The following is a 92,773-nucleotide window of genomic DNA, read 5'->3' as shown; positions in this document are numbered from 1 at the left end:
TTCTTGAGTAAGATGAGTATAGTTCATGATGCAACTTTGACTTTGGTCGGTCGGAAGCATAATGCTAACTCATCTTGCTTTCTTCCAATACATTAATCTCTGTTGCACTTCATTTGAGAATCTAAGATCTAAAAAATAGCTACCCAAGGGCACGCCAATTAAGCCTGCAATAATATAGGGAAGAACTAATTGTCGCGACGAAGTATGTTGTCCGCGTTCTTGTCTGAGGGAAATCACATGACTCCACACGGAAGCAAGTACCACTAAAGGTGCGGCTAATTGTGGTGGAAGTACCCAAACCCAAAAAGACATGGCCACGAGTGCAAAGGCAAAACCTGTTAAGCCTTGTACAAAGCCTGCAAGCATTGCACCAATGATAAAAATCAGCCAAGTCATGACAATCATATACGTTAATTGAGGCGCTTATCTTAGCGAATTAAAAGCACTTTATTTAAATGCAATTGGCCTAAGCTTAGCTGAAATTACGATATGTCTTAGATATATAAATACAAAAAGGATCTTCTGTGATTACGACTAAAAAAGACGCATATTGCGTCTTTTTGGGGAGAAAGCTATTGAACGGGCAAATGCACAAAGTTCTAAAGTAGCGCTAAAGCTAAAATTTAAGCGGGTACAGTTTTTTGAAATAAGCCTGCACGTACGGTTCCTGCTTTGGTTTCTTTAACTTTATGCCACGTATGAGGGAGTGTCAGTTGGCTTAAATCACGATCGGCTTCAACATAAATAAAGCCTTGGTCTTTAATGAGTGGGTCCGCTAAAGTAGCTAATTCTTGCCATAAATCTAAGCCATACGGCGGATCTAAAAACACCAAATCAAATTGTTGTTTTAAGCTGGGTAAGGCTTGTTGTGCAGTGCTCACTTTGAGTTGAGCTTGTGCCTTGGTCACACGTAGTAACTCAAGGTTTTGGGTTAAAAATTGAGCCTGATTGCGGTCAGGTTCAATCATCACAACTTGGCTTGCACCCCGAGACAGCGCTTCAAAAGCCAAAGCCCCTGAGCCTGCGCAAATATCTAAAACTTGTGCATTTTGCACATCCCACATCAGCCAGTTAAATAGTGTTTCACGTACTCGGTCAGGCGTTGGTCGAAGACCATCAATCGATGCGAATGGGAGTTGGCGACGTTTCCACTCTCCGCCAATAATACGTAATTGATTTTTCATAATTCAACTCATTCTACATCGTTTGATGGTGTAACTGGTGCAGTAATAGGTGCAGATGCTACTGGGCTTGATGCAGGTGCTGCATTGTGGCTATTTGCGTTACTATTGCTTTGAGTCGTTGCATTCGGGTCCGCAGATAATATAGTGCTACCACTAGGCAGTTCACCTGGTTTAATGCCAGCAGTCATTAGGCCACCGCTAATTTGATGGTTAGCAGGACGAATAGGGTTTTTCTTACGTTGCAATAACCAATAATCAAAAATTGGACGCGCTAACTGGGCCGCCGAGCCACCATGACGACCATTTTCCCATACTACGGCAATCGCAATTTCAGGATTTTCTGCAGGTGCAAAGCCCACAAACAAACCGTGGTCCAGCTGACGTTCTGTTAATAGTGCTTCGTTGTAACGTTTACCCTGCGCAATACTTTTAACCTGAGCTGTCCCTGTTTTACCTGCAATATGATACATCGGTGTACGAATACCACGGCCTGTACCGCTTTCCACTACATCAACCATCGCATCACGCATTTTGATCCAATCTTCAGGCTTACCATTAAATTCGATATGGCCATCAGGTGCATTGTGTGCTTTATAGGCTTTAAAGCCTTTACTGTCACGGAGTACATGGGGAGTCACATGCGCGCCCTGATTGGCTGTGATTGCGGTTGCCATGGCTAGTTGTAGTGGTGTAGCTGTAAAAGCACCTTGGCCAATACTGACTGAAATGGTTTCACCTTTGAGCCATTTTGACTTACGGGTACGCATTTTCCATTCAGGGCTTGGGTATAGACCTTCACTTTCACTTGGTAAATCTACGCCAGTTTTCGAACCAAAACCAAATTGGCGCATCCAAGTGTTCATTTTTTCAATACCCATACGATACGACAGGATATAGAAATAAGTATCACAGGAAACGTTTTGAGCTTTATGCATATTCACAGAACCGTGACCTGTTTTTTTATGGTCACGGAAGCGGTGGCTATCACCTGGTAAAGTGAAATAACCCGGATCGGCAATCGCCGTATTCCAATCCACTAAATTATAGTGCAACCCACCCATACCAAACATTGGTTTAATGGTCGAACCTGGTGGGTACGCGCCTTGTACAGCACGGTTATATAGTGGCTGATCTAAATTATCACGTAGTGCGCTATAGTCCTTGCTGCTAATCCCTGTCACAAAAAGGTTGGGGTTAAAGCTTGGGCTAGACACGAGCGCTAAAATTTCACCTGTACGTGGGTCCATGGCAATAATTGCACCACGGCGCCCCGCCAGTTGTTCTGAGGCAATGGTTTGCAAGCCATAATCTAAAGATAAAAACAGATCATTACCGCGAACAGGATCTTTACGGCCTAAATGACGTAACACATTTCCGTGCGCATCTGCTTCAACAGATTCATTGCCAGGTAAACCATGTAATAACTCTTCATAAGACTTTTCTACCCCAATTTTACCAATCAGGTTTGTCCCCGCATAGAGGTCTTTATCAATACTTTTTAGTTCTTTGTCATTAATACGCCCGACATAACCAATCACATGGGCAAACAGTTCGCCATGTGGATAATAGCGCGTCATTTGGGTCTCTATATTGACCCCAGGGAACTGATATTTAACTTCACTAAATTTGGCAATCTCAATTTCATTTAAATTGAGTTTAAGTGCCACACGTTCGGTTTTTTTAGAGGTTTTAATACGACTTTTGAAGCGATCAATATCCTCTTCAGTCAAATTTAAAATTGGAATTAAACGTGCAACAGTGTCATCAATATCAGGAATATCTGCACGGCTCATTGTGGCAGAAAATACTGGATAATTATCTGCCAGCAATACGCCATTGCGGTCATAAATATAACCACGAGCAGGCGCTAAAGGCTGTAGGCGAATACGGTTTTGATCTGATGCCGTTGAAAACTCTTGATAACTGCTGATTTGGAGATAGGCATAACGCACGACCAACAACAGCATAAAGAAAATAACAATACCCGCTGAAATCAGTACCCGATTGCGATAAATGCGCTTTTCTTGCTGTACATTTTTTAAAGGAAAGTGCTGCTTCATACGCGATCGGCTTGACTCAGAAACTAGAGGGAAATTTGAAGATCAATATTCTAACGCAAATGCAGTTTTTTTGATAAATAAAAAAAGTCCGTTTCGTATGTTCTGTTTAAACTTTGACTTTGTGGACATGAAAAAGGTAAATTCCAGTATATAAGGATGCGAATAATTCTGATAAAGTCAAATCGCATAAAAATAGGAAATCTATTACAAATATAATTAAGGAAGATGGTGGAAATAATGAACAAAGTTTATTCTTTGTTAGCTTTCATATTGGTGACCAATGCTGCCTATGCCCAAGACAATAGCTTTCTGCCAGAAGCAAAGCTAAAGCAAGGTGATGCGCAGACATTAAACCTCGGGGTCGGTTTTACGCAAAAAATGATCCATTTAAATACCGAATGGGTGAATCCATACGGCATTGCTTATGTGAAAGGCGGTGTATATTTAAATGATGATCATACCGCAGGTGGGCAAGTTGGCTTTCGCTACCCAGTGCAATTTACAGGTAAAGATAAAAACGGTTATTACCTAGGTGTATACGCAGGCCATATTGACAGTAAAAAAGTCGATAATAGTTATGAAAGTCGCTTAGGTGGTGGTGTGGATTTAGCCTACGTCATGATGAGCCGTGAACGTATCAGTACCTTTAGTGTGGGTATTGGTGCGGGTGAAAAACTCACGAATCAGGATGGCACTGTTGCTGCAGAAACAAAACCGCAGCTACAATTTTCCTATACTATAAGTATCGGATTATAGTAACAATATTGCCTGTGAACTCTTTAGAATTGACTTAATAAAATTAAATATGGAAATGATACATGCTTGAGTACGTCAGTGAATTATGGCAAACCTTTACGCAACGTCCAGATTTTTGGGCCGTGCTCAGCATTATCCCTGTTACTGCATTTGTTACATGGGCACATGTATGGATGGCGCTAAAAATGGTGTTTTACCCAATTAATTTTTGGGGTTTCCATGTAGGTCCATTGCCTGTGGGTTGGCAGGGGATTGTGCCACGTAAAGCAGGTCGTATCTCTGGGATTATTACCGATAATACGCTATCAAAATTAGGCTCTTTACAAGAGTTTTTAAATGCGATGGACCCTGAAGACATGGCGCGTATTATTGGTGAGCAAGTGGGCTTTGAGCTCGAACATCTCATTGATGAAGTCATGATCGATCGTAATGCCGTGCTTTGGGAAAACCTTCCATATTCGATCAAACGTCGAATTTATGCGCAAGCGCAAAAACAATTGCCAGGTACCTTAAAAGAACTTGTGACCGAACTGACCATGAACGTCGAGTCATTGGTCAACATGCGTGACATGGTAGTTAGTCAAATGGAAGGCGACCGTAAGCTTATGGTACGCATGTTCTTAAAAGTGGGTCAAAAAGAGATCAACTTTATTTGGCATATTAGTGCACTTATTGGGATGTTCTTTGGTATTTTCCAAATGATCGTTTGGTTTGTGGTGCCTTGGCATTGGACAGTTCCATTTTGGGCAGCTATCTGGGGCTTCTTGACCAACTGGATTGCCATTTGGATGGTGTTTAACCCTGTAGAGCCACACTATGTACGCTATCCACAGTTTTTTGAGTTGACCAAGGGACGCAAATTTCCATGGATTAAACCTGTAATTCCACGTATGGGAACTTACAATATTCAAGGTGCGTTTATGAAGCGCCAAGAAGAAGTGTCCGATGTCTTTGCCAGTGTAGTCACTGAAGAATTAATCACCTTAAAGTCAATTATGACGGAAATGATGTATGGTTCTAAAAAAGACAAAACACGCCGTATTGTGAAGCGCCATATTAATGAAATTATGGAAACACCATTGGTGAGAACGTCTTTACAGCTGTCTTTAGGACCAAAAGAATACGCAAAACTCAAGACAGACTTGATTGACCGCTCAATAGAAATTACGATGGTGCCTGTATGCGACCCTGCGTTTAATGCGAGCCGTGCACAGAAAATCTTTCAAATGTTTAAAGACCGTATCCGCGAGTTAACGCCAAAAGAATTTCAAAACCTATTACGACCTGCTTTTCAGGAAGATGAATGGATTTTGATTGTACTTGGGGGTGTAACTGGTTTTATCGCTGGTACAATACATTTGTTCGTGGCTTTCTTATAATTAGATGCTGGCCAGCAAGATCGAATTTGATTGATCATCGCTGAGCAGTGTCATACATATTGTTTTAAATGAGGATGTTTATTTATGCGCATTATTTTACTCGGACCACCTGGAGCAGGTAAAGGTACACAAGCTCAGCTGATCTGTAAGCGCTACAATGTCCCACAAATTTCAACCGGTGATATGCTCCGTGCTGCAATTCGTGAAGGAACTGAACTAGGCCTTAAAGCTAAAAGCGTGATGGACAACGGTGGCTTGGTTTCAGATGAGCTGATTATTGGTCTTGTAAAAGAACGTATTGCTCAACCTGACTGTGTAAACGGCTGCATCTTCGACGGTTTCCCTCGTACAATTCCACAAGCGGAAGCGTTGGAAAATGAAGGCATCAATATCGATCACGTGATTGAAATTGATGTACCAGACGAAGAAATCGTTCAACGTCTTTCTGGTCGTCGTCAGCACCCTGCATCTGGTCGTGTTTACCATATCGTCTACAACCCACCAAAAGTGGAAGGTAAAGATGACGAAACTGGTGAAGATCTTGTACAACGTCCAGATGACCAAGAAGAAACGATCCGTAAGCGTTTAGCTTCATATCATACTGAAACAGAACAATTGGTTGGTTTCTACCAAGGCCGTGCGGCTTCTGGTGAAAATGCACCTACGTATGACAAATTGAATGGTCTTCGTCCAATCGAGAACGTTCAAACTGATTTGTTTGCGATTTTAGATCAGTCAAAATAATTCGATTTTTCGAATTTTGACTTTCAAAGAGCCCTAAGTCATATTAGGGCTCTTTTTGTTGGTTTTGATAAATAGGTTAAATCATGGAAATAGGTGTTGTTTTAATGATGCTGGTGACGGTTGCTGTCGTTATTGGTGTTTCTGTGATGAGTTATAAAATGCTGGTAAATGTACGTAAGCAAGAAGCTTTAGAACGAAAACAAGCAGGTGCTCCAGAGCGCCAATTGCATCCTAAAATTAAACAACAACAAGATCAAAATAATAAATAAGCCATTGATTTTGGATCATTCATAAAAAAGCTGAACTTAAAGTTCAGCTTTGCTGTTTTTGATTTGTATGGGGCGGGTTGCGCCAAATTCAAAGCGGTCTGGCCAGTTGCAAACATCGGACACAATGCATTCATTACATTTGGGTTTACGTGCAATACAGCAATAACGACCATGTAAAATGAGCCAATGATGAGAGTCTACAATAAATTCTTTGGGGATGACTTTTACTAAGCGGTGTTCGACTTCGAGCACATTTTTGCCTACCGCTAATCCAGTACGATTACCTAAACGAAAAATATGTGTATCTACCGCCATTGTAGGTTGGCCAAATGCAGTATTCAGCACCACATTGGCCGTTTTACGTCCTACACCGGGTAAGGCTTCAAGGTCGGCACGGTTATTTGGCACAATACTGTTATGCTTTTCAATGAGCATTTTGCAGGCGTTAATCACATTTTCGGCTTTTGAATTATATAAACCAATGGTCTTGATATATTCTTTGAGTCCTTCTACACCTAGGGCATAAATGGCCTCAGGAGTATTGGCAACGGGGAATAATTTATCTGTGGCTTTATTTACGCTTACATCGGTTGCTTGTGCGGACAGCGTGACGGCAACCAATAATTCAAAAGGATTAGAATAATTAAGTTCTGTTTCTGGGTGCGGACGCTGCGCTCTTAAGCGTTCAAAAAAAGTCTGAATTTGCTTTTTAGTCATGTTTTTTACAGTCATGCAGATGCTCCTTGCAATGCATTGAGTTGTGCAGTCAGTTGCTCAAGCATTTGGCGTTTATTGGCATCCTCACGCACACTAAGCTGTTTTTCTAACTTCTTAATTTGTGTGCGAATTTTAGCTAATTCAATCGTGGTTTTTGCATCCAGTTTAACCGCAACTGGTTCAGGTTTTTCAGCCACTTGTATGTCAGGCATAGCGGTAGATTGCGCAGAAAATTGAGCAAAAAGAGCAGTATCAATTTCAGCACGAACAACAGGCCCTTTACGATCTACACGACGCTTTTCTTCACGTTGAATGTGTGAGTAATAACGATCACGTAAATCATTTTGCTCAGCAATACGAATAAGGTCTGTCGGAACACTTTGTAAATCTTCGACCAAATCAATGCAGTCTACAGGGCAGGGTGGAATACATAGTTCACAACCTGTGCATAAATCGGTCAAAATGGTATGCATCAGTTTGCCAGAGCCAATGATGGCATCTACTGGGCAGGCACTAATACATTTGGTGCAACCAATACATTCATCTTCACGAATAACGGCTTTCATTCGTTGTGGGCGACCATCGCTCTGTGTTGGCCAAACACTTTCTTCAGCGGTCAGTTTGTCACGACCTAACAAACTGGCGAGTGCATCAGCAACAGGCTGACCACCTGGAACACATTTGTTGGCATCTTCACCTTCCGCAATCGATTTGGCATAAGGTAAGCAACCATCGCGGTGACCACATAAGCCACACTGGGTTTGCGGTAACAAGGCATCGATACTTTGGATAAGGGAAAATTGAGTGTTCATGTGAAACCAAAACTGCGGGGCAGACAAAATGTTAAAAAATGGCTGAAAAGCAATACTAGCATGTTTTTGAACATAATTCTTCTGCACGAAAATAGCACTATAAATGCATTAAAATCGCGCAAAAAAGTAATCTAATATATGCATAAAAGTTATTAAATGTATAACTAAAAGTGTTGTTAGTTTTAATTAAATTGCTGTTGTTAAACAAAAAATAAAGTTTTTTTAAAAAACTGTTGCTGAATGTAAACAAAAGATATTTAATGTTTTGCGCCAAAATAAATCATTGATTGAAATTTTGACCAATTTTGATCCATTTCTGCTGAGGATTAAGCGTTGAAATACAACAGCCTTAACGACTTCCTAGATTACGTAAAATCACGTGATGCTCATCAACCAGAATTTCTTCAAGCTGTTGAAGAAGTAATGACCAGTCTTTGGCCATTCATTGAAAAGAATCCACAATATGCTGATTACGGTCTACTTGAACGCCTAGTAGAACCTGAACGTGCGATTCAATTCCGTGTATCTTGGGTTGATGACAAAGGTCAAACGCATGTAAACCGTGCTTTCCGTGTTCAATATAACTCGGCAATTGGTCCATTCAAGGGTGGTATGCGTTTCCACCCATCTGTAAACCTTTCAATTCTTAAATTCTTAGGTTTCGAACAAACATTTAAAAACGCATTGACTACTTTGCCTATGGGCGGTGGTAAAGGCGGTTCAGATTTTGACCCTAAAGGTAAATCTGAAGGCGAAATTATGCGTTTCTGCCAAGCGCTTATGATCGAACTTTACCGTCACCTTGGTTCTAATACTGACATCCCTGCGGGCGATATCGGTGTTGGCGGCCGTGAAGTTGGCTACATGGCGGGTATGATGAAGAAGCTCAGCAATGACACTTCAAGCGTATTCACTGGTAAAGGCTTAACTTTCGGCGGCTCATTGGCTCGTCCAGAAGCAACAGGTTACGGTACTGTGTATTTCGCTGAGGAAATGCTCAAGACTCGTGGCGATAGCTTTAAAGACAAAGTGGTAACGATTTCAGGTTCTGGTAACGTTGCTCAATTCGCTGCTGATAAAGCAATGTACCTAGGTGCGAAAGTGGTTTCACTTTCTGACTCTGCTGGTACTGTTTACGTAAAAGATGGTTTCACAACTGAACTTCTTGCTGAAGTGATGGAACTTAAAAACGTTAAACGTGGCCGTATTTCTGAGTTTGCGTCTAAACACGGTTTTGAATACCTTGAAGGCAAACGTCCTTGGGGTATTAAGTGCGACATCGCACTTCCATGCGCAACTCAAAATGAATTAGATGAAGCTGATGCTGAAGCTCTTCTTGCAAATGGCGCAATCTGTGTTGCTGAAGGCGCGAACATGCCTTCAACTTTGGCTGCAGTAGAGAAATTTGTAGAAGCGAAAATTCTTTATGCACCAGGTAAAGCATCAAATGCGGGCGGTGTTGCAACTTCTGGTCTTGAAATGTCACAAAACGCAATCCGTTTGGGTTGGACATTTGAAGAAGTTGATGAGCGTCTACACGCGATCATGAAAGAAATTCACCGTAACTGCGTGAAATTCGGTACTGAAGAAGACGGTACTGTGAACTATGTAAATGGCGCGAACATCGCTGGCTTCGTAAAAGTTGCTGATGCAATGCTTGCTCAAGGCGTTTACTAAGTTCTACGCAAGTTCGAACTAAAAAACCGAGGCTAATGCCTCGGTTTTTTTATGCGCTTTAAAAGCCAAAGCTTGATATGCGCGAAGTAGGGTGAATCCTATATTCGTTACTGTTTCAGCGATGCTTAAAGCTTATAGTGTGCCTTTTACAGCTTCACGCTCTACAGCCATATCATAGATATAGGCATATTTAGATTGATCCGCAGCTGGGTTTTTCAGCTCATAACGTTTAATACGGATGATCTGACGCTCATTTGGGCTGTGTTGAAAGCCTTCAATTTGGTCGTAGAATAATGTCCAGTCTTTATCAACTTGGGTTTTTATCCCATTTTCGGCATATTTAATTTCACGCACTTGTAAACAAGTTTGTCGTGCAACGCCTGTGCATTGTTTGGTTTCAGGGCTGATTTCTAAAAAGATGGTTTCAGCTTGAGTTTGGTATTTTGTTTCAGGTGTCATTTTTCCAGTAAAAACATACTGCTTACCATTTTTTGCTGTCAGCGTTAGGGTCGGCGCATTGATGTCATTTAAATTGAATAAAAATGCGGTTTTACCGCCATCAAAAATTTGACTTGCAATGCCTTCTTGTTGCATGCGGTCTTGTGGGCAAGCCATCATTGTAGCGGCCATATTCCCTGTAACAATCGTATTATTTTCAGCTTTCCAGCTTGTACTTAAGTTATTACAGCTGGTTGAAATACCAAGCGTACCATTATTCAGGAAATTTAAAACCAAAGGCTTTTCTGAACCTGTATTGGTGCTCCATTGGTATGAACTTAAAGTCTTACTTGCATTTTGCTGTTGTAATACAGACACGGCTAGATCTCCTGCTTTTTGTAGATCAGCGGTTTGGCAGGCAGCCAGTGTGAGTGGAAAAAGAGCAATGGCTAAAAATTTTAATTTCATATTTTAGTCTACAAATAATTGATTTAAATAACAGAATTTAGAATACATAAATTAAATCATAAACTAATGGATACATTTTGGGCATTTAAGTATCAAAATGTATCCATAAATAAATATTTGTTAATATATAAAAATAAATTATTAAATGCTTTTAAATTAGTCAAAGCGATAAATGTCACGTCCTAAAGCGCCCATAGAATAGCTATGATGCACAATGTTAAAACGGTTGCCAGTGCCCATGGCAAAGAACAGTGGTGCAAAGTGTTCTAGGGTTGGATGATTACGCATGACATAGGGGATCTCTTGCCAATCAAGCACTGCATCAAAATCATGGTGTTGTAATTTAGCCACGACATAATTACGAAATACTGAGCACCATTCAGGAGTGGTTGGCTTAGGATTTTGCCATTCGATTTCACGTAAATTGTGGGTAATACTGCCAGAACCAATCAGTAAAATTTGCTGTTCACGCAGCACCGCTAAAGCGCGTCCAATCTTATAAATTCGTTCAGCGGATAAGTTCATTGGCAATGAAATAGAAATGAGTGGAATATCTGCTTCTGGGTACATGTGTAGCAAAGGCATCCACACGCCGTGATCACGTGGACGTGTGTTATTGGCATGCGCTTCAAATCCTGCTTGAGCCAGTAGTTCTAAAATATGCTCAGCAAGCTCAGGCTGACCGGGCGCTGGATAGCGTATCTCATAGAGTTCGCTCGGAAAGCCACGGAAGTCATGCCATGTTTCAGGACGTGAAGCTGTACTGACTTCTATATCTTTACTCTCCCAATGGGCCGACATCACAATAATGGCTTTGGGCTTTGGTAGGTTAAGACTCAGGCGTTCGAGTGCAGGCCCAATTTGCTCGGGATTGATGGCTAACATTGGAGAGCCATGAGAAATGAATAAGCCAGGCAAAGTCTGTAGCTTCATAGGAGAGATATGCCCTAAATAAATTTAGGCATGTACATTTACATGCCCAAAATGAAAAAGTGAATCTTTATAACATGATTCTACACAGGAATAAGTGTGTAAAAATGACAGTTGAATTTAAGTGAAATTAACCTGCACGATGGTAAGGGTGGTTATTATTAATACTCATGGCTCTGTAAAGTTGTTCAATCAGCATCACGCGTACCATTGGGTGAGGCAGGGTGAGCTTTGAAAGCGACCAATGCCATGCAGCAGCCTTACGCACGGCCTCAGAGTGTCCATCTGGCCCACCAATCGCCAACACAATATCATTGCCTTCAAGCATCCATCCTTTCATGGTTTCTGCCAGCTTTTCTGTACTGAACTCACGGCCACCGACTTCTAAAGCAATGAGTACTTCATTGTGCTTCATTGCATTTAAAATACTGTCACCTTCAATTTGGCGGTATTTTAAAATGTCAGCTTCAGAATCGTTTTTGCCTCGTTTTGCCATAGGCAATTCAATAATCTGCGTTTGTACAAAAGGCTGAATACGTTTGAAATAATCTTCAAATCCAGTAAGTACCCAAGCAGGCATTTTTTGGCCAATGGTCAAAATACGAATTTTCATAGTGAGCAGGGTAACAACAAGAAACGCCTATTATAACGATGTAATACGCTATTGCGAATTTCAGACACAAAATGCAATTGAATTAGGTCGAATATTGTTGCTTTAATATCCGAATAGCGTCTGTGGTCTACGCCATAACTGGTCAAAATAATGATATAAAACCATCAGTAGTGAGAATAATAATAATGCCTCAACCCTGCAAAAACTCTGTTCAATCCCTTGGTTTAATCCTTAGCCTTTTATCGTTATTCAGTTTGAGTTCTATAAGCTTTGCTGCTGTACCTGCAGATGCTAAAAATTTGCGTGTATATATGGAGCAAGTGATTGGTGCTCAAGCAGGTCGTCATGCCAAAAACATTCAAGAGTTAAATCGAGTATCGGCATGGATACGCGAGCAAATGCGCTTGTTTGGTGTGCCGTGTCAGTATCAAAACTATACGGCAAATAGTTTGCCTTATCGTAATGTGGTGTGCTCTTTAAATGCGGGTAAAAAACAAAAGGTGATTGTGGGAGCACATTATGATGTGTTGGAAGACACCACGGGTGCTGATGATAATGCCTCTGGTGTGGCAGGCGTGATAGAGGTTGCACGTATTTTGGCCACAGAAAAAACCAGTTTAAAACATAATGTCGATTTTGTTTTTTATACTTTGGCTGAGCCACCATATTTTGGAACAGAAAATATGGGAAGTTTTATTCATGCTAAGTCTGTAGCCAAGCAAAAACAAAATATTGCTGGGGTATATATTTTAGAGATGATTGGCTATTTTGATGAAAATGAGGTGCAACAATATCCAGCAGGATTAAAGTGGATTTACCCAGCACATGGTAATTTTATTGCTGCAGTGGGTAATTTAATGTCACGTGATTTGACTTATGACTATTGCGCAACCATGAGAAAACTCAATCAACTGCAATGTGAGCGTTTGATTGCACCAAGTTTTATGCAAGATTTAGATTTTTCAGATCATTTGAATTATTGGAAATTTGATTTCCCTGCGATAACCATTACAGATACCGCGATGTACCGCAATAAATACTATCACACTCGTCAAGATACTTTGGATCGTTTAGATACCGAAAAAATGGGGCAAGTGGTGAATGGCGTTGTCAAAATGCTACTTAACTGAGAAGCATAAAAAACGCAGTCCAGAAAGCCATCGGACTGCGAAAGGTGGTTACCAACCTGGAGATGTTGGTAGCCATTCTAGATGTAATCATCTAAGAGCAAAAAAGAAACATACAGCGCGTATGATCTTATTAAAAATATGGGGAGTGTGGTTTATATTTCAAGCGAAAAAATTAAATCAGTATAAAAATATAAAGTTTTAGTTTTGAATTTTATTGTTAATTTAAACTTTATCAGTAATTTAGCTTATTTAAATAAAATTCATTTTTTTATGTTTTTTAATCAAGTGTTGCTTGCTAGGAAGCAATGAACAGAGTCGTCATATTCAATGTGAAGTGCTTGACGTACCTTAATTACACCTTTAACCCTTTTAACTGAGTCTAAGTTGAGGACATTAAAAAGCCCTGTCGAAACAGGGCTTTTTACATTGCTATAATTTAATTAATGACGGGCAGCTTTCGCTTCATCATTGGCTTTTACAATCGGTGCTTTTACCAAAGGTTTTGGCGTGTCCACTAAAGCCAAAGGTAAAATTTCATCAATCGATTTCACGGCTTTAATTTCTAAACCAGCTTTAACGTTCTCTGGAATTTCAGCCAAATCACGAACGTTTTCCTGAGGAATAAACACTAATTTAATTCCACCACGGTGTGCAGCTAAAAGTTTCTCTTTTAGACCACCAATTCGCATTGCACGGCCACCTAGGCTTGTTTCACCCGTCATTGCAATATCTGGGCGAATCGCAATACCTGTGAATGCCGAAACTAAAGCAGTCGTGAGCGCTAAACCAGCAGATGGGCCATCTTTTGGTGTTGCACCTTCAGGTAAGTGTACGTGTACATCTGTTTCTTCAAAACGTGAAGATTCAATACCTAACTCATCTGCACGTGTACGTACAACGGTCATGGCTGCGGTAATGGATTCTTTCATTACATCGCCAAGTGAACCTGTGGTAATAAACTTACCTTTACCTTTCACTGCCGCAACTTCAATGGTAAGTAATTCACCACCAACAGAAGTCCACGCTAAACCATTCACACGACCCACTTGAGCTTCATCTTCAGCCATACCGAAGTCGAATTTGTGTGGACCTAAGTAGTCTGGTAAGTTGCCTGAATTCACTTCAATTTGAAGATTTTTGGCTTTTTTGCTGACCGCTTCTTTCACCACTTTACGCGCAATTTTAGACACTTCACGCTCAAGGCTACGCACACCAGCTTCACGTGTATAACGCTGTACGATGTCGCGAATGGCTTCTTCGTGAACTGTTAATTCTTTTGCACGTAGACCATTATTTTTAATGGCTTTAGGCACAAGGTAACGCTCAGCAATATTCACTTTTTCATCTTCGGTATAACCCGGTAGACGAATCACTTCCATACGGTCAAGCAATGCTTCAGGAATATTCATGCTGTTTGCAGTACAGATGAACATCACTTCAGATAAGTCCAAATCAAGATCTAGGTAATGATCGTTGAACTTATTGTTCTGTGACGGATCAAGTACTTCAAGTAGCGCAGAAGCAGGATCACCACGGTAGTCTTGTGCCATCTTGTCGATTTCGTCGAGTAAGAACAGTGGGTTCTTTACGCCAACTTTTGTTAAAGACTGCACAATTTTACCCGGCATCGCACCGATATAAGTACGACGGTGACCACGAATTTCTGCTTCATCACGTACGCCACCAAGCGCCATACGGACGAACTCACGGCCTGTTGCTTTTGCTACAGACTCACCTAATGAAGTTTTACCTACACCAGGAGGACCCACTAAGCATAGAATCGGCCCGCGTAATTTTTTCACGCGTGACTGTACTGCAAGGTATTCCACAATGCGGTCTTTAACGTCATCTAAGCCGTAGTGGTCTGCATCTAAAATTTCTTGCGCTTTGGCCAAGTTAATGCTGACTTTGCTGGCTTTATTCCAAGGTGTATCTAAGATCACCTCTAAATAGTTGCGAACAACAGCAGCTTCGCTTGACGCAGGTTGCATCGCTTTTAATTTACGGAATTCATTTTCTGCTTTCTTACGCACATGCTCAGGCAAATCTGCTTCAGCAAGACGTTTTTCAATTTCTGCAACGTCATCTTCTGCACCGCCATTCATGTCAGAAAGTTCACGCTGAATCACCTTCATCTTTTCATTGAGGAAGTATTCGCGCTGATTTTTCTCCATTTGACGTTTTACAGAATCATGCAGTGTTTGTTCAATCTGCTGTTCTTCAGACTGTTGCAACAAATAAGTCATTAATTCTTGCAAATGCGCTTCAAAAGCATCGTGCTCTAAGAATTTTTGTTTCACATCAATGTTTAGCGGTACACGTGTTGCAACAAAGAACAATAATTGCAGTAAGTCATCAATTTTATTGGCAGCCGCAATCAGTTCACGTGCATTACGTAGCTTAGCCTCAGCGTACTGAGCAAACAGCGTGCGTAGTTCTTCAACACGATTTTGCTGTGCATCAGCATCAGTATCAATGGTCATTGGACTTAAGCTATGCTCAGCAGTCAAATAATCATTGTCATCAATGATTTTTTCGAGTTTAGAGCGATGCAAGCCTTCAATTAAGACCTTAATGCAGTTCTCGTCATTTTCGTGATTTACAACCTGCACAATCTTCGCGACAGTACCGTATTGATATAAGTTTTCGTGATCAATTTCTTCTGTAAGCGAATCTTTTTGTGCAACTACAAATACTAGATTGTCACTGTTACGAGCCACATTCACTGCGTTAATCGATTTTTCACGACCAACAAACAGTGCAATTTGCATATGCGGGTAAACCACCACGTCACGCAACGCTAAAAGCGGTAAAACGCTAGGAACTTCGAGTTCTAAGCTTTCTTCATTCATAATAAGTTCAGACATGGGCACTCCTAATGAGTGACAACGGTGTTGCCATATTTTTTATAGTGATGGGTATTTTAAAAATTACAAGGGCGACGTGATATAAATTGTGCAAAAAATAAGTAAATATATGTTTTTTAACCATTGTTAATGGTCAAAATGATCAATTTAACGTTTGAAACGTAGAATGCGTTGCGGCGTTAACAGTGCATCGAGGGGTTGATCCCATTTTTCACGCTTTAAACATGATTTATAAAGTTGAAACTCATGTGCAAGCCCTAAGCGAAAAGGTCGCTGAATAGCGCTGGCAAGGGTTTTATCATAAAAGCCACCGCCCATGCCAATTCGAGTACCTGCTGTGTCACAGGCCAATAACGGCATAAGCACTAAATCTAAATGGCCAATATGTAACCCTCTTGCACGTATAGGCTCTCGCATCCCTAGACGATGGGGTACAAAGCGCTGTGTACGGAATTGATGCTGTGAAATTCGCACCCATTGTAAGCGTTGGTTCATATTACAAATGAGAGGTAAATACACTGCTTTACCGTGTGCAAAGCAATATTCAATGATTTTTTGGGTATGGATCTCACCAAAGGCATGTAAATAGATACCAATGTGCTGGGCATGTTGAAATTCTGCGAGGCGAATTAAACGGTTGAGAGAGGCTTGTTCAGCTTGTTTTTGTTGGAATTTATTGAGGCCACGGCGTTGCTGTCTTAATTGTTTGCGGAGCTGTTTTAAATCGACACAAAATTCAGGCATACGAGAAGCAGAAGTAACAGAGCGTATGGATAGTCTAATCCTTTTATAGAACAACTGCATAGCGTTTGTATTGCGAAATGGGCGCTTGTGTGTAGTGACCATGAGTTTACGGTTCATCGGATTGGGTTATTTTGGTCGGATAAGCTTATTTATTGTTGAACTACATTTGTATATTAATTTGTCTTGATCTGGCCTTAGAAAGGAAAAGCCAGCAAGTTTAATCCGCAAGAAAATAAAAATATGGAAATACAGGAAGGACAAAAATGACAAAGCGTACACCATTATTTAAATACGGTTTAGGGACAGTTTTGGCACTTGCAAGCTGTTGTGGCCTGAGTCATGCAGCCCCATTAAATAGCCAGCAAGTTTTTTTTGTGGGCAATAACTGGGATGGCACGGTAACAGTGATTCGGCCTTCGGGTGACTTTGCTAAAATTGGCGTGATTAATATGGTGCCAGATCGTAAAGAGCGCCTGAAAGAAATCTATTTAAACCCCATCAAGCTGGTGGCGTATAGCTATATTCGAAATACCGCTGGCGAGGGCAATGACCAATTGGTTGACGACATGTATTCCACGCCAGATGGTAAGTCTGTGGTGGCATCGCGTCCAAGCTATGCAGATGTGGTGTCTATTGATATTGCAAGTGGAAAAATTAATTGGCGAACTTCTGTAGAAGGCTTCCGTGCAGATCACATGGCAGTTTCACCTGATGGTTTACGTGTGGCGGTATCGGCTTCTTCTGGTAACGTGGTGCAGGTATTAGATATTCAAACGGGTAAAGAATTAGGTCGCTTTGATACTGGTGATAAACCTCATGAAAATATCTATTTTGCGGGTGGCACTAAAATTATCAACTCAGCCATTGGTAATGTTGAAACGCCAATGGATGCAAGCTGGCAAGATTTTACCAAAGGAAAGCGTTATCTCACGATTGCAGATGCCAATAACTATAAGATATTGAAAAAAATTGACTTCAGGCCAGCGCTGGATGCCTTTGGACGTAAAGATTTATCCAATGCTGTTCGACCGATGGTGTTAAGTAAAGATGAGTCAAAAATTTATGCCCAAGTATCATTTTTTAATGGTTTGATTGAATACGATTTGAATCAAGACAAAATCACACGCATTGGTCAACTACCAGGTAGCTCAACGATTCCTGCTGACCGTACCAAGTGGGTGAATGACTCACGCCATCATGGTTTATCGATGAGTGCAGATGGTGAGAAACTGTGTGTCGCAGGCACGATGGATGATTATGCAACTATCGTTGACCGTAAAACTTTAACCGCAGCCAAGTTAATTCCAGCAGGTAAACCGTATTGGGCAACCCGTAGCCCGAATGGCAAAAGTTGCGTGATTTCTGAAAGTGCCAATGATGTAGTGACCGTAATTGATTTTGAGACAGGCGAGAAAGTGCTGAGTGTACCCGTTGGCAATCATCCTCAGCGTGTGCGTATAGGATATGCACCTGCAGGATGGAGCAACTAAGGTGATGGACTGCATAAAGCGAGTACATTCCACTCGCTTTATGCATGAAGTTTTAAGCAATTTCGCGTAGATACAAGGATGAGCAAAAGGAGTGCTTATGCGTCATTCATTACAATATGCAAGTTTGGCCCTCGTGGTTGTGTTGGGTGGATTTGGGCTGAGTAAAATATTACAGCCAGCAGAAGCTATGCAAACGCAACAACAGAAGAGCGGCGAGGTAGAGCGACCATTACAAAACACTGTGTCACAGCCTCAGTCTAAAGAGACACAGCAGACGACGACGCTTATTTCGCAAGTACCACAGCAGGTGAGTCCTGAACTTATTCAGCAACGCGACGAGCTATATCAAGCTTTTGAGCAACTAAGTTATCGTTTAAGTCATGGGCAACAGGTTGATCCTCGTGAAGTCGATCGATTGCTCAAAACGCAAGTGAATTTGGTTCGTGTAGGTGCATTAACAGCGGATGATGCGATTCACTATAGTCAGTTTTTAAAAAAGATCATGCCTGATATGGAACGCAGTTTGGATGGATATATTCAACAGCTTGAGCAATTGAAATCTTAATTGAAAAGTATTGGGTATAGCCGATTCGATTGAGTCTTAAGATAAAAAATTGGCGATAAAAAAACTTCCCGAAGGAAGTTTTTTTATGTTTTTACAGCATACTCAGTTTGATACACACCGTGTCATGCTTAAGCTTGAGCATTAAAGCCCTGCAATTTTAGCGCGAGCAGCATGTAATTTTTTATAGCTTTCAATCAGACGTAAATGACGGTCTAGACCTTCAAGTTGCATATTAGTTTCAGTTAAACCATAGAAACGAACCTCGCCTTCAACTGTGCCCATTACTGCATCCATACGTTCATCACCAAACATGCGACGGAAATTGTAGGCATAGTCTTCGAGTTCCATTTCATCATCCAGCATGACTTCAAGAACTACATTCATACACTGATAGAATAAACCACGTTCAACAGTATTGGTGTTGAACTGAAGGAATTGGCCTACCAAATCATGTGCTTCTTCAAATTGCTCTAGTGCAAGATAGATGAGAATTTTCAGCTCTAAAATGGTTAATTGCCCCCAAACGGTATTGTCATCAAACTCAATACCAATCAAGGTTTTAATTTCAGTGTAGTCATCTTCATCCGCTTCTTCTAAGCGTTCAACTAAAGCCTCAAGTTGTTCGTCATCTAAACGGTGCAGATTTAAAATGTCTTCACGGTAAAGCAGTGCTTTATTGGTATTGTCCCATACAAGGTCTTCAACCAAATAAATTTCAGAATAATCAGGGACTAAAATACGGCAGGCTGTTGCACCAAGGTGTTCATAGACCGCCATATAAACTTCTTTGCCCATCTCTTCTAAAATAGCAAACAAAGCGTCCGCAGATTCTTGGTTGGCATTTTCACCTTCACCAGCAAAATCCCATTCTACAAATTCGTAGTCAGACTTTGCGCTAAAGAAGCGCCAAGACACCACACCGCTTGAGTCAATAAAGTGCTCTACAAAGTTATTAGGTTCTGTGACTGCATTTGAACTAAAGGTTGGTTTTGGTAGGTCATTTAAACCTTCAAAACTACGGCCTTGTAATAGCTCAGTTAAGCTACGTTCAATCGCGACTTCCATATTTGGATGTGCACCAAAGGATGCAAACACACCGCCAGTACGTGGATTCATTAAAGTCACACACATGACAGGGAATTCACCGCCCAATGACGCATCTTTAACCAATACAGGGAAGCCTTGTTCTTCAAGGCCTTGGATGCCTGCAACAATACTTGGGTACTGAGCCAAAAACTCAGCAGGTACGTCAGGCAAAGTTAATTCACCTTCTAAAATTTCACGCTTAACTGCACGTTCAAAAATTTCAGATAGGCATTGTACTTGTGCTTCCGCTAAGGTGTTACCCGCGCTCATACCATTTGAAAGATATAAATTTTCAATCAAATTTGATGGGAAATATACAGTTTCTTTATCAGATTGGCGTACAAAAGGGAGTGAGCAAATGCCACGTTTTGTATTGCCTGAGTTGGTGTCGTAAAGATGCGTACCCAATAACTCTTCATCAGGATTGTAAATTTCCAGCGTATATTCATCTAAAATTTCGCTTGGTAATTCACCATTTGGACCCGGTTGGAACCATTGTTCTTCTGGATAATGCACAAAAGGCGCATTGGCGATTTCTTCACCCCAGAATTGGTCGTTATAGAAGAAGTTACAGTTTAGACGTTCAATAAACTCACCGAGTGCAGATGCTAAAGCACTTTCTTTCGTTGCACCTTTACCATTGGTAAAGCACATTGGCGATTGAGCATCACGAATATGTAAAGACCAAACATTTGGCACAATATTACGCCAAGATGCGATCTCAATTTTCATGCCTAAGTCCGCCAAAATACCCGACATTTTGGCAATAGTTTCTTCTAAAGGACGGTCTTTACCTAAAATATAAGTATTATTTTCAGCAGTCAGGCTTGGAATCAGCAAGGCTTGAGCATCAGCATCAATGCTTTCAACTTCTTCAATAATAAATTCTGGACCCGTTTGAATAACTTTTTTAACAGTGCAACGGTCAATTGAACGCAAAATCCCTTGGCGGTCTTTTTCAGAAATATCTGCAGGCAACTCCACCTGAATTTTGAAAATTTGCTTGTAGCGGTTTTCAGGGTCAACAATATTGTTTTGAGAAAGACGGATATTGTCTGTCGGAATGTCACGGGCTAAGCAATAAACTTTGACAAAATAAGCCGCGCAAAGTGCAGAAGACGCTAAAAAATAATCAAAAGGGCCTGGTGCCGAACCATCACCTTTATAACGGATTGGCTGATCGGCAATCACCGTGAAGTCATCGAACTTAGCTTCTTGTCGAAGATTGTCGAGATAATTAACTTTGATTTCCATGTAGGCACCTAAATTCTTAGTTGTCATCACGGACAAATAAGCAGTAAAAATGAATCAAGCCGAACGCTAGGATAAACATTGACTTAAAAAATATGAGCGGACACTGACATACAAAACTTTGGTGTTATGTAAGGCATAGTCCTGAATGCAGCATATTATAGAGGGAATTTGCAGTGATGATAACTTTAAGTCGCTTATTCATACGCTTTATGTTTGCTTTGACGATTTATGTCCCTTCAGCACAATAAAAGTAGGACATTTGCTTGTGCTTTAAAAGGTTGATACTAGGCAGTATTGTGGACAACTGATCCCTCTAAATTCTTAAAATATTTCTGTTCAAAAGCTTCTGGGCTTAACCAACCATTTGCAGAATGCCTTCTGACCCGATTGTAATAAATCTCAATATAGTCAAACAAGACAGCATTCGCCTCTTTTCGAGTGGCAAACACACTGTCATGTACCACATGACCTTTCAATGTATGAAAAAAGCTTTCGGTCACTGTATTATCCCAACAGTTCCCTCTGCGTGACATGCTTTGAATACAGTTATTCGTTAATAATAGCGTTCTAAAATCACAACTACAGTACTGTGAGCCTGAGAAGCATTGCTTCGCAAGTGAATGTACCATGACACCCGTTGGATACCCTTGACGAGCCATTGCATAATGAAACGCATCACACACCAATTGACGGTCTATTCGATGGCTGGTTTGCCACCCCACAATACGACGACTAAATAGATCCAGCATCACACATAAATACAGCCAACCTTGCTTGGTACAGATATAGGTAATATCCGTTGTCCAAACCTTGTTAGGCTGAATGACTGTAAATTGACGCTCTAACAGATTGGGTGCTGCAGGAAAACGATGGTTTGAATCAGTCGTATGCTTGTATTTACGCGAAATCCTGCTGCGTAAACCCAGCTTTTTCAGCATTTAACCATTTCTTGTATCTCCAAAGTTTACGTTACGTTATCTTTAGAGGGAAGTGCTGTCCATTATTTTGGCTAGGACAGAAAAGCGGCTACTAATTTAATAGTAGTCATTTTGTTCTTTCTGTAGGTTTCGACTTTAGTTAAACGTCTTTGAAAGTCTTTTAATACCTTCGCCATTTATGGCTTAAAGTTGTGCTAAATACGAGTGAGGGAAATGACAAAGAATTTATTGTATATTTGGCAGGATATTAGAAAAATAAATAAAAACAGAATTTTATAATAATTATAAGAGAGAAAATAAATAGCTCCGAAGATGCCGCTGCATGTCGTTACCCTGAACCCGAAGAAGTTCAAGGTGGACGCGACGCATACTTGCTGGGTTTCCTACACGAAGGTAGGCATACACTCTAAATATGCAGAACACAATCCGGAGATTTAAGTATCGGCAGGGATATAGACGCGCTGGCGAACACCTCAGAGTTATGCCAAGTATAGCGAATAACGAGGCTTTGGCAAATCTTTTGGCATGTATAACTGTAAAGCGATGTTTAATTGGCTAGGCTTTAGGCAAAAAAAATCTTGCTTATTCAGCAAGATCTTCTACTTCTTCAAGAATAGCTTGGAGCAAGCGCTCACAATGTTCGTACTCTTGTAAACTTTTATTCATACTGAGCACTTCTTGCATCAACTCTAGCGCTACCATAATGATCAGTTTGCTAGGTTCCATACGCGGTGCTTTACGACGGAACTCATCATATTTGTCATTGAGGAGTTGAGCTGCGCGTTCGAGTTCTGGCTGTTTTTCTTGCGTTGTGGCTAAACGAAAGTTATGCCCTAAAACTTTTAAATCTACTGGAATTGCTTCGCTCATGCTTAAACTTCCTCATTAACATCGGCAGGGTGGGCCAATTGTTGAATTTCTTGCGCATGATGATCTTGTGCGGTACCCAAGACAGATAAACGCTGAATAATCGCTTCAACTTTTGCTTTGGCATGCTCATTTTTTTGTAATAAGCGTTCGCGTTCTTTTTCTAAGTTTTGAATTTCTTGCTGCGCATGGCGCTGCTCATTCTGAATTTTCTCTTTGACAATGCGTAACTCATTACGCTCAGACAAAATTTCTTGAAAGCGATTTTTTAAATCGGTGCAACTTTTTTCTAAACGACTATAGCGATCCGCTAAGGCCGAGGCATCTGTATTGAGCTTTTGAAATTGACTTCGAGATTCAGCGAGTTGCTCAGTCAGGTTATCAATTTCTTCTTGTTTCTTGGTGATGATGCCATTTTTTTGCACAATTTGACTATGGTGCTGTTCATTCGCTGAGTTCTTATCTTCAGCTAAAGCATCATTTTCCGATTCATAATGCGCGAGGCGTGTTTTTAAAACACCTATATGCGCTTGCAGACGCTGTAATTCTTCTAACATATCGTGGTCGCACAGTATTGCAAACAAAGGTAATATATAAGAAGTATAGAGATTGGATAAACGAATGCAAGACGATATTTCAGGTTGGTCGGAATGGGACCAAAATTTTAAGGCAATTGAAGAGATTTCAAGCCCAAGTGAGTTACACGGCCTGCTTACAGGTATAGTTTGTGTGTCTCAAGCACCTACGCGTGATGAGTGGGAACAAATTTTATCTACACTTGAAGTGCTCGAAATTCATCCTGAAGCTTTAGCAATACTGACTGACGAATCAGAAGATATTGCAAATGCATTGTCTGATGACGAATTAGACTATTTACCCCTACTTCCAGATGACACACATTCATTGGCTGAGCGTGTACAAGCCTTGGCAGATTGGTGTGCAGGTGTGGTACTTGGTTTTGGTTTAGCAGCAGGTCACTTACGTGCTGAAGAACATGAACTGATTGAGCATTTACAAGATGTCGCTGCTGTAGAGTTTGATGAATCTGACGATGACGAAGAAGGCGAAGAAAGCTACCAAGAATTATACGAATTTGTGCGTTTAATTCCTGTAAGTTTGTCGATGGGGCGTAAGAAAGTAGAAGTGTCTGAGACGCCTTTATTGCAACTACACCTTGGTAAATCAAATTCCCAAGCAAATGCTGACAGTACTAATGTTGTAGAAATGTTTACACCGCACCGTCCGAGTTAATCGGGCGTTGTGTTTCCAAATTTCATTTTCAATTCGAGCTTTTAAAAACCAATGAAAAAACTGACTCAAGAAGACTTTCAAGAACGTCGTGATCATCTCGCAGCTGAAATGGGTTTACGCAGTATTGCTATTATTTCGACGCGTGCAGAAATGTTACGTAACCGAGATGCTGATTATAAGTATCGTAGCGATAGCAGTTTTTTCTATTTGACAGGTTTTGCAGAGCCTGAAGCGGTTGCGGTGATTGAAACCTTTGATTCGGAAGAAGACGGCTATAGTTATAGCTTATTTTGCCGTGAACGTGACCGCGAAATGGAAATTTGGAACGGTTACCGCGCTGGTGTAGATGGCGCGGTAGACGATTATGAAGCAGATGAAGCTTATGCGATTGATTTGCTTGATGAGGAAATTTTAAGCAAGCTTCAAAATAAAGATAAGTTATTTTACCGTATTGGACAAAATGCCGAATTTGATGCACGAGTTACAAAATGGTTAGCAACAGCGGGGGGCGAAAGCCGTCGCGGTCATGCGATACCGGGTCAAGTGATTCAGCTTGACCGTATTGTAGATGAAATGCGTTTGCAGAAATCTGCAGATGAAATTGAACTGATGCAAATTGCTTCTAATATTTCAGCACAAGCACATACACGCGCTATGCAAACGGTTAAACCGGGCATGATGGAATACGCGCTAGAAGCTGAACTGAATTATGTTTTTGGTAAAAATGGCTGTGTGCCGTCATATAACAGTATTGTTGGTGGCGGTGAAAATGGCTGTATTTTGCACTATGTAGAAAATGATAAAGAATTAAAAGACGGCGATTTGGTACTGATTGATGCTGCTTGTGAATATCAGCAATATGCATCAGATATTACCCGTACTTTCCCAGTCAACGGCAAATTTAGCCCAGAACAAAAAGCGCTTTATAATGTCGTGCTAGATGCGCAAATTGCTGCGATTGATGCGGTACGCATTGGCAACTCTTATAAAGAACCGCATAACGTTGCAGTACGTATTTTAGTTCAAGGCTTACTGGATCTTGGCATCATGCAGGGTGATCTTGAGGAAATTATTCAGAAAGAAGCCTACCGTCAGTTTTATATGCATGGCACAGGGCATTGGTTAGGTATGGATGTGCATGATGTGGGTTCATATAAACTAGATGGCGAATGGCGTGCTTATGAAGCAGGGATGGTCGTGACTGTAGAGCCAGGATTGTATATTGCACCAGATGATGAAACAGTGGATGCAAAATGGCGTGGTATTGGTATCCGTATTGAAGATGATGTGGTGGCAATGCCAAATGGCCCACATGTTTTAACAGCAGCAGTTGTGAAATCTGTAGAAGATATTGAAGCGCTGATGGCGAAAGCGAAAGTTGCTTAAGTTAAGACAGTAGTAAAAAAGCCGATCAGATGATCGGCTTTTTTACTTCATTTAAAGATTAAGATTTTTGCAAAAATTCAGTCGCTAATTTTAAAAATTCTTCCGGTTTTTCATATACAGCCATATGTCCAGCTGCCAGTTCAGCATATTCAGCGTGTGAAATCAGCGCTACAGCGTCTTTGGCCAGTACACTTGGCACCATGTAGTCATAAGTACAGCCAATCACCAAGGTCGGTTTGTTGATTTTCTTCGCTTGAGCAGTCACATCGGTATGAATCAGCAACTCAGCTTGGCGGATAAATCCTTCCCAATTATTGGTTTGCAGCGTGTTTTCTAAGGTTTGCGCCATGGTATTTTCATCCCATGCCGAGGTGAAGTTTGCGCTAAAACCTGTTTGAATAATAATACTCGACATCGCTTTACGGTTGTTTTGACCTAAATCTTTCCATAGCTCAAATTGGAGCTTAGTGCGTGCATTGCCTTTAAGATAAGGGGCCAATAACACCACAGATTTTACATATTCTGGGTATTCTGCTGCGATATAAGTCGAAACACTGGTGCCTAATGAAAAGCCAATTAAATCAAATGGCACAGCATCGGCAGCTTTTGCCGCTGCAATCACTTGTTCTGCCAATTGAGCAGTGCTTAAAGGCTGGCCCTCATCGGTTGTTTCACCTGAACCCGAATAGTTTGGACGAACCACTTTATAGTGCGGGGCAAGAAATTCAACAAAATGCCCCCAGTTCGACTCGGAGTTTGCGCCTGCGCCATGCACCAGCACGATGTTTAATGGGCCGTCGCCATCAACGCTATAGGAGATTTTTGCATTTTCGATTGTTGTAAATAAGTTCATTCGTTGTACATTCTCATGTGTTTGGAATGAAATCACTATAAACTCTGACAGCACTGTGAGAGTCAAGGGGGTAAAAATGCAAATTGGTCAATTAGCTAAAAAATCAGGCATCAGTATCCGCATGCTTCGTTATTATGAACATCAAGGATTAATCGTTCCGATGCGCAGTGAGTCAGGCTATCGCATTTATAATGCCAAGGATGAAGAGCGACTTCGCCGTATCCGCATCTTGACCAAGGCAGGGCTGACTTTACAAGCCATCAGCCTGTTACTGCCGTGTATTTCGGTTGAACAACTAGATGTCGATCCTTGTGAACAAGTCATCGATTCGCTGAAAAATGAATTAGACAATATCAATAAAAAAATTGAAAATCTTCAAATCAGTCAGCAGTATTTGTCTGATTATTTAAACATTTTACAGCAAAAAAAGAGCATGTTGACTTAAGTGCATAACGCGTCATGTTTTGGATAAAACACGATTTTCTCAATCATTCTAAAAGCTTGAGCAACTTACTGATGCCATACTCAATATCGGTTTTTTTGACATGATCGCGGGCCAAACTTGAAATGCCAATCAGGAAACTATCAAAGATAGTGGCTAATCCAATGCTGTCTATATCCGTTGATATCTCACCAGATTCGATGCCGCGCTGTAGGGTTTGAATAAAGCCTTGGCGAGTTTTATGCCGAGATTGTTGCAAGATTTCCGTTACATGCTGGTTCTCTGCAGAAGGTGCCAACACGGTGCTCAAAGCCACCATACAACCCAAAGGATGACTTGGATCATATTGCATATTTAAAGATTGCTGTAAGGCTAAGGCGATTGCGTCTTTCGCAGATAGCGTGTTATCCCACAGCGCCTCAGTCACCGTTGCATAGGTATCGATGTAGTATTGGCTTACTTCTTGAAACAAATTTTCTTTAGAACCAAAGGCTGCATAAAAACTCGGGGAAGAAATATTGCCCATAGCCACTTTTAGTTGGCTTAAAGACGTTGATTCATAACCATAATTCCAAAATAAATACATGGCCTGCTTCAATGCCTCATTGCGATCAAACTCTCTAGGACGTCCAGTCTTCGCCATCTCAATTCTCCTGTCACAGAATATTAATATACTAATCGATATAGAAGTCGTTGACAAAAGTCTATTCATTGTTTTTAATTGTGTACTGATCGATATATAAGTGTAAGCGCAATTGAAATGGCGCAAAACAATCAGTCAATTAAAAGTGAATAACATGATGAAACAGTTAGAAGATGTATCGCTGGATTCTAAAAATAATGCGCCGATGCCAGTTTTTGCTTTATTGGCACTGGCCATGACTGGCTTTATTTGTATTTTTACCGAAACCATTCCAGCAGGTTTATTACCGCAAATCTCAGCAGGGCTGAATGTTTCTGAAGCCCTAGCGGGACAGTTGATTACGATTTATGCCCTTGGTTCTTTACTGATGGTAATTCCACTCACCATTTGGACACGTGCATGGCCAAGACGCCGTACTTTACTCCTGACGGTATTTGGTTTTTTGCTTTTTAATTCAATTACAGCGCTGTCTGATCATTATATTTTGACTTGTATTTCTCGCTTTGGCGCAGGCGCCGCAGCAGGCTTGGCATGGAGCCTATTGGCAGGCTATGCAAGACGCATGGTCAGTCCAGCTCAGCAAGGCAAAGCTTTAGCAATTGCCATGGTCGGGACACCCATTGCGTTGTCACTGGGCATACCTTTAGGCACTTGGCTGGGGCAGATGATTGGTTGGCAAATGACATTTTTCTTGATGTCTGCTTTGGCGATTGCCTTGGTGATTTGGATCTTTATTGCAGTTCCAGACTTCCCCGGTGAAACAACGCGGCCAGAAAATTTAATTTTCAGCGTATTAAAAATACCCGGTGTATTTTCAGTACTGGCAGTGATTGTGACGTGGATGCTGGCGCATAACATTTTATATACCTACATTACGCCATTTTTGTCTTTGTCCCATTTGGATGCAAATGTTGACCAGATTTTATTTTTATTCGGTGCGATGGCTTTACTCAGCATTTGGTTTACAGGTCATTTAATTGATCAGCATCTAAGACATTTGGTCATTGCCAGTTTATTGATCTTTTCAGTGATTTCACTGTTCCTCGGACTGTTTTTATATTCAGCGCCCGTGGTGGTTTTCAGTATTGCCATTTGGGGATTGACCTTTGGCGGCGCTGCAACACTTTTACAAACGGCATTAGCACAAGCAGCAGGACAGCATGCCGATGTTGCCTTGTCTATTAATGTGGTGGTTTGGAATGGCGCAATTGCGCTGGGCGGTATTTTGGGTGGCTTATTGCTCAATCAATTTGGCGCACAAGTTTTGCCTTGGGTCATGCTGTTGATTTTAGTCGTGGCGTTCATCATTGCGCTTTGTGCCAAGTCGAATGGCTTTAAAACTCAGTATCTCTAAACCCATATTTCTAAAGATGAAACAAACAAAAAACGATTCTAAGTAAACACGAAATGAAGATTTAAACGTTGTTCAGTTTGAGTCAAACGCAACAATCAACAAAGCAGTAAATACACAATCAAAGAGGTTTAATTTTATGAAAAAACTACTACTCGCAACATTTACGTCACTGACTTTAGCTCAATCCGTGATGGCTACACCGCAACTGAATACCACACATGAATTTCCTGTGATGAAGGGATATAGCAGTTATTATGATGATATTGATGGCGTGAAACTGCACTATGTGAAAGGCGGAAAAGGGCCTTTGGTATTTTTAGTTCATGGTTTTGGGCAGTCTTGGTATGAATGGCACCAGCTTATGCCGACTTTAGAAAAAAATTACACAGTTGTTGCGGTCGACTTGCCGGGTCTTGGGCTTTCTCAGCCGCCAAAATCTTTTAAAGGTTCAGATGTATCTGAAATCTTATATAAGTTGGCAACAAAATTAAGCAATGATCAGCCGTTTTATTTGGTTGCACATGATATTGGCATTTGGAATAGCTATCCAATGGCAGTGAAGCATCAAGATAAAATTAAAAAATTGGTGTTTATGGAAGCGCCGATTCCAGACAAAAGCATGTATGAATTCCCTGCATTCTCAGAACAAGGCGAATCATTGGTTTGGCATTTCAGTTTCTTCGCAGCCAAACAAAACCTAGCTGAAACCTTAATTAAAGGACATGAAAAATTCTTTTTAACCCACTTTATTCATGAGCATGCCACCAATAAAACAGTATTTACACCACAAGTGTTAGACATGTATGCCAAGTCGTATTCGAAACCGCATACGCTGAATGCATCATTTGAATATTACCGTTCTCTGAATGATTCAATTAAAGAGAATGAAAGCATTTCCAAAACCAAATTGAATATGCCAGTGCTTGCGATTGGCGGAGGCGGTCATGGTGGTATGGGGCAATTCCAAGTAGATCAAATGAAGCAATATGCGACCAATGTGACGGGTAAAGTGATTCCAAATTGTGGTCATTGGTTACCTGAAGAGTGTGCGCCTGAACTGAATAAAACTGTGGGTGACTTTTTAAATGCCAAGTAAACACTAAGGATAAAACAACAAGGCTTAACATCAAGGCATCAGGTTTTTAGCTTGATGTGTCCATTTGAATGCATCAAAACATGACCAGTTCAAATGAAGTCGATTTAAATAAGCTGTGGCTGAGTCTGATGAACTCAGCCATTGTTATGATGATCTTGATTGATTTGCTATTTTTTAAGTGGAATATTTACGTCAAGCTAGGCTTTATTTTGTATTTATTCAGTGCAAATACCCGCAACAAATTTGTATTTCATTATAAAAAATCATGCCCTTGATGTAAGATAAAATCCATTACAGAGTATATGTATTTCGAGTGAATTTCCTAAATTCGAATACTTGATAAAAAAGGAAGCAAGCATGCAGCAAGAAGTCATCATTGTCGGTGGTGGTATGGTCGGTTTAAGTCTGGCACTCATGTTGGCCAAAGCCAAAATTGGCGTAAAACTTTTAGAAGCCATCAAATACCCAAATTATGATGATGCAAACCTTGCGCCTTATCACTCGAGTTTTGATGCACGAAACAGCGCTTTATCACGCCGTAGTGTACAAATTTATCAAGAATTGGGCTTGTGGGATGCATTACAAGAACATGCAGTTCCGATCTTAGAAGTGAATATTACAGAACAAGGTAGTTTTGGTAAGGCACGATTACTTGCAGATCAAGAGAAAGTCGAAAGCTTTGGACAAGTCATTGAAAATGCATGGTTAGGCCGTGTACTCCTTACGGAAGTTAAACAAGAACCATTGATTGAACTGATTGATGGTGTGCAAGTGACTTCACTCACGCAAGATGCAGACTTTGCTTATATTGAAGCTAAGCGTGGCGATTATACCCATAAATTACAAGCAAAAATCGTGATTGCAGCAGATGGTCGTGACTCATTTTGCCGTAAAGCCCTAGGCGTTGGCGCATCAGAACATGACTATGACCAAGTTGCGATTGTAACGACGGTACAAACTTCTAAACCGCATGGTCATGTAGGCTTTGAGCGCTTTAGTCCATTGGGGCCATTGGCATTATTGCCATTGCCAGGTGAATACCGCCGTTCAGTGGTATGGCCTGTTCCGAAAGGCACAGAACATGAATGGATTGGCGAAGACAAAGACCAACATTTCCTAGATGCTTTACAAGAAACCTACGGCGATCGTGCAGGAAAATTCCAAAAAACCGGTAAACGCTTTAGCTTTCCTTTGTCACAAGTGCTTGCAGAAAAACAAGCAGTGGGCCGTGTGGTATTAATGGGCAATGCTGCACATACCATTCACCCAGTTGCAGGTCAGGGCTTTAACCTGTGCATGCGAGATGCGCATGTCTTGGTGCGTTATTTAACTGAGCAAGTGGAAAAAAATGCCGATTTAGGCGAAGCAAATATGCTACAAGACTACGAAAAATCACGTCTCAAAGATCAGCAACGTGTCATTAAGTTCTGTGATTCTGTGGTACGTGGCTTTAGTAATCAAAATCCTATGCTGAAATTGATTCGCAACACAGGTTTAATGTGCTTTGAAAATATTCCGGGCATGAAGCAACTCGTAGCCAATTATGCGATGGGATTAAAATCATGAGTACATCAACACATGTTCTTGATGCTGTAATTGTCGGTGGCGGTTTAGTCGGCGGCTTAACGGCATTACTGTTGGCGCAAGGTGGTGTACAAGCAACTGTGCTCGATGCTGCACCTATTTTAGATGCAGAAAAAACTTTAGCTGTAACCAATCCACGTGTATTGGCACTGAGCCAAGCGACTATTCATTTGCTTAAAACTGTAGGGGTATGGGACATATTGGCCCGTCAGCAACCTTATACAGGCATGCAAGTGTGGAATAAAAACGGCTATGGTGAAATTAACTTTGGTACATCGTCAGAGCAAACACCAAAAGTTGAACATGCCCTCGGTTCAATGGTGGAGCCGAGTATTTTGAATCTGGCTATTCAGCAAAAAATGTTAGCTACGCTTCACGATTACCGAACTCAAGTGAAAGTAAAACGCATTGAGCGCGGTGTAGGTGTTTGGTTAGTACACTTGGCAGATGGCACAACGTTACAGACCAAACTGCTGATTGGTGCAGATGGTGCAAACTCATTTGTTCGTGAGCAAGCTTTTATTGAGCTGGATGTACTTGACTATAAACAAGCAGGTTTAAGCTGTGGTATTCGTACGGCACAAAAAAATGCGCATGTTGCCCGTCAAATTTTCTTAGAAACTGGGCCTTTGGCGTTTTTACCTATGACCAGTTTAAAAGCTGAAGAAAATGGCCATTGGCAATCTATTGTGTGGACCTTGCCAGATGATTATGCAGAAGAATATGCCAAGCTATCCGATGCTGAATTTACAGCATTGCTCACTCGTGAAAGCCATCACATGCTGGGTGAAGTTTTAGAGGCAACAGCGCGGGCAACTTTTCCATTGAAAGCTCGTGCTGCACAGCAATATGTGCAAGATGGCTTGGCCCTCATTGGTGATGCTGCCCATGTGATACATCCATTGGCAGGTCAGGGTGTGAATATTGGTTGCTTAGATGCGGCCGTGTTATGTGATGTACTATTACATGACAAAGCGCGTGGCGTGTGGGCACATGAGCAAAGCCTCAAGCGTTATGAGCACCGCCGTAAAGGACAAAACGATGCCATGATGCATAGTATGTCTGCGATTGGTTGGATGGAAACCACACAACTTTTCCCTGTGGTCTGGGCGCGCAATTTTGGATTAAAGCAGGTTGAAAAATTACCAATGCTCAAAGATGCTTTTATGTCTCAAGCCAATGGCTTAGGGCTTTTAAAAGATACGCGTTATTCGGCTTAGCCTAAATTTGATATTTTTTAATCAATTGTTCATACAAGATTACGATTTTGGTTAAAAAAAATACAATTTTTTGATATTAGCCTCTAGGCGAAAAGCTCAGAGATTGCTAAATTCCTTCTAAATTGAGATTTAAATTTTACTTAAACATACAAGTCATTGGTGGGGAGATTTAAGATGACGGATATGAATGATTATGATGATGCAGAAGATTCTGCAGTTGATGATGATGAAGCGAAAGCCGCTGAAAAAGGTGCGTCAGATAGCGAAGATAGTGCATCAGACACAGATGTTGCCGAAGCGGAAACACTCACTGTAACGGCGAAGCAAAAGCAACGCGATGCTTTAGAAGATGAAGTCGCTGCGTTCTTAGCGCGTGGTGGTCGTATTACTGAAGTGCCACCAGACGAATCTGCGTCACGCGATTAAGTGCCAAAAAAGCCAAAAAACACCGCATTATGCGGTGTTTTTTTTCCTCATATTTTATCTGTTGTAGTGTTGCGGTTGGACGAGTATGAGTGTTTTTTTGAATATTTGCGCCAAAGTGCAAATAAGGGATACAAGACCAAATGTGCGAATAAAAGAAACATACAATTGATAATAAAAGCTGCCCAATAGGGCGGTGCATGCATTGCACCCATACATGCAATAAAGCTTTGAAAGATAAGTATAGTACTTAAAAAAAGATAAGCCATATAGCGATGATGTGCCCAAAAAGGAGTGAATTTGAGCACATTGCCGATCAGAAAATAAATGGAATACAGTATACAAACCATAAAAACGGCATCAGGTGACGGGTCGACCAAATCCTCAAAGCGGTAATGTCGATACGGTCGTGTGCCATAAAAACCGATATGTAATAAGCCTAAAATCCAAAATAGATTGAAGGTGCAAATCGGGAGTACGCTTTTTATCATGATTTTCATGCGTAAAATAATTCTCAGTTTTTGTTTTTAGATAGCGTAAAACAAAATGCAGTAAGGTGACAGTGTAGCAGAATGAAATATTTAGCTTGCACTAGATCAAAACAAGAGAATATCTAAAAATTAAAAAAAGCGTATGACTTTATAGGAAATACGCTTTTCATTTCGTTTGGATGTGCTGATGGCATCAGCTCTGCGCATGAAGAATGTTAATCTTCTTGCTGAGTGAGTTCTAAAGCACGTTGATAGGCCACTTTTTTCTTGATACCAGTTAAGTCTGCAGCCAATTGAGAAGCCACTTTAACTGAAAGGTCTTGGAGCAAGCGTGTTAAAAGCTGATCTAGCTTTTCTTGTTCCAAGTCTTTTTCTTCAGTTGCACCGCCAATCACAAGTACAATTTCACCTTTTTGTTGGTGATGATCAGATTCAACAAAACCAACCAATTCACCCAAAGTCATTTTTTTAATGGTTTCAAATGTTTTGGTAATTTCGCGTGCAAAACCGACTGGGCGATCAGCACCAAAGACTTCGGCCATATCTTTTACACAATCTAAAATACGGTGTGGTGCTTCATAAATAATCATGGTTTGCGTTTCGTCTTTCAGCTTATTTAAGGCATTTAGACGTTGTGACTGTTTAGAAGGTAAAAATCCTTCGAAACTAAAGCGGTCACTAGGTAGACCTACAGCGCTGAGGGCTGCAATGGCTGCACAGGCACCCGGTACAGGAATGACTTGGATGCCTTGTTCTTGGGCTGCACGAACCAGTTTAAAGCCAGGGTCACTAATCAGCGGTGTACCTGCATCACTAATCAGCGCCATGTTTTCACCATTCAACAAACGCTGAATAAGCTGTTCAATTTTATTGCTTTCATTGTGCTCATGACATGCAGTCAAAGGTGTTGGAATATTAAAGTGTTTGAGCAATTGTGCAGAAGTTCGTGTATCCTCAGCGGCAATAATATGAACAGACTTCAAAACGTTAATTGCACGATAACTAATATCATCTAAGTGCCCGATTGGAGTCGCAACAACAAATAACTGAGCACTCATAGGTTTCTCCATGTGGAATATAAGACCAAATAATAAAAATAAAATACTTGTGACCACCATTTTGGTGGGGGCAGTATCTTATGCCCAAGCAGAGGTATTGGTTATTTTACCTGAATCTGGCCCTATGGCGCGAGCTGCAAACAGTATTAAGCAAGGTTTCATGAGTGCTTATCAGGCATCAGGCTCAAAAGTGCCTGTAAAATTCGTAAATACTGATCAGACAAGTATGCCTGCACTATTGAAAAAAAATGTGAACGCCAAAACGCAAATGATTGTTGGGCCGTTGGCGAGATCAGAAGTGGATGCGCTTATTAAAGCAAAGCCGAAATTAAAAGTCTTGGCCTTAAATGAAGGGACATTGCAGGCAAGCAATGTGTTGCAATTTAGCCTTGCAAAAAAAGATGATGCCAGCGCATTAGCCCGCGTGATGAAAGAAGATCAGGTTGACGATATCTTGGTGTTACGTCAGTCGGGCACGGAATCTGAAAATGAACTATTTTTAATGGCTTTAATGACGAAAACTGAATTACCTATCCATGTGCTAGAACAACAGCCGAAAACATTAAAAAAAGGCCAAGCCCTAGTATTACTTGGTAATAATGAATGGTTACTTAGTTTGAAGTCCTTGCCGAAGAAAAATATTTACACTTTATCGAATGCCTTAGAGCAGCATAAACCTTTACCACTCGGGATAAAGTTTTGCGATGCACCTGCCTTGTTTGAACCCGATTGGGAGGATATGAAGCAAGCATACGCCCAACAAGCAGTAGGTTTGCCATACCAGCGCTTATTGGCCTTTGGTGGCGATGCATGGCAAATCAGCGCACTTTATTTAAAAACACCAAAAATGAAAACGGCCAATTTTGAAGGACGAACTGGGCAACTGAGTCTGAACGGCAACCAAATTCAGCGTACACCCCATTGTTATGCCTATCAGGCAAAGGGTTTGAAGCAGGTTTAATGACTTTTTGATAACTGAAAAAACAAGATTTAATACATCGAGACTAAGTAGAAAAATGTGAGCTGAGCACCTTAAATGACACAGGCAAGGAAGTTAGGCCAATGGGCTGAAACTGAAGCAGTTAAAATTGCACACGAAGCGGGTTATGTTTTAGTCCAAGCAAATTATCATAGTCGTTATGGTGAAATAGATTTAATTGTGCAAAAGGACCAAGACTTGGTATTTATTGAAGTCAAAGCACGATCACAAACCCATTATGCACTGGCAAGTGAAACCGTATCACGTAGTAAACAGCGCAAACTCATGCAAACGGCCTTAATATTTTTACAGCAATCACCACAATACAACGCATGTTATTGCCGTTTTGATGTGATTTGTTTTGATTTTTATCAACACTTTGCAAAATCCATACAGTATGACTTTTCAAAATGCCCTTATGATCAGCAGTGGATAGAAAATGCTTTTACTTTTGAGCAAGAGTTTATTACTCTTTGAACAAAATATACTGTGTAAATGCATAGATAGAATACGATCAAAAAATAGTGAAGGAGTCTTGCTGAGTGCTTAAACGTATTGCAATGACAATGTTTTGTGTAGCAAGTTTATCTGGCTGTGCAAGTTTTATTTCTGGTGGTACAGGGAGTGCACCTGTAGGTACGGAAAATGGCGCACGTTCTTTGGGTCAGGTCTTTATAGACTCATCTATTGTGCGCACTGCAAAAATTAACTTATATAAGCTCGACACACGCTTTAAGCAATCACGTGTCAATATTGAAAGTTTTCATGGCAATGTTTTGCTCACTGGCCAAGTACCAGACCAAGCTTTAAAGCAACTGGCTGAAGACAATGTCAGAGCCATGAGCGATGTAAAAACCATTCATAATTATATTACTGTAGGCAATCAAATTAGCTACGGCACCATTATGCAAGATACAGCAGTGACTGCGAATACACGTGCATTATTGATGAAAGCGCCAGTGGTTGCTGAAAGCAAAGTCCATGTGCATACCGAAGATGCAGTATTGTACGTAATGGGACGTTTAAACACGGCTGAGCTGAATGATTTGAATCAAGTGCTCCAGCAAGTGGGGAATGTCACTAAAATTGTGACCCTAATTGATAATGTTGACCAAGTTTCTTCGAGCTCACCTGCGGTTGCATCAAGTTTTGCACCGATGGTGAATGCCGTACCTGATACGCAAACTCCTGTTGCAATAGACCCTGATGCAGTAGAACCCAATGCCCCTTAAACAATTTTCGTCACATTTACAGCGTCTTAAAAGCCAACTTGATCAAAAAACAGCGTTGGCTAAAGCTATATATCGAGATTTTCGTATTTATGACTTGGGGAGTTTTGCGCTCAACCGAATGACACCTAAATCGGGCTATACGGTACAACGCAACATTCCCTATGGTTTAAAAGCTCGTCACCGTTTAGATTTGTACAAAGCCAAGCAATTGCGTGATTCACAGCCACTATTGGTTTTTGTACATGGTGGGGCTTGGATGCATGGTGATAAAAAAGAATATCACTTTGTGGGTGAGGCCTTTGCTAAAGAAGGCTTTAATGTGGCGGTAATTAATTACCATTTGGCACCTGAGCATATATTTCCAAGTTCAATTGATGATTTAACATTGGCATTGAATTTTTTAAATCAATCGAATCTGAAATTGAATATTGCTGTGGAAAATATAGTGCTTATGGGGCATTCAGCAGGGGCATTTAATGTGATGTCCGCGCTGTACCATCCTACGCCGTATCGTTTGCAAAATTTGCAGGCTATTCGAGCGATTATTGGCTTGGCTGGGCCTTATCACTTTGATTATAAAGGCGACCCCCTATGTGCGGATGCTTTTGATCAGAACATCCCGTATCAACAAGTGATGCCTTATTATTTTATTGAACAAAACCACGTGAAGCATTATCTGTTTACTGCGGAAAAAGACAATGTAGTCGGCCTAAGTAATAGTACAGATTTAAATGAAAAGCTTTTGGCTTTAGGTAATCACAGCCAATTGATACCTGTGCCTCGTGTAGGACATATCACAATGATTGGCTCAGTTTCGAGTTTGTTTAGCCGATTCTTTAGTACTAAGCGTCAAATTTTGCAGGCTTTGGACGATGTTTTTAAATAGAGCATCCTAAACTCAGTTTTATTGTGATTAAAAAACCGCTTCTGATGAGCGGTTTTTTTTCGATACCAGATCAATGATCTACAGGCTTTATAGCCATTCTTTGGTATCGTCAGCGGTAGTTGTACCATGAATGACATGCATAATCATGGCATGTGCGATACTGCCTTTAAATGGAATTTCGGGTAATTGATCAAATTTAAAGAAGGCTGCATCGCTAATTTCTTCTTCTTGTAAGCATAGCTCACCAGATTCATATTCAGCTTTAAATGCAATCATCAGGTTACTAGGGAAGGGCCACGGTTGGCTGGCCAAGTATTGAATATTTTTGATTTTTAAACCGACTTCTTCTTCGGTTTCACGGCGTACTGCATCTTCGAGTGTTTCCCCCACTTCTACAAAACCTGCAATTAAGCCGTACATTGGGCGGTATGCTCGTGCATTTTGAGCCAGTAGAATTTCATCTTTACCACGGGTAATAACCGTAATGACACATGGATTAACACGAGGATATTGATGATATTGGCATGCAGGGCAGACCATGGCATATTCAGTGGCATGAACTTCTGTTTTATGGCCACAATGGCTACAAAACTTATGATTACGACGCCATTCTAAAAGTTGAATTGCACGGCTGGCTTGTTCAAACTCTTTGACATTCCACAGCTGTAATAATTGGCGAATGGGAACGAGTTGATAGCCTGCGGGAATTTCATCTTGCTCTGTAAGATCACGGGCAATCACTTGATCACCCGTTTGAAGCCTCAGATCACTTGCTATACTTTCGACACGAGGAAGTTGAAATTGGTCATCAACCAATAATTGCTGTTGTTTAAAAATATAGGCAAGCGATAGATTTGACATTAGGCCACGGCTTTAAGTTTCTCACTACTGTCCAATGCTACCTGAAACATACTATGTAGAACAGGCTGTTTGTTTTTTAAATTTTCAATCAGCATGTCTGCACTTGCAAGGCCATCAAGTAGATGGTTAATTTCAGCTGCTTCAATTGCAGTAGAAGCCTCAACACGCGAAGAAACGAACTGTGCATTGGTATTTAGCGCAACTTGTCCTGTTTCGGCATTCAGGAACAGCATTGAACCACCAATTTCACGTAATTGAACTGCGACAGGCGCGAGACTCTGTAGGTCATTATTCTGTAAATATTGAACCAGTGTTTCGCTTGCTTGATCAATCAGTGCTTTGGTTTCGTTCAAGAGTACTTCATGTGCTTCATCTAAACGGTCGAGTGAAATATTCATGTTATTTACACGAAGTTGTAGACGGCTAGATGTGTGATGACGCTCTAAAACGCCAATTGAGTTCATGGCAGAAAGAATGCAATTCATTAATTGCTGTGCAAAAGTCTCTTCTTTTAAGATTTCACTTTGGCTTAATGAATTGGCCTGACGTTCTAAATCTTTATATGCTTCATTTAAATTCAGCACTTTAAAGATATTTGCCAGTTCTAACAGCTTCGCTTGAAGTTCCTGAGTTTTTTCAGGCGACATATTTTGGTAATTGAACTCGATATCGTTACGAATTTGCGCCATTTCAGTGGTCACAAGTTCGCTAATCGTGTGCATCGTACCAAAGTCAGGACCATATAAATGACGGCTAAACACTTGTAATTGCATGTCAGTTAATAGGTCTTCACCAATATTTAACTTGCCACGAATGTGCTGAGAAACTTCATCTTCTTGGCTAATACATAGACTTAAGATATTAGATAAATCAACTAGGCTCGCTTTAAAGCGCTCTGGCGAACTGAAGTACTGTGCAATATTGCGCTCAATAGACACCAGTGTGCGTAAACGTGGCTCATTAATCAGCAATTGATCAATTTGATTTAATGCCACAAACACCAAATTCCAATACTGTTTACTTGGGTGCTTTTCTGAAAGGCTGGCTAAATATGTACCTACAATTTTTAATGCTTGTAAGTCGAGCTCGCTTTCTTCTTGCTTAATTAACTTGTTGAGTGACAATTTGTATAAGCGGTGCACATATTTAGATTTTTCTAAAGTCGGTGCTTGAGGAAGATCAAAATCTGGTGTGATGCAATCGAGTAGTGACTCAATGTGTTGACCTTCAGTGGTCATTGGTTTACCCAAGCATGCTTCTAAGCGGTTGAGTGTATCCAACAAAAACTGCGGAATTTTTACTTCGCGTAAGCAAATAAACTCGATGTAACGTTTTAACATGGTGGTGCCTTCGCTGAGTGCGATGACATCTTTGGTTTGAATTGTGGCAGGATTCCCCATGATCTTGCGCATCAATTCTGCTGAGTATTGAGCGATCTTCGCTAAACTTGCCATATCAATCAGTGCAAGTACTTGCGCACATTGTTCAAATTGATTAAGAGCGTCGTCAATACCGAAAGGAAGGGTTTGATCTTCGACTAAAGTGCTGACTGCTGATTCGACCAATTTGATCGAGTTATCAACCTCATTTTTTATTATCAGCAATGCTGTTGGATCAAAATGTATAGAGGTTTGGTAAGACATGGATCTGCACCTTTCCTAGTGTTTTCTCTTGTTTGTGAACCGCCATAAAAGGCGGACCATCTTTTATCTTTAACTATAACGTAAGTGTTAATGTTTTAAATACAAAAATATACTAGGAAATTTAGTTTTTATTTTGCAAAAAGGCAAGGCGTTCCATGTTTTTCTTCAAATTGTTTGATCCAATTCTCATGCGCTTCGAGTTCTTCAGCACTTGGTCGGATCACGGGTAAATCAATTTGAATCGATTGGTGGCTGTTTTCACTCTGCGCATTTTCTGTGTGGGTGAGGGCATCAATATCAAAAGAGACCTGACCACCCGTCATTGCTAAGTATACGTCTGCTAGAATTTCAGCATCGAGCAAGGCGCCGTGGAAAGTACGGTCACGTTGTACAATTTCGTAGCGTCGGCTCAGTGCATCCAACGAGTTTTTTTGCCCTGGGTGTTTGGCTTTGGCCATTGCCAAGGTATCGGTTACGGCACAGACTTCTGAAAGCGCAGGGAAGCCCGCACGTTTAAACTCCATGTCTAAGAAGTTCATATCGAAGCTGGCGTTATGCGCAATAATTTCTGCACCTTTGAGATATTCAAACAGTGCAGGGGCAATTTCTTCGTATAGTGGTTTGTCTTTTAAGAAATCATCACTAATACCGTGGACATTTTCTGAGTCGCCCACGGGTTTAAGTGGCTTGATATAAATATGAATAGAACTACCGGTCAGTTTACGGTTGATCATTTCAATCGCGCCGACTTCAATAATACGGTCGCCATCTTGATAGTAAAAACCTGTGGTTTCGGTATCGAGAATCAGTTGGCGTGGGCCATGTGCTTCAATGCTAGGTGGGGTAACCATAATCATTGGATGCAGACCTTCAGCAGGTAAAATCACTGAACTTGAGTTTGCACTGAATGTGGTTGCAAGTGTGTTATTAGGCTGTGTGTTTTGAATGGACACAGGTGCTTCAGTTGTGTTTAAAGCAGGATCATTTTGCACGGCTTCAGGTGCAGTTTCTGTAACAGCTACAACTTCTGATGGTGGCTCAATTTCCGCTTCCCATTCTGACTCGTCTTCAGGTTCTTCTTCATCACTGCCAAGATCTAAACCAAAGGGATCATTTAAGAGCCAGTCGGGTTCAATTTTTTTTTTCGTTTCAGTTGCAGGAGCTTGTTTGAGCGCTAAAGCAGTGTTTTCTGCACCTAGATTCGCCAGTTGATCCGCCATTTCATTGCCTGGATGTCCTGCATGACCTTTGATCCAGTTCCATTCAATATCACGCCCTTGGCAAGTTGCGTCTAATTTTTTCCATAGATCTGGGTTTTTGACATCTTTCCAGTTTTTCTTTTTCCAGCCATGAATCCACTCTGTAATGCCTTGTTTGACATAGTTAGAGTCGGTCCAAATCACTAATTTAGCATCTGTTGGGCAGTGCAAAATACCTTCAATGGCTGCCGTAAGTTCCATGCGGTTATTGGTGGTTTCTGCTTCACCACCACAGATTTTTTCCTCAGCATTTTCGCCAATAATATATGCGCCCCAGCCACCCAATCCTGGGTTACCTTTGCAAGCGCCATCGACATAAAGCGTAATTGACTGAGCCATAAAAACTGAATCCGAATAAAAACATCAAAACTGAATGGCATATTGTATAACGCAAATCCATTCGATAGGTCTATATCAGGCTTATTTTTTAATTTCTTGTAACATTTATACTGAAATAGCGTTAAATTAACGCCTTGTGTCTGCGCCATGCTTCACTACAATGGCATATCAAAAAAAAATTTATACGAGATGTTCGGATTCTTTTATGTATAAACCAAGCAAGAACTGGTACGAGTTGACTTTGCCTGCATTATTCAAAATAACCGTTTTAGGATCGGCACTAGCAACCCTGGGTTTAGTGGGCTGTGCATCCTCGACCACAGCGACAAGTGCGCATAAGTCAAAAGTGGCAGGTTCGTCAGGTTTCTTAGATGCCAATAGCTTGGATGGCTTAGAAGATTTGTTATCTGCAACGGATATGCGTGCAGTGGAAGGTGATCGCCTATTGGTGCTCAAACATGGTGATGTTTGGAAGCGAATGACGGTCGGTTTCAAAATGGATTTAAACCATTGGGATTCGCGTATTGAAGCGCAGCGTGGTTGGTTCGCATCGCGTCAGCCCTATATTGACCGTTTAAGTGCGCGTGCGTCGCGTTATTTGTACCACACTGTAAAAGAAGCTGAACGCCGTGGTATGCCAACCGAGTTGGCGTTATTGCCAGTGATTGAAAGCTCGTATGACCCAGCAGCTACATCGAGTGCAGCAGCTGCGGGCTTATGGCAGTTTATTCCAAGTACAGGCCGTATTTATGGCTTAAAACAAACTACACAGTATGATGGCCGTCGTGATGTGGTGGAATCAACACGTGCAGCCTATGAGTTTTTAGGTAGCTTATATAATCAGTTTGGTTCTTGGGAATTGGCTTTGGCTGCTTACAACGCAGGCCCAGGTCGTATTCAGCAGGCGATTAACCGTAACCAAGCAGCAGGCTTACCAACGGATTATTGGTCATTAAAATTACCACAAGAAACCATGAACTATGTGCCACGCTTTTTGGCTGTTGCACAAATTATTAAAAATCCAAATGCGTATGGTGTGAGTCTTCCGCCGATTGCAAACCGTCCACACTTTAGAGAAGTGAGTGTTGGCGCGGCTAATTTAAATGAAATTTCTTCTGTAACAGGACTCAGCCGTGCGGAACTCTATGCATTGAACCCAGGTCATCGTGGGGATCAAATTGATGCAGCAAGTCCAATGAAGATTTTAATTCCTGCAGATATTAGCCCGTCAGTGGATGCAAAACTGAAAAAGTTATCTTCAGCATCGACAGGTTATTGGGCAGGTGGTGCAGCTTCAAGCCTGCCAAAGAACAACGTGACCATCACACCGTCTAAAGTGACACCGCCTGAGATGAACACGACAGTCATCACACCGTCTAAAGTAGCACCACCGGTGATTACGTCAACTCAAGCAAGCAAAACTACGCCACCAGCGCTAACTGCAAGTACAGTAGCTAAGGGCAAACCGTTGTCGGTAACGCCACAAGGTTCTTCTGCTTTGGCAGCCTTTGCAGCAAATACAGATATTCCAAGTGCACCGCGGATTCCTGTTGCGGTTAGCCCAAGTAAAGCCACGACAGTTAAAGTGACTGCTGAGCCTCCTGTAAGCACCAAAGAGCGTGAACAGATTATGGCGGCCATTAAGGCCGAAGGTGAAAATAAAACGGTTGATGAAGTTTTAAAACCTGTTGCGACTCAAGCAGAGCAAGCTGAGGTGGTTAAAGAGTTAAAAGCTTTGGCGCCACAAGGAACAGAAATTGTTGATCCCTATGATGGCAAAATTAAGCTGACAGCGATTCAAACCAGCCAATCGATTGCAGATCAACAAGGCAAAGAGCTGACCAAAGGCTTCGCTTATCCGAAGAGTGTTGCAGAGCAAACTGGCACTGACTCGGATGAAGCAAAACGCAACCAAGGCAAAAATGTCATTAAAACTGATTCTGAAATTGTTGTCGTAGCACCTAAGGGCAAACGCAGTACATATACCGTGCAGGCGGGTGATACCTTAGCGGTCATTGCCATGAAAAATGGTGTGAACTGGCGTGATGTCGCGAAGTGGAACCAAATGGATGCTGATGCCAAATTGTATGTTGGTACAAGTATTTATTTATATGACGCAAAACCGATTGTTGCTGAAGAGCCGAAAGCAAAAGTACAACCTGAGCATTATGTGGTGAAAGCCAATGATACGTTGACAGGTGTTGCAAGCCAATTTGGCTTGTCGGTAAAACAGCTGGCAGATTTCAATGGTTTAAATACGACTAGCGGTCTATTTGTAGGTCAAAAGTTGGCACTGAAAGAAACACCAGCATCAAAAGCAAAATTAGCTGCTGAAGCTAAAAAAGCTGAAACCGAAAGCAAAGTACAAAAAGTACAAACCAAAGTCTATACGGTGAAGCGTGGTGAATATTTAAAACTAATTGCTGACCGCTATGCTTTATCAAATCAGGAATTAGCAGACCTAACCTCGGGCCTCACAGCAGGCAGTAGTTTAATGGTTGGACAGAAAATTAATGTTCCATTAAACGAAGTTGAAAGTGCTTCAAGCAATTCAAATAAAGTTGAGTCGAAGCCAGAAACAAAGTCTGAACCAAGCTTTAAAACTGAAAGTTATAACGTCCAACGTGGCGATACCCTGTATAGCTTAGCCAACCAAAGCAAGATGACTGTTTCAGATTTTGCCAATTTAAATAATATTGCTGCAACAACCTCTTTACGTATTGGTCAGACGCTTAAAATCCCTGCATTAAATAAAGCACCAGAGCAATATACGGTGCAATCAGGTGATACGCTCAGCGCGATTGCAAATCGCTTTGAACTCAACATGGATGATATTGCGAGTTTAAATGGCTTTAGCCGTAATGCATCTTTGCGAGTAGGTCAGCGTTTAAAACTCACTGGTGAAGTGCCAGTGGCAGTAGTGAAAGCAGATCCACGTAAAGACAGCAAATCGGATACACGTGTAAGTAGTGGCGAAGCCAAAGATACGCATGTAGTGAAAGCGGGTGAAACATTGTCTGCGATTGCGCAAAAGTACCAGCTACAGTTGAGCTATTTAGCGGATTTAAACGGATTGTCACGTAATAGCACAGTACGTGTTGGGCAACGCTTGAAGATTGATGGTGATGTGCCTAAAGTAGAAGTCGATACACCCAAAACGAGTAAAGTAACGACACAGGCGAGCTCATCGTATAGCGGAAGCACTGAAAGCTATACAGTGAAGTCAGGCGAATCACTGAATGCGATTGCAAATCGTACGGGTGTGAGTGTTGCAGACTTGGCTGCGTTGAATAACCTAAATGCGCGTGCAGGTTTACGTGTCGGACAAAAAATTAATGTACCAAAGTTAGTCACGGAATACCGTATTAAACGCGGTGATACCTTGATTGGCTTGGCGAATCGCTATGGTTTGGATACTGCTGCTTTGGCTGATATGAATAATATGCAACCGAGCGCATCATTACGCATTGGTGATGTGATTAAAGTACCTAACTAAGCCAATACCGTGCAGGAAGCAACGTGAATAATTTATTTGCCAAGGGGCATCCTTATGTAATGGCACTTGGATGTGTCATGGCAATACAAGGGGCATGGGCTGCAACGCAGACCACGCCCTATATTGCAATTCATAGTCAGCCTTTATATGCCAACTTAGCGGCCATGCCGTATGCAAATGCTAAAGCGCCTAAAGGCGGTTATTTAAGTACAGCCAGCAATGGCACATTTGATAATCTTAATAGCATGAATGGTAAAGGGAGCTCTGCAGATGGCGTGAATTATCTATTTGATTCACTCATGAGCAGCTCTTTAGATGAGCCAGGGGTGATGTATCCCTTGCTTGCCACTAGTGCAACCTTTGACCCAAAAAAGACTTCGTATGTCATTTTTAATCTGAATCCTAAGGCTAGGTTTAGTGACGGTTCGACCGTTACTGCTGAGGACGTTAAATTCAGTTTTGATGCTTATCAAACCAAGTCAAATCCAGGTTTACAAATGTACTTGGCAGATTTAGCAAAAACAGAAGTGTTGTCTAAGCATCAAGTCAAAATGAGTTTTAAGTCGGACAACAATGCAGAAATGCCACTGATTTTGTCGCAGTTGCCGATTTACTCCAAAAAAGACTGGGCCAAAAAAGATTTTACCCGCATCAGCATGCAGCCGATTTTAGGCTCAGGGCCTTATGTGTTGGATAAAATTGATGCAGGACGTAGCTTGAGCTATAAGCGCAATCCAAACTATTGGGCTAAAGATTTGCCAGTCAACAAAGGCCGTTATAATTTTGATCGTTTAAAGTATGTGTATTACCGTAATTTAGACATTGCCTTTGAAGGGTTTAAGTCGGGTCAATACACCTTGCATGAAGAGTTCACCGCACGAAAATGGGTGACGGCTTATAATTTTCCAGCAGTTAAAGATGGCATGGTGGTGAAATACCGCTTTAAGCACAATAACCCGATTGCGACACAAAGTTTTGTATTTAATACCCGCCGTAGCCCTTTTCAGGATATTCGCCTGCGGCAGGCTTTAACGTATGCCTATGATTTTGAATGGCAAAATAAGGCGCTGTTTTATGGACAATATACACGTCTGCAAAGTTATTTTAGCAATAGTGAATTAGAAGCCAAAGGTGTGCCGTCAGCAGCTGAAATGGCGGTGCTCAAACCCTTGCTGGCAAAACTTGATCCGATTCAACGTGCTGGCGTATTAAAAAATTGGAAGTATCCAGTTTCGGATGCCAGTGGCTTTAACCGCAATAATTTATTGATTGCGCGTCAGTTGTTACTCAATGCAGGCTATAAATATAAAAATGGCTATCTGCTGGATAAAAAAGGCCAGACCATTCAGATTGAGTTTTTAATTCATCAAGATGGCTTGCAGCGTACGCTGATGCCATTTGTACGCAATATGAAGCGTTTGGGTATACAGGTGAATATCCGTCAAGTAGATGTACCTCAATATATCGAACGTATGCGTAGCAAAGATTTTGATATGACTACGACGGTAATGCCTCAATCTTTAAGCCCAGGCAATGAACAGGCGCAGTTCTGGGGAAGTGCATCGGCGGATCAGCCTGGGAACTACAATTATGCCGGGATTAAAAATCCAGTCATTGATGCTATGGTCGAACAGGTGATTCGAGCGCCAGATCGGTCAGCCTTGGTGACGCGTACGCGGGTTTTAGATCGTTTGCTACGAGCAGGTTATTATCAAATTCCAACTTATGGCAAAGGAGAAAACTGGCTCGCGTATTGGAATATGTATCAGCAGCCTACAGTCAAGCCAAAGTTATCGACAGGTATAGATTACTGGTGGAGTGACGCAGTGCAAGCGCAAAAGGTTGCTAGCTATTTGCGTAAGCAATAAGCCCAAAGTAAAAGGAATAACATCATGGGCACTTATATTTTAAAACGGCTGTTGCTGATTATCCCAACGCTGTTGGCGATTTTACTGATTAACTTTGTGGTGATTCAGATTGCACCCGGTGGACCAGTAGAACAAGCGATTCAACAGGCTGAGTCTTTTCAGGGGATGGGCACGGGCGGTGGTGGAGAAACTGCACAAGACACCAGCAAATACCAAGGTGCTAAAGGCTTAAGTGAAGAGATGGTGCAAAAGATCGAAGCGCAATATGGTTTCGATCAGCCTGCACATATTCGTTTTTGGAATATGCTCAAAGGTTATGCCACTTTAGATTTTGGCACCAGCTTTTTTAAAGATAAGCCTGTGACCCAATTGTTGTGGGAAAAGCTTCCAGTGTCTTTATCTTTGGGGCTGTGGAGCACGTTGTTGATTTATTTGGTGTCTATTCCATTAGGTATTAAAAAAGCGCGTCAGCATGGCTTAGTTTTTGATAAAGCAACATCGCTTTTGTTAGCTGTGGGCTATGCAATTCCTGCTTTTGCTTTCGCAATTCTGCTGATTGTGTTTTTTGCAGGTGGCTCTTATTTTCAATGGTTCCCATTACAGGGCTTGGTTTCGGAAAACTTTGCTGAATTGAGTCTGTTTGGAAAAATTGCAGACTATTTCTGGCACATGACCTTGCCTTTGCTGGCGATGGTGATTGGCGGTTTTGCAGGGCTGACCTATTTGACCAAATATTCATTTATGGAAGAGCTGAATAAACAATATGTGCTGGCAGCGCGCTCTAAAGGCTTAACTGAGTCTCGTGTGCTGTATGGGCATGTGTTCCGTAATGCCATGTTAATTGTGATTGCGGGCTTACCAGAAGCACTCATTGGCATCTTCTTTGTGGGTAATTTATTTATTGAAATTATTTTCAATTTAGATGGACTCGGCTTGCTTGGCTTTGAAGCCATTGTGCAACGAGATTATCCAGTGATTTTTGGTACCTTATTTATTTTCACCTTGTTGGGCTTAATCCTGCGTTTGATTAGTGATGTGCTGTATCAGGTGATTGATCCGCGGATTAACTTTGAATCACGGGGGGCAAAATAATGTCTCCGATTATGCAGGCACGTTTAAAGCGATTTAATGCAAATAAATTAGGTTTTGGCTGTTTTATTCTTTTTGCGATTATTTTTGTGCTGTCATTGGGTGCAGAGCTGATTGCCAATGATAAGCCACTGCTGGTGAAATACGGCAGCAGTTTGTATTTGCCAGCTTTTAAAAGCTATCCAGAAACTGAATTTGGCGGTGTATTTGAAACCGAAGCAGATTATAAAGACCCAGCAGTGCAGCAGCTGATTGAAGAAAAAGGCTGGGCTGTGTGGCCCATCAATCATTTTTCTTATCAAACACCCAACTTAGAACTGGCTGTACCTGTGCCGTCAGCACCGACGTCACAAAATTGGCTTGGTACAGATGACCAAGGCCGTGATGTGCTGGCGCGTATTTTATACGGCCTGCGAGTGTCGCTGCTGTTCGGTTTTGCTTTAACGCTGGCTTCTGCAGTGCTGGGCATTATTGTTGGTGCGGTGCAGGGCTATTACGGTGGCTGGATTGATTTGATTGGACAGCGGATATTAGAAGTGTGGGGTGGTTTGCCAATGCTGTTCATGGTGATGATTTTGGTCAGCATGTTTACCCCAAGCGTGTACTGGTTGTTTGTCATTATGCTGCTATTTGGCTGGACGGCATTGGTCGGATTGGTACGGGCAGAATTTTTACGCGCGCGTAATTTTGATTATGTACGGGCTGCGCGCAGTTTGGGGGTGTCGGACCGAACCATTATTTTTCGGCATATTTTACCTAATGCCATGAGTTCGAGCTTGTCGCAGCTGCCGTTTATGCTCACGGCAAATATTACCGCTTTAACTGCCTTAGATTTTTTGGGTTATGGTTTGCCACCCGATGCAGCTTCTTTAGGTGAGCTACTGTTACAAGGCAAAAATAATTTAAATGCGCCGTGGCTGGCTCTTTCAGGCTTTTTCACCTTGGCGATTGTATTGTCATTATTGATTTATATTGGGGAGGCGGCGCGAGATGCATTCGATCCAAGACGTCAATAAAACACAACAGAACAGCATACTTTCAGTTCAACAGCTGAGCATTCATAACGAAGCACAGCCTTTGGTGCAAAAGCTAAGTTTTGAGCTGGCAGCGGGCGAAACACTGGCCATAGTGGGCGAAAGTGGGTCTGGAAAATCCATTAGCAGTTTGGCTGTATTGGGTTTATTACCGAAAAATTTACAGCTGAGTGGGCAGGCGCTACTGAATGGTCAAAATCTGCTGACTATGCCTCAGCCTCAGTTGCGGTGTATACGTGGTGATAAAATCGCGATGATTTTTCAAGAGCCAATGACTGCCCTGAATCCGCTACACCGAGTAGAAAAAATTATTGGTGAAAGTCTATTGCTACGTGGTTGGTCGAAAGCCAAAACCCGTGAGCGGGTGATTGAACTGCTACATGATGTAGGCATACCAGAACCTGAAGAAAAACTAAAGCGCTATCCACACGAGTTATCTGGTGGTCAGCGTCAACGCGTTATGATTGCCATGGCATTGGCGCTCGATCCGGATATTTTAATTGCCGATGAACCGACGACTGCTTTGGATGTGACACTGCAGGCGCAAATATTAAAGCTACTCAAATCACTGCAGCAAAGTCGTAAAATGGCGATGATTTTAATCAGCCATGATTTAAATTTGGTGCGTCAATATGCGGATCAAGTGATCGTGATGTATCAAGGCCAAGTTGTGGAACAAGGTGCGCTTGAGCAGATTTTTAATGCACCTGCGCAGAATTACACCAAAGATTTGCTGAATCATGATTTTGGTGAGGCCTTAAGGCTAGATCCACAGCCTGCGGTGCTGGAGTTGTCTGATGTTGGGGTGAAATTTCCCATCAAGCAAGGTCTGCTCAATCGGGTAAAAGATTATTTTGTTGCGGTAGAACCATTAAGCATGGCGCTACAACAGGGGCAGTCGATTGGCATTGTGGGGGAAAGTGGTTCGGGTAAAAGCTCGCTGGCTTTGGCAGTTGCACGTTTAATAGATGCAGATGGGCAAATACTGCTACAAGGCCAAGATCTGAATCGGCTGTCGGAAAAGCAACTGCGTCCGTTGCGTAGTGATTTTCAAATTGTATTTCAAGATCCGTTCAGCAGTTTAAATCCACGTTTAAATGTCGAGCAAACCATTGGTGAAGGTTTGTCGCTCAAGCGGATGTCCAAAGCAGAAATACAGCAGCGTATAGATGAAGCTTTGCAAAAAGTAGAGCTACCCGTGTCGTTTAAATTGCGTTATCCGCATGAGCTATCTGGCGGGCAACGACAACGGATTGCCTTGGCACGGGCGTTGGTGTTGCAGCCGAAAGTGTTAATTTTGGATGAGCCGACTTCTGCGCTTGACCGTACTACACAGCGTGCGATTGTGCGATTACTCCGTCGTTTGCAACAGGAATATCAAATGAGCTATTTGTTTATTAGCCATGACTTGCAAGTGGTGAAAGCACTGTGCCAAAAAGTACTGGTACTGCATCATGCCAAAGTGATGGAGTTTCAAGAAACAGCACAGCTCTTTGCACAGCCACAGACGGATTACACCCGTAAATTGATAGAAGCCAGTCAGTATTAATTGAATTAAGCTAATTTGACAATATAAATTGTCTATCTGCTATTGACGCTGAGTAGAATAAGTTTAGAGTAAAAGCACTATTTAAAGAATAATGGAATTTCAAATGAGCCATCTTGCAGAATCGATTCAGATCCGTGGCAGGCAATTCAAGAACCGCATTATTAAGGGGGCGATGAGTGAAGCATTGGCAAATACTCAAGGACAGCCGAATCATTTGCATTTTGGTTTGTATGAAGCTTGGGCCAAAGGCGGATTAGGTTGTGCGATTACCGGTAACGTCATGGTCGATTTACGTGCTAAAAATGAGCCAGGCGTAGTCGGGGTTGAGTCTGAACGTGATTTGGCTTTATTAACCCAATGGGCTGAAGTCGGCAAAAAGCATGGCATGGTGCAATTGGTACAGCTATCACATCCTGGTCGCCAATGCCCTAAGGGTTTAAATAAAGAAACTGTGGCACCTTCGGCAGTGCCATTTAGCCCCATGTTAGCCACAACTTTTGGTACGCCACGTGCTCTACGTGAGGATGAAATTTTAGATATCATCCAGCGCTTTGCTACAGCGGCCGCGGTATGTGAAAAAGCGGGTTTTGAAGGTGTACAGTTGCATGGTGCACATGGTTATCTGATTAGCCAGTTTTTATCGCCTTTAACCAATCAGCGTAATGATCAATGGGGTGGATCAGTAGAAAACCGCATGCGTTTTTTATTGGAAATTTATAAAGCCGTTCGTGCAGCAACATCGGATCAGTTTATTATTGCAGTCAAGCTGAACTCAGCAGATTTCCAGCGTGGTGGCATTACTGAAGAAGACGTGATTACCGTGTTTAAAGCCATTGATGCCGCGGGCATTGATTTGATTGAAGTATCGGGTGGTACTTATGAAGCGCCTGCGATGGCGGGTGCGAAAGAGGATAAACGTAAAGCATCGACGATTGCCCGTGAAGCTTATTTCCTAGACTTTGCCGATAAAATCCGTAAAGAAGTGAAATGCCATTTAATGGTAACAGGCGGTTTCCGTACCGTTGAAGGCATGAATGCGGCGCTGGACAGTGGTGCATGTGAGTTTGTGGGCATTGCGCGTCCCTTTGCAGTAGAAACGGCATTGGCAGATCGACTGATTGCTGGGCAAGATGTACGCTATGGCGTAGACAAAATTAAAACAGGTATTCCAATGGTCGATAAAATGGCGATTATGGAAATTATCTGGTATGCCGCGCAATTTAAAGCCATTGGTGAAGGCAAGCAGCCAAATCCAAAACTGTCACCGTTAAAAGTCTTCTTTAAATATTTAAAAGGCAATTTAACTGCGGTGATTAAAGGTCGTGTAAATTCACGTAAATCGGCTTAATCTTAAATTTGTTTTTTTTAAAATTGAAAATCAGCGTGTCAGTGGAATGACATGAACAGTGTAAAGCTTACTGTGTGATTTGCCAATAGCGCTGAAATTCTTCAGCAGACCAGTGTCCTTTCTGTAAAGCAGTTTGGAATGCGGGTCTGCTTTTTATTTGTTTTAAATATTGGGCGAGTGCTGGATAGTCGCTAAATTTTGCATGCGCAAATTCACAGGCCAGTAATGGAAACCATAGTAAAATATCAGCACTGCTGAATTTATCTCCAGCCAGCCAGGTGTGCTGCATGAAATGGCGATTCAGCATTTGTAGTTGTTGATCCAGCTCAGGGTTTAAATAAGCACGGTTAAAGGCAACTTTAAAGGCAAGGCTAATAAAGCGAACTGGCCAAGGCGTTTGTTGTGCGATTTGCGCAAAGACCTGTTTTAACGCCAAGTTAGGCATGAAGCTGGCATCGGCAAAGTTTTTATAAAAGCAATAATGCCAATAATCTTGATCTGATGGCAAAACCACAAGTTTTTGTTTGAGCTGGCAGAGGTATTCCGCAATGGCACTACTTTCGCTTAGTTGCTGTATTTTCCCATGCTGTTCAATCTGCACAGTTGGAAATTTCATCTTGGCTTGATGTGCATTTTGATCACAAATATTCAGTTCATAATTTAGGTTTAATTCTTCTAATAGCCAAACAATGCGTTGGGAACGGGAATTGGGTAAATGAAATAATGTGATCTGCATCATTTTTATATGGGTGTGAAATAAAGCACTTTGAGTATTTTTATCTTATGCTGTATGGCCAGCGGATGGCAATTTTTTATAAATGCTTTGGCAATAAAAAAGCCCAAGTCGTAATGCTTGAGCTTTTTGATAAGATGTTGCCATCTTGAATATGGCGTCCCTACGGGGATTCGAACCCCGGTTACCGCCGTGAAAGGGCGATGTCCTAGGCCTCTAGACGATAGGGACAGTACAGAAAGCAAATTTTAAAACCGTTAATTAAAGTCTAAGTTTTTAGACTAAATAATGGCGTCCCTACGGGGATTCGAACCCCGGTTACCGCCGTGAAAGGGCGATGTCCTAGGCCTCTAGACGATAGGGACTTAATAAAATGTACTTCTGAAAATTGGCGTCCCTACGGGGATTCGAACCCCGGTTACCGCCGTGAAAGGGCGATGTCCTAGGCCTCTAGACGATAGGGACGTTTCAGAGGTGGGCGTATAATAGGGTGAAAACAGGGGGGTGTCAAACGCATTTGAAGAAATAATTTCAGTTTTATGTGCTGAGTGCATAAATTTAAAACAATCTTGTAAGAATATGGGAAAAATACATTGTTTTGGGTTAATTTGTGAGCGAATTTAGGATGGCATGAATTACTTCTGGATGCTGTAAATAGCCAGCAATATCGTGTGGGTGTTCAATAGATGTACGAATCTCACGATTTAAAATAGAGGGGCTGAAATCAAAAGGTGATTTTTGTAGTGCTAAAGCTGCTAAAAAATCATCATGCGAATAAAAGTTAATCCAATCTCCTTTGAGTGAAGTAGGTCGCTGAATGGGTTGAGGTAAACGCTTTTGAATGGTTTGAAATGCAAGCGGGCAGCCTAAAGTAATCAAACTGCGGATGTTCATTTCTGGGTGTTCGAGCAGGTAGTGATAGGCAATAACGGAACCCAATGAATGCGCGACAATAATATTCGGTTTGCTGTCATGCAGTTGCTGATGAATGCGCAAATGTACAGCATGCATAAAATGACTATTGGATAAGTATAAATCTGTTTCAACTAAAAACTTATGCAAGAGTGTGGTGTGTAGTTTAGGAAAATCATTCATCCATAGTGCAAAGTGATGTAAGGCATAATCTTTGCTGAGCGCACTAAATTGATGAAACTTTGTGTGAAAATTTGGCTGTGGCTGTGGCTGTGGCTGTGGCTGTGGCTGTTTGGGTTGAATAATTGGTTGTAATGGTGTTTTGATTGTAGACGTTGCTGTGTTTGGTTTCTTTTGTCCATACGTATTGAGATGTAAAAAGGGAAGATGTGGCCAGGTTTGAGGCAGAAGTGTGCTGGCACTAAGTACATTACTGAGATGATAACGTGAGAGTAAATCACCATAAAATGGCATGCGAAAATGTCGTTTTAAGTAGGTGAATGCAACCTGTTGCGGTGTTTGATTGAGTGCTTGTTCAAGCAAGCTGAGCCAGCGCTTTTCAATCGATTGCGCTGTTTCATGCTGCTGGTTCATCCCGTGAATAAAAATAATATTCATCAGTCATTCTCAAGGATATGAGTGCTATTTTAGTTTTAGTATAGATAAAAAAAGAGCAGCCTAGGCTACTCTAATTTGCTGCTGAATTGTCAGCAAGAATGATACTTACTGTGCATTTTTATTGTGATAAAACGCATAGTAGCTTGCATAACATGCAGCAATAAATGCCAAACAGCCAAAGAAGCTGATGCGCATCGTTGGATCAAACACCATACTGATACAAGTGATGAAGCAGAAAATAAAACCGAGAATCGGCACGATTGGGAACAACGGTGCGGCAAAACCAAGCTCTGATTTGGTATGACCATCTTTATACCATTGGCGGCGGAAGTTGAACTGACTTAAGCAGATACTCATCCATACAACCACCATGGTAAATGCAGCAATACCCAGTAAGTTGGTGAAAATTTCTTCAGGTGCAAATTGCTCAGAGAGCAAGCCAGGCATACCACCAATCATGGTCACAATAACCGCGACGTAAGGGATGCCACGTGAATTCACTTTCGAAAATACAGCGGGCAATTGCTTATTATAAGACAGCGACCACATCATACGAGAGGCTGCAAATAAGCCAGAATTGGCTGCTGACAATAGCGCAGTGATAATCACAAAGCGGATAACGTCTTCAGCATATGGAATACCAATATGCTGGAATACGGTTACAAACGGTGAGCTACTCACTCCATTGTTGCCTAGACCGGCTTCTTGGTGTGGCAATAGGCAGGTAACGACTACAATGGTACCCACAAAGAAAATTAACAAGCGGAAAATTGCTGTGTTAATGGCTTTAGGTACGTTTTTAGCAGGGTCTTTGGTTTCACCAGCAGCAACACCAATCAATTCTGTACCAGAGAATGCGAAGTTCACAATTAACATGGTGGTAAAGATTGGGAAAAGTCCTTCTGGGAACCAGCCTTGAGCAGTTAGGTTATTAAACAGTGGTGCTGTTTCTTGACCTTGGTAGCCAAGCACACCAAAAATAGCCAATAAACCAAGCAAAATAAACGCCACAACCGTAACGACTTTAATTAAAGCGAGCCAGAATTCAGATTCTGCAAACCATTTGGTCGAAATCATATTTAAGGTAAATACAAATGCGCCAAAGATCAGTGTCCACATCCACATGGAACTGTCTGGGAACCATTCCTGCATGAGCAATGCCGCTGCAGTAAATTCTGTTCCAAGCGTGACTGACCACGTGAGCCAGTATAACCATGTGATGGTATAACCCGTGCCTGGTCCAATATAGCGTTTGGCATAAGCACCAAATGAGCCAGACTCAGGCATGTGTACAGCCAGCTCGCCTAAGCAGAGCATGACCATATAGGCGATAATACCGCCTAAAAAGTAAGAGATGATGGCACCTACAGGCCCCGTTTGTGCAATGACTTCACCCGACCCTAAAAATAGGCCTGTTCCGATTGCGCCACCAAGCGAAATCATGACCAGATGTCGAGTACTCATAGCGCGTTTTAAAGGCGCAGAATTGCCCTGATGCGAAGCATCATTCGGAGATGAGTGCATAGGAAAAGATTAAAATATCAAGAGAATGAAGCGAGCTATTGTAGTGAAAAATTGTAAATCTGCAACGAAATAATAGTAATTTTGAATAAGTGCTGATCAGGTGCGATCAAGATATGGCGTCCCTACGGGGATTCGAACCCCGGTTACCGCCGTGAAAGGGCGATGTCCTAGGCCTCTAGACGATAGGGACGTTGCGAGGTGATGCGTATAATAGGGAGTTTTTAAAAAGCTGTCAAACTGGAATTGCGGTAATTTTTAAAATATTGAATTGTTTGATTAAAAAATGAAGGGTATTGAAAAGAATAAGAAAATATTGGCGATAAAAAACGCAGTGAGAACACTGCGTTTAAGTCAAAACCAATCCATTGAGGTATTAATGCTTAATTTTTGTTGTGATATAACCAATAATAACTTGCATAACAGGCAGCCATAAACAGTAGACAGCCAATAAAGCCTGAAAGCATTTCAGGGTCGGCAGCCATACTTAAACCTGTTGCGGTACAGCACACAAAACCAAGGATGGGTACTAAAGGGAACCAAGGCGTTTGAAATTTAAGCTCAGCAACGCTATGACCTTGCTTTAACCACTGGCGGCGGAAGTTAAATTGACTCCAGCAAATACTCATCCACACAATCACCATTGTAAAGGCTGCAACACCCATCAAGTTTTTAAAGATGACATCGGCACCAAATTGCTCGGAAAGTAAACCCGGTAAGCCACCAATCATCGTTACCCAAATGGCAACAACGGGCACACCAGCTTTATTCACTTTGGCAAATACACGAGGCAGTTGCTTTTGAGCGGAAAGTGCCCACATCATACGTGAAGCCGCGTATAAACCTGAGTTAGCCGTAGAAAGCAGTGCGGTAATAATCACGAAGCGAATAATGTCTTCAGCATAAGGAATGCCCATGTGCTGGAACACAGATACAAAAGGACTGCTACTTAAGCCACCATGACCGCCAACGTTTAAGCCTGCATCGGTATAGGTAAGTAATGAGCTAATAACGATAATGGTACCCACAAAGAAAATAATCAAACGCCATACTGCAGCATGAATCGCCTTGGGTACGTTCTTTTCAGGGTTCTCGGTTTCGCCTGCAGCAATACCAATCATTTCTGTACCATTAAAGGCAAAGTTCACAATCAGTAATGTGGCAAAGAGTGGAAATAAACCATTCGGTAGCCAGCCATGCTCCGTTAAGTTGTTAAACATAGGAGCTGAGCTATAACCATCAAATGGAATAAAGCCAAAAATACATGAAAAGCCCAGTAAGATGAACACCAGTACAGTGGCAACTTTGACCATTGAAAGCCAAAATTCAGACTCTGCAAAAGCACGTGTTGAGCTTAGATTAGAAATGAGCACGCCCGCTGCGAAGATGAGCGTCCAAAGCCAAATGGAGGTTTGTGGAAACCATTCCTGCACCAATATCGCGGCTGCGGTAAATTCTGTACCTAAGGTTGCTGACCAGCCCAGCCAGTACATCCATGAGACCATGTAACCTGTACCTGGGCCAATATAGTTTGTTGCAAATGCACCAAATGAACCTGATACAGGAAGGTGTACGGCCAATTCACCTAAGCACAGCATTACCATGTAGGCAATCAGACCACCAATAATGTAGGCCAATACAGCGCCTAAAGGACCAGCTTGTGAAATTACTTCACCAGAACCCATAAACAAGCCAGTACCAATAGCGCCACCAAGTGAAAGCATAATGAGATGGCGAGTGGTCATCGCGCGTTTTAAGGTGGGTGAATCCCCACTTGCAGGAGTCTGCGAAGAATCAGAAGGAGTTGTCATACAATAACTTAGATTTGAAAAATATATTTTATATTTTCATTGTGTGAAAAATCATATATATCGTTATTTTCAAATAAAAGCCGTAAATAGATTTATAAAATAGATACATTTGCAGCCGTTGATTTGGCTGCAAGAAAGACAATCAGAATTAAATTTAGTGCTGATCTTGAGGATGAGAAACTTGCTGTTCGGACGAATTTGTTGCAGGTTGTTGGCTGTTGTTGGAAACAACAAATAAATACAAAGCCGCTGGAAATAAAATAAGCAGAACCAATAAAATTTTCTTAAGCATGTTGAGTACAATTAAATATCTTAGCGAAATTATAAATCAAAATGCGATGACTGTAAGTGTGAAAGTCGCTTTCATACTTACAGTGTTATAGCAGGTTTAATTTTGCTTCTTTTCTTGTAGAAACTGGTAGAGTTCAGGGTGTTTGCTTGCAAAATTACGTTCTTCTATCAGGGTATATGTCTTTGCATTAGGATGAATACCCGCTTGCATTAATTTTTTCACGAGGCTGATTGATGGATTGCGGCCTTGAATGTTGCTGTTAATTAAATTGTCGCTATTGCCTGCATAACCAATGCCAATACTGAGCAGGTAGTCTGAAACCTCTTCAAGCCCCCATGCAATGGCATTGGACTGCAAATTAAATTTTTCCTCATAAGGACCTAATTTATACATGCCTTCGCTTTGAAAAAGGTCTTCAGCTTGTAAAAACTTGAGCTTATGAATCATTTCGGCTTGATCGACTTGGCCTTTGGTATCTTTTAATTGGCTGTTAATTATTCTAAAAGAGAGTTGGCCACTTAAGGGCTTGCAGTTGGCTACAAATAAGCGCTTAGTTTGCTCGACAGTCGTACCCGTTAATGCCAATTCACAGAGTTTCTTTTTTTCATCATCAGGCATTTTACTTTTGGCAATGGTGCCATTTTCAAAGTCACGAACAATGGCCTCCCAGCCGTAGGTATAAGCTACTTTGTAGTAATGTGTTGCTTCCTCGCTCATTTTTTTTGCTTTTCCAGAGGGGGCTGCTGACTGCTGCGCTGAATCATTTGAGTGATTTTCAGTTTGATCTGAAGTATCTGCTGTTATGGATTCACGTTGCGTCGTGCCAACTTTAGAAATTTGGTCTGGGGTCGTGTACGTATTTGAATCTGGTCGAAAGAAGTAAACGATCAGGCTGATACCGAATATGCAAATTCCGAGCAGTAGAATAATTTTTTTCATTTTTTTGTCTGTTTTAAAATGAATCAAGCGCGTTTTGAGGCGCGCTTGATAGGGGGAATTAGAATTTATACGTCACGTCAGCAATAAAACGGCGCCCTTCTTCAGAATAAAGTTTGCCATCATCTTTCACGTTTTTATTTTGTTTGTTTAAAACATTCGAAACCGTTAAGCCGAAGGTCATGCTTTGCTGCGGGGTAATTTTCCAGTCATAGGTCGCGCGGGCATCCCAAGTAAATTTGCTGGCAAAATCTTCTTCTTCCATAACTGAGATATCTGAACCATCCCACGATACTTTATCACCCGTTGCGACGTAGTTTGTTGAAGCAGAACGGAAGTTTAAAAAGTTATGCAGGGTAAACGGTAGCGCTGTCCCTTTCATTTCCCAGTTTAAACGCGCTGTAAATGGTGCATCTTTCACTGGAAGCTGACTTTTTGGAATAATTGAGCCGTTTAAAGACACATAGGCATTACGCGAGTCAGTATCCATATCTTTATATGAACCGCGTGTGGTTTCATTTTCAATATAGCTTAAGCCGAGCGCAAGTTTGTGCTGTGTCTGGCCAATGTCCCACGGGTTAGTGTTGCTGATTGTAAATGTATAGGTATCGGCTTGACCGCCGTCAACATTGGCATAAGTACGATAGTCTAAAGCTTGCGTGCCAGCCGCTGTGGTTTTGTAGATACGGGTTTCTTCAATTCGGTCTTTAAATTGGCGGTTTACCCATTTTAGATTTAAATCTAAATTGTTAATTTGACTACTCACTGCAAACACTTTTTCATCGCTATACGGTGTTTTGACATCCGTTGCGCGAACAGCGGTAGCTTGCGAGCTTGGATAGGTGGTCACCCAGCCATAATTATTGCTTTCGTCCCAATTTGAGTCATAACTTGCAGAGCGGGATAAACTCGCATAAGTCGTGTAGGTTTTTTCATCGAGCTCAGTCATGAGGAAGACATTGCCGTAGTAACGGTTAAAGCCCGCTGTAAATTTAAGCGTATCGTTTGAAAATGGTAGGTATTCGAAAGTCGAGCGTGGTGCAATGTTGAGATTTGATCCCAAAGAATCATAATCTGCACGTAAACCTAAACGTGCTCGGAAGTTCTGCCAGCTCATGTTGTCTTCAGCAAAAACATGCCACTGGTCTTGGCGGGCAGTAAATTTACCTGCATTGTAAAATGTACCTGAGCGTGAGTACTGACCTGTCCAAGATTCCCAAGGCTTGGTTGAGCTTGGGCGGTACTGTAAATCGGCTTCATCACATTGAGCATCGCCAACTGCACAAGATGCCGTACCTAAATTTGCACGTGTGGTGTATAAAGCCATCGTGTCAGGGCGTTCCCATGAGCCTTCATTATGCTGATAGCCTGCGCCAGTTTTAAAACGATGCGTGGTATTGGCCAATTTAATCGGATCGAAAATGGCTTTTAAGTCATAAGACAGGGTTGATTGCTGGTTAATAATATTGCCACCAAAACCGCCTTCAGTCAGAGTGTCACCATCTTTTGATCCTGGTACCCAATCTTTTGAACCCGCTGCATAGTTCCACGAGGTCGAACTATTGCTTTTTAAGCGTCGGTCTAGCTCAGTCGTGCGATAGTTTAGGTTTTGTTCGAGCTGTAAGGCATTGAATTTATTCTTGGTATTAAAAAATAAAGTGTCGGTAATGGTATCAATTGTATAGTCGGAGTTGATCTTATTTTTATAATAGCCTTCTTTGTCGTATTCGTAGTGTTCAACACCAAATTGATAAGCTTGCTGATCATCAGGATTAAAATAAGCTGTGAATCCAGCATTGTTATTCACTTCTTGGGTTTTAATCTTGTCGTTTTCACCCAAACCACTCATGACAGGAATACGTGAACCACGTGTTGCACCAAAGGCGTTAAATCCCCAAGCTTCATTGAAGCGTCCGTAGACATTGGCGCTGATACCTTGTGTGGTGTATTCCTTATGATGTTCCGTATCTTGATCTTCAAAAGCTGCTTCTTCTGCATCATTGACATAATTAAAGCGGGACCAAGCAGAATTAGTGTAGTCATAGCTGATAGAGCCATGCAATTTGCCAATTTCAGATTTAGGCGTACAGGTTTTGGCAGAAATTACACCACCCTGAAAATCGCCATGCTCAGCGCTGGCATTACTATCAATGACCTCAAGTTCACAAATTAAGTCTGTATTGATGTTGGCGGTTTGAGCATTGCTCGGAGCGCCATAATAATTTGAATCTGCGCTTTCACCAACGGGGTCAAAGGTGTTTGATGTATTGACGCCGTTTACCGTAAATTTATTGGCAAAGTTTGGTGCACCATTAATTGAGATTTTTTCTGGTGCAAGAGAGGCTTGATTACCACTACTATAAGCTTCGCGGTCAAACTGAACATTGGTGTGAGTCTTTAAAAAGTCACTGATACTTTTTTTGCCATTCGGCATCTCTTTAAGCTGTTCTTGATTGTATTTTGCTGTACCGACTTCTTTATGTTGATCTGCTTCAACTACAATCGTATTCATTTGAATTTCGATTGGAGAGGGACTAGTTTCCGCCGAAAATACCTGTGCAGATGGAAGTGCAATAAACATAGCAACATAGAGGGAAGAGTGACAAAAGCGCATAGAGAGTGACGGTGTGAAACGTAATGCAAGCGATTATCATTAACTTAATGAAATTAATCAATAAGAATGAGAATTATTTTCAATTCAAGAAAGCGATTTTATTAAAATAAAAAACCAATCAATAGATTGATCGGTGTGAATTTAATTAGAGATTTTACAGAGAATAGATATGGCGTCCCTACGGGGATTCGAACCCCGGTTACCGCCGTGAAAGGGCGATGTCCTAGGCCTCTAGACGATAGGGACGTTGCGAGGTAGAGCGAATATTAGAGATGTTTCCGATGAAAGTCAAAATAATTTCTTTATTATTCAATGCAATTGCTTTTTTCTTGAACATTTCTAAGTTGATGATTCAATAAATACTGTAGGCCTCTTTCATTAATAATTTAAGTACCACTAAATGATCATTTTTTGATTTTTAAAAGAACGCTCGTATTACATGGTTTGGAATTGGCTAAAGGTAGATATTTACCTAAATATGAAAAGAGATGAAGAATATGGAGTGATTCTTCATCTTAAGGATTTTAGAATTTAAAGGTTACGTCTGCGACCACTTGGCGTCCAATTTCTGAATACAATTTAGAGCCTGCAACATATAAATTATTTCGGTTGGTCAAGTTGTTTATGGTCAGACCGAAAATAGCTGAGTGGTCTTTATTAATCTTGTGCTCATAGGTGGTACGCATATCCCAGCTAAAACGAGGTTTCACATCTTGAAGCACATACGTATCCAGTTTAACGCCTTCATGAATCACTTTGTCATTTGAGCTGAGCACTTGCTCAAAGCTGTCTTTATAACTGAAGAAGTTAGAAATCGTGAGCGGGAGATGGTCAAAATGCATATCCCATTTTATACGTGCAGTAATGGGCTGATTAAAGTTTGATGCTGGACGGTCGGAATAATGAATAATTTTTCCATTATAAGAAACCAATTCTTCCATGTCTGCTTCATTATAGTCTTCCGTATAATCCGGTGTACCGCGGAAAGTTTGGCTGTAATTTATGGCTAAGCCTAAGTTATGATGAGTTCCTTTAACTTGAAGTGGTTCAAGGGTATCTATGCCCAAAGTTACGGTATTGTTCTTTCCGTAGCCATTGTTACCAAATTCAAATGATCGATTGAATCCACCACCCACTGAAATGCTACTTCGGTTACGCGAGATTTCGTCTTTATACTGGCGATTCACCCATTTTAACGCGATATTGGTGTTTTTATATTGGCTAGCGACACCTAAAATAAATTCATCTGCATAAGGTGTTTTTAAGTCAGATTTGCGGGTAGCACTCACATTATAGTTTTGCTGTTCAGTCCACGCGGCATTTTGATCCTCACGTGAGATTTTAAAGTCTAAGCCCATTAATGCTTGACGTAAATCGGTGATGTAGGTGGGTGCACTATAGTAACGATTCCAACCAGTAGTCAGCTCTAGGGTTGGATTGTAAAAGGGTTGATAACTAAATCGAGTTCGTGGCGCAATATTTAAATTATTATTTGACTGGTCATAATCGGCGCGGACGCCAAAGCGCGCTTTAAGCTTATTCCAGTGAATATCATCTTCAGCAAATAAGTAGGCTTGCTGGTATGTACCTTGGAATGTACCTGCTTTATAAAGCGATCCACTACCAAAATATTGGCCATTATAAATTGTAGGTACTTTAGCATTGATAAATGTGCTTGTTGTTGCCTCATCACAAAATAAATCATCAGCTTGGCATTGGCCACCATCGAGATCATATAGATTTTTAGCCACGCCTGAGGTCACGCCGTAAAAGGTCATGTAGTCTTTGGTACGCTCCCATTTAACGTCATTGCGGTTGTAGCCTAAACCGGCACTGATGTGATGCGCAGTTGAAGCAAAATTGATGACATTAAAGATACTTTCTAATTCATAGTTGAAGCTATGTTGGGCTAAATCAATACTTGCATTCGATGAACCTTCCATAGCTTTTGAGCTCGGATCAGACCAATTTTTGGAGTCAGGCGCGTATAGCCAATTGATACCGTAGTTTTTGTCAGCCAGTCTCGAATTATCAATTTGCTGATAATTAATTTTTTGAGTGACCTTGGCCAGATCATATATTTTACTGTGCTGCGCGAAAATTAAAGCAGATTCGTTATGGGTATTATGGTGAGAATTGATGCGTTTTTCTGCGTAGCCATTACTTTCTGAATTACCCAAAGTCAGACCAAATTTCATTGAAGTGAAAGGGTCAGGATCATAGAAAAAAGTCCCGCCTAAATTTTGATTTATCTTCTTTTGATCAATCATTTTCGGGCTGTCTAAACCACTGAGCACATTAATATTTGATTGTCGGTGCGAGGCAAATAAATTAATGCCACTATGTTCTGAGAGCTTGCTGTAAATATTGGTACTTAAACCTTGGCGGGTATATTGTTTTTGGTTTTCTTGTGAAGACTCGCCATCAAACAGGCCTTTATCTGCATCTGTTTTTAGGTGATAGGAAACCCAGTCACTACTGGTATAGTCATAAGAAATACTGCCATGAATTTTGCCAATTTCAGAGGTTGGTGCACAGGTGTCTGCTGAAATGACGCCACCCGTAAATCCACCATGCTTGGCGCTGATATTGCTGTCGAGTAACTCCAAATTACACAGTAAGTCCGTATTAAGTGCAACGCCTTGAGAGCCTGCGTCAATACCGCCATAGATACTTGTCCCTGCACCGACTGGATCTAAAATATTGGTATTGCTCACCCCATTAATCATAAATTTATTTTGAAATGATTGTGCGCCGTGAATTGAAATTTCGCTGGGTTTTAAATTGGCTTGTGTGCCTGCAGCTAAATGATTATTACTAAATTGAACATTTGGATTCACTTTTAAAAAATCTGTAATGCTTTTTGAGCTGTTGGCTGTGCGTTGAAGATCTTGCTGGTTATACGTGCTTCTTCCAATCTCGGGTGCCGCTTTGGCCTTTACCACGATGGTGGTGAATTTTAAATATTCATCATCTGAAGGAATTGGACTTTCTAGATTTGTTTCAGCCCAAAGATTTGAGCTGAGGATGCTACATACAGCGAGCGTTAAAGTAGAAGGAGCAAATCGCATAATAAAATTTAGTAATTGAAAACAAAAATGATTATCATTACATGTTGGTGTAATATCAATGCAATTGAGAATTATTTGCATCAATAAAGGTGTATTTAAGTCAAAAAATAAACAAATAAATTAGAGGAAGCAGAAAATAGCGTCCCTGCGCGGGAGGGGCTTAAAACATATTAGATAATTTTAAGTCGGGCAGGGACGTATAGCGTGGCGCGGAAGCTTATTGTTCCGATACCAATGTGTCGAGCAAATGTGGTCCGAGTTTATTTAAAATAAAGCAGAACAATTCAGCCGTTTTTTGCGTGTCATACAGTGCAGAATGTGCTTCTTTACCATCGAATTCGATACCCGCTTGAATGCATGATTTAGCCAAAACAGTTTGACCAAACATAACAGCGCTTAACGTAACGGTGTCGAACACAGAAAAGCTATGAAATGGATTTTGATTTTTAGTGCCTGTACGAGCAATGGCAGCTTGTACAAAACCTAAGTCAAAATGTGCATTGTGTCCTACCAATACAGCGTGGGTGCAGTTTTGCTTGCGGCGCACTTCATTGACAGCTTTAAATATACGCTTAAGCGCAGATTTTTCGTCTTCAGCCATGGCCATACGCATGGGATTGAAAGGATCAATACCAATAAAGTCCAATGATCTGCGGTCTAGGTTTGCACCTTCAAACGGATTGATATGCGCGTGGTGCGCTTCGCCCGGTACAAATTTGCCCTCTGCATCATACACAATAGGTATGGCTGCAATTTCCAGTAAGGCATCAGTCTGTGCATTAAATCCTGCGGTTTCGACATCGACAACAACAGGCAAGAATCCACGGAAACGCTGACCAATTACTGGTAGAGTTTCATCAGTCACACTTTTCTCCATTGGATGGTTTTACCCGCATACAACGGAATAATTTTTTCACCATCCAAATAGTCAAAACTTTCAGGGATCACTTGATCTTCTTTTACCAATGTAATGGTATTGGTATTACGTGGCAGGCCATAGAAGTCCGCGCCGAAGTGGCTTGCAAAACCTTCTAAACGGTCAATTTTGCCGACTTGATCAAATGCTTGAGCGTATAGCTCAATTGCGGTAGGTGCACTATAACATCCTGCACAGCCACATGCATTTTCTTTAGCATTTTTTGAGTGTGGCGCGCTGTCTGTACCCAAGAAGAATTTAGGATTACCACTTGTAGCCACTTCAAGGAGTGTTTGCTGGTGCGTTTGGCGTTTTAAAATAGGCAAGCAGTAGAAATGAGGCTTAATCCCACCCACAAGCATGTCATTACGGTTAAATAATAAATGTTGTGGTGTGATGGTCGCTGCTACATTACGGTCTTGTTCCAATACAAAATTGGCTGCTTCGCTAGTCGTGATGTGTTCTAGTACTAATTTTAGTTTCGGGAACTGTTTTAATAGCGGAGAAAGGACTTCATCTAAGAAGCGCTTTTCGCGGTCAAAAATATCAACGTGGTTATGGGTCACTTCACCGTGTAGGAGTAATGGAACTTGATGTTCTTCCATTTGCTCAATTACACCGTAGACTTTAGAAATGTCGCTTACGCCACTGTCAGAGTTTGTGGTAGCGCCAGCAGGGTAGAGCTTAATCGCGTTAACAAATTCTGAATCTTTAATTTTTTTGACTTCAGCAGGTGAAGTGTTGTTGGTGAAGTACAACACCATACGAGGGTCAAAGTGAACACCTTCAGGAACATGCGCCATGATACGTTCGCGGTATGCATTGGCTTCTTCTACAGTCTTAACGGGTGGAACAAGGTTTGGCATACAAATCGCGCGAGAAAACTGCTGCGCTAAATCTGGAACTGTTCGTTTTAATGCTAAACCATCACGTAAATGCGCGTGCCAATCATCTGGCTGCAGAAGAGTAATCGTATTCAAGGCAAATTCAAACTTGGAAATAAAACAGATGATAATGCAAAAAGTGTGAAAATGGTAACGGGAATTAAAGACAAATGGTGTGATTTTTATAAATAAAATGACAATTATGTGTTATTTTGACATGAATAAAAAAACAACATGTATGCTTGGAAATGGAATACAAGTATCACCTTGCAAAGCTGCAATACGACAAAGAAAAAGTTGAAGAGTTGATTGCTCAGCAAAGCAGCAGCATTGGACGCGTGTTTCCACAAAAAATGGAGCATGAGTTCTGGCAAAAAAACCTAGAGCGGGCCCGTAAGCATATTGAAAGAAACTTATGGTCTGGGGTTTTGGTTTATTTTTTATTTGTTGTGGTCATGGTGCCCACAGATTATTGGATTGTAGATCCGAATTATTTTAAGCATGATTTTTCTCAATGTTTGTTGGGTTTATTAAATGGTGCGATGAGTCTTCTCGGCCTTTATTTTTTTTCTACACAGAAGAAATTAAAGCCCTATTTTAAAATTGCATCGATGGTTGTGTTTTTTTGGACTATTGTCTCAATGTCTTGGCTCACGTTTACGGTACAAACGGAAGACTTGAAGCATCAGGCTTTAGTTATTATCTGCGTTATTTATATTCTGGCTTATATACTAACGGGTATACGTCCCTTGCACATGCTGGCGATTGGGGTACTGGCCGCCATTTGTTCTGTGGTGATTTTGGTATTATCCATTGAAATTAACATCTTATTATTGGCACGTGTGCTTATTGGTGCGAGCTTTTTAGGCTTTGTCATTAGTCACATGATCTTTGCACGTGAGCGAATGATTTATTTATATACTGCGCGCGCTAAAATTAGTGAACAAATCCATCGTATACATAACACAGAGCTTTTACATTTAAGTCAGCACGATGAGCTCACACAGATCTCTAATCGTCGTACTTTTGATGAAATGCTGCATAATTTCTATACGCAATCTCGTGCGGATGAATCACCCCTTGCAGTGCTATTTATTGATGTTGATCATTTTAAAAACTATAACGACTTCTACGGCCACCAAAAAGGCGATGATGTTATTTCGGCAATTGCGCTGAATATTAAAAACGCCATTCGTCACATGGACTTTGTTGCACGTTATGGAGGCGAAGAGTTTGTCGTGCTTTTACCTGAAACAGATGCACATGGTGCTTATGCAGTGGCATCTAATATTTATAAAGCAATTGATCGTTTAGAAATTCCACATGAAAAATCATTGGTCTCTAATCGAATTACCATTAGTTTAGGTATTACGGTATATCGCGGAGAAGAGATGAGCCAAGACGATCTTTTGAGTATTGCTGATCAGGCACTTTACCGTGCGAAGCAACTGGGGCGTAATCAAATTTATTATCAATCTATCCGTTCAGTCACGTTAACTTCTTAGATATAGTCGGGCTGTAAATGCCATTAAAGTGAATCAAGCTGAATTGAATTATCTCTTTAAAATAAAAAACCGCGCTCAAGGCGCGGTTTTTTTAGACTGAACTAAAACTTAGTTTTTGTCTTTAAGTTGTGGAACAGCAGAAGCTGTACCCACTGCAAGTAAACCTGCACCTGTGTAGATACCCAATTTTGCACGAGTATCAGTGATGTCGAGGTTACGCATAGTCAATTGACCAATACGATCCATTGGAGAGAACATTGAATCGCCTTTTTCCATCGTTAAGCGTTCAGCTTCGTAGGTAAGGTTTTCAGATTCAGTGTTCATGATGGTGTAATCATTACCACGACGAAGTTCTAAAGTCACTGTGCCAGTTACAGCTTTAGCAACCCAACGCTGTGCAGTTTCACGAAGCATAAGCGCTTGAGAATCGAACCAGCGGCCTTGGTAAAGAAGACGGCCTAAACGTAAACCATTGATACGGTATTGTTCGATTGTGTCTTCGTTATGAATACCTGTCACAAGACGCTCGTAAGCGATGTGAAGAAGCGCCATGCCCGGAGCTTCGTAGATACCACGAGATTTAGCTTCGATGATACGGTTTTCGATTTGGTCAGACATACCTAGACCGTGACGGCCGCCGATACGGTTTGCTTCAAGAATGAATTCAACTGGATCTTCGATACGTTGACCGTTGATTGCAACTGGGAAGCCTTCTTCGAAAGTGATAGACACTTCTTCAGGAGCGATTTCAACGTCTTCTTTCCAGAACGCAACGCCCATGATTGGGTCAACAATTTTGATGCCAGCGTTAAGGTATTCAAGATCTTTCGCTTCGTGCGTAGCACCAAGCATGTTTGAGTCAGTTGAATACGCTTTTTCTTTTGACATTTTGTAGTCAAAGCCATTGTCGATCAGAAACTGTGACATTTCTGCACGGCCGCCTAATTCGTCAATGAAAGTTTGGTCTAACCAAGGCTTATAGATTTTAAGTGCAGGGTTAGTCAACAAACCATAACGGTAGAAACGTTCAATGTCGTTGCCTTTGTAAGTAGAGCCGTCACCCCAAATGTTAACGTCATCTTCTTTCATTGCTGTAACAAGCATAGTACCTGTTACTGCACGGCCTAGCGGCGTAGTGTTGAAGTATGGAACACCGCCAGTCGAGATGTGGAACGCGCCACATTGAATCGCTGCAATACCTTCTAATGCAAGCTGCAAACGGCAGTCGATTAGACGAGCTTTTACTGCGCCGTAAGCTTCAGCTTTACGCGGAATCGCATCATAGTCATCTTCATCAGGCTGACCTAGGTTTGCTGTGTAAGCATACGGTTCAGCGCCTTTTTGTTTCATCCACAATAAAGCAGCTGAAGTATCTAGACCACCAGAAAAGGCAATACCAACTTTTTTGCCAACTGGGACATTCTGCAAGATAGTTGCATTATCAGTCATTGTTAATCCTAACGATATTAATATAGGCACCTAGAGTGGGTGGCCCGAGAGAATACATATTTCTTTAATTGTAGCACTTTTAGCGCTAAATTTTTTCAAAAAAAATTGCACTGAAAAAAATTAATAGATTAAAAAGCTAAATTTAATCGGTTCTGATTATGGCTGTGCTTTGGATTGTTATCGCCTCTGTTAGATTGAGTGGCCTAAATGGCGTTGCCGAGTGTGTCAAAAAATGAGGTATTTTCATTGAGGTGTTGCTATTTTTCCAATGTATTGCCTCATACAGATCATGTTAAATGAACAGGTGCCACATTTAGCTATATGGGGCAAGTTTTGGTTGTGGCTCATGATGTGCTTTAGCCAACAGATGCATTTTGTAGTAGGAGATGTTTTTTTTGCTGGTTGTTGATTAGTCTTCATCGGCTTAAAACCGCGATCGAAGTGTTGAGAAACAGATTACTTTTATTAATATTTAATAAAGATTTATAGAATGTTATGCTCGGTGCAGTTCACTAATTTATATGTATGTATCCAATAGGGCCATTGCATAAAACATTTGTCGGAGAGAATTGATGCTCAACAATAAATTGCCACCACTTTATCCGCATTTAAAAAGTAAAAACGAAACATTAAGTTTAATTCATGGCATTTATGCAGGCATATTGAGCTGTGCATTGGCAGTTGTGTTTTATTTGGAGTATCAGCAACAAACAATGAGCATGGTGGAGATAAGTGTATTGTGTGCTGGTATTGGGCTGTTCATTGCACTCAATATTGTGGCGTGTCTCAAAGTGAAGAAAGGTGCCAATCAGGGACTGATTTTGTCGCGGATTTTAGCTGTATTGATGCTTTTGAGCTTTCCGATCGGCACGCTACTGGGGGCTTTTGCATTATGGAAAAGTTTAAAGTCTCAGTGGGAAGTTTAAACTTCAGGTGTGGGGGCGGCTGAAATTATTTTTAAATGAAGTTTGCTTAGAGTAGAAAGGTCGTTTGAAATAAAGTTGTGATAGCTGGTGCTATGCTTGCATAGCTGTTTAAGCACACTTTTTTGATAAGCAATTGAAAATAAATATGACAAAACATGTATTTTTTGTTTTAAAAAATATCTTAATTATTCAATTGTCTATAAGATTTATTGTAGGAAGTGATTTGAATAATTGACGTTATTGACAGTTTCTACAAATAAAAAAATAAAATTGCCATAAACAAAAAATAAAAACGATTTAAAGTAGTATGCAACAAGTTGCAAAGCCCATTATAAGGATTCGCCATGACAACTAGCTATGCAAATATATTAAAGCCCCTGCATTTAGGATTTACCACCATTAAAAACCGTGTGGTCATGGGTTCTATGCATACAGGGCTAGAAGACCGTTTTTATAACTATCCTAAATTGGCTGCCTATTTTGGAGAGCGTGCCAAAGGGGGCGTTGGTCTGATTATTACGGGCGGTATTTCGCCTAACCGCTCGGGATGGCTATTACCTGCTGGCGGTACAATGAATACCTTGGGTGATATTGCACCGCATCGTTTAGTCACACATGCTGTACATAAGTATGGCGCAAAAATATTGATGCAAATCTTGCACGCAGGACGTTATGGTTATCAGCCGTTTGTTGTATCTGCGAGTCCAATCAAATCGCCTATTTCGCCATTTAAACCACGTCAAATGAGCGAAAAGCAAATTTTAGATACCATTCAGGACTATGCACATACCGCAGGCCTTGCACAAAAAGCTGGTTATGATGGTGTGGAAATTATGGGGTCTGAAGGTTATTTACTGAATCAGTTTTTAAGTCGTCATGTGAATCAGCGTCAGGACCAATGGGGTGGTGACATTGAAAACCGTATGCGCTTTGCAGTGCAGATTGTGAAAGCCATTCGTGCACAAGCGGGTGAAAAATTTATTATTTGTTTCCGTTTATCACTATTGGATTTAGTGCACGATGGCAACACTATGCAAGAAGTCATTACCGTGGCGAAGGCCTTAGAAGAAGCGGGCATAACCCTATTAAATACAGGCATAGGTTGGCATGAAGCACGTATTCCAACCATTGTGACGTCAGTACCACGCGCGGCATTTGTGGACTATACCGCAGAAGTGAAAAAGCATGTATCTGTGCCAGTGATTGCATCTAACCGTATTAACATGCCTGAAACAGCAGAAGAAATATTGGCTGAAGGAAAAGCCGATATGGTGCAAATGGCACGTCCTTTATTGGCCGATCCATTTTGGGTAAATAAAACGGCGACCAACCGTGTTGATGAAATTAATACTTGTATTGCCTGTAACCAAGCGTGTTTAGATCATACTTTTAAAAATCAACGCGCAACGTGTTTGGTCAACCCTCGCGCAGCTTATGAAACTGAATTGATATATGTAAAAGCCAAAAAAGCTAAACGGATTGCCGTAGTGGGTGGTGGTGTGGCAGGTATGTCTGCAGCGACTGTGGCAGCCAGCCGAGGCCATCATGTGACTTTATTTGAAGCGACTAATGAAGTTGGCGGTCAGTTTAACTTGGCTAAAGTTGTGCCAGGCAAAGAAGAATTTCACGAGACTATTCGTTATTTCAAAGTGCAGCTTGAAAAAACGGGTGTCGATTTGCGTTTAAATACCAAAGTAAACCGTGAGCAATTAGAGCGTGAAGGTTTTGAAGAAGTGATTGTGGCAACAGGTGTTGTGCCACGTGCTTTAAAAATTGAAGGCAGTGATGCACCTCAAGTCTTATCTTATGCTGAAGTTTTACGTGGTGCGCCTGTGGGTGAGCGCGTTGCCGTGATTGGTGCGGGTGGTATTGGTTTTGATGTGTCAGAGTTTTTACTCAAGCCACCACATCAAAAACAGCCACAGCCTTTAAATGAATGGCAACGTGAATGGGGCGTAGATCCAAATGTAAATTATGTGTCTGAAGGTGGTATGCAACCTGCTGAAATTCATCCACCAGTACGTGAAATTTATTTGTTACAACGTAAAACTACAGCTTTGGGTGCGGGTTTGGGCAAAACCTCTGGCTGGGTTCATCGTGCACAATTAAAGAAACATGCGGTGCGTATGCTACGCGGTGTGCAGTATAAAGCTGTGACCACTGAGGGATTGTGGATTGAAACAGCTGGGCATGATCAGTTGTTGCGTGTAGATACCGTTGTGGTGTGTGCAGGGCAAGAGTCTGTGAAAGATGTGATGCCTCAATCTACTGAACATACACTTGCAAATTACCATATTATTGGTGGCGCAAAATTGGCAGCAGAATTAGATGCGAAGCGTGCAATTCGAGAAGGTGCTGAATTGGCAGCCAGCTTATAATGGTTTTGGTGAAACAATATTCATTTGAATGGTTTAACTGAATTTTTTGCTTGTCATCCTAGGGAAAGCACCGTATGATGGCGCACATGGAAGCGTGGCAGAGTGGTTTAATGCACCGGTCTTGAAAACCGACGAGGGCTTATACCCCTCCGTGAGTTCGAATCTCACCGCTTCCGCCAAATATCTAAATAAGCCCTTGTTTTTACAAGGGCTTATTTTTTGTCTGTAGTTTTACCCCACAACCTACCCCTCATCAAATTTTGGATTGGATTGGCTACTTTTAGCTGTATTTAGAAGACTAAGGAATGCAGTTTAAAAAACTGTATTTAAATCTAACTATATTCTTATTCAAACGATTCTTAATTCTAAATATTTTCACTATCCATTTGCTTAGCTTGCTTGACGCTCTATAACGTGCAGATTATCCTTAGCCTGCTGACCTACATCGTCAGCGGGTTTTGACAGACCCATTAACAAAGACAATATGCGAAATCTCATTTTGCATGTTGTGGACCCGTTCGTCCCCCTTTCTTTGCGGTAGGGCGGAGGGGGGACGCGCTTGCGCGTGCTGGTTTCTTTGTTACCAGTCTGTCAACCCTCCTTCGTTCTGCCACCATCAATTGACAGTGATTTGGCAGGATTCTTTTAAAACAAAGGAGTACGCCATGCGCTTACATCAATACCGTCTTTCACATTTCTCTTTTTTCATGTTTGTGCGATTGGGTGATTAGACCTGATGTCGTGCAGTCAATGCATAGCTGTGTCGATGACTTTCTAAGAATAAAACTTTTTCAAGTACATATTACCGATATGAAGATGAATCTCTCATGCTGTTTTGAGGGTCATAGATCCGTGTGCTTTATCGTCTATAACACTTCAAAAAAACATAGATATTCATTCCAACATTCATGCATGGGGAGCACTGCGTCTGATTAAGACCAAGACGAGTGATGCCTATAAAAAGAGAAAATGATTATGTTTAAAACCTTCCTAAAAACTGCCCTTATTTCATCACTACTTGCAGGTGCATCATTGGCGCAGGCAGGCTGGTTTGCGCAAGCCAGTGAAGCTTATTTTGTTAAGGCCCGCAATTTGGGTGGTGGGGTGTATCAATGCATGTATAAAACCAATCCGGGCAACCGTGGTTGGCGTAATTTTACGGTGAACTTTCAGGGTGGTTGTCCGCGCTTTGTTCACTTTAATGCTCAGAATGGTCAAGTCACTGTACCCAACTAAAGACGGGGGAGCATTTGAGATGAACCAAAAAACCATATTGGGCTTGGCGGCAATCTTAGCCCTGACCTTGATCAGCATTGCAGGTTTCTATTTCTTTAGCCCCAAACATGCAACTGAAAAAACTGTTCAAGCAGCTAGTACTTTGGAGGCCAGCTCTGCACAGCCTCTAGAATCTGCCAGTTCAGAGCCAGCTTCAACCGAGATTGCAGCGGCAGAAGTGGATGGGATTGATGTCAAAGAATTGACCACGGGAAGCAAAAGTCTGAGTCCATCAGGTCATGAACCTGAATTACTCAGCTTTGAGTTTGATAAAAACCTAAAGTCTGTCGATACCTTACTGTCGATGCTGCCTTATGACGAACTGCCTCAGTTTGAGCAGGACAACATAGACAAGTATCAACGCTATGTCTTTGCTAAAGCCGCAAAAGACACAGGCAAATCAGTGAAAGACTTCAGCTTGCAGGAACACGGAGCACTGGAATCGGAGCAGGCGGGTAATCGTTACTACGTTTATAAATTTGATAATGGCACAGACTGTGAAATTCATCTGGTCAGTATTGATTTAAATACGGGCGATTATGGCGTGAGCTATAACTACTGCTAAGGATGAAATGTATGAAGCAATTTTTAAAACCCTTTCTGCTAGTAGTGACTGCAACGACAGGAATGTTGTTGAGTGGCTGTAACTCTGGCCTTGATCCAAACACGTTTACGGTCGAACTCGATGTAATTGATACCAGTAACTGGTATGCCCAAAATCAATCCGCTACGGTATTAACGATCCGTTCTAACAGTGCAGATCCGATTGATGTGACCAATGTGCTGATCAACAACGGTGAATGCAGTTATGAAGGTTATCGCCGATCATTGGAATATCCGCAGCATTTTAAAATGGGTTTGCGTTTAAGGCTGAAATTAACCGGTTGTGGCTATGACAATGTGGTGCAGGTTGATGTCGAGACAGATAAAGGCACTGCAAGCTATAGCTTTCAATAGTGACTCTCCTCGACAAAGTAAAATTTAAATCAAACCGTGTCCTCAATGGGCACGGTTTTTTTATGCCCTCAATTCAGCTTTTCGTACCCAATTCATTTAACAAGGAATATTCAATGTCCTTAATTCAATGCCCCTATTGTCAGTCCACCCATGTCAGACAGACTGATTCAAGTCATGCAAACGCCAACTATTTCGAACAACTGCAACGCTGTATTTCACCGACACAGATGGCGCTGTTCGGCATGCAGCTTGCCAAAAAGGCAGGATTCCCGCCTTTTACAGGCGCAGCCATCGGTGTTGTGGTGGGTGGTGTATTGGTTATTGTCAGTCAGTACTGCTATGAAAAATATTACAGCAATGCCGAGCAGTATGTCTGCTTGGATTGCCAACAACAGTTTGCATGGGCGAGGTAATCACTTCTCAGCCATTGCACTGGTACATCGTTGAATAAATCGATTCTTTAAAACATCACATTACACATTCTTTTTAGGAATAATCAAAATGGCACATCAAATTGAACAAATGGCGTATGTCGGACAAACCCCGTGGCATGGTCTAGGCAATCAACTTAGCCCAAACCAACCGATTGAAGTCTGGGCCAAGCAAGCAGGTATGGATTGGCGCATTGAATCATCCAATGTCAGTTACATGGCTCAAAACTCACGTGGACAAAGCATCATCATGCCGTATGAAGAACAACGGGTACTGTACCGTTCAGATACTCATGCCCCTTTATCGGTGGTGAGTCAGCGTTATCAGGAAGTCCAACCGATGGAAATTCTGGAGTTCTACCGTGATCTAACCGAGCAATCTGGCTTTGAACTGGAAACCGCAGGTGTACTTAAAGGTGGGAAAAAGTTCTGGGCCTTGGCACGCACAGGCCAAACAGCAGAATTGAAAGGTGGGGATGTCAGCAATGGCTATATCCTGCTGGCAACAGCATGTGATGGCACCTTAGCCACAACCGCACAATTCACCAATATCCGTGTGGTGTGTAACAACACTTTAGCCATTGCCTTGCGTGGACAAAGTTCCAATGCGGGCGTGGTCAAAGTACCCCACAGTACTAAGTTTGATGCCGACAAAGTCAAAGATCAACTCGGTATTTCAGTGAAAACATGGTACGACCACATGTATGAAATGAAACAACTCACCCAGCGTAAAGTCACTCAGAAAGAAGCAGCAGCTTATTTTGATGCGGTATTTAACAACAATAGCCTAAGTGCGATGGAACAGGACGATAACATTATTCAGTACTACCGTAATGTTGCATCTCAAGCCAATCAACAGCCCAATAAAACGGAGCCCAATGGACGTGCCATGACCAAAGTCATGAATATGTTTAATGGGCAGGGACGTGGAGCAGACTTATCTTCAGCCAAAGACACCGCCTATGGACTACTTTGTGCAATCACAGAATTTGTCGACCACGAACGTCGTGCGATGAGTACCGATCACCGCCTTGATTCTGCTTGGTTTGGTGCAGGGGCAGCATTGAAACAACGGGGATTAGAGCAGGCTTTACATTTAGCCACTTAAGCTTGATTTAATCTTTAGACTTTATCATTAGAGCATCTGATCAGCACGATCAAGTGTCTTCCTAATTAGCGATCCCTCTTTGCCACATCTTCGGATGTGGCTTTTTTTATGCCGTTTTAAAATCAATGATAGAAGGATAAACCCATGAATCAGATTATAAACCCAACAGTAACGTCTCAATCTCAGTATTTACCAACTGTAGCCAATGAAAAGCTTAAACAAAGTCAATCAGGTTCAAAACGTAGCTTAAATGCCAGACGTCTGATCAACACCAAACAATTGGACTATCAGGCATGGCTTGAAGTGCGTAAGCAGGGAATAGGCAGCAGTGATGCCGCAGCCGCCTGTGGCATAAATCCTTATATGTCGATGCTAGAACTGTGGATGATTAAAACAGGACGTGTACAGCAAAACATTGATAATGAAAGCTCAGGGCATGCACCTTTATATTGGGGCAAGCAGTTAGAACCGCTAGTGGCTGAATACTACAGCATGCACACCAATAATAAAGTCCGTCGGGTCAATGCGGTGTTACAGCACCCTGATCCTGATAAAGCCTTTATGTTGGCAAACTTGGATTATGCCGTGGTGGGCAATGAAGACGTGCAAATACTGGAATGTAAAACCGCAGGGGAATATGGTGCCAAACTGTGGCGAGATGGTGTGCCGTTATACGTGTTGTGTCAGGTACAACATCAACTGGCGGTGACAGGCAAGCAAGCGGCACATATTTGTGTGTTGCTGTGTGGACAGGAAACCAAAATCTACAAAGTCAGTCGTAACGAAGCCCTGATTGAACAAATCATTCAGGCGGAACGGCTGTTTTGGGAATGTGTTGAAAATGATGTTCCGCCAGCAGTGGATGCCAGTGAATCGGCAGCTAAAGCTTTACAACAGCTCTATCCTGAACATACTCCACTGAGCTGTGTTGATCTAACGGAGGTCCAACTTGCCAATGAACTGTTTGATCAACTGATTAAAGAAAAGAAGCAGATTGAACAACACCAAACTCAGTTTGACCTACTTAAACACCGTGTTCAGGCACTGATGCAGGAACATGAACGTGCTGTATTTCAGCAGGGTTCGGTGACATGGAAAAAGAGTAAGGACAGTATTAGCCTAGACACCAAGTCCTTACTTCAGCACCAACCTGAACTCATCCAACAATACCCATTGCAGAAAGCAGGCAGCCGTCGTTTCAACATTTATCAAGATTAGCTCAAAGCTCAGAGTTAGTCACTCAGCAAGAAACAACCTGAAATCCCGTGCAGTCCTGCATGGGATTTTTTTTATGCCGATTTTAATTTAAGCAAATAGTGCAACACATCTAAACATATCAACGACAGAGGAATTTCAACATGATTAAAGGTCTAGCAATCACACCACCCATCTTGGGACGGATCAGTATTGGTCGTGTAATAGAAAAGAATGGCAAGCGTCTACCTGAGAAAGACGATCAGTTCACCATCACTAGTCAAATACAGGGTAAGGACGGTTGGATTAAACACCCCTTGGATGAGAAATTGCGTAGTCAAGCACCGAATCAAAAGCTGCGTAGTATTCCTGTACGTATGATATTTAATGATCCTGAACTCAATCTTCGAGCTGAATATAGTTTATTTGACCGACAGACAGGTCGTCCGATTTGTGTGGGGAATGGTCAGACTTGCCAACGCATGACATCACAAGGTGTAGAGCAACATCCTTGTCCATCCCCCGACTTATGCCCACTTGGACAAGGCGGGCACTGTAAGCCTTATGGACGCCTGCATGTCAATTTAGGTGAAGCCGATGAGTTTGGGACTTTTATTTTCAGAACTACAGGCTTTAACAGTATTCGCACTTTGGCAGCACGTTTGAATTACTACCATGCGGCATCAGGTGGTTTGTTGTCGTGTTTACCATTGCAGCTCACCTTGCGTGGGAAAAGCACCACCCAAAGCTATCGTCAGCCTGTGTATTACGTGGATTTAACGTTACGGGAAGGTGTGGATTTGCAATCCGCGATACAGACAGCCAAGGAGATTGACCAACAAGGTAAGCAGGCAGGGTTTGATCAGGCGGCATTAGATCAGATTGCGCGGCAGGGTTTTGCCAATGCCAAGTTTGAGGTGCATGCAGAGGAGGGGATGGAATTGCTAGAGGAATTTTATCCAAACAATGACAGTGCTGCAGATACAGAGCATTCAGCGCAATTGGGCTATGTGCAGGAGATTCAGCAAGGTTTAAAGCAGAGTGTGCAAGCAGTGAATTAGATCTGTTTGGACGCCCTCGAATTATTTTTTTCGGAGCGTCCTGATTATTTGAGCGGAAGACAGCTCGCTTAAATAATTTGAAGAGAACATGTCATGAATGCATTTGTTGGACAAACCTTTCAAGTGAATCAATTGATTAACTTAAAACAAGTTGTGGAGTTAATTGGTGTGTGTCGATCAACCATCTATGAAATGATCAATGAGAAATAAAAATACTATGATCATACATTTCCTCGACCTATGCGCTTAAGTGAATCTCGTATTGGCTGGTCAGCTTGGGAAATCAATCAGCGGATTGAAGCCAAGTTGGAAAGCCAGTAATGGATGGGAGCTTCGGCTCCCTTAATTTTTTTGTTATTCAGGAGTGATAATGCAGGCTTCAAAAATAGCGATCAGTCCATCTAGCCGGCAGTTGAATCCATCAATATTGGCCTGAATCCAAACTTCTTTATTGTCAATTTTATCCCATTGTACGCCATAGCCGCAGTGGGCGAGTAAATGCTCAAAGAAAATACGCTGAGTGCGTCCATTGCCTTCTCTGAAAGGGTGAATGACATTAAGTTCACAATAAAAATCAGCGATTTTTTGGATAAGTGCTGGTTTTGCTAAACCTTGAAAATAGTGCTGCTGCTCAAGTTGCTTGAAGAGCTTATTGGCTTCAATTTCAATACGCGAGAAGGTACAAAAGCGGGTATCGCCTTTGGCAATATCCACTTGTCTTAGTTCACCTGCCCAGGCATACAGGTCTGAAAAGAGCTGAAAGTGAATGGATTGCAGGTATTTGAGATCGTAAGGTGGCTCCGCATACTCAATTCGTGTGCTGGCATACTCAGTCAACTCCAGTTCTGCCTGTTGCAGAATTTTAGCATCCTGAATGTTCAGTTTGTTTTTGAGGACGTCCGAGTCGGGGTAACAGTAAATGCTGTCACCCATTTCACCATATTTATCCATAAGGAAGCCTGATCACGATTCCGAGGTCTGTGAGAATTTCTTATATTTCTGTAGAATCTGAGCTTTACTTAATGCCGGTGCGGTTGAGGACGGGTTAATGCCTTCCAGCTTTAAACTGGCTTGATAATTCTGCAAGCGCGTAGCTTGGATATATTTTTTTTTCTGTTCGTGAGTGTTTAGCATTTCGGAATTTCCTTGAACAAAGGTAATGTAAGCCTAGTTTAGCAGATGGGCTTATAAATAGGCACGACTTTCAAAAGCAGGGTTGTAGTGTTATGGTGGATGAACCTTCTATGAGAAAAATCTGAAACCAGACGACAAAATTTGTCGCTTAACTGTCATGCAATAAATGAATAATCAACAATCTGCTTTTTAAATAATATAATATTATCCAACAGTTAAAAAATTATCAGTATTATCTCTAGCAACCGAAGTGTCGCCTGATACTGATCACAGATAAGAATTCAGGAATTGATTCACCACTATGACCAACAATAACTTTTCTCAAATCGCTTCTTTCATCTGGTCGGTTGCTGACCTACTGCGTGGTGACTTCAAACAATCGCAATATGGTCGCATCATTCTGCCATTTACCTTGTTGCGTCGTCTGGAATGTGTACTGGAAGAAAGCAAGGCTGCGGTACTGGCAGAACATGAAAAAGTCTCCAAGCTGAATCTGCCAGAAGAAGCTCAAGAAAAGTTATTGCTGCGTGCCACCAACGGTCTAGCCTTCTTTAACACCTCCCCAATGGATCTCAGCAAAATGGGACAGAGTGACATCAAGGCCAACTTAAGCACCTATGTGCAAAGTTTCTCTAAAGATGCCCGTGAGATTTTTGAATACTTTAACTTCATCGAATTTGCGGGCCTCCTCGATGATGCCAACCTTTTGTATAAAGTCGTGCAAAAGTTTGCCACCACGGATCTGAGTCCAAAGAGCGTATCCAACCATGACATGGGTTTGGTGTTTGAAGAACTGATCCGTCGTTTTGCCGAAGGTTCTAATGAAACCGCAGGGGAACACTTTACCCCGCGTGACATCGTGCGTCTGACCACGGCACTGGTGTTTATGGAAGATGATGATGTGCTGACCAAAGACGGCATTATCCGTACCATTTATGACCCGACTGCGGGGACAGGCGGCTTCCTGTCTTCAGGCATGGAATATCTGCATGAGCTGAACCCGAATGCCGTGATGCGTGCCTTTGGTCAGGAACTCAATCCGGAATCCTACGCCATCTGTAAAGCCGACATGCTGATTAAAGGGCAGGACGTGAGCCGGATTAAACTCGGCAACACGCTGTCGAATGACCAGCTTGCTGTGGATCAGTTTGACTACATGTTGTCTAACCCACCTTTTGGGGTGGACTGGAAAAAAATCGAACAGGACATCAAGGACGAGCATGAACAAAAAGGCTTTGATGGACGTTTCGGTGCAGGCTTGCCACGGGTATCGGATGGTTCACTATTATTCCTGATGCACCTGATCAGCAAGATGCGTGATGCCAGTAGTAGCGAGAGCGGCAGCCGCATCGGGATTATCCTGAATGGTTCACCTTTATTTACCGGTAGTGCAGGCAGTGGTGAAAGCGAGATCCGTCGCTACATTTTAGAAGCTGACTTGCTGGAAGCCATTATTGCCTTACCGAATGACATGTTCTACAACACCGGGATTGCCACCTATATCTGGGTACTCAGCAATAAAAAAGCCGCTGAACGTAAAGGCAAGGTACAGCTGATCAATGCCTCAAACCTCAGTACCAAAATGCGTAAGTCGCTGGGTTCAAAACGTAACTATCTGACTGAAGCTGAAATTGCCACCATTACCCAAAATTACGGTGACTTTGTCGCGGTAGACACCTTGGCGCAGGATGGCGAAACCGAACAGCAAAAACCATTCGCCAGCAAGATTTTTGATAGTCATGAATTTGGCTACCGTCGCGTGACCATTGAACGTCCACTGCGTTTATCGGCACAGATCAGCGATAGCGCGATTGCATCATTACGTTTTGCGCCGAAACCGTTTAATGCCGTGATGCAAAACATCGAGGCACAATTGGGCGCAGCCTTTGGTACAGCATGGACAGCAGAAACTTATGGTCAGTTGCAGGGCGTGGCCCTTGAGGTGCGTGCCCTGATTAAAGCGGAATTCCCTGAGCTGAAAGAAAAAGACATTAAAGAGGTATTGGATAGCAAAATCTGGCTATTCCAGAAAGCCCTGATGGAAAAAGCCGAGGCGTTACAAGAGGTGATTGGTACTGAGCAGTTTGATGACTTTAACCAGTTTGATGAAGTGCTGAAAAAAGCCCTCAAGCAAACCGACATCAAGCTGGATGCCAAGGAGAAGAAACAGCTGTTAGATGCCATCACCTGGAAGAATCCGGAAGCGGAACCGGTGATTAACAAGGTCGTGAAACAGACGGAAAATCCACTATATGGCCAGTTCAGCTACCAGGGCAAAGTGGTAGAGTTTGTACAGGATGGTGACTTGCGTGATGCCGAGAATATTGCACTGAATCCAAAGGTCAGTACGACTGAGCTGATTGAAGATTACTTTAAACGTGAAGTACAGCCACACGTGGCCGATGCCTGGATCAATGCCGACAAGCGCGATGAAAAGGATGGCGAGATTGGCATTGTCGGTTATGAAATTCCGTTTAACCGTCATTTCTACGTGTACCAGCCACCACGTGACTTAAGTGAGATTGATGCGGATCTGGATGCGGTGAGTGCCGAGATTATGCAGCTGCTACAAGAGGTGCATTCATAATGGCAAAGTATCAGGCTTATGCAGAGTATAAGGATTCAGGGATTGAGTGGTTGGGGGAGATTCCTGGTCATTGGGGAGTTACTCAATTAAAGCGGCTAGGGAAATTTATTACTGGAATGACTCCATCAACTGCGGTGGAAGCTTATTATTCTGATGAAATAACAGAATATGGATGGATAAGACCTGAAGATATTTTGGAAGAGTCTGAAAAAGTGGAACCTACGAAGTTTTTAACAAAGCTTGGATGGGAAACACAGCGTACTATTCCTGCTCAATCAACGCTAATTTGTTGTATAGGAACTATTGGAAAATTAGGTTTTTTAGGAAAGAGAGCAGTTACGAATCAACAGATCACAGCACTTGTTCCTTATGTTAGGAGCTTTTCTAAATATTATTACTATTTATTAACTGCTAGTCGGAATCAACTAGAGCACTTAGCTACAGGGAATGTGGTTAAGATTCTGAATTCTGAACGTTTAGGTTCTTTATGGTTACCTTTACTTAGTAGTCAAAATGAGGCAAGACAAATAGTACATTTCCTCGACTACGAAACTGCCAAAATCGATCATCTGATTGAAAAACAAAAACAACTGATTGAACTGCTTAAAGAAAAACGCCAAGCGGTAATTAGCCATGCCGTGACCAAAGGACTCGATCCCAATGTCCCGATGAAAGATTCCGGTGTGGAATGGTTAGGGGAAGTGCCGGAGCATTGGATTGTTAAAAGTTATCGGCTAGCCTCACGTATATATCGTGGAAAATTTGGTCATCGTCCAAGAAATGATCCAGCCTTTTACGATGGGGATTATCCATTTATTCAGACTGGTGATGTTGCTCGTGCAGGAAAATACATTACTTCTTATTCGCAAACGTTAAATGAAAAGGGTAAAGAAGTTAGTCAGTTATTTCCAAAAGGTACATTGATGATGGCTATCGCTGCAAACATTGGAGATATTGCAATCTTGGGGTTTGAAGCATATGCACCAGATAGTGTAGTGGGCTTTAAACCAAACAATCATATTGATCTTGAGTTTTTACGTTATAGCTTTATAGCGGCTTTGCCAGCATTAGAGCAAACCTCTACTCAAAGTACACAAGCTAATTTAAATGTTGAGCGTATTGGAGCTGTAAAAGGTACTTTCCCTTCACTTCAAGAACAATGTGAAATAGTTGGTTATCTAGATAACTTATTAGAACAGTACCGAAATTTAGTCAAAATTGCAGAAAATGCAATTTTCTTAATGCAAGAACGCCGAACTGCCCTGATCTCCGCAGCCGTGACTGGGAAAATTGACGTTCGTAATTGGCAAGCTCCAAGCGTTACTGAGGCAGACACGGAGTTAAGCGCATGAGTCTAGACGCCACCCGTGAAAGCATTTTCCAGAACGACATCATTCAGCAGATGCTGGCTCAGGGCTGGCAACTCGGTACGCCACAAGGCTACAACCGTGAAACCGCCTTGTATGAGCAGGACGTACTAGATTTTGTGCAACAAACCCAAGCACAAGACTGGCAGAAGTTTCAGCGCATCTTTCCGCAGGATACCGAACGGCATTTTCTGGAAGCCGTGGTTGCCCAGCTGAAAAAAGCCGACATCAATGCCACTGATGAACAGTCGCGTAGCTATGGCACCTTGGGTGTACTGCGTCACGGAGTTAAAACCCGCAGTGCCCGTTTTTTCCTGTGTCAGTTTAAACCTGAACATGCACTTAATCCGGATACCTTAGCCAACTACAAAAAGAACATCTGCCGCATTGTGCCGGAATTGGTCTATAGCCCGTATGCTACGGCTGCCGAGTTACAGGACATGGGCAAACAGGCCAAGAAATGGCGTATTGACCTGGTGTTGTTTATAAACGGCTTTCCTGTGGCAACACTGGAACTCAAGTCCGAGTTTAAACAGGCCGTGCAGAATGCCATGTTGCAGTACAAGCGCACCCGCTTGCCGAAAGATCCAGAAACCAACAAGCCTGAACCCTTGCTGATGTTTAAGCGTGGCGCATTGGTACACTTTGCCGTGAGTCAATACGAAGTCTATATGGCGACCCAACTGGCCGGAGAAGATACTTTCTTCCTGCCATTCAATAAAGGCACGCATGACGGTGGCGCAGGCAATGATGTGCCAGAAGACCAGAATCAGTACGCTACGGCCTATCTGTGGAACGAAGTTCTCACACCGGACAATTTGCTGAATATCATTGGACGTTTTGTCCATCTGCAAATTGAAGAAAAAGAAGATTGGGAAGGACGCAAGTACAAAAAAGAACTGCTGATCTTCCCACGTTACCACCAGTGGAATGTGGTCACCAAACTGATCAATGCCGCCTTAGAGGAGGGCACTGGACAGAAATACCTGATTCAGCACAGCGCTGGCTCTGGCAAGTCCAACTCGATTGCCTGGACAGCGCATCAATTGTCGACCCTGTACGATCAGCACAATCACAAGCTGTTTGATTCGGTGATTGTAGTGACAGACCGCACCATTCTGGATGCCCAGCTACAGGACACCATCTACCAGTTTGAACATGCCGATGGCGTGGTCGGACGCATCAATAACAAAGAAGGCGATGGCTCCAAATCGGAAAAACTGGCCAAGGCACTGGAAACCTCACAGCCGATTATCATTGTGACCATCCAGACTTTCCCCTTTGTGCTGCGTGCGATTGAAAACAGTACCAACCTGAAACAGCGACGCTATGCGGTGATTGCCGATGAAGCGCATTCTTCACAAAGCGGCTCGACAGCACGACAACTGAAAGAAGTGTTGATGCTGGAAGAGCGCGAAGAGGATGCTGAATTGTCTTCGGAAGATATTCTGGATGCCGTGGTGGCTGCACGTAAGGGCAGTAATAACCTCAGTTACTATGCCTTTACCGCGACACCGAAAGACAAAACCCTGCAACTGTTTGGCCGTGTACCCAATCCTGAACTACCGCCCTCCAAGCAGAACAAGCCGGAAGCTTTTCATGTCTACTCCATGCGCCAAGCCATTGAAGAAGGCTTTATTCTGGATGTGCTGAAAAACTATACCAACTATAAAGTGGTGTATAAGCTCAAACAGAAAATTGAACAAGCCGACAAACAGGTCGATGCCAAAAAAGCCAAGATCAGACTGAATCAGTGGGTGCGCCTGCATGACCACAACATTTCCCAGAAAGTGAAAGTCATTGTCGAGCATTTCAAAAATAACGTGATGGGCTTATTGGGTGGGCAGGCTAAAGCCATGGTGGTGACCAGTTCACGTAAAGAAGCCGTGCGTTACAAGCTGGCCTTTGACAAATACGTGACGGATCAGGGTTACAAGTCTATTCAGGCTATGGTCGCTTTCTCGGGTGAGGTTGAGTTTAATGACAAGGATACCGACAGCAGTGGTTTAGTCGGGCAGACCTTTAATGAACGCAACATGAACCCGGGACTGAAAGGGCGGGAAATGCGTAAGGCCTTTGATAGTGATGACTATCAGGTGATGCTGGTGGCCAACAAGTTCCAGACTGGCTTTGACCAACCGAAACTGTGTGCCATGTACGTGGACAAGAAACTTGGCGGTGTGGAATGCGTACAGACCTTATCACGCCTGAACCGCACCTATCCGGGCAAAGCAGAATCTGGCACCTTTGTCTTGGATTTCTTTAACGATCCTGAAGACATTCTTGGGGCCTTCCAGCCTTACTACCAAACCGCAGAATTAGCCGATGTCTCCAATCCGGATCAGATCTTTGACCTGTTTGAAAAGCTCAAAGCCACCAAGATCTTCCTCTGGACGGAAGTCGAGCAGTTTGTAGAAGCCTTCTTTACCAAGAACAAATCCAATGCTGCGATCAGTAATATCTGCAAACCGGCGGTTGAACGCTGGCAGAAACGTTATAGTCAGGCCATCGAAGCCTATAACACCACCCGAGATATGCTGGAACGCTGCAAGAAAACCAATGATGCGGTGCTGATTGCCAATGCCGACAATGCCTTTAAAGAGGCCAAGCTTGAAAAAGACAAGCTGGAAATCTTTAAAAAAGACTTGGGAAGTTTTACCCGTTTCTACGAGTTTATGTCACAGATCGTGGACTACGATGACAAAGAACTGGAGAAGCTCAGTCTGTATGCGCGTAACCTGCGTCCATTGCTGCGTGAAACCGCAACGAAAGATGATGAGGTGGATCTGAGTAATGTCAGCATGAGCCATTACCGCCTGTCCAAGATCCGTCAGCAAGACATCAAGCTGAAAGAAGATGCCGAAGATTTTAAGCTGGAACCGGGCAATGACCTCGGTGCAGCCAAGCCACGTGATAAGAAAGAAGAATTCCTGTCACAGATCATTGAGCGTCTGAATGATGTCTTTATCACCGATAACCTGACTGATAAAGATATGCTCAACTATGCCTATACGGTACGTGACAAACTGGCGGAAAATGAGATTGTGATGAAGCAGATCGCCAACAATACCCGTGAACAAGCCATGCTGGGTGATTTCCCGAAAGCGATGGATGATGCCATTCTTGGTAGCAGTGCCGCACATCAGGAACAGATGATGCAGTTACTTTCTGATCCGGCGAAGGCCAGCATCTTTGCTAGAGTGATCTTTGATATGTTGAGCAGTCCAAAATGACCGCTATATTAACCAAGGGGGTCAGTTTTTAAATGCCGTTAGGGGGGCATTTTTACACTGCCGATAACATGCTCAGCTGAAGATATTAGTCGTCCTACTTTGCAGCGCTGGAAGTATCCACCTGATAAATCAGCCGAAGCAATTGAGTTGGTGATGAAGCAGGCTGAGACCTTGTCAAATGCTTGGACGAGTGCTTAACTAATAATTCGATATTAAAACCACTTAGTAATAAATTATATTGAAAAACATTAATGGATTAGCTAGTAAACATAAGTCCAACGAGCTGTCTGCTCGTTGGATTTATTTAGCTTATATCAACCGTATTGGTGTTCAATTCGCACAGTAGCTCTATCCCCATCTACACGCATCCAATAGTCAGTACCGTAAAGATGTGCCTTTAAACGATTTAACCTTGGAGCAATGCCAGACTGATTGATGTCGTAAAAGTTTGAATGCTGCCCTTGGAACATTGGAGCTATACCAGCATTCATTGATGGCACGTCACCATAAGAAATACTGTGAGTAATCGTATTTTCAAAAAATGGACTGAGAGATTGAAATAATTGAGAATCTGCCCAATCATCTATATCTGTAAATTCTTTTTTCACAAAGAAAATCAGTCTTTTACTTATATCACCAACAATATCGATCTCATTTTTAGACAGAATGCCAATCACATCGTTTGAATCTTTGTTCAGCCAGACCGCTTTTATGATTGGCTTTACAAGATCAGCCAACATTTCATTCTCTGTTTGATCCTTGAATTGTTCATCGCCGAATTGAGGCATTCTCCCTGAAGCTGTTTTTAATTGAACAACAATAGAGTGAACTTCGAATCTTTGAGATTCGTCGATTATTGTATCGATAAAGCGATTGATATCCCCTTGAGATTTTACATACATGGCTCGCCAAGAGTTAAATATGGTGGTGCTGTTTCGCGTACCACATCGAACCTTAAAGTCTGAAAAACAGGTATCTACAGCTTTTTCATAGTATTCACGATTTATAAACTGACCACTGGAAAGTTGGTGTGCAGTCAAGGTTTCAGCCATGAGTTTGATCAAAGGATTGACCGTCATATTCCTAAAGCGTCCATTCACAAAGGGATTAAAGGTGTAATCGTGTATAACTGGTATCACTAATTGCCCCAACTTGGTTAGGTATAAATCAGGAAACCCAGTTGACATCCCAGTGGGTTGATGCGTAAATATTTTTAGGTTTTTTGCTGAACGTATTTTTTTTGCCATGGTGTTATACATTGAAAGTGCAACTGGCTGTATATGCGGTGGATAATTGGTAAAGCTTCGATTTCCAGCTTTGGTCACATGATTCAGCATTTCCAGAGAATCAAATTGTTCTTGGGCAGTTAAAATATCACGGGCATGGATTGGCATGAGTGTCTCCCATATCATAAGCATGATTTAAAAATTTAAATTGAGTTGCTGAGCATATTTACGTGGACGACCAGCATTTGATGTGTTTTCTGGAACTTCGCCGAGTTGGAAGCCTCGTGCACCTTTCATATTGCTAAAATCAAACAGCTGTGAGGTTTTGCAAATGTAATCAAAGGTTTTATACAGATACCCCAGTTTTTCAGTATCTGCATAATGAACCATACCAATTGCACAGTGACGATAAGATTCCTTTCTCATATTGCAGATATAGCTAGTGCCTTGGCCCTGTGTAACTTTGTTCCACAATTTGCCCATGCCTTGAGCGAGGGTAATATCTTCTAAATTTTTATTCCCGTTGAACAGAAAGTAGCAGTGCACATGAAACCCAGTACGGACGGTGTATTCGAAGCGAAAGATATAACCCACAAGCATTTTCATGACTGGATTATTCCGTTTGTTATTCAGCAGCTTTTGAGTACATGCTTTGATATAAGCCAGATCATGCTTGGAGCGAATTTCTTTCAGGCTATAAGCATTTTTCAGTAAAGTCTGTTGATCTCGCATAAGGGATAAATCCATTCGAACGACCAATAACCTAGAGTAGACTTCCAGCAATTGTTGAATGTATCCAACGCAAACTATTTTCATATTTTTGCAATGGTTATTTTGGTCACGGACTTTTTTTTTGGCTTTAGGATCGTTCATATACGACATAATCAATTCTACTAAGTGTAGTAAGGTATCAACAAACAGCTGAATAATTTCAAGATGACGTGAAGATCCAACGCCTTGAGTTGCCAGTTCATTGAATTCATCTTGAGTAAGTTGAGACCGAGCATGATCAAATGCAAGACAGGCCACACCAGGCTCTATCTCTGGAGGTGTGTATGCATGAAGCAGTTCAAAAAAACGTTGCATTAAAGGTTCAATCGGTTTTGCAAATTTACGAAAAAAACGATCAGTTAAACCGTGCTGTTTTACAGTTAATATCTTAACAATAGGGGTTTTACACTTCAGAACAGCTTGCACAAACTCAATTTTCTGCAATATCGGCATAACGATATTGTCTAGATGATGGATGACAACTCTCTGGTTTTCACCGTGATTCAGTACTGTGTGTTGATGATCAAATTTCGCTTGCTCTAGAAGCTCATGATCAAACATCGTAAACAGTCCAGCTGTATTGGATAATTTGGGTTTAGTCATGTCTAAGCCTTGAATTAAATGGAATTGACTTAAAAACACAACGATTAAGTAAAGCTTTCCCTTGGACACTGTGCTAAGGCAGTGTCCATGCGGGAATATCATTCGGTTAAGTGATAGATGTTTTCAGTACTTGTATTTATATGAACATTGATCCAATTATTCAAACTGTATTAAATACATTTAAATAATTGAATAGTATATAAATGATATAAATACCGTAATTCAAACCCTAAGCTAATCCGAAGAGCTAAACTCAAAAGTTGCGTGAATCGTGCATGTTATTGAGAAACTGTTTGTACAGAATTAGCTCACCGAATCGGCTCGATCTCGGCAGGACATTTTATTTCTAATCCACTCTTCAACTTCGCTGACTAACCAGCGTGAAGCTCGGTTTAACTTTACTGGTTTGGGGAAGTCAGGGTCGTAACGTTTCGAGCGTGGGTTTAGTCGGTCATAAATGGATGACCGAGATAAACCAATCAGTTTGATAAGCTCACGAAGCCTAAGCATTTGAACTGCATCGTAGGTGGTATTCAATTTCATCTCCTTGTGTCGTGTTGGTTTGATTTGGAATACTTCAAACCAGTTAACACAAGATACTCGGATGAAAATGCAGTTTTAATAGGAAGTGCGTGGCCAATTTTTCATTCATTCAGAGGAATGACTGCTTTTCAGTAAATTTTTTAAACCCTGATATAGTTCTTTGTTTTCTCTTAGGATTCTTTCAGTATCGCCGACATAACTATATTCATTGATTTTTTTTGATTCTATTTGAGAGCCTTTAATTTTATTGACGTACTTGTTGTTAGCAGTATCGAGAAGCTTTTTTAATTCTGCTAATGCTTTACGATCATGAATTGAAATTTTAGGATCTAATAAGCTTGATAATCGGTTTATCTGTTTTATGGGGGATAATTTTTTTGATGAGGAGGTTTTATAGATCTTTTGTTTAATTAAACTTGTTTGTTTTAAAAATCTTTGGCTTAAAAGGCTATTAACTCTATTGATCTGTTCTTTTAACTTACTTTCCTTATATTTATAATTTTGAATTGTTAATTCTCGAATTTCTGATTCGGCTAAATTATTTACATGATCAATAATCTGCTCTAATAAGAATTTTATTCGAGGGGTATACTTTTTTATCTCTGATTTATATTTTCTTAATTTAAAATTATTTGTTAATTCATCTATATTTTTCTTCTGTAGACTACTTAATTCTTTAAGTAGTCTTTTATCATCAAAAGAAAAATTTAAATCATCCCAAAGTTTTTCATGCTTATTTTCATATTTCTTAATAAAGTTACTTACGAAATGAATATATGCTTCCTCTTTCATTTGCCTAGGTATTTGGGAAAGATAATTTTTTTTCCGGGCATTGATCGTTTTTTGAAGTGGCTCAGGTAAGGTTTCAGGAATATAACTATCAAAATGTTGAGCATAGTTTCTCAGCAATTTATTATAAATGACTTCTGCTGCATCATGTTTATTATCTTTAATAAAAGAACGATAGTTTCGTATTTTTTGAATAATTTCATCATAATGTTTTGGCAAATACTCAAAATCGAGCTTTTCAACTTCATCATTCCCATTTTTATCTGAAAAATAAGCCTTAACAGGTTTGTTACAAAGCCTTTTAATTTTATTTTCTTTTGATTCTTGAAATAAGCCTTTATCATGTAAGGCATATATTGCCTTTCTTAAATCTTCTTCATTAGATGCCATGAGGATAGATTTATGGGAACCTAAAAATGGAGTCGAGCGGATTTTTTCAAAAATAAATAGCTCTAGCATGTTGATTATTTTAATTTGATTATCTAGTTGATAGTTTGGCATGATCACTCCTGTTCATACAGAGCTTATTATTTTATTACAGTATTACCATTAAAAAAGCTGAACCGTACCGGGTTTGTCGGAGACATTTTTATTTAAGTTAGGCCACGTGACCTAACGGGTTAATCTTATCATAGTACATTGCTTCAAACTCAAAAGGCGATACATAACCCAATGCGCTGTGTACACGCTTTTTGTTGAACCAATCTACCCAATTTAATGTCGCAAGTTGTACATCCGCTAAACCTTGCCAATCTGCTTTTAAATATTCAATCACCTCTGTTTTGTATAAGCCATTCACCGTTTCAGCCAAAGCATTATCGTATGAATCACCCGTTGTACCGACTGATGCTCGTAAATTTGCTGCTTCTAAACGATTGGTATAGCGAATAGAAAGATATTGAACACCTCTATCTGAATGATGAATTACATTCTTTGGCATGCCTCGATCGTGCAATGCTTGCTCCAATGCATCGAGCACCATATCTGTATTCATCCGTGTAGATACTTTCCATCCAACAATTGCTCGTGAGAACACATCAATAATAAATGCGGTGTAGACCCAGCCAGAATTGGTTTGAATATACGTAAAGTCACTGACCTGAGAAGCACTGCTTCGCAAGGGTCAGGATGATCTGCACTAAAATTCCGTTTCACTAAATCACCTGCCCGTTTTTGATCATCTCGGCTGCGGGTAGTTTGTTTGTTCTTACCACGCCAAACACCTTGTATATCTAGCTTTTGCATCAATCGAGCAACTGTACAACGTGCAATAACATAGCCTTCACGTTTCAATTGTTGCCAAACTTTACGTACACCATATCGACCTGAACTTTCTTTCCAAATACGTTTGATTTGTTCAGCATGATGCAGGTCATGCAGATCCCGTTTCGCTCGATGTTCTGTATTTACTGTGAGATCTAAAGTCCGGTAATAGGTAGAAGCTGAGATCGGTAAAATCCTACAAATCGCCTCAACACCATATAACGCCTTATTGTTATGGATGAAATCCACCATTATTTGTGTGGGCGGTCGAGCTCCGCCTGGGCGAAAAAAGC

74 protein-coding genes, 6 tRNA genes, 1 other RNA gene, 5 pseudogenes and 1 other annotated feature are annotated in these 92,773 nt (G+C 41.6%); of the genes and pseudogenes, 42 read left to right on the top strand and 44 right to left on the bottom strand.

Translation table 11 applies throughout. The features are described from left to right. Window positions 1–123 precede the first annotated feature (123 nt). The 3 genes and pseudogenes from HYG93_RS11450 to mrdA form a co-directional block, all read right to left on the bottom strand. Window positions 124–396: pseudogene (locus tag HYG93_RS11450) on the bottom strand (sulfite exporter TauE/SafE family protein); the annotation flags it as partial. A gap of 227 nt (window positions 397–623) precedes the next feature. Then, entirely contained in the window at window positions 624–1,184 is a 561-nt protein-coding gene (gene rsmD, locus HYG93_RS11445; RefSeq protein ID WP_106986145.1) for a 16S rRNA (guanine(966)-N(2))-methyltransferase RsmD, read from the bottom strand. Window positions 1,185–1,192: 8 nt separating this feature from the next. Next, complete coding sequence (mrdA, locus tag HYG93_RS11440; protein WP_106986144.1) at window positions 1,193–3,244, bottom strand: penicillin-binding protein 2; 2,052 nt, start codon at window positions 3,242–3,244, stop codon at window positions 1,193–1,195. A 237-nt stretch (window positions 3,245–3,481) separates the two neighbouring features. Between mrdA and HYG93_RS11435 the strand changes: the two genes are divergently transcribed. From HYG93_RS11435 to HYG93_RS11420, 4 genes are all read left to right on the top strand, one after another. Beyond that, window positions 3,482–4,000: a hypothetical protein gene (locus HYG93_RS11435; protein ID WP_106986143.1), complete on the top strand. Its 519-nt coding sequence runs from the start codon at window positions 3,482–3,484 to the stop codon at window positions 3,998–4,000. Window positions 4,001–4,062: 62 nt separating this feature from the next. Further along, the gene (locus HYG93_RS11430) at window positions 4,063–5,379 is read left to right on the top strand and encodes a hypothetical protein (RefSeq protein ID WP_117007933.1); all 1,317 of its coding nucleotides are present in this window, start codon (window positions 4,063–4,065) and stop codon (window positions 5,377–5,379) included. An 84-nt stretch (window positions 5,380–5,463) separates the two neighbouring features. Beyond that, a complete protein-coding gene (gene adk, locus HYG93_RS11425; RefSeq protein ID WP_106986141.1) occupies window positions 5,464–6,123 on the top strand; it encodes an adenylate kinase in 660 nt (219 codons plus the stop codon). A gap of 83 nt (window positions 6,124–6,206) precedes the next feature. Continuing rightward, entirely contained in the window at window positions 6,207–6,392 is a 186-nt protein-coding gene (locus tag HYG93_RS11420; protein ID WP_106986140.1) for a hypothetical protein, read from the top strand. A gap of 36 nt (window positions 6,393–6,428) precedes the next feature. Here HYG93_RS11420 and nth read toward each other — a convergent pair whose 3' ends face one another. Together nth and HYG93_RS11410 are read right to left on the bottom strand one after the other, a co-directional pair. Next, window positions 6,429–7,124: an endonuclease III gene (gene nth, locus HYG93_RS11415; RefSeq protein WP_178962489.1), complete on the bottom strand. Its 696-nt coding sequence runs from the start codon at window positions 7,122–7,124 to the stop codon at window positions 6,429–6,431. Beyond that, the gene (locus HYG93_RS11410; RefSeq protein WP_256733457.1) at window positions 7,121–7,948 is read right to left on the bottom strand and encodes an RnfABCDGE type electron transport complex subunit B; all 828 of its coding nucleotides are present in this window, start codon (window positions 7,946–7,948) and stop codon (window positions 7,121–7,123) included. Before HYG93_RS11410 ends, nth begins: the two co-directional genes overlap by 4 nt. Window positions 7,949–8,254: 306 nt before the next feature. Between HYG93_RS11410 and gdhA the strand changes: the two genes are divergently transcribed. Then, a complete protein-coding gene (gdhA, locus tag HYG93_RS11405) occupies window positions 8,255–9,598 on the top strand; it encodes an NADP-specific glutamate dehydrogenase (RefSeq protein ID WP_106986138.1) in 1,344 nt (447 codons plus the stop codon). A gap of 132 nt (window positions 9,599–9,730) precedes the next feature. Here gdhA and HYG93_RS11400 read toward each other — a convergent pair whose 3' ends face one another. From HYG93_RS11400 to rlmH, 3 genes are all read right to left on the bottom strand, one after another. Next, complete coding sequence (locus tag HYG93_RS11400; RefSeq protein ID WP_106986137.1) at window positions 9,731–10,504, bottom strand: DUF4377 domain-containing protein; 774 nt, start codon at window positions 10,502–10,504, stop codon at window positions 9,731–9,733. Between the two features lie 156 nt (window positions 10,505–10,660). Continuing rightward, window positions 10,661–11,437: a dioxygenase gene (locus tag HYG93_RS11395; RefSeq protein ID WP_106986136.1), complete on the bottom strand. Its 777-nt coding sequence runs from the start codon at window positions 11,435–11,437 to the stop codon at window positions 10,661–10,663. 127 nt (window positions 11,438–11,564) lie between these two features. Further along, window positions 11,565–12,047, bottom strand: a complete 483-nt coding sequence (gene rlmH / locus HYG93_RS11390) for a 23S rRNA (pseudouridine(1915)-N(3))-methyltransferase RlmH (RefSeq protein ID WP_106986135.1) — start codon at window positions 12,045–12,047, stop codon at window positions 11,565–11,567. Between the two features lie 185 nt (window positions 12,048–12,232). On the opposite strand from rlmH, the gene HYG93_RS11385 reads away from it, so the two are divergent. Continuing rightward, window positions 12,233–13,177, top strand: a complete 945-nt coding sequence (locus HYG93_RS11385; RefSeq protein ID WP_372658918.1) for a M28 family peptidase — start codon at window positions 12,233–12,235, stop codon at window positions 13,175–13,177. A gap of 440 nt (window positions 13,178–13,617) precedes the next feature. Here the strand turns inward: HYG93_RS11385 and lon are convergent, their stop codons facing one another. Further along, window positions 13,618–16,044 carry an endopeptidase La gene (gene lon / locus HYG93_RS11380; RefSeq protein ID WP_120366574.1) on the bottom strand — a complete coding sequence of 809 codons (2,427 nt, stop codon included), beginning with the start codon at window positions 16,042–16,044 and terminating at the stop codon, window positions 13,618–13,620. Window positions 16,045–16,191: 147 nt separating this feature from the next. Continuing rightward, on the bottom strand, window positions 16,192–16,788 hold the full coding sequence (locus HYG93_RS11375; protein ID WP_106986133.1) for a 5-formyltetrahydrofolate cyclo-ligase: 597 nt from the start codon (window positions 16,786–16,788) through the stop codon (window positions 16,192–16,194). A 263-nt stretch (window positions 16,789–17,051) separates the two neighbouring features. Between HYG93_RS11375 and HYG93_RS11370 the strand changes: the two genes are divergently transcribed. Together HYG93_RS11370 and HYG93_RS11365 are read left to right on the top strand one after the other, a co-directional pair. Next, window positions 17,052–18,278 (top strand): YncE family protein, encoded by a 1,227-nt coding sequence (locus HYG93_RS11370; RefSeq protein ID WP_117007929.1) that lies wholly within the window; start codon window positions 17,052–17,054, stop codon window positions 18,276–18,278. 97 nt (window positions 18,279–18,375) lie between these two features. After that, window positions 18,376–18,843, top strand: a complete 468-nt coding sequence (locus HYG93_RS11365; RefSeq protein ID WP_117007927.1) for a hypothetical protein — start codon at window positions 18,376–18,378, stop codon at window positions 18,841–18,843. Window positions 18,844–18,984: 141 nt separating this feature from the next. Here HYG93_RS11365 and HYG93_RS11360 read toward each other — a convergent pair whose 3' ends face one another. From HYG93_RS11360 to HYG93_RS11340, 5 genes and pseudogenes are all read right to left on the bottom strand, one after another. Beyond that, window positions 18,985–21,183, bottom strand: coding sequence for an OsmC domain/YcaO domain-containing protein (locus tag HYG93_RS11360; RefSeq protein ID WP_106986131.1), 2,199 nt, complete (start codon window positions 21,181–21,183; stop codon window positions 18,985–18,987). Between the two features lie 284 nt (window positions 21,184–21,467). After that, window positions 21,468–22,121 (bottom strand): annotated as a pseudogene (locus HYG93_RS11355) (IS3 family transposase); the annotation flags it as partial. Between the two features lie 299 nt (window positions 22,122–22,420). Beyond that, window positions 22,421–22,604, bottom strand: a non-coding RNA gene (gene ssrS, locus HYG93_RS11350) — 6S RNA. Between the two features lie 99 nt (window positions 22,605–22,703). Further along, a complete protein-coding gene (locus HYG93_RS11345; protein ID WP_106986130.1) occupies window positions 22,704–22,991 on the bottom strand; it encodes a cell division protein ZapA in 288 nt (95 codons plus the stop codon). 2 nt (window positions 22,992–22,993) lie between these two features. After that, a complete protein-coding gene (locus tag HYG93_RS11340) occupies window positions 22,994–23,545 on the bottom strand; it encodes a hypothetical protein (protein WP_106986129.1) in 552 nt (183 codons plus the stop codon). Window positions 23,546–23,609: 64 nt separating this feature from the next. Between HYG93_RS11340 and HYG93_RS11335 the strand changes: the two genes are divergently transcribed. Together HYG93_RS11335 and pepP are read left to right on the top strand one after the other, a co-directional pair. Beyond that, window positions 23,610–24,239: a UPF0149 family protein gene (locus tag HYG93_RS11335; RefSeq protein WP_106986128.1), complete on the top strand. Its 630-nt coding sequence runs from the start codon at window positions 23,610–23,612 to the stop codon at window positions 24,237–24,239. Between the two features lie 51 nt (window positions 24,240–24,290). Then, window positions 24,291–25,625 (top strand): Xaa-Pro aminopeptidase, encoded by a 1,335-nt coding sequence (gene pepP / locus HYG93_RS11330; RefSeq protein ID WP_106986127.1) that lies wholly within the window; start codon window positions 24,291–24,293, stop codon window positions 25,623–25,625. Window positions 25,626–25,683: 58 nt separating this feature from the next. Here pepP and HYG93_RS11325 read toward each other — a convergent pair whose 3' ends face one another. After that, window positions 25,684–26,478 (bottom strand): alpha/beta fold hydrolase, encoded by a 795-nt coding sequence (locus HYG93_RS11325; RefSeq protein ID WP_106986126.1) that lies wholly within the window; start codon window positions 26,476–26,478, stop codon window positions 25,684–25,686. Window positions 26,479–26,554: 76 nt separating this feature from the next. Between HYG93_RS11325 and HYG93_RS11320 the strand changes: the two genes are divergently transcribed. Continuing rightward, window positions 26,555–26,923 carry a MerR family transcriptional regulator gene (locus tag HYG93_RS11320; RefSeq protein WP_106986125.1) on the top strand — a complete coding sequence of 123 codons (369 nt, stop codon included), beginning with the start codon at window positions 26,555–26,557 and terminating at the stop codon, window positions 26,921–26,923. A gap of 43 nt (window positions 26,924–26,966) precedes the next feature. On the opposite strand, the gene HYG93_RS11315 is transcribed toward HYG93_RS11320, so the two are convergent. Continuing rightward, complete coding sequence (locus HYG93_RS11315) at window positions 26,967–27,563, bottom strand: TetR/AcrR family transcriptional regulator (protein WP_178962487.1); 597 nt, start codon at window positions 27,561–27,563, stop codon at window positions 26,967–26,969. 154 nt (window positions 27,564–27,717) lie between these two features. On the opposite strand from HYG93_RS11315, the gene HYG93_RS11310 reads away from it, so the two are divergent. The 5 genes from HYG93_RS11310 to HYG93_RS11290 all read left to right on the top strand — a co-directional run bounded on the left by HYG93_RS11310 (window position 27,718) and on the right by HYG93_RS11290 (window position 33,243). Next, complete coding sequence (locus HYG93_RS11310) at window positions 27,718–28,917, top strand: MFS transporter (RefSeq protein WP_256733451.1); 1,200 nt, start codon at window positions 27,718–27,720, stop codon at window positions 28,915–28,917. A gap of 136 nt (window positions 28,918–29,053) precedes the next feature. After that, window positions 29,054–30,013, top strand: coding sequence for an alpha/beta fold hydrolase (locus HYG93_RS11305; RefSeq protein ID WP_279678461.1), 960 nt, complete (start codon window positions 29,054–29,056; stop codon window positions 30,011–30,013). A gap of 357 nt (window positions 30,014–30,370) precedes the next feature. Beyond that, window positions 30,371–31,579 (top strand): 2-octaprenyl-6-methoxyphenyl hydroxylase, encoded by a 1,209-nt coding sequence (gene ubiH / locus HYG93_RS11300; protein ID WP_106986122.1) that lies wholly within the window; start codon window positions 30,371–30,373, stop codon window positions 31,577–31,579. After that, the gene (locus HYG93_RS11295; RefSeq protein ID WP_178962486.1) at window positions 31,576–32,817 is read left to right on the top strand and encodes an FAD-dependent monooxygenase; all 1,242 of its coding nucleotides are present in this window, start codon (window positions 31,576–31,578) and stop codon (window positions 32,815–32,817) included. The genes ubiH and HYG93_RS11295 overlap by 4 nt, the downstream gene beginning before the upstream one ends. Before the next feature lie 174 nt (window positions 32,818–32,991). Next, window positions 32,992–33,243 (top strand): hypothetical protein, encoded by a 252-nt coding sequence (locus HYG93_RS11290; protein ID WP_117007963.1) that lies wholly within the window; start codon window positions 32,992–32,994, stop codon window positions 33,241–33,243. A gap of 703 nt (window positions 33,244–33,946) precedes the next feature. Here the strand turns inward: HYG93_RS11290 and rsmI are convergent. Further along, window positions 33,947–34,789 carry a 16S rRNA (cytidine(1402)-2'-O)-methyltransferase gene (gene rsmI / locus HYG93_RS11285; RefSeq protein ID WP_120365951.1) on the bottom strand — a complete coding sequence of 281 codons (843 nt, stop codon included), beginning with the start codon at window positions 34,787–34,789 and terminating at the stop codon, window positions 33,947–33,949. 10 nt (window positions 34,790–34,799) lie between these two features. On the opposite strand from rsmI, the gene HYG93_RS11280 reads away from it, so the two are divergent. The 4 genes from HYG93_RS11280 to HYG93_RS11265 all read left to right on the top strand — a co-directional run bounded on the left by HYG93_RS11280 (window position 34,800) and on the right by HYG93_RS11265 (window position 37,886). Then, a complete protein-coding gene (locus HYG93_RS11280) occupies window positions 34,800–35,750 on the top strand; it encodes a penicillin-binding protein activator (RefSeq protein ID WP_120365946.1) in 951 nt (316 codons plus the stop codon). 75 nt (window positions 35,751–35,825) lie between these two features. Continuing rightward, window positions 35,826–36,245: a YraN family protein gene (locus tag HYG93_RS11275; protein ID WP_120365945.1), complete on the top strand. Its 420-nt coding sequence runs from the start codon at window positions 35,826–35,828 to the stop codon at window positions 36,243–36,245. A 65-nt stretch (window positions 36,246–36,310) separates the two neighbouring features. After that, on the top strand, window positions 36,311–37,000 hold the full coding sequence (locus tag HYG93_RS11270; RefSeq protein ID WP_106986117.1) for a BON domain-containing protein: 690 nt from the start codon (window positions 36,311–36,313) through the stop codon (window positions 36,998–37,000). Next, window positions 36,990–37,886: an alpha/beta hydrolase gene (locus tag HYG93_RS11265; protein ID WP_120365944.1), complete on the top strand. Its 897-nt coding sequence runs from the start codon at window positions 36,990–36,992 to the stop codon at window positions 37,884–37,886. The genes HYG93_RS11270 and HYG93_RS11265 overlap by 11 nt, the downstream gene beginning before the upstream one ends. Window positions 37,887–37,973: 87 nt before the next feature. Here the strand turns inward: HYG93_RS11265 and nudC are convergent, their stop codons facing one another. The 3 genes from nudC to dnaQ form a co-directional block, all read right to left on the bottom strand. Continuing rightward, window positions 37,974–38,747 (bottom strand): NAD(+) diphosphatase, encoded by a 774-nt coding sequence (nudC, locus tag HYG93_RS11260; protein ID WP_106985839.1) that lies wholly within the window; start codon window positions 38,745–38,747, stop codon window positions 37,974–37,976. Then, entirely contained in the window at window positions 38,747–40,390 is a 1,644-nt protein-coding gene (locus HYG93_RS11255) for a chemotaxis protein (protein WP_178962485.1), read from the bottom strand. The genes nudC and HYG93_RS11255 overlap by 1 nt, the downstream gene beginning before the upstream one ends. A gap of 128 nt (window positions 40,391–40,518) precedes the next feature. Next, window positions 40,519–41,988, bottom strand: a complete 1,470-nt coding sequence (dnaQ, locus tag HYG93_RS11250; RefSeq protein ID WP_178962484.1) for a DNA polymerase III subunit epsilon — start codon at window positions 41,986–41,988, stop codon at window positions 40,519–40,521. 205 nt (window positions 41,989–42,193) lie between these two features. Here dnaQ and HYG93_RS11245 point away from each other — a divergent pair, with 205 nt between their 5' ends. The 6 genes from HYG93_RS11245 to HYG93_RS11220 all read left to right on the top strand — a co-directional run bounded on the left by HYG93_RS11245 (window position 42,194) and on the right by HYG93_RS11220 (window position 52,372). Beyond that, complete coding sequence (locus HYG93_RS11245) at window positions 42,194–45,484, top strand: LysM peptidoglycan-binding domain-containing protein (protein ID WP_117007967.1); 3,291 nt, start codon at window positions 42,194–42,196, stop codon at window positions 45,482–45,484. A gap of 59 nt (window positions 45,485–45,543) precedes the next feature. Continuing rightward, complete coding sequence (locus tag HYG93_RS11240; RefSeq protein WP_106985871.1) at window positions 45,544–47,352, top strand: extracellular solute-binding protein; 1,809 nt, start codon at window positions 45,544–45,546, stop codon at window positions 47,350–47,352. Window positions 47,353–47,376: 24 nt separating this feature from the next. Beyond that, window positions 47,377–48,444 carry a microcin C ABC transporter permease YejB gene (locus HYG93_RS11235; protein ID WP_106985843.1) on the top strand — a complete coding sequence of 356 codons (1,068 nt, stop codon included), beginning with the start codon at window positions 47,377–47,379 and terminating at the stop codon, window positions 48,442–48,444. Then, window positions 48,444–49,457, top strand: coding sequence for an ABC transporter permease (locus HYG93_RS11230; RefSeq protein WP_178962483.1), 1,014 nt, complete (start codon window positions 48,444–48,446; stop codon window positions 49,455–49,457). Before HYG93_RS11235 ends, HYG93_RS11230 begins: the two co-directional genes overlap by 1 nt. Further along, on the top strand, window positions 49,432–51,024 hold the full coding sequence (locus HYG93_RS11225; protein WP_117007968.1) for an ABC transporter ATP-binding protein: 1,593 nt from the start codon (window positions 49,432–49,434) through the stop codon (window positions 51,022–51,024). Before HYG93_RS11230 ends, HYG93_RS11225 begins: the two co-directional genes overlap by 26 nt. Before the next feature lie 103 nt (window positions 51,025–51,127). Beyond that, the gene (locus HYG93_RS11220) at window positions 51,128–52,372 is read left to right on the top strand and encodes an NADH:flavin oxidoreductase/NADH oxidase family protein (RefSeq protein ID WP_178962482.1); all 1,245 of its coding nucleotides are present in this window, start codon (window positions 51,128–51,130) and stop codon (window positions 52,370–52,372) included. A gap of 67 nt (window positions 52,373–52,439) precedes the next feature. Here the strand turns inward: HYG93_RS11220 and HYG93_RS11215 are convergent, their stop codons facing one another. The 15 genes from HYG93_RS11215 to pyrC form a co-directional block, all read right to left on the bottom strand. Next, complete coding sequence (locus tag HYG93_RS11215; protein ID WP_178962490.1) at window positions 52,440–53,108, bottom strand: glutathione S-transferase; 669 nt, start codon at window positions 53,106–53,108, stop codon at window positions 52,440–52,442. A 152-nt stretch (window positions 53,109–53,260) separates the two neighbouring features. Next, window positions 53,261–53,336: transfer RNA gene (locus HYG93_RS11210), tRNA-Glu, on the bottom strand. Between the two features lie 58 nt (window positions 53,337–53,394). Then, window positions 53,395–53,470 (bottom strand) — tRNA-Glu (locus tag HYG93_RS11205). Window positions 53,471–53,494: 24 nt separating this feature from the next. Next, window positions 53,495–53,570 (bottom strand) — tRNA-Glu (locus HYG93_RS11200). Between the two features lie 138 nt (window positions 53,571–53,708). Then, entirely contained in the window at window positions 53,709–54,635 is a 927-nt protein-coding gene (locus HYG93_RS11195; protein WP_178962481.1) for an alpha/beta fold hydrolase, read from the bottom strand. Between the two features lie 105 nt (window positions 54,636–54,740). After that, window positions 54,741–56,159, bottom strand: a complete 1,419-nt coding sequence (locus tag HYG93_RS11190) for an amino acid permease (RefSeq protein ID WP_120364741.1) — start codon at window positions 56,157–56,159, stop codon at window positions 54,741–54,743. Between the two features lie 114 nt (window positions 56,160–56,273). Beyond that, a tRNA-Glu gene (locus HYG93_RS11185) sits at window positions 56,274–56,349 on the bottom strand. A gap of 190 nt (window positions 56,350–56,539) precedes the next feature. Continuing rightward, the gene (locus tag HYG93_RS11180; protein ID WP_178962480.1) at window positions 56,540–57,967 is read right to left on the bottom strand and encodes an amino acid permease; all 1,428 of its coding nucleotides are present in this window, start codon (window positions 57,965–57,967) and stop codon (window positions 56,540–56,542) included. A 154-nt stretch (window positions 57,968–58,121) separates the two neighbouring features. Then, window positions 58,122–58,259 (bottom strand): hypothetical protein, encoded by a 138-nt coding sequence (locus HYG93_RS11175; protein WP_165382509.1) that lies wholly within the window; start codon window positions 58,257–58,259, stop codon window positions 58,122–58,124. Between the two features lie 96 nt (window positions 58,260–58,355). Continuing rightward, on the bottom strand, window positions 58,356–59,198 hold the full coding sequence (locus HYG93_RS11170) for a hypothetical protein (protein WP_178962479.1): 843 nt from the start codon (window positions 59,196–59,198) through the stop codon (window positions 58,356–58,358). A 58-nt stretch (window positions 59,199–59,256) separates the two neighbouring features. Next, entirely contained in the window at window positions 59,257–61,707 is a 2,451-nt protein-coding gene (locus tag HYG93_RS11165) for a TonB-dependent receptor plug domain-containing protein (RefSeq protein WP_178962478.1), read from the bottom strand. A 272-nt stretch (window positions 61,708–61,979) separates the two neighbouring features. Continuing rightward, a tRNA-Glu gene (locus tag HYG93_RS11160) sits at window positions 61,980–62,055 on the bottom strand. 278 nt (window positions 62,056–62,333) lie between these two features. After that, entirely contained in the window at window positions 62,334–64,880 is a 2,547-nt protein-coding gene (locus tag HYG93_RS11155) for a TonB-dependent receptor (RefSeq protein WP_120365005.1), read from the bottom strand. 217 nt (window positions 64,881–65,097) lie between these two features. Beyond that, window positions 65,098–65,757: a ribonuclease T gene (gene rnt, locus HYG93_RS11150; protein ID WP_117007976.1), complete on the bottom strand. Its 660-nt coding sequence runs from the start codon at window positions 65,755–65,757 to the stop codon at window positions 65,098–65,100. Then, window positions 65,742–66,776, bottom strand: coding sequence for a dihydroorotase (gene pyrC, locus HYG93_RS11145; protein WP_106985852.1), 1,035 nt, complete (start codon window positions 66,774–66,776; stop codon window positions 65,742–65,744). Before pyrC ends, rnt begins: the two co-directional genes overlap by 16 nt. A 152-nt stretch (window positions 66,777–66,928) precedes the next feature. On the opposite strand from pyrC, the gene HYG93_RS11140 reads away from it, so the two are divergent. Next, a complete protein-coding gene (locus HYG93_RS11140) occupies window positions 66,929–68,185 on the top strand; it encodes a GGDEF domain-containing protein (RefSeq protein ID WP_106985853.1) in 1,257 nt (418 codons plus the stop codon). A 108-nt stretch (window positions 68,186–68,293) separates the two neighbouring features. On the opposite strand, the gene argG is transcribed toward HYG93_RS11140, so the two are convergent. Then, complete coding sequence (gene argG, locus HYG93_RS11135) at window positions 68,294–69,634, bottom strand: argininosuccinate synthase (protein WP_120365936.1); 1,341 nt, start codon at window positions 69,632–69,634, stop codon at window positions 68,294–68,296. Between the two features lie 572 nt (window positions 69,635–70,206). Between argG and HYG93_RS11130 the strand changes: the two genes are divergently transcribed. From HYG93_RS11130 to HYG93_RS11080, 11 genes and pseudogenes are all read left to right on the top strand, one after another. After that, window positions 70,207–70,560 carry a hypothetical protein gene (locus tag HYG93_RS11130; protein ID WP_120365935.1) on the top strand — a complete coding sequence of 118 codons (354 nt, stop codon included), beginning with the start codon at window positions 70,207–70,209 and terminating at the stop codon, window positions 70,558–70,560. A 344-nt stretch (window positions 70,561–70,904) separates the two neighbouring features. Next, window positions 70,905–72,938: an NADPH-dependent 2,4-dienoyl-CoA reductase gene (locus tag HYG93_RS11125; RefSeq protein WP_106985856.1), complete on the top strand. Its 2,034-nt coding sequence runs from the start codon at window positions 70,905–70,907 to the stop codon at window positions 72,936–72,938. 88 nt (window positions 72,939–73,026) lie between these two features. After that, window positions 73,027–73,117: transfer RNA gene (locus HYG93_RS11120), tRNA-Ser, on the top strand. 796 nt (window positions 73,118–73,913) lie between these two features. Then, window positions 73,914–74,174, top strand: a complete 261-nt coding sequence (locus tag HYG93_RS11115) for a hypothetical protein (RefSeq protein ID WP_004650270.1) — start codon at window positions 73,914–73,916, stop codon at window positions 74,172–74,174. Window positions 74,175–74,193: 19 nt separating this feature from the next. Further along, window positions 74,194–74,778, top strand: coding sequence for a hypothetical protein (locus HYG93_RS11110; protein ID WP_106985858.1), 585 nt, complete (start codon window positions 74,194–74,196; stop codon window positions 74,776–74,778). A gap of 11 nt (window positions 74,779–74,789) precedes the next feature. Continuing rightward, a complete protein-coding gene (locus HYG93_RS11105) occupies window positions 74,790–75,170 on the top strand; it encodes a hypothetical protein (protein ID WP_106985859.1) in 381 nt (126 codons plus the stop codon). 113 nt (window positions 75,171–75,283) lie between these two features. Beyond that, on the top strand, window positions 75,284–75,583 hold the full coding sequence (locus HYG93_RS11100; protein ID WP_004692366.1) for a hypothetical protein: 300 nt from the start codon (window positions 75,284–75,286) through the stop codon (window positions 75,581–75,583). An 88-nt stretch (window positions 75,584–75,671) separates the two neighbouring features. Then, on the top strand, window positions 75,672–76,709 hold the full coding sequence (locus HYG93_RS11095; protein ID WP_178962477.1) for a DUF932 domain-containing protein: 1,038 nt from the start codon (window positions 75,672–75,674) through the stop codon (window positions 76,707–76,709). Between the two features lie 144 nt (window positions 76,710–76,853). Continuing rightward, window positions 76,854–77,927: a YqaJ viral recombinase family protein gene (locus HYG93_RS11090; protein ID WP_178962476.1), complete on the top strand. Its 1,074-nt coding sequence runs from the start codon at window positions 76,854–76,856 to the stop codon at window positions 77,925–77,927. A gap of 140 nt (window positions 77,928–78,067) precedes the next feature. Beyond that, entirely contained in the window at window positions 78,068–78,964 is an 897-nt protein-coding gene (locus tag HYG93_RS11085) for a hydrolase or metal-binding protein (protein ID WP_106985862.1), read from the top strand. Between the two features lie 93 nt (window positions 78,965–79,057). After that, window positions 79,058–79,285, top strand: a pseudogene (locus HYG93_RS11080) (helix-turn-helix transcriptional regulator). Between the two features lie 33 nt (window positions 79,286–79,318). Here HYG93_RS11080 and HYG93_RS11075 read toward each other — a convergent pair. Both HYG93_RS11075 and HYG93_RS11070 read right to left on the bottom strand, forming a co-directional pair. After that, a complete protein-coding gene (locus tag HYG93_RS11075) occupies window positions 79,319–79,915 on the bottom strand; it encodes a putative adenosine monophosphate-protein transferase Fic (protein ID WP_178962475.1) in 597 nt (198 codons plus the stop codon). A gap of 12 nt (window positions 79,916–79,927) precedes the next feature. Then, window positions 79,928–80,098 (bottom strand): YhfG family protein, encoded by a 171-nt coding sequence (locus tag HYG93_RS11070; protein ID WP_075696209.1) that lies wholly within the window; start codon window positions 80,096–80,098, stop codon window positions 79,928–79,930. A 301-nt stretch (window positions 80,099–80,399) separates the two neighbouring features. On the opposite strand from HYG93_RS11070, the gene HYG93_RS11065 reads away from it, so the two are divergent. The 4 genes and pseudogenes from HYG93_RS11065 to HYG93_RS19675 all read left to right on the top strand — a co-directional run. Continuing rightward, window positions 80,400–82,685 carry a class I SAM-dependent DNA methyltransferase gene (locus HYG93_RS11065; RefSeq protein ID WP_178962474.1) on the top strand — a complete coding sequence of 762 codons (2,286 nt, stop codon included), beginning with the start codon at window positions 80,400–80,402 and terminating at the stop codon, window positions 82,683–82,685. Next, window positions 82,685–84,037, top strand: a complete 1,353-nt coding sequence (locus HYG93_RS11060) for a restriction endonuclease subunit S (RefSeq protein WP_178962473.1) — start codon at window positions 82,685–82,687, stop codon at window positions 84,035–84,037. Before HYG93_RS11065 ends, HYG93_RS11060 begins: the two co-directional genes overlap by 1 nt. Continuing rightward, complete coding sequence (locus tag HYG93_RS11055) at window positions 84,034–87,285, top strand: type I restriction endonuclease subunit R (RefSeq protein ID WP_178962472.1); 3,252 nt, start codon at window positions 84,034–84,036, stop codon at window positions 87,283–87,285. The genes HYG93_RS11060 and HYG93_RS11055 overlap by 4 nt, the downstream gene beginning before the upstream one ends. A gap of 70 nt (window positions 87,286–87,355) precedes the next feature. Further along, a pseudogene (locus tag HYG93_RS19675) lies at window positions 87,356–87,483 on the top strand (type I restriction enzyme endonuclease domain-containing protein); the annotation flags it as partial. 116 nt (window positions 87,484–87,599) lie between these two features. On the opposite strand, the gene HYG93_RS11045 reads toward HYG93_RS19675, so the two are convergent. The 5 genes and pseudogenes from HYG93_RS11045 to HYG93_RS11025 form a co-directional block, all read right to left on the bottom strand. Next, window positions 87,600–88,679 (bottom strand): hypothetical protein, encoded by a 1,080-nt coding sequence (locus tag HYG93_RS11045; protein ID WP_178962471.1) that lies wholly within the window; start codon window positions 88,677–88,679, stop codon window positions 87,600–87,602. A gap of 27 nt (window positions 88,680–88,706) precedes the next feature. Next, window positions 88,707–89,885: an inovirus-type Gp2 protein gene (locus HYG93_RS11040; RefSeq protein WP_120365950.1), complete on the bottom strand. Its 1,179-nt coding sequence runs from the start codon at window positions 89,883–89,885 to the stop codon at window positions 88,707–88,709. Between the two features lie 303 nt (window positions 89,886–90,188). Next, window positions 90,189–90,428 carry a helix-turn-helix transcriptional regulator gene (locus HYG93_RS11035; protein ID WP_372658903.1) on the bottom strand — a complete coding sequence of 80 codons (240 nt, stop codon included), beginning with the start codon at window positions 90,426–90,428 and terminating at the stop codon, window positions 90,189–90,191. A 105-nt stretch (window positions 90,429–90,533) separates the two neighbouring features. Further along, window positions 90,534–91,718 carry a hypothetical protein gene (locus tag HYG93_RS11030; RefSeq protein WP_178962470.1) on the bottom strand — a complete coding sequence of 395 codons (1,185 nt, stop codon included), beginning with the start codon at window positions 91,716–91,718 and terminating at the stop codon, window positions 90,534–90,536. Window positions 91,719–91,815: 97 nt separating this feature from the next. Continuing rightward, window positions 91,816–92,773: pseudogene (locus tag HYG93_RS11025) on the bottom strand (IS3 family transposase); the annotation flags it as partial. Continuing rightward, window positions 92,658–92,773: a sequence feature (AL1L pseudoknot), on the bottom strand. This feature is flagged as partial in the annotation. It overlaps the preceding pseudogene by 116 nt.

Origin of the sequence: Acinetobacter sp. SwsAc6 (assembly GCF_013391565.1) — a bacterium.
In the GTDB taxonomy this organism is placed as follows: domain Bacteria; phylum Pseudomonadota; class Gammaproteobacteria; order Pseudomonadales; family Moraxellaceae; genus Acinetobacter; species Acinetobacter cumulans.
This window is presented reverse-complemented; position numbering and strand designations above follow the sequence as displayed.

Coding starts and splice junctions, on each gene's coding strand:
- HYG93_RS11290 (WP_117007963.1), top strand. CDS start 32,992: ATGACGGATATGAATGATTATGATGATGCAGAAGATTCTGCAGTTGAT.
- rnt (WP_117007976.1), bottom strand. CDS start 65,757: ATGGAGAAAAGTGTGACTGATGAAACTCTACCAGTAATTGGTCAGCGT.
- HYG93_RS11215 (WP_178962490.1), bottom strand. CDS start 53,108: ATGCAGATCACATTATTTCATTTACCCAATTCCCGTTCCCAACGCATT.
- HYG93_RS11195 (WP_178962481.1), bottom strand. CDS start 54,635: ATGAATATTATTTTTATTCACGGGATGAACCAGCAGCATGAAACAGCG.
- HYG93_RS11320 (WP_106986125.1), top strand. CDS start 26,555: ATGCAAATTGGTCAATTAGCTAAAAAATCAGGCATCAGTATCCGCATG.
- HYG93_RS11315 (WP_178962487.1), bottom strand. CDS start 27,563: ATGGCGAAGACTGGACGTCCTAGAGAGTTTGATCGCAATGAGGCATTG.
- HYG93_RS11090 (WP_178962476.1), top strand. CDS start 76,854: ATGAATCAGATTATAAACCCAACAGTAACGTCTCAATCTCAGTATTTA.
- HYG93_RS11140 (WP_106985853.1), top strand. CDS start 66,929: ATGGAATACAAGTATCACCTTGCAAAGCTGCAATACGACAAAGAAAAA.
- HYG93_RS11225 (WP_117007968.1), top strand. CDS start 49,432: ATGCATTCGATCCAAGACGTCAATAAAACACAACAGAACAGCATACTT.
- pepP (WP_106986127.1), top strand. CDS start 24,291: ATGAAAAAACTGACTCAAGAAGACTTTCAAGAACGTCGTGATCATCTC.
- HYG93_RS11035 (WP_372658903.1), bottom strand. CDS start 90,428: ATGAAATTGAATACCACCTACGATGCAGTTCAAATGCTTAGGCTTCGT.
- HYG93_RS11055 (WP_178962472.1), top strand. CDS start 84,034: ATGAGTCTAGACGCCACCCGTGAAAGCATTTTCCAGAACGACATCATT.
- HYG93_RS11040 (WP_120365950.1), bottom strand. CDS start 89,885: ATGACTAAACCCAAATTATCCAATACAGCTGGACTGTTTACGATGTTT.
- HYG93_RS11345 (WP_106986130.1), bottom strand. CDS start 22,991: ATGAGCGAAGCAATTCCAGTAGATTTAAAAGTTTTAGGGCATAACTTT.
- HYG93_RS11245 (WP_117007967.1), top strand. CDS start 42,194: ATGTATAAACCAAGCAAGAACTGGTACGAGTTGACTTTGCCTGCATTA.
- HYG93_RS11230 (WP_178962483.1), top strand. CDS start 48,444: ATGTCTCCGATTATGCAGGCACGTTTAAAGCGATTTAATGCAAATAAA.
- nth (WP_178962489.1), bottom strand. CDS start 7,124: ATGACTGTAAAAAACATGACTAAAAAGCAAATTCAGACTTTTTTTGAA.
- lon (WP_120366574.1), bottom strand. CDS start 16,044: ATGTCTGAACTTATTATGAATGAAGAAAGCTTAGAACTCGAAGTTCCT.
- ubiH (WP_106986122.1), top strand. CDS start 30,371: ATGCAGCAAGAAGTCATCATTGTCGGTGGTGGTATGGTCGGTTTAAGT.
- HYG93_RS11305 (WP_279678461.1), top strand. CDS start 29,054: ATGAAAAAACTACTACTCGCAACATTTACGTCACTGACTTTAGCTCAA.
- rlmH (WP_106986135.1), bottom strand. CDS start 12,047: ATGAAAATTCGTATTTTGACCATTGGCCAAAAAATGCCTGCTTGGGTA.
- mrdA (WP_106986144.1), bottom strand. CDS start 3,244: ATGAAGCAGCACTTTCCTTTAAAAAATGTACAGCAAGAAAAGCGCATT.
- HYG93_RS11275 (WP_120365945.1), top strand. CDS start 35,826: ATGACACAGGCAAGGAAGTTAGGCCAATGGGCTGAAACTGAAGCAGTT.
- nudC (WP_106985839.1), bottom strand. CDS start 38,747: ATGTCAAATCTATCGCTTGCCTATATTTTTAAACAACAGCAATTATTG.
- HYG93_RS11190 (WP_120364741.1), bottom strand. CDS start 56,159: ATGCACTCATCTCCGAATGATGCTTCGCATCAGGGCAATTCTGCGCCT.
- HYG93_RS11395 (WP_106986136.1), bottom strand. CDS start 11,437: ATGAAGCTACAGACTTTGCCTGGCTTATTCATTTCTCATGGCTCTCCA.
- HYG93_RS11165 (WP_178962478.1), bottom strand. CDS start 61,707: ATGAATACGATTGTAGTTGAAGCAGATCAACATAAAGAAGTCGGTACA.
- argG (WP_120365936.1), bottom strand. CDS start 69,634: ATGACTGATAATGCAACTATCTTGCAGAATGTCCCAGTTGGCAAAAAA.
- HYG93_RS11220 (WP_178962482.1), top strand. CDS start 51,128: ATGAGCCATCTTGCAGAATCGATTCAGATCCGTGGCAGGCAATTCAAG.
- HYG93_RS11375 (WP_106986133.1), bottom strand. CDS start 16,788: ATGCCTGAATTTTGTGTCGATTTAAAACAGCTCCGCAAACAATTAAGA.
- HYG93_RS11105 (WP_106985859.1), top strand. CDS start 74,790: ATGAAGCAATTTTTAAAACCCTTTCTGCTAGTAGTGACTGCAACGACA.
- rsmI (WP_120365951.1), bottom strand. CDS start 34,789: ATGAGTGCTCAGTTATTTGTTGTTGCGACTCCAATCGGGCACTTAGAT.
- HYG93_RS11175 (WP_165382509.1), bottom strand. CDS start 58,259: ATGCTTAAGAAAATTTTATTGGTTCTGCTTATTTTATTTCCAGCGGCT.
- dnaQ (WP_178962484.1), bottom strand. CDS start 41,988: ATGGCTCAGTCAATTACGCTTTATGTCGATGGCGCTTGCAAAGGTAAC.
- HYG93_RS11115 (WP_004650270.1), top strand. CDS start 73,914: ATGTTTAAAACCTTCCTAAAAACTGCCCTTATTTCATCACTACTTGCA.
- HYG93_RS11295 (WP_178962486.1), top strand. CDS start 31,576: ATGAGTACATCAACACATGTTCTTGATGCTGTAATTGTCGGTGGCGGT.
- adk (WP_106986141.1), top strand. CDS start 5,464: ATGCGCATTATTTTACTCGGACCACCTGGAGCAGGTAAAGGTACACAA.
- HYG93_RS11100 (WP_004692366.1), top strand. CDS start 75,284: ATGTCCTTAATTCAATGCCCCTATTGTCAGTCCACCCATGTCAGACAG.
- HYG93_RS11180 (WP_178962480.1), bottom strand. CDS start 57,967: ATGACAACTCCTTCTGATTCTTCGCAGACTCCTGCAAGTGGGGATTCA.
- HYG93_RS11370 (WP_117007929.1), top strand. CDS start 17,052: ATGACAAAGCGTACACCATTATTTAAATACGGTTTAGGGACAGTTTTG.
- HYG93_RS11060 (WP_178962473.1), top strand. CDS start 82,685: ATGGCAAAGTATCAGGCTTATGCAGAGTATAAGGATTCAGGGATTGAG.
- HYG93_RS11340 (WP_106986129.1), bottom strand. CDS start 23,545: ATGTTAGAAGAATTACAGCGTCTGCAAGCGCATATAGGTGTTTTAAAA.
- HYG93_RS11310 (WP_256733451.1), top strand. CDS start 27,718: ATGATGAAACAGTTAGAAGATGTATCGCTGGATTCTAAAAATAATGCG.
- HYG93_RS11265 (WP_120365944.1), top strand. CDS start 36,990: ATGCCCCTTAAACAATTTTCGTCACATTTACAGCGTCTTAAAAGCCAA.
- HYG93_RS11075 (WP_178962475.1), bottom strand. CDS start 79,915: ATGGATAAATATGGTGAAATGGGTGACAGCATTTACTGTTACCCCGAC.
- HYG93_RS11280 (WP_120365946.1), top strand. CDS start 34,800: ATGTGGAATATAAGACCAAATAATAAAAATAAAATACTTGTGACCACC.
- HYG93_RS11360 (WP_106986131.1), bottom strand. CDS start 21,183: ATGGAAATCAAAGTTAATTATCTCGACAATCTTCGACAAGAAGCTAAG.
- HYG93_RS11240 (WP_106985871.1), top strand. CDS start 45,544: ATGGCACTTGGATGTGTCATGGCAATACAAGGGGCATGGGCTGCAACG.
- HYG93_RS11130 (WP_120365935.1), top strand. CDS start 70,207: ATGCTCAACAATAAATTGCCACCACTTTATCCGCATTTAAAAAGTAAA.
- HYG93_RS11110 (WP_106985858.1), top strand. CDS start 74,194: ATGAACCAAAAAACCATATTGGGCTTGGCGGCAATCTTAGCCCTGACC.
- HYG93_RS11065 (WP_178962474.1), top strand. CDS start 80,400: ATGACCAACAATAACTTTTCTCAAATCGCTTCTTTCATCTGGTCGGTT.
- HYG93_RS11045 (WP_178962471.1), bottom strand. CDS start 88,679: ATGCCAATCCATGCCCGTGATATTTTAACTGCCCAAGAACAATTTGAT.
- HYG93_RS11255 (WP_178962485.1), bottom strand. CDS start 40,390: ATGTCTTACCAAACCTCTATACATTTTGATCCAACAGCATTGCTGATA.
- HYG93_RS11170 (WP_178962479.1), bottom strand. CDS start 59,198: ATGAAAAAAATTATTCTACTGCTCGGAATTTGCATATTCGGTATCAGC.
- HYG93_RS11400 (WP_106986137.1), bottom strand. CDS start 10,504: ATGAAATTAAAATTTTTAGCCATTGCTCTTTTTCCACTCACACTGGCT.
- HYG93_RS11095 (WP_178962477.1), top strand. CDS start 75,672: ATGGCACATCAAATTGAACAAATGGCGTATGTCGGACAAACCCCGTGG.
- HYG93_RS11325 (WP_106986126.1), bottom strand. CDS start 26,478: ATGAACTTATTTACAACAATCGAAAATGCAAAAATCTCCTATAGCGTT.
- HYG93_RS11235 (WP_106985843.1), top strand. CDS start 47,377: ATGGGCACTTATATTTTAAAACGGCTGTTGCTGATTATCCCAACGCTG.
- rsmD (WP_106986145.1), bottom strand. CDS start 1,184: ATGAAAAATCAATTACGTATTATTGGCGGAGAGTGGAAACGTCGCCAA.
- HYG93_RS11430 (WP_117007933.1), top strand. CDS start 4,063: ATGCTTGAGTACGTCAGTGAATTATGGCAAACCTTTACGCAACGTCCA.
- HYG93_RS11030 (WP_178962470.1), bottom strand. CDS start 91,718: ATGCCAAACTATCAACTAGATAATCAAATTAAAATAATCAACATGCTA.
- HYG93_RS11435 (WP_106986143.1), top strand. CDS start 3,482: ATGAACAAAGTTTATTCTTTGTTAGCTTTCATATTGGTGACCAATGCT.
- HYG93_RS11385 (WP_372658918.1), top strand. CDS start 12,233: ATGCCTCAACCCTGCAAAAACTCTGTTCAATCCCTTGGTTTAATCCTT.
- HYG93_RS11365 (WP_117007927.1), top strand. CDS start 18,376: ATGCGTCATTCATTACAATATGCAAGTTTGGCCCTCGTGGTTGTGTTG.
- HYG93_RS11335 (WP_106986128.1), top strand. CDS start 23,610: ATGCAAGACGATATTTCAGGTTGGTCGGAATGGGACCAAAATTTTAAG.
- HYG93_RS11125 (WP_106985856.1), top strand. CDS start 70,905: ATGACAACTAGCTATGCAAATATATTAAAGCCCCTGCATTTAGGATTT.
- HYG93_RS11070 (WP_075696209.1), bottom strand. CDS start 80,098: ATGCTAAACACTCACGAACAGAAAAAAAAATATATCCAAGCTACGCGC.
- HYG93_RS11085 (WP_106985862.1), top strand. CDS start 78,068: ATGATTAAAGGTCTAGCAATCACACCACCCATCTTGGGACGGATCAGT.
- HYG93_RS11155 (WP_120365005.1), bottom strand. CDS start 64,880: ATGCGATTTGCTCCTTCTACTTTAACGCTCGCTGTATGTAGCATCCTC.
- HYG93_RS11420 (WP_106986140.1), top strand. CDS start 6,207: ATGGAAATAGGTGTTGTTTTAATGATGCTGGTGACGGTTGCTGTCGTT.